Origin of the sequence: Sphaerisporangium sp. NPDC051011 (assembly GCF_040653595.1) — a bacterium.
Lineage (GTDB): Bacteria > Actinomycetota > Actinomycetes > Streptosporangiales > Streptosporangiaceae > Sphaerisporangium.
In genome coordinates this window covers 55,700-169,293 of record NZ_JBFAGG010000011.1, presented here as the reverse complement: position 1 = coordinate 169,293, position 113,594 = coordinate 55,700, and the positions used below count along the sequence as shown (strand labels likewise).

Annotated in this window: 98 protein-coding genes and 5 pseudogenes (2 of these 103 running past the window's edge); 40 read left to right on the top strand and 63 right to left on the bottom strand. The window is 69.2% G+C overall.

All coding sequences use genetic code 11. From position 1 onward, the window contains the following. Positions 1-2,470, bottom strand: partial view of a CoA transferase gene (locus tag AB0H21_RS25535; protein WP_358521006.1) — the 5' portion only. It extends 128 nt beyond the left edge of the window; 2,470 of the gene's 2,598 nt are visible here — the first part of the coding sequence; the start codon lies at positions 2,468-2,470; its stop codon lies beyond the left edge, outside the window. Between the two features lie 170 nt (positions 2,471-2,640). Between AB0H21_RS25535 and AB0H21_RS25530 the strand changes: the two genes are divergently transcribed. The 5 genes and pseudogenes from AB0H21_RS25530 to AB0H21_RS25510 all read left to right on the top strand — a co-directional run bounded on the left by AB0H21_RS25530 (position 2,641) and on the right by AB0H21_RS25510 (position 6,285). Further along, positions 2,641-3,351 (top strand): GntR family transcriptional regulator, encoded by a 711-nt coding sequence (locus AB0H21_RS25530; protein WP_358521004.1) that lies wholly within the window; start codon positions 2,641-2,643, stop codon positions 3,349-3,351. Then, a pseudogene (locus AB0H21_RS25525) lies at positions 3,348-3,494 on the top strand (zinc ribbon domain-containing protein); the annotation flags it as partial. The gene AB0H21_RS25530 and the pseudogene AB0H21_RS25525, both read left to right, overlap by 4 nt. Before the next feature lie 6 nt (positions 3,495-3,500). Continuing rightward, a complete protein-coding gene (locus AB0H21_RS25520; protein ID WP_358521360.1) occupies positions 3,501-3,758 on the top strand; it encodes an OB-fold domain-containing protein in 258 nt (85 codons plus the stop codon). Positions 3,759-3,827: 69 nt separating this feature from the next. Continuing rightward, positions 3,828-4,958, top strand: coding sequence for a thiolase family protein (locus AB0H21_RS25515; protein WP_358521002.1), 1,131 nt, complete (start codon positions 3,828-3,830; stop codon positions 4,956-4,958). A gap of 94 nt (positions 4,959-5,052) precedes the next feature. Further along, on the top strand, positions 5,053-6,285 hold the full coding sequence (locus tag AB0H21_RS25510; RefSeq protein WP_358521000.1) for an amidohydrolase family protein: 1,233 nt from the start codon (positions 5,053-5,055) through the stop codon (positions 6,283-6,285). Positions 6,286-6,387: 102 nt separating this feature from the next. Here AB0H21_RS25510 and AB0H21_RS25505 read toward each other — a convergent pair whose 3' ends face one another. Genes AB0H21_RS25505 through AB0H21_RS25495 form a run of 3 tightly spaced genes read right to left on the bottom strand, consistent with a single transcriptional unit; the run spans position 6,388 to position 11,437 of the window. Continuing rightward, positions 6,388-7,698 (bottom strand): aminotransferase class III-fold pyridoxal phosphate-dependent enzyme, encoded by a 1,311-nt coding sequence (locus tag AB0H21_RS25505; protein ID WP_358520998.1) that lies wholly within the window; start codon positions 7,696-7,698, stop codon positions 6,388-6,390. A 31-nt stretch (positions 7,699-7,729) separates the two neighbouring features. Beyond that, positions 7,730-9,763: a hydantoinase/oxoprolinase family protein gene (locus AB0H21_RS25500; protein ID WP_358520996.1), complete on the bottom strand. Its 2,034-nt coding sequence runs from the start codon at positions 9,761-9,763 to the stop codon at positions 7,730-7,732. Between the two features lie 3 nt (positions 9,764-9,766). After that, positions 9,767-11,437: a hydantoinase B/oxoprolinase family protein gene (locus AB0H21_RS25495; RefSeq protein ID WP_358520993.1), complete on the bottom strand. Its 1,671-nt coding sequence runs from the start codon at positions 11,435-11,437 to the stop codon at positions 9,767-9,769. Here AB0H21_RS25495 and AB0H21_RS25490 point away from each other — a divergent pair. Further along, entirely contained in the window at positions 11,406-12,392 is a 987-nt protein-coding gene (locus AB0H21_RS25490) for a 3-keto-5-aminohexanoate cleavage protein (RefSeq protein ID WP_358520991.1), read from the top strand. The genes AB0H21_RS25495 and AB0H21_RS25490 overlap by 32 nt on opposite strands. Positions 12,393-12,466: 74 nt before the next feature. Here the strand turns inward: AB0H21_RS25490 and AB0H21_RS25485 are convergent, their stop codons facing one another. Then, the gene (locus AB0H21_RS25485; protein ID WP_358520988.1) at positions 12,467-13,660 is read right to left on the bottom strand and encodes an LLM class flavin-dependent oxidoreductase; all 1,194 of its coding nucleotides are present in this window, start codon (positions 13,658-13,660) and stop codon (positions 12,467-12,469) included. 160 nt (positions 13,661-13,820) lie between these two features. Here AB0H21_RS25485 and AB0H21_RS25480 point away from each other — a divergent pair, with 160 nt between their 5' ends. The 3 genes from AB0H21_RS25480 to AB0H21_RS25470 are packed head-to-tail and all read left to right on the top strand — an operon-like array spanning position 13,821 to position 16,879. Next, entirely contained in the window at positions 13,821-14,735 is a 915-nt protein-coding gene (locus AB0H21_RS25480) for a TIGR03619 family F420-dependent LLM class oxidoreductase (protein WP_358520985.1), read from the top strand. Beyond that, positions 14,722-15,582: an SMP-30/gluconolactonase/LRE family protein gene (locus AB0H21_RS25475; RefSeq protein WP_358520983.1), complete on the top strand. Its 861-nt coding sequence runs from the start codon at positions 14,722-14,724 to the stop codon at positions 15,580-15,582. The genes AB0H21_RS25480 and AB0H21_RS25475 overlap by 14 nt, the downstream gene beginning before the upstream one ends. Before the next feature lie 7 nt (positions 15,583-15,589). After that, entirely contained in the window at positions 15,590-16,879 is a 1,290-nt protein-coding gene (locus AB0H21_RS25470) for an LLM class flavin-dependent oxidoreductase (protein WP_358520982.1), read from the top strand. Positions 16,880-16,934: 55 nt separating this feature from the next. Here AB0H21_RS25470 and AB0H21_RS25465 read toward each other — a convergent pair whose 3' ends face one another. From AB0H21_RS25465 to AB0H21_RS25440, 6 genes are all read right to left on the bottom strand, one after another. After that, the gene (locus AB0H21_RS25465) at positions 16,935-17,852 is read right to left on the bottom strand and encodes an SDR family oxidoreductase (protein ID WP_358520980.1); all 918 of its coding nucleotides are present in this window, start codon (positions 17,850-17,852) and stop codon (positions 16,935-16,937) included. Positions 17,853-17,877: 25 nt separating this feature from the next. Further along, entirely contained in the window at positions 17,878-19,140 is a 1,263-nt protein-coding gene (locus tag AB0H21_RS25460; RefSeq protein ID WP_358520977.1) for a hypothetical protein, read from the bottom strand. A gap of 89 nt (positions 19,141-19,229) precedes the next feature. Then, positions 19,230-20,081: an alpha/beta hydrolase gene (locus AB0H21_RS25455; protein ID WP_358521357.1), complete on the bottom strand. Its 852-nt coding sequence runs from the start codon at positions 20,079-20,081 to the stop codon at positions 19,230-19,232. A gap of 38 nt (positions 20,082-20,119) precedes the next feature. Beyond that, positions 20,120-20,719 (bottom strand): TetR/AcrR family transcriptional regulator, encoded by a 600-nt coding sequence (locus tag AB0H21_RS25450; RefSeq protein ID WP_358520975.1) that lies wholly within the window; start codon positions 20,717-20,719, stop codon positions 20,120-20,122. 103 nt (positions 20,720-20,822) lie between these two features. Continuing rightward, complete coding sequence (locus AB0H21_RS25445; RefSeq protein ID WP_358520972.1) at positions 20,823-22,229, bottom strand: aldehyde dehydrogenase family protein; 1,407 nt, start codon at positions 22,227-22,229, stop codon at positions 20,823-20,825. Between the two features lie 10 nt (positions 22,230-22,239). Beyond that, positions 22,240-24,003, bottom strand: a complete 1,764-nt coding sequence (locus AB0H21_RS25440) for an NAD(P)/FAD-dependent oxidoreductase (protein WP_358520970.1) — start codon at positions 24,001-24,003, stop codon at positions 22,240-22,242. A gap of 354 nt (positions 24,004-24,357) precedes the next feature. Between AB0H21_RS25440 and AB0H21_RS25435 the strand changes: the two genes are divergently transcribed. After that, entirely contained in the window at positions 24,358-25,122 is a 765-nt protein-coding gene (locus AB0H21_RS25435; protein WP_358520967.1) for a hypothetical protein, read from the top strand. A gap of 41 nt (positions 25,123-25,163) precedes the next feature. Next, entirely contained in the window at positions 25,164-25,784 is a 621-nt protein-coding gene (locus AB0H21_RS25430; protein WP_358520965.1) for a nitroreductase family protein, read from the top strand. Here the strand turns inward: AB0H21_RS25430 and AB0H21_RS25425 are convergent. Beyond that, positions 25,781-26,464: an IS5 family transposase gene (locus AB0H21_RS25425; protein ID WP_358520962.1), complete on the bottom strand. Its 684-nt coding sequence runs from the start codon at positions 26,462-26,464 to the stop codon at positions 25,781-25,783. The genes AB0H21_RS25430 and AB0H21_RS25425 overlap by 4 nt on opposite strands. Positions 26,465-26,669: 205 nt before the next feature. On the opposite strand from AB0H21_RS25425, the gene AB0H21_RS25420 reads away from it, so the two are divergent. Further along, positions 26,670-27,209 carry a flavin reductase family protein gene (locus AB0H21_RS25420; protein WP_358520959.1) on the top strand — a complete coding sequence of 180 codons (540 nt, stop codon included), beginning with the start codon at positions 26,670-26,672 and terminating at the stop codon, positions 27,207-27,209. Here the strand turns inward: AB0H21_RS25420 and AB0H21_RS25415 are convergent. After that, on the bottom strand, positions 27,176-27,322 hold the full coding sequence (locus tag AB0H21_RS25415; RefSeq protein ID WP_358521356.1) for a hypothetical protein: 147 nt from the start codon (positions 27,320-27,322) through the stop codon (positions 27,176-27,178). The two genes, AB0H21_RS25420 and AB0H21_RS25415, sit on opposite strands and share 34 nt — an antisense overlap. Before the next feature lie 136 nt (positions 27,323-27,458). On the opposite strand from AB0H21_RS25415, the gene AB0H21_RS25410 reads away from it, so the two are divergent. Continuing rightward, positions 27,459-28,940 carry an MFS transporter gene (locus tag AB0H21_RS25410; protein WP_358520956.1) on the top strand — a complete coding sequence of 494 codons (1,482 nt, stop codon included), beginning with the start codon at positions 27,459-27,461 and terminating at the stop codon, positions 28,938-28,940. Between the two features lie 294 nt (positions 28,941-29,234). Here the strand turns inward: AB0H21_RS25410 and AB0H21_RS25405 are convergent. Together AB0H21_RS25405 and AB0H21_RS25400 are read right to left on the bottom strand one after the other, a co-directional pair. After that, positions 29,235-29,843 (bottom strand): annotated as a pseudogene (locus AB0H21_RS25405) (patatin-like phospholipase family protein); the annotation flags it as partial. Positions 29,844-29,924: 81 nt separating this feature from the next. After that, positions 29,925-30,332 carry an SPW repeat protein gene (locus AB0H21_RS25400; RefSeq protein WP_358520954.1) on the bottom strand — a complete coding sequence of 136 codons (408 nt, stop codon included), beginning with the start codon at positions 30,330-30,332 and terminating at the stop codon, positions 29,925-29,927. Between the two features lie 172 nt (positions 30,333-30,504). Here AB0H21_RS25400 and AB0H21_RS25395 point away from each other — a divergent pair, with 172 nt between their 5' ends. Continuing rightward, positions 30,505-30,942: a MarR family transcriptional regulator gene (locus AB0H21_RS25395; RefSeq protein ID WP_358520952.1), complete on the top strand. Its 438-nt coding sequence runs from the start codon at positions 30,505-30,507 to the stop codon at positions 30,940-30,942. Between the two features lie 526 nt (positions 30,943-31,468). Beyond that, positions 31,469-31,750, top strand: a complete 282-nt coding sequence (locus AB0H21_RS25390) for a hypothetical protein (protein WP_358520950.1) — start codon at positions 31,469-31,471, stop codon at positions 31,748-31,750. Between the two features lie 235 nt (positions 31,751-31,985). Here the strand turns inward: AB0H21_RS25390 and AB0H21_RS25385 are convergent, their stop codons facing one another. The 6 genes from AB0H21_RS25385 to AB0H21_RS25360 all read right to left on the bottom strand — a co-directional run bounded on the left by AB0H21_RS25385 (position 31,986) and on the right by AB0H21_RS25360 (position 38,574). After that, positions 31,986-33,194 carry an MFS transporter gene (locus tag AB0H21_RS25385; RefSeq protein ID WP_358520947.1) on the bottom strand — a complete coding sequence of 403 codons (1,209 nt, stop codon included), beginning with the start codon at positions 33,192-33,194 and terminating at the stop codon, positions 31,986-31,988. Further along, positions 33,191-33,691, bottom strand: a complete 501-nt coding sequence (locus tag AB0H21_RS25380; protein WP_358520944.1) for a GNAT family N-acetyltransferase — start codon at positions 33,689-33,691, stop codon at positions 33,191-33,193. Before AB0H21_RS25380 ends, AB0H21_RS25385 begins: the two co-directional genes overlap by 4 nt. Further along, complete coding sequence (locus AB0H21_RS25375) at positions 33,688-34,887, bottom strand: type III PLP-dependent enzyme (protein ID WP_358520942.1); 1,200 nt, start codon at positions 34,885-34,887, stop codon at positions 33,688-33,690. Before AB0H21_RS25375 ends, AB0H21_RS25380 begins: the two co-directional genes overlap by 4 nt. 19 nt (positions 34,888-34,906) lie before the next feature. Next, positions 34,907-36,217, bottom strand: a complete 1,311-nt coding sequence (locus tag AB0H21_RS25370; RefSeq protein ID WP_358520940.1) for a DUF6271 family protein — start codon at positions 36,215-36,217, stop codon at positions 34,907-34,909. After that, positions 36,199-37,263 carry a phytanoyl-CoA dioxygenase family protein gene (locus AB0H21_RS25365; protein ID WP_358520937.1) on the bottom strand — a complete coding sequence of 355 codons (1,065 nt, stop codon included), beginning with the start codon at positions 37,261-37,263 and terminating at the stop codon, positions 36,199-36,201. The genes AB0H21_RS25370 and AB0H21_RS25365 overlap by 19 nt, the downstream gene beginning before the upstream one ends. A 132-nt stretch (positions 37,264-37,395) precedes the next feature. Next, entirely contained in the window at positions 37,396-38,574 is a 1,179-nt protein-coding gene (locus tag AB0H21_RS25360; protein ID WP_358520935.1) for an ROK family transcriptional regulator, read from the bottom strand. Between the two features lie 182 nt (positions 38,575-38,756). On the opposite strand from AB0H21_RS25360, the gene AB0H21_RS25355 reads away from it, so the two are divergent. Further along, complete coding sequence (locus AB0H21_RS25355) at positions 38,757-39,287, top strand: GNAT family N-acetyltransferase (RefSeq protein WP_358520933.1); 531 nt, start codon at positions 38,757-38,759, stop codon at positions 39,285-39,287. Between the two features lie 601 nt (positions 39,288-39,888). Here the strand turns inward: AB0H21_RS25355 and AB0H21_RS25350 are convergent. Both AB0H21_RS25350 and AB0H21_RS25345 read right to left on the bottom strand, forming a co-directional pair. After that, a complete protein-coding gene (locus AB0H21_RS25350; protein ID WP_358520930.1) occupies positions 39,889-41,118 on the bottom strand; it encodes a helix-turn-helix domain-containing protein in 1,230 nt (409 codons plus the stop codon). 505 nt (positions 41,119-41,623) lie between these two features. Continuing rightward, complete coding sequence (locus AB0H21_RS25345; RefSeq protein WP_358520927.1) at positions 41,624-42,388, bottom strand: hypothetical protein; 765 nt, start codon at positions 42,386-42,388, stop codon at positions 41,624-41,626. 501 nt (positions 42,389-42,889) lie between these two features. Here AB0H21_RS25345 and AB0H21_RS25340 point away from each other — a divergent pair. After that, positions 42,890-44,854, top strand: coding sequence for an AarF/UbiB family protein (locus AB0H21_RS25340; protein ID WP_358520924.1), 1,965 nt, complete (start codon positions 42,890-42,892; stop codon positions 44,852-44,854). A 123-nt stretch (positions 44,855-44,977) separates the two neighbouring features. On the opposite strand, the gene AB0H21_RS25335 is transcribed toward AB0H21_RS25340, so the two are convergent. Both AB0H21_RS25335 and AB0H21_RS25330 read right to left on the bottom strand, forming a co-directional pair. Next, positions 44,978-46,075 carry a winged helix DNA-binding domain-containing protein gene (locus tag AB0H21_RS25335; RefSeq protein ID WP_358520922.1) on the bottom strand — a complete coding sequence of 366 codons (1,098 nt, stop codon included), beginning with the start codon at positions 46,073-46,075 and terminating at the stop codon, positions 44,978-44,980. A 135-nt stretch (positions 46,076-46,210) separates the two neighbouring features. Then, positions 46,211-46,828 (bottom strand): DinB family protein, encoded by a 618-nt coding sequence (locus AB0H21_RS25330; RefSeq protein WP_358520921.1) that lies wholly within the window; start codon positions 46,826-46,828, stop codon positions 46,211-46,213. A 61-nt stretch (positions 46,829-46,889) separates the two neighbouring features. Here AB0H21_RS25330 and AB0H21_RS25325 point away from each other — a divergent pair. After that, positions 46,890-47,860: pseudogene (locus AB0H21_RS25325) on the top strand (WYL domain-containing protein); the annotation flags it as partial. A gap of 411 nt (positions 47,861-48,271) precedes the next feature. Here the strand turns inward: AB0H21_RS25325 and AB0H21_RS25320 are convergent. Both AB0H21_RS25320 and AB0H21_RS25315 read right to left on the bottom strand, forming a co-directional pair. After that, positions 48,272-49,399: a glycosyltransferase family 4 protein gene (locus AB0H21_RS25320; RefSeq protein ID WP_358520918.1), complete on the bottom strand. Its 1,128-nt coding sequence runs from the start codon at positions 49,397-49,399 to the stop codon at positions 48,272-48,274. Continuing rightward, positions 49,396-50,607, bottom strand: coding sequence for a glycosyltransferase (locus AB0H21_RS25315; RefSeq protein ID WP_358520916.1), 1,212 nt, complete (start codon positions 50,605-50,607; stop codon positions 49,396-49,398). Before AB0H21_RS25315 ends, AB0H21_RS25320 begins: the two co-directional genes overlap by 4 nt. 224 nt (positions 50,608-50,831) lie before the next feature. On the opposite strand from AB0H21_RS25315, the gene AB0H21_RS25310 reads away from it, so the two are divergent. Together AB0H21_RS25310 and AB0H21_RS25305 are read left to right on the top strand one after the other, a co-directional pair. Next, complete coding sequence (locus AB0H21_RS25310) at positions 50,832-54,419, top strand: hypothetical protein (protein ID WP_358520913.1); 3,588 nt, start codon at positions 50,832-50,834, stop codon at positions 54,417-54,419. Further along, entirely contained in the window at positions 54,419-54,997 is a 579-nt protein-coding gene (locus AB0H21_RS25305) for a LamG-like jellyroll fold domain-containing protein (protein ID WP_358520911.1), read from the top strand. Before AB0H21_RS25310 ends, AB0H21_RS25305 begins: the two co-directional genes overlap by 1 nt. Here the strand turns inward: AB0H21_RS25305 and AB0H21_RS25300 are convergent. Both AB0H21_RS25300 and AB0H21_RS25295 read right to left on the bottom strand, forming a co-directional pair. Then, the gene (locus tag AB0H21_RS25300; RefSeq protein WP_358520909.1) at positions 54,994-55,506 is read right to left on the bottom strand and encodes a hypothetical protein; all 513 of its coding nucleotides are present in this window, start codon (positions 55,504-55,506) and stop codon (positions 54,994-54,996) included. The two genes, AB0H21_RS25305 and AB0H21_RS25300, sit on opposite strands and share 4 nt — an antisense overlap. Before the next feature lie 190 nt (positions 55,507-55,696). Next, positions 55,697-55,906, bottom strand: a complete 210-nt coding sequence (locus AB0H21_RS25295) for a hypothetical protein (RefSeq protein ID WP_358520906.1) — start codon at positions 55,904-55,906, stop codon at positions 55,697-55,699. 139 nt (positions 55,907-56,045) lie between these two features. On the opposite strand from AB0H21_RS25295, the gene AB0H21_RS25290 reads away from it, so the two are divergent. After that, positions 56,046-56,252, top strand: a complete 207-nt coding sequence (locus AB0H21_RS25290) for a hypothetical protein (protein ID WP_358520904.1) — start codon at positions 56,046-56,048, stop codon at positions 56,250-56,252. 153 nt (positions 56,253-56,405) lie between these two features. Here AB0H21_RS25290 and AB0H21_RS25285 read toward each other — a convergent pair whose 3' ends face one another. Further along, a complete protein-coding gene (locus AB0H21_RS25285) occupies positions 56,406-56,888 on the bottom strand; it encodes a universal stress protein (RefSeq protein ID WP_358520901.1) in 483 nt (160 codons plus the stop codon). Between the two features lie 401 nt (positions 56,889-57,289). On the opposite strand from AB0H21_RS25285, the gene AB0H21_RS25280 reads away from it, so the two are divergent. Further along, complete coding sequence (locus AB0H21_RS25280) at positions 57,290-58,087, top strand: pentapeptide repeat-containing protein (RefSeq protein ID WP_358521353.1); 798 nt, start codon at positions 57,290-57,292, stop codon at positions 58,085-58,087. A gap of 114 nt (positions 58,088-58,201) precedes the next feature. Here AB0H21_RS25280 and AB0H21_RS25275 read toward each other — a convergent pair whose 3' ends face one another. The 10 genes from AB0H21_RS25275 to AB0H21_RS25230 form a co-directional block, all read right to left on the bottom strand. Next, positions 58,202-58,513 carry a hypothetical protein gene (locus AB0H21_RS25275; RefSeq protein ID WP_358520898.1) on the bottom strand — a complete coding sequence of 104 codons (312 nt, stop codon included), beginning with the start codon at positions 58,511-58,513 and terminating at the stop codon, positions 58,202-58,204. Between the two features lie 435 nt (positions 58,514-58,948). Further along, on the bottom strand, positions 58,949-59,392 hold the full coding sequence (locus AB0H21_RS25270; RefSeq protein WP_358520895.1) for a cupin domain-containing protein: 444 nt from the start codon (positions 59,390-59,392) through the stop codon (positions 58,949-58,951). 89 nt (positions 59,393-59,481) lie between these two features. Further along, a complete protein-coding gene (locus tag AB0H21_RS25265) occupies positions 59,482-60,630 on the bottom strand; it encodes an oxalate decarboxylase family bicupin (protein WP_358520893.1) in 1,149 nt (382 codons plus the stop codon). 94 nt (positions 60,631-60,724) lie between these two features. After that, a complete protein-coding gene (locus tag AB0H21_RS25260) occupies positions 60,725-62,014 on the bottom strand; it encodes an Nramp family divalent metal transporter (protein WP_358520890.1) in 1,290 nt (429 codons plus the stop codon). A 460-nt stretch (positions 62,015-62,474) separates the two neighbouring features. Next, positions 62,475-63,764, bottom strand: coding sequence for an MFS transporter (locus AB0H21_RS25255; protein ID WP_358520888.1), 1,290 nt, complete (start codon positions 63,762-63,764; stop codon positions 62,475-62,477). 196 nt (positions 63,765-63,960) lie between these two features. Beyond that, on the bottom strand, positions 63,961-64,830 hold the full coding sequence (locus AB0H21_RS25250) for an NAD-dependent protein deacetylase (RefSeq protein ID WP_358520885.1): 870 nt from the start codon (positions 64,828-64,830) through the stop codon (positions 63,961-63,963). Positions 64,831-64,970: 140 nt separating this feature from the next. Further along, a complete protein-coding gene (locus tag AB0H21_RS25245) occupies positions 64,971-66,182 on the bottom strand; it encodes an ROK family protein (RefSeq protein WP_358520883.1) in 1,212 nt (403 codons plus the stop codon). A gap of 226 nt (positions 66,183-66,408) precedes the next feature. Further along, positions 66,409-67,761, bottom strand: a complete 1,353-nt coding sequence (locus AB0H21_RS25240) for a ricin-type beta-trefoil lectin domain protein (RefSeq protein ID WP_358520881.1) — start codon at positions 67,759-67,761, stop codon at positions 66,409-66,411. Positions 67,762-67,785: 24 nt separating this feature from the next. Further along, complete coding sequence (locus AB0H21_RS25235) at positions 67,786-68,265, bottom strand: ricin-type beta-trefoil lectin domain protein (RefSeq protein ID WP_358520879.1); 480 nt, start codon at positions 68,263-68,265, stop codon at positions 67,786-67,788. A gap of 151 nt (positions 68,266-68,416) precedes the next feature. Next, the gene (locus tag AB0H21_RS25230) at positions 68,417-68,593 is read right to left on the bottom strand and encodes a hypothetical protein (protein WP_358520876.1); all 177 of its coding nucleotides are present in this window, start codon (positions 68,591-68,593) and stop codon (positions 68,417-68,419) included. Between the two features lie 160 nt (positions 68,594-68,753). Here AB0H21_RS25230 and AB0H21_RS25225 point away from each other — a divergent pair, with 160 nt between their 5' ends. Then, positions 68,754-69,230, top strand: coding sequence for a GntR family transcriptional regulator (locus AB0H21_RS25225; RefSeq protein WP_358520874.1), 477 nt, complete (start codon positions 68,754-68,756; stop codon positions 69,228-69,230). 463 nt (positions 69,231-69,693) lie between these two features. Here the strand turns inward: AB0H21_RS25225 and AB0H21_RS25220 are convergent, their stop codons facing one another. Continuing rightward, positions 69,694-70,230, bottom strand: coding sequence for an NUDIX hydrolase family protein (locus AB0H21_RS25220; protein WP_358520871.1), 537 nt, complete (start codon positions 70,228-70,230; stop codon positions 69,694-69,696). A gap of 66 nt (positions 70,231-70,296) precedes the next feature. Then, positions 70,297-71,424: a TetR/AcrR family transcriptional regulator gene (locus AB0H21_RS25215; protein WP_358520869.1), complete on the bottom strand. Its 1,128-nt coding sequence runs from the start codon at positions 71,422-71,424 to the stop codon at positions 70,297-70,299. Positions 71,425-71,563: 139 nt separating this feature from the next. On the opposite strand from AB0H21_RS25215, the gene clpX reads away from it, so the two are divergent. Beyond that, the gene (clpX, locus tag AB0H21_RS25210; protein ID WP_358521351.1) at positions 71,564-72,856 is read left to right on the top strand and encodes an ATP-dependent Clp protease ATP-binding subunit ClpX; all 1,293 of its coding nucleotides are present in this window, start codon (positions 71,564-71,566) and stop codon (positions 72,854-72,856) included. 776 nt (positions 72,857-73,632) lie between these two features. Further along, positions 73,633-76,080 carry a M14 family metallopeptidase gene (locus AB0H21_RS25205; RefSeq protein ID WP_358520867.1) on the top strand — a complete coding sequence of 816 codons (2,448 nt, stop codon included), beginning with the start codon at positions 73,633-73,635 and terminating at the stop codon, positions 76,078-76,080. A 180-nt stretch (positions 76,081-76,260) separates the two neighbouring features. On the opposite strand, the gene AB0H21_RS25200 is transcribed toward AB0H21_RS25205, so the two are convergent. After that, positions 76,261-76,875 (bottom strand): TetR/AcrR family transcriptional regulator, encoded by a 615-nt coding sequence (locus tag AB0H21_RS25200; protein WP_358520865.1) that lies wholly within the window; start codon positions 76,873-76,875, stop codon positions 76,261-76,263. Positions 76,876-77,420: 545 nt separating this feature from the next. Here AB0H21_RS25200 and AB0H21_RS25195 point away from each other — a divergent pair. Beyond that, positions 77,421-78,452 carry a hypothetical protein gene (locus tag AB0H21_RS25195; RefSeq protein WP_358520862.1) on the top strand — a complete coding sequence of 344 codons (1,032 nt, stop codon included), beginning with the start codon at positions 77,421-77,423 and terminating at the stop codon, positions 78,450-78,452. Between the two features lie 199 nt (positions 78,453-78,651). Here the strand turns inward: AB0H21_RS25195 and AB0H21_RS25190 are convergent, their stop codons facing one another. Next, a complete protein-coding gene (locus tag AB0H21_RS25190; RefSeq protein WP_358520860.1) occupies positions 78,652-79,902 on the bottom strand; it encodes an FAD-dependent monooxygenase in 1,251 nt (416 codons plus the stop codon). Positions 79,903-79,974: 72 nt separating this feature from the next. On the opposite strand from AB0H21_RS25190, the gene AB0H21_RS25185 reads away from it, so the two are divergent. Both AB0H21_RS25185 and AB0H21_RS25180 read left to right on the top strand, forming a co-directional pair. After that, the gene (locus AB0H21_RS25185) at positions 79,975-80,577 is read left to right on the top strand and encodes a TetR/AcrR family transcriptional regulator C-terminal domain-containing protein (RefSeq protein ID WP_358520857.1); all 603 of its coding nucleotides are present in this window, start codon (positions 79,975-79,977) and stop codon (positions 80,575-80,577) included. A gap of 138 nt (positions 80,578-80,715) precedes the next feature. Continuing rightward, positions 80,716-81,277: pseudogene (locus AB0H21_RS25180) on the top strand (recombinase family protein). A 25-nt stretch (positions 81,278-81,302) separates the two neighbouring features. Here the strand turns inward: AB0H21_RS25180 and AB0H21_RS25175 are convergent. Further along, on the bottom strand, positions 81,303-82,238 hold the full coding sequence (locus AB0H21_RS25175) for a tyrosine-type recombinase/integrase (RefSeq protein ID WP_358520854.1): 936 nt from the start codon (positions 82,236-82,238) through the stop codon (positions 81,303-81,305). Positions 82,239-82,831: 593 nt separating this feature from the next. Between AB0H21_RS25175 and AB0H21_RS25170 the strand changes: the two genes are divergently transcribed. Both AB0H21_RS25170 and AB0H21_RS25165 read left to right on the top strand, forming a co-directional pair. Further along, positions 82,832-83,110 (top strand): hypothetical protein, encoded by a 279-nt coding sequence (locus tag AB0H21_RS25170; protein WP_358520852.1) that lies wholly within the window; start codon positions 82,832-82,834, stop codon positions 83,108-83,110. Between the two features lie 51 nt (positions 83,111-83,161). Further along, positions 83,162-84,553 carry an MFS transporter gene (locus tag AB0H21_RS25165; RefSeq protein ID WP_358520850.1) on the top strand — a complete coding sequence of 464 codons (1,392 nt, stop codon included), beginning with the start codon at positions 83,162-83,164 and terminating at the stop codon, positions 84,551-84,553. A gap of 32 nt (positions 84,554-84,585) precedes the next feature. Here the strand turns inward: AB0H21_RS25165 and AB0H21_RS25160 are convergent, their stop codons facing one another. Together AB0H21_RS25160 and AB0H21_RS25155 are read right to left on the bottom strand one after the other, a co-directional pair. Further along, positions 84,586-85,005, bottom strand: a complete 420-nt coding sequence (locus tag AB0H21_RS25160; protein ID WP_358520847.1) for an SDR family NAD(P)-dependent oxidoreductase — start codon at positions 85,003-85,005, stop codon at positions 84,586-84,588. Positions 85,006-85,070: 65 nt separating this feature from the next. Beyond that, a pseudogene (locus AB0H21_RS25155) lies at positions 85,071-88,239 on the bottom strand (Tn3 family transposase). Positions 88,240-88,319: 80 nt separating this feature from the next. Between AB0H21_RS25155 and AB0H21_RS25150 the strand changes: the two are divergent. Beyond that, complete coding sequence (locus tag AB0H21_RS25150) at positions 88,320-89,051, top strand: hypothetical protein (RefSeq protein WP_358520844.1); 732 nt, start codon at positions 88,320-88,322, stop codon at positions 89,049-89,051. Between the two features lie 268 nt (positions 89,052-89,319). Here the strand turns inward: AB0H21_RS25150 and AB0H21_RS25145 are convergent, their stop codons facing one another. After that, on the bottom strand, positions 89,320-90,045 hold the full coding sequence (locus AB0H21_RS25145) for a hypothetical protein (protein WP_358520841.1): 726 nt from the start codon (positions 90,043-90,045) through the stop codon (positions 89,320-89,322). A gap of 439 nt (positions 90,046-90,484) precedes the next feature. Between AB0H21_RS25145 and AB0H21_RS25140 the strand changes: the two genes are divergently transcribed. Next, a complete protein-coding gene (locus AB0H21_RS25140; protein ID WP_358520839.1) occupies positions 90,485-91,015 on the top strand; it encodes a hypothetical protein in 531 nt (176 codons plus the stop codon). A 390-nt stretch (positions 91,016-91,405) separates the two neighbouring features. On the opposite strand, the gene AB0H21_RS25135 is transcribed toward AB0H21_RS25140, so the two are convergent. Genes AB0H21_RS25135 through AB0H21_RS25125 form a run of 3 tightly spaced genes read right to left on the bottom strand, consistent with a single transcriptional unit; the run spans position 91,406 to position 92,725 of the window. Then, complete coding sequence (locus AB0H21_RS25135) at positions 91,406-91,756, bottom strand: hypothetical protein (RefSeq protein ID WP_358520837.1); 351 nt, start codon at positions 91,754-91,756, stop codon at positions 91,406-91,408. A 22-nt stretch (positions 91,757-91,778) separates the two neighbouring features. Beyond that, positions 91,779-92,543 (bottom strand): tyrosine-type recombinase/integrase, encoded by a 765-nt coding sequence (locus AB0H21_RS25130; protein ID WP_358520834.1) that lies wholly within the window; start codon positions 92,541-92,543, stop codon positions 91,779-91,781. A 56-nt stretch (positions 92,544-92,599) separates the two neighbouring features. Then, positions 92,600-92,725: a hypothetical protein gene (locus tag AB0H21_RS25125; RefSeq protein WP_358520832.1), complete on the bottom strand. Its 126-nt coding sequence runs from the start codon at positions 92,723-92,725 to the stop codon at positions 92,600-92,602. A gap of 161 nt (positions 92,726-92,886) precedes the next feature. Here AB0H21_RS25125 and AB0H21_RS25120 point away from each other — a divergent pair, with 161 nt between their 5' ends. Both AB0H21_RS25120 and AB0H21_RS25115 read left to right on the top strand, forming a co-directional pair. Beyond that, positions 92,887-93,210, top strand: a complete 324-nt coding sequence (locus AB0H21_RS25120; RefSeq protein WP_358520829.1) for a hypothetical protein — start codon at positions 92,887-92,889, stop codon at positions 93,208-93,210. A 302-nt stretch (positions 93,211-93,512) separates the two neighbouring features. Further along, on the top strand, positions 93,513-93,758 hold the full coding sequence (locus AB0H21_RS25115; RefSeq protein WP_358520826.1) for a hypothetical protein: 246 nt from the start codon (positions 93,513-93,515) through the stop codon (positions 93,756-93,758). A gap of 311 nt (positions 93,759-94,069) precedes the next feature. Here AB0H21_RS25115 and AB0H21_RS25110 read toward each other — a convergent pair whose 3' ends face one another. Beyond that, complete coding sequence (locus AB0H21_RS25110; protein WP_358520824.1) at positions 94,070-94,240, bottom strand: hypothetical protein; 171 nt, start codon at positions 94,238-94,240, stop codon at positions 94,070-94,072. Further along, positions 94,206-94,910 (bottom strand): hypothetical protein, encoded by a 705-nt coding sequence (locus AB0H21_RS25105; RefSeq protein WP_358520821.1) that lies wholly within the window; start codon positions 94,908-94,910, stop codon positions 94,206-94,208. Before AB0H21_RS25105 ends, AB0H21_RS25110 begins: the two co-directional genes overlap by 35 nt. Before the next feature lie 168 nt (positions 94,911-95,078). Here AB0H21_RS25105 and AB0H21_RS25100 point away from each other — a divergent pair, with 168 nt between their 5' ends. Next, positions 95,079-95,678 (top strand): hypothetical protein, encoded by a 600-nt coding sequence (locus tag AB0H21_RS25100; RefSeq protein ID WP_358520819.1) that lies wholly within the window; start codon positions 95,079-95,081, stop codon positions 95,676-95,678. 61 nt (positions 95,679-95,739) lie between these two features. On the opposite strand, the gene AB0H21_RS25095 is transcribed toward AB0H21_RS25100, so the two are convergent. The 4 genes from AB0H21_RS25095 to AB0H21_RS25080 all read right to left on the bottom strand — a co-directional run bounded on the left by AB0H21_RS25095 (position 95,740) and on the right by AB0H21_RS25080 (position 98,873). Continuing rightward, positions 95,740-96,318 (bottom strand): endonuclease domain-containing protein, encoded by a 579-nt coding sequence (locus AB0H21_RS25095; protein WP_358520816.1) that lies wholly within the window; start codon positions 96,316-96,318, stop codon positions 95,740-95,742. A gap of 184 nt (positions 96,319-96,502) precedes the next feature. Next, positions 96,503-97,168 (bottom strand): recombinase family protein, encoded by a 666-nt coding sequence (locus tag AB0H21_RS25090; RefSeq protein WP_358521348.1) that lies wholly within the window; start codon positions 97,166-97,168, stop codon positions 96,503-96,505. 188 nt (positions 97,169-97,356) lie between these two features. Continuing rightward, positions 97,357-98,238 carry an alpha/beta fold hydrolase gene (locus AB0H21_RS25085; protein WP_358520815.1) on the bottom strand — a complete coding sequence of 294 codons (882 nt, stop codon included), beginning with the start codon at positions 98,236-98,238 and terminating at the stop codon, positions 97,357-97,359. Continuing rightward, positions 98,235-98,873 carry a helix-turn-helix domain-containing protein gene (locus tag AB0H21_RS25080; RefSeq protein ID WP_358520812.1) on the bottom strand — a complete coding sequence of 213 codons (639 nt, stop codon included), beginning with the start codon at positions 98,871-98,873 and terminating at the stop codon, positions 98,235-98,237. The genes AB0H21_RS25085 and AB0H21_RS25080 overlap by 4 nt, the downstream gene beginning before the upstream one ends. A gap of 417 nt (positions 98,874-99,290) precedes the next feature. On the opposite strand from AB0H21_RS25080, the gene AB0H21_RS25075 reads away from it, so the two are divergent. Both AB0H21_RS25075 and AB0H21_RS25070 read left to right on the top strand, forming a co-directional pair. Then, positions 99,291-99,737 carry an SgcJ/EcaC family oxidoreductase gene (locus tag AB0H21_RS25075; RefSeq protein WP_358520810.1) on the top strand — a complete coding sequence of 149 codons (447 nt, stop codon included), beginning with the start codon at positions 99,291-99,293 and terminating at the stop codon, positions 99,735-99,737. 61 nt (positions 99,738-99,798) lie between these two features. Continuing rightward, positions 99,799-99,975 (top strand): M55 family metallopeptidase, encoded by a 177-nt coding sequence (locus AB0H21_RS25070; protein ID WP_358520808.1) that lies wholly within the window; start codon positions 99,799-99,801, stop codon positions 99,973-99,975. Positions 99,976-100,027: 52 nt separating this feature from the next. On the opposite strand, the gene AB0H21_RS25065 is transcribed toward AB0H21_RS25070, so the two are convergent. Then, on the bottom strand, positions 100,028-103,084 hold the full coding sequence (locus AB0H21_RS25065) for a Tn3 family transposase (RefSeq protein ID WP_358520805.1): 3,057 nt from the start codon (positions 103,082-103,084) through the stop codon (positions 100,028-100,030). 369 nt (positions 103,085-103,453) lie between these two features. After that, a complete protein-coding gene (locus AB0H21_RS25060) occupies positions 103,454-104,071 on the bottom strand; it encodes an XRE family transcriptional regulator (RefSeq protein ID WP_358520802.1) in 618 nt (205 codons plus the stop codon). Between the two features lie 118 nt (positions 104,072-104,189). On the opposite strand from AB0H21_RS25060, the gene AB0H21_RS25055 reads away from it, so the two are divergent. Continuing rightward, entirely contained in the window at positions 104,190-104,825 is a 636-nt protein-coding gene (locus AB0H21_RS25055; protein ID WP_358520800.1) for a class I SAM-dependent methyltransferase, read from the top strand. A 114-nt stretch (positions 104,826-104,939) separates the two neighbouring features. After that, positions 104,940-108,152, top strand: coding sequence for a BTAD domain-containing putative transcriptional regulator (locus AB0H21_RS25050; protein ID WP_358520797.1), 3,213 nt, complete (start codon positions 104,940-104,942; stop codon positions 108,150-108,152). Here AB0H21_RS25050 and AB0H21_RS25045 read toward each other — a convergent pair. The 4 genes from AB0H21_RS25045 to AB0H21_RS25030 form a co-directional block, all read right to left on the bottom strand. Then, positions 108,140-109,393: a serine hydrolase domain-containing protein gene (locus AB0H21_RS25045; protein WP_358520794.1), complete on the bottom strand. Its 1,254-nt coding sequence runs from the start codon at positions 109,391-109,393 to the stop codon at positions 108,140-108,142. The genes AB0H21_RS25050 and AB0H21_RS25045 overlap by 13 nt on opposite strands. 140 nt (positions 109,394-109,533) lie before the next feature. Beyond that, positions 109,534-111,180: a multicopper oxidase family protein gene (locus tag AB0H21_RS25040; protein WP_358520792.1), complete on the bottom strand. Its 1,647-nt coding sequence runs from the start codon at positions 111,178-111,180 to the stop codon at positions 109,534-109,536. Next, on the bottom strand, positions 111,173-111,550 hold the full coding sequence (locus AB0H21_RS25035; protein ID WP_358520790.1) for a hypothetical protein: 378 nt from the start codon (positions 111,548-111,550) through the stop codon (positions 111,173-111,175). Before AB0H21_RS25035 ends, AB0H21_RS25040 begins: the two co-directional genes overlap by 8 nt. Positions 111,551-111,733: 183 nt before the next feature. Further along, positions 111,734-112,927, bottom strand: a complete 1,194-nt coding sequence (locus AB0H21_RS25030) for an FAD-dependent oxidoreductase (RefSeq protein ID WP_358520787.1) — start codon at positions 112,925-112,927, stop codon at positions 111,734-111,736. A 311-nt stretch (positions 112,928-113,238) separates the two neighbouring features. Here AB0H21_RS25030 and sigJ point away from each other — a divergent pair, with 311 nt between their 5' ends. Further along, positions 113,239-113,594 carry the beginning of an RNA polymerase sigma factor SigJ gene (sigJ, locus tag AB0H21_RS25025; RefSeq protein ID WP_358520784.1) on the top strand. It continues 589 nt past the right edge of the window, so 356 of the gene's 945 nt are visible here — the first part of the coding sequence; it begins with the start codon at positions 113,239-113,241; its stop codon lies off the right edge, out of view.

The window sequence follows — 113,594 nt, the reverse complement described above, 5'->3', positions numbered from 1 at the left end:
TCGGCGTCTCGGAGAACTGAGTCGGGTGCTCCTTCACCGGCCAGCGTCCGAGTTCGAGTTGGTCCAGTTCGGTCATCCAGCCGAGATGAGCCAGCTGTGGGTCATGCTCGACGCGGTCTTGCGCCGTCTGGCACACGCCGGCCGCAACCCCGGCCGCCTGCAGTTCCGCCATGAGCTCGAAAGGCTCGCGTCGGCGCGTCGCCTCTCGCACCGACGACTCGAGCTGGTCCTGGTTCTCGATCCTGGCCGCCAGTGTCGAGAACCGCGCGTCTGACGCCAGTGCCGGTACGCCGAGAACCGAAGCGGTCGCCCGCCACTGGTCGTCGGTGAAGCAGGCGATCGCGATCCAGCGGTCGTCGCCGGCCGTCGGGAACGCGCCGTGTGGGGCTGCGACGCGGTAGGGAGAGCGGTTGCCGTATCGCGACCAGTGGCGACCGTTGACGCTGTGGTCAAGGACGGCCGTACCGGTGAGGTACAGGCCGGTCTCGCCCTGGGAAGCATCGATGTGACACCCCAGGCCAGTGACATCGCGGCGGTGCAGCGCAGCCAATATCGCTGTCGCCATGTTGTAGGCGCCGAACCAGTCCAGGTACGAGTATCCGATTCCGGCGGGCGGGAACGGTTCCGGGAGCCCGGACATGTCGCTGATTCCCGAGATCGCTTGCGCGCTGGGCCCGAAGGTGCGCGCCCGGCCATAGGTCCCGAGCTCGCCGAGGCCGCTCTGCTGCACATAGATGATGTCATTCTTGAGCTCACGAAGACGGTCGTAGCCCAAGCCCATGCGCTTCATCGTGCCGGGCGAGAAACCCTCCACGACGATGTCGGCGTCCGCGATCATCTCCTCAAGGATGGCGCGGGACTTCGGGTTCTTGAGGTTCAGGGAGATCGCGCGCTTGCCGGCGTTGATCTCCATGAAAGATCCGCTCCGATTGGGATTTCCCGAGGTCCCGTTGCTCGCGGGCGTCGGGAGCGGTTCTCGCGCACGATCTCGCTCCTCGCGTCCGCCCGGAGGGCAGGCGCCGAGTGGGCTGAAACGCATGCGGTCGGGACGGCTGAGGTGCTCGACCTTGATCACGTCAGCGCCCATCGCGCTGAGAAAGCGACCCGCGCCGGCGCTGGCGAGCATCCAGCTCAGGTCGACGATGCGGACATCCGTGAGCGGGAACGGCTTGCCCCGTTTGCTCAGGCGCGGTCGCGGCGACACGCGCTCCGACACGGTGGCGGGTGGGCGATTCGGCGTGAGCCACTCTGAAGCCACCTCATCGCTGTGCTCGCCCACGAGGGGTGGCCGTGGACCGCGTGGCCACGACATGCCTTCGGTCACCCACTTGGCGCCGACGTAGGTGAAGGACCGGCCCAGCTCCGGGTGGTGGACGTCGAAGAAGGAACCACGAACCAGCCAGTGCGGGTCGGTGGCGTTCTCCTCCGGACGACGGATCGGCGTCCAGGGGAGGTCGAGCTTCTGAGCCTCCCTCCACAGATCGCGGTCGTAGAGGAGCCGCCCGACCAGCTGATCGACGAGTGCGGCCAGGTGGGCGCGCGCCTCGTCGGTATCGCGATGGTCCGTCGCGTACTTGGGGTCATCGAGGTCCCCGTGCATGCCGTGGTTCCGAAGGAGCTCGACCGTGCTGTCCCACTCGTCGTTCTGCGAGCGGACATAGGTTCGATACGGGAGCAGATATCTGCCGTCCTTGGTCAGGGACAGCGACGGGCTTCGACTGGTCGTGGTGGAGTGCCGGCAGGTGAGCCGATAGTGCGTCTGGCCGAGGAACACCCAGTCGGGCACGTCCGTCTCCGTGTTCTGGCTGACGGCCTGGTGGACGCTCGTCGAGAGCACCTGCCCGCGCCCGGTGTCGAGCCTGGAGATCAGCGCCGCGACCACGGACATCGCGGCCATCTCCCCGGCGATCTGGTACGACTGCCACATCTGCGGGGCGATCGGCGGGGTGTCGTACGTGCCGCTCGGGTCCGGGTCGTATCCGCAGTTCATCATCACGCCGCCCAGTGCCAGGTGCACGAGGTCGCTTCCGGCGTGGTCCGCCCATGGGCCCGTGTCGCCGAACGGACTGATGCGGCAGTAGATGAGACCCTCGTTGACGTCGGACATCCGATCGTGGTCGAAGCCGCGGTCGGCAAGGAAATTGCGCGGTCGAGAGTCGATGAGCACGTCTGCCGCCGCGACCAGCCGCGCGAACTCCGCACGACCGGCCGTCGAGTCCAGGTCGACGACGATCGAGCGCTTCCCGAAGTTGTAATGCCAGAAGTACAGGGATCTTTCCGGGTGCGGCTCGTCGTCGACGAACGGTCCGTACGTCCTGGTGACCTCGCCCCCGGGAGGTTCGACGCGGACGACGTCGGCGCCGAGCCCGGCCAACACCTTCCCGCAGTACTCGCCGAGTTCGTCGCCGATTTCCAGCACACGGACGCCATCCAGGAATCGAGAGTTCGTCTCGATCTTCTCGTCTCCCACACGGGCCTCCAAGCCATCCGTTGTATGAGATACGGTACCTGATATCTCAGATCTTTACACTCGCTCCTTCGTGTGGAACGCTAGGAACGGAGGACACGATCGACGAAGGCTCGGTGACATGCGGCATACGATGTTCCGTGCACCAGACCGTCGATCGGAGAGGACCAGCTATGTCGAACGCCACGAATTCCGGAGCGAGTGCACTGACGCCGCTCGAGACCAGGCCGGACAACCTCGCCACGATGGTCTATGTGCAGATCCGGGATCGGATCATCGACGCGACGCTGCCGCCGGGTAGCTCGGTGAGCGAAGCGACGCTCGCCGCCCAGCTCAACGTCTCGAAGACGCCCGTCCGGGAAGCGCTTCTCCGTCTGCGTCACATCGGCCTGGTCGAGCCGACGTCGCGCAGCCTCCGCGTAATCGAGCCTTCCGCGCGCATGATTCGAGATGCGTTCGAGCTACGTGCGGACCTGGAGGCCGCGGCCGGTCGTTATGCGGCCGAGCGCGGTGGTGATGCCGCCAGGGACGAGATCGCGGCGACCGCCGGTGACTCGCTGACCGCGGCGCGCGAAGACCGATCGGCGGATTTCCTGGCTCACGATCACCGGTTCCACATGGCCGTCACCGCTGCGGCCGGCAATGAAGTGCTCGCGCAGACAATGGAGAACGTCTTCGCGCTGACGCAGGCGCTACGGCAGCGGGACGTCGTGCTGGAGCGAGAGCTTGTGACCGACGCCGAGGAGCACGTCGCAATCGCCGAAGCCGTTCGAGCCGGTGATCGCGAACTCGCCGGGCACCGCTGTGCCGAGCACATCCGTCGGATCATGGGCCAGCTTCTGGAGGCGTACTCGGGCCCCGCTCGCGAGGACAACGCATCGTGAGCGCTGATCGTCCGACTCGCCCGCTTCCCAAGCCGACGGCGTTGTCCCGGCCGTTCTGGACCGGCTGCCGGGAGGGTCGTCTTCTGGTTCAGCGCTGCCGGGACTGCGCACGGCACGTCTTTCTTCCGCAGGAATTCTGTTCCGGATGCTTGGGCGTCGATCTCGAATGGGTTGAGAGCACCGGCCGCGGCTCCATCGTCACGTTCACGATCATCGGCCGCGCTCAGACCCCGGCGTTCATCGCTCCCTACGTCGTCGCCGTCGTACGTCTCGACGAGGGGTACGAGATGCTCACGAACATCGTCGACGCGACGCCCGACCGAGTTCAGTTCGGATCCCGCGTCGAGGTGGAGTTCGTGAGGGAGTCGGACGAGATCTCACTGCCCTGTTTCCGGCTCGCCGCCTGACGCTCACTCTCGGCCAGCCGCCGAACGCGCCCGCCGAGCCTCGCCGTTGTGTCGAGATGAGGATTCGCCATGCCCTTTTCCGGTCGGGAACCGGTCATCGTCGGTGCCTTCAATACTCCTCAGGCGCGTGTCCTGGAGGGGGAGACGTCCCACTCGGTCACGCTCGCGGCGATCAGGGGAGCCCTCGACCAAGCCGGCCTCGGCGTAGCCGACGTGGACGGTTTGAACATCCTGCCCGGTCTCGACTACCAGAACGGCACGCGGGTCTTCGGGTACGCCATGGGCATCCCGTACTTCTGGGTCGGCCGTCAGGCGCCCGGGCCCGCCTCGGTGCTTGAAGCCGCATCGGCGATCGAGTCAGGTGTGTGCGATGTGGTCGTTCTGGCCGCCGGCGAAGCAGGCATACACACGGACCGGTCCTCTGTCGCGCCCTGGACGCGACCCGCCAACGAGTTCATCGAATGCTGGGGCCTGATGACTCCCGCCGAGTTCGCCCTGTCGGCCAAGGAGTACATGCATCGGTTCGACGTCGACCCACTCAAGGTCGCGTACGTGGCGTCGGTGATCCGCAACAACGGCTCGCGTAACCCAGAGGCGATCTACCACGGGAGAGGTCCGTTCACCCCCGAGGACATCCTGGGCTCAAGGCTCATCGCCGACCCGTACCACCTGCTCGACTGTGCGACCACGGGCGAAGGTGGCTCGGCCTTGGTGCTCGCGACGGCGGAACGTGCCCGTGATCTACCTGTGCGGCCGGTGCGTGTGCTCGGTGGTGGCTCCGAGAGCTGGGGGCCGTCGTACACGCACCCCCCGACTTACGATCGCGTCGGAATGCTGGGACGCCAGGCAGCCGATCGTGCGTTCATGATGGCGGGGCTCGATCGCGAAGACGTTGACGTGTTCGAGCTCTACGACAACTTCTCCTGGGAGATCATCCGCTACTTCGAGGCCTTTCGATACTGCGAAGTCGGCGAAGGTCCGGACTTCATCGCCGACGGCGCGATCGAGGTGGGCGGACGGTACCCGATCGTCACCGACGGGGGAACGATGTCGCACTCCCACACCGGCGAATCGCAGCGGCACCAGCGAGTCGTCCAAGCCGTCCGGCAGCTCCGGGGAACCACCTCGGCCAATCAGGTGGCGAACGCCCGGACCGCGCTCGTGGCGGCGCTCGGGGACATCGTCTTGCTCGGCATCTGACCTATCGATATTCCATACACCGGTATATCGTATTGCATATCCGGTGTCCGATCAGCTCACCGGCGAGAGCATTCGCGACCGAAGAGGTTCCTTCATGAACGCCACCGAACTGCCTCAGATGATCAGCGTGGACGATCACATCATCGAGCCGCCCGACCTGTTCGAGCGCTGGCTGCCCCGCAAGTACCACGACCGCGCGCCGAGGGTCGAGCGTCGCTCGATCAGTCGTGCGTCGACTCTCTTCAACGGCCTCGTCGAAGACCCTGACGGAGACCCGGGCGACGTCTGGTTCTTCGGAACCTCCGCCTACGTGCTGCGTCGACCGATCCTGATTCTCGACGGCGTCGAGACGACCGCCGAGATGCGCGGAAACGAGCCCGCCACCTACGACGAGATGCACCCGGCCTGCTACAACCCCCAGGCTCGTTTGCAGGTCATGAGCAGCCAGCATGTGGAGGCGTCCCTTGCCTTCCCCACCTTCCCGCGATTCTGCGGCCAGGCCTTCAGCGAACAGACGGCCGACGACCGCGAGTTCGGCCTCGCGTGCGTCCAGGCGTACAACGACTTCATGGTCGAGGAGTGGGCCGGTGACTCGGGCGGTCGGCTGATTCCGCTCCCGGTCGTGCCGTTGTGGGACCCGGAGCTCGCCGCCGCCGAGATTCGTCGCAACGCGGCTCGGGGTGTCCGGGCCGTCGCGTTCAGCGAGATCGTCGGTCACCTTGGCTACGGCAGCATCCACGGTGGCACCTGGGACCCGTTCTTCGCGGCGTGCGAGGAGACCGGAACCGTCATCTGCATGCACATCGGTTCGTCGTCGAAGATGATGCCGATGCCGCCGGACGCTCCCGACGTCGTCACCACCACGCTCCAGTTCTCGAACTCCTACGCCTCCATCGCGGACTTCGTGTTCTCCGGCGTCCTCGTCCGCTATCCGAGGCTCAAGCTGGCGTACTCCGAGGGCCAGGCGGGTTGGCTGCCGTACGCCATGGAGCGGATGGATCACGCCTACCTTCACCACACCTGGGGCCACGGTGAGGAGCCGATGCCCGAACTGCCGTCCGCCTACATCCGCCGGAACGTCTTCGGCTGCATCTTCGCCGACCGGCACGCCATCGAGCAGGCCGAGAAGATCGGAGTCGACAACATCATGTTCGAGGTCGACTTCCCGCACGCCGACGGGCCGTACCCGCACACCCTCGAGCACATCTCCAAGCAGTTCGACGGGATCGACCCGGAGACGACCTACAAGATCCTCCGAGGCAACGCGATCCGCGTCTACGAGCTCGACCTCGACGCCGACCGCGCCACCGTTCCGCAGCCGGCGTGAGCGACGTCTCGCGTCCACGCGATCGCCCGCGGCACCGGTCAGTCGGTGCCGCGGGCGATCGCCTTGTCAAGGCAGGGAACTCATCGTGAAGTGCCTCGACCGTCAGGCGAGCACCTCACGGTGCACCGAGAGCACGTCCTCCAGCGCAGCCAGGAATCCGTCGTGGTCGGAGGGCTCGAGCGCCACGCTGAGCGCGAGATAGCCGCGCCGAGCGAAGTAGTATCCGCGCGCGATCATCTCGAGGTGGAGCAACGCCCGCTTCGCCACGGCCGGCTCGATGTCGGCCACCGTGGAGATCGGAGTGCGCTGGAAGTGGATGCCGATCAGTGAGCCGATCCCGGTGGCCTGCAGCGCAACGCCAGACTTCATGAACAGCGCGTTCAATCGGTCTCGGAGCCGATCACCATTGCGGTTGTGCTCGTAGGCGACCTCCGGTGTCCACACCTCCCGCAGGCCCGCAGCTCCCGCCGCCATGGTCAGCGTGTTGTTGTTGAAGGTGCCCGGGTGGCTGAGCCCTCCCGAACGTGACGGGTCGTACATCGCCATGAGGGAACGCGCACCGCCGAAAGCGCCGCAACCGAAGCCGGCGCCCAGGTACTTGCCGAAGGTCGTCAGATCCGGGGTCAGCCCATGAACCTCTTGCAAGCCACCGGGGGCCAGCCGTGAGGTCATCACCTCGTCGAGAATGAACACGGCGCCGGCGTCGGCGCTCCCCGACTGAAGGGCATGAAGGAACTCGGCCGTTCCGGGGATCGCTCCGGCGCCGCCGAGCATGGGTTCGACGATGACCGCCGCGAGGTCGTCGCGGTGGCGGTCGATGAGCTCGAGTGACCCTTCGACGTCGTTATAGGTTCCGATGACCACCGGGTACGGAACGTTGACCGGAGAGGCGCCGCGGTAGCTGAGAACGCCCCCGTGGTAGCCGCCGTCGAAGACCATGATGTGGCTGCGGCCGGTTCTGGCGCGGGCGGTGGCGATGGCCATGAGGTTCGCTTCTGTGCCTGAGTTGACGAACCGGACCAGGTCGACCGACGGGAAGCGGCCGCACAGAAGCTCGGCGAACTCGGCCTCGTGCCGATTCGGACCACCGTACGCGATACCCGCGTCCAGGGCGGCACGAGCCGCCGCCATGATGGCGGGATGTGAGTGTCCATACAGTCCCGCTGAGTACTCACCCAAGAAGTCGACGTACTCGTGGCCGTCGAGATCGACGAGGTGCTGCGCGTCACCGTGGCTGAACGTCAGCGGAAACGGGCTGTAGTGGAGCGCGGTCCGGGTGTTACCTCCGGGCATTGAGGCCGCGGCCCTGACATGGCGCTCCAGGCTCGTGGGATTCGCGTTCCGGTACTGGTCCTCAGCGGCGGAAAGCGCGGCCTGGACGCCCGTCGCGGGGTTGGTGACGGTGGGGTTCACTAGTCGTCCTTCCGACGGCGGCTGCCTGTCGTCAGCCGATCGCGATGTCGAGCCAGCCGTGTGGTGTCACGACGGCGGAGTCCGGCTCGCCGATCAGCACGGAGGTGGTGGGCGTCTCGAAGATCGCCGGACCATGGATGCGACGATCGTGAGGGAGCTCGTCGAGTGAGTAGACCGGGACCTCACGCCATCCGCCGAGATACAGGCGCCGGCCGCGGGTCGGCACGACGTCCTCGGCGGCCGACCGCAGCGGAGCCGCCCGGAGTTCGGGCAGCCGGCCGATCGCCGTCGTACGCGCATTGACGATCACGACGTCCTGGCCCGGGGCGTGGTAGGCGTACAGCTCGTCGTGACGCTTGTGGAAAGACGCGGCGGCCTGCTTGACCAGTTCGGATGATCCGATCGGGATGTCGTCGATCGGGACCGTGATCTCGTAGATCTGCTCGCCGTAACGCATGTCGAGAGCGCGTCGAATCTCGATCTCGCCGTCGAATCCGGCGAGTCGGCTGCGTCCCTCGGCCTCCATCCGGAGGAGGAGCTCACGAAGTTCGTCGGAACTCGTACTCGCCGCCTCGCTCACGTGCGATCGCACGAGCTCATGGCGCAGGTCGGTCGCGAGCATGCCCCACGCCGAGAGCACCGAAGCCACGTTGGGGACGACGACGCGCTCGATCTCGAGGATCCTGGCGACCTCGGCCACGTGCAGACCGGCGGCTCCGCCGAACGAGATCAGGCCGAAGCGGCGCGGATCGACGCCGCGGCGTACCGAAACCAGTCGGATGCCCTCGGCCATCGTCGTGTTGACGACCTTGAAGATACCTTCGGCGGCCTCGATGACGCTGGTGCCCAACTCCGCGGCCACGCCGGCGACGGCACCGTCGGCCGCCGCCAGGTCGAGCTCCATGCGCCCGCCAAGGAAGTTCTCGGGGTCCAGGTAGCCGAGCACGACGTTCGCGTCCGTGACGGTCGCGGTCGTACCCCCGCGTCCATAGCAGGCCGGCCCCGGCGCTGCGCCTGCGCTCTCGGGGCCGACGTGGAGAATGCGCCCAGACGTGCGGGCCATCGAACCGCCACCGGCCCCGAGCGTGTGGATATCGAGTGTCGGAAGGGAGACCTTTGCGATTCCGACCTGCTTCTCGGCGGTGAGCTGGGCCTCGCCGTTCTGGATCAGTGCGATGTCCGTGCTGGTCCCGCCCATGTCGAACGTGATCAGGTCCGGCATCCCCAACAGCTCGACGGCATGCGTGGCCGCGGCGATTCCGCCCGCCGGTCCGGACAGAACCGCTCCCGCCGCCAGCCGACTGGATTCGGCGATCGTCGCCAAGCCCCCGTGGGAGTGCATGATCATGACCTCCCCGGCGTAGCCCGCATCTGCCAGGCGGCTGCTGAGCTTGGAGAGGTACGACGCGAGCACAGGTCCGACGTACGCGTTCACGATCGTCGTCCAGACCCGCTCGTACTCCTTGATCTGCGGAAGGACTTCCGACGACAGCGACACGTACGTGTCAGGCAGAGCCTCGGCGAGCGCGGCGGCGGTGGCCTCTTCGTGCCCGGCGTTGCGGTAGGAGTGGAGGTAACAGACGGCGATCGCGTCCACCCCGAGCTCGCTCACGGCGCGGACGGCCTCGGCGAGTGACGTCTGTTCGAGGGCGGTCGCGATCGTGCCGTCGAACCGGATTCGCTCGCGGACTCCGATACGGCGATGTCGCGGCACCAGCGGCGCCGGCGGCGCCATCCTGACGTTGTAGCGGTCCTCCTTCAGCCCCTCGCGCATCTCGATCACGTCACGGTGACCTTCGGTGGTGAGCAGCCCGACCTTGGCTCCCTTGGACTCCAGAAGAGCGTTGGTGGCCACAGTCGTGCCGTGTACGATTCGTTCCGTCTGAGCGAGCATCTCGGCGCGATCGACGCCGAGTTCGGAGGCGAGGACCGCGAGCCCTTCGATCAGACCCTCGGACGGATCGTGCGGAGTCGATGACGTCTTCGCGATCACGATCCGGCCCGTCTCGTCGACGGCGGCGAGGTCGGTGAACGTCCCTCCGATGTCGATGCCGATGCGGTACATCGATCAGGCTCCTTCGAGTTCGGGGGCGGAGGGAACGGCCGTCACGAAGCCGTTGCGCATGTCTTCCTCTCGCGCTGCGGTGCTCCGCAGGTCCGGCGGACCGTAGCCGCCGCCGCCGGCCGACTCGACCAAGAAGACATCCCCGGGCTGGACAGGGATGTCGATCTCCTTGGTCTTGAGGACTCGCTCCGTCCCATCGGCCGAGATGAGCCGGTATCGGTGGGGCAGGCCGTCGCGCCCGCCGATGATCCCGTATGAGGGGTGGCGGACCCCGTCGCCCGCGGTGTTCGCGACGGCGGGCTCGGCCGTCTCCATGCGGAGCTTCAGGACGGTGCCCGCGCCGCCTCGGAACCGCCCGTCTCCGAAGGAGTCAGGACGGAACTCGTGATGCTCGAAGAACAGCGGAAACCGCGTTTCCGCCACCTCGATCGAGCCGAACTTCGAGCTGCCCATGGCCTGACCCTCGCCGGCGGTTTCCCAGCCGTCGCCCGCCGGGGAAGCGCCACCACCGGGTCGGGCATGGAACAGGTGCCAGATGAACTGCTTGTCGGTGCGCGGATTGACCCCCTTGATGGCGATGCGGAACCGTCGACCCCAACCGGCGATGACGCGCTCCGGACACGCCTGGGCCATCGCCTTGATCACCGACTCCGCGATCTCTTGCGCGCAGTGGTTGGTGGCGAGGGTGACCGGCGCAGGCTCGGCCGCCCACACGACTGTGCCTTCGCGCGCGATGACGTCGACCACGCGGAATGTTCCGGAGTTCTTCGGAGTGCGAGGCTCGATCAGGAACGACAGAGCCATGTAGACCGCGGACATCATGTTCGGGTAGGACGAGTTGATGAAACCGCTGACCTGCGGGTGCGAATCGCTCAGGTCGACGGTCAGACCGTCGCCCCTGACGGTCACGGTGGCCTTGACGTGGACGTCGGTCGCGCCCTGTCCGTCGTCGTCGAGGACCGCCTCCCCGTGGTAGGTGCCGTCTCGCCAGGAGCTGATGCATTCACGGGCTTCGCGCTCAGCGCTGTCGAGGATGTCCTCCACCGACTCCATCACGGTGTGGGCGCCGTACTCGTCGATGAGCTGAAGCAGCCGGCGCTCGCCGACCCGCGCCGAACCGATCATGGCTCGTAGGTCTCCGAGGAAGTCGTCCGTGTGCCGGACGTTCGTGACGATCATCTTCATGACGTCATCTCGGAGCTCGCCCGCGTCGTAGAGCTTCAGCGGCGTGATTCGGATCCCCTCTTGCCAGATCTCTGTCGCGGCCGGGTTGTAGGCGCCGTGGGTCGACCCTCCGATGTCGCTTTGGTGCGATCGGTTGATCGACCAGAACAGAAGCCGGCCGTCGTGGAACACCGGTACGAGGGCGGTGAGGTCGGGCAGGTGATTGCCGCCGTGGTAGGGGTCGTTGAGCAGGTAGACGTCACCGGGACGAACCCGTCCGTCGAAGAACCCGGTCACGGCCTTCACCGCCCACGGGATGGAGCCCACGTGAATGGGCACGTGCTCGGCCTGCGCGACCAGCCGGGCCTGGTCGTCGGTGATCGCGGTCGAGAAGTCGCGACTGGAGTTGAGGATCTGGGAATAGGCGGTCCGCAGCATCGCCTCGCCCATCTCTTGGACGGTGGCGGTGAAGCGATGCATGACCACGGAGACGGTGATCGGGTCGGTCACGGGCGCGGCTCCCATTCGACGACGATGGATAGGATCCGAGATTCAAGATATCGTACTCCATATATCAGTGGCAGGCGGTCGCTCGTTCGCGGATTCGGTGGCCGAAGGCCGCGGCGAGGGCGTCGAGTCGAGGAGGAACCGCAAAATGAGCGTCATCATCACGGTCGCGCCGACCGGACCCATCGCGTCGAAGAGTGACAACCCGTCGCTTCCGACGCAGCCGCTCGAAATCGCCGATCAGGTGGCCCAGGCGTACGAGGCGGGAGCGGCGGTCGCGCACCTGCACTTCCGGGATGAGCACGATCGCCCGACCGCGGACCTCGCCACCGCGCGGCGAACCGTCGAGGCCATCGCGGAGCGCTGTCCGATCCTCGTGCAGCTCTCGACGGGGGTCGGGCTCACCGTTCCCTTCGAGGAGCGGGAGGCACTGGTCGAACTGCGGCCGGCGATGGCGACCCTCAACCCCTGCACGATGAGCTTCGCCGACGGCGAGTTCCGAAACCCGCCGAAGGACGTGCGGCGACTCGCCGCCCGGATGCGCGAGCTCGATGTCAAGCCCGAGCTCGAGATCTACGACACCGGACACCTTGACGCCTGTCTGCGTCTCCTCGACGAGGGACTCCTTGAGCCGCCGCTCCAGTTCAGCATCGTGCTGGGCGTGCGCGGAGGTATGTCGGCGAGTGCCGAGAACCTCATGACGATGGTCAGGCGCCTTCCCGGCGACGCGATCTGGCAGGTCATCGCCGTCGGACGGGCCAACCTGGAGCTCACTGCCATCGGCCTCTCGCTCGGAGGCAACTGTCGTGCCGGCCTCGAAGACACCCTCTACCTGCGGAAGGGCAAGCTCGCAGACGGCAATCGCGTCCTGGTCGAGCGCGCCGCCCGTCTGGCGCGCGACCTTGACCGCCCGGTCGCGTCGGTCGACGAGGCACGCACGCTCCTCGGCCTCAGCTGACGGGCTCGGCCTCGCGGTACCGCAGTGGGCCCCCGGACATAAGGTCCGGGCGCCCACTCGTTCGCAGGTCGGGGTCAGAACCCCAGGCTCGTGGGGGCCTTCTCGGACTCGAAGTCCGCATGACCGTCGCCGGTGACCGCACCGCGCATCGTGACATCGAGCCCGGGCTCAAGGTCGTGAAGGCGCGGGAGCACCTCGGCGGCGAACAGCCGCATGGATCGCTCGGCCTTCTCGGCGTCCATGGTGCCGAACCGGAAGTTGAGCACGAACTCCTCCGCACTGGTGGAGGCCTGGATGTGCTTCAGCTTCTCGAAGACCTGGTCGGGCGTACCCCACGCCTGGGGGCGCGCGCCGCGCTCGAGGATGGTCTCGTCGCTCGCCTTGCCTGCACCGAGCTTGGCGTACTGCTCATAGCCCTTCGTGTTCTTGAACCGCTCGACATCGTCGAACTGGTAGTGCAGTCGGCTGCTCTCGCTCGACTCCAGGGAGTGCCGGGCCATGGTCTCCCAGGCCTCCTCCTCCGTGTCGAAGCACGTCGTCCGGACGACGACCGTGGGCTGCGTGGGCTTCCAGCCGCGCTCCGCACGGACACTGTTGAAGGCGGCCACATCCTTGCCGTACTCGTCCCAGCTCTTCTGGTTGGTCATCAGCATCCCGAGGCCGGCGTTGGCGGCGATCGGAAGGGTCTCGGGGCTGCTCCATGCGATCCGCATGCGGTCGAGGATCCGCTGCGGGTTGCGGTAGCCGGGCCGGATGCTCGTCTCGGGGATCTTGTAGTACTCGCCGTCGAACGAGAACCATTCCTGGGACAGTGCGAGCCGCAGGATCGCGAGAGACTCGTTGAATCGACCGCGAGCCTCGCCCATCGGGACGCGGAAGCCGTCGAACTCCCGCACGGCCGCTCCGCGACCGACACCGAGCGTGAGCTGCCGGCCCTGCAGGAGATTGTCGAGAACACTCACTTGATCGGCGATCACCATCGGGTCGTACCAGGGGAGCACCACGATCATGGTGCCGAAGTCGATCCGGCTGGTCTTGCCGGCGAAGTAGGTGAGGTGCTGCAGCGCGCCTCCGGTCATCACGTACGGCGTGAAGTGGTGGTCGATCGCCCAGTACGAGTCGAAACCGAGAGGCTCGACCAGGCTCGCCAGGTGGATCTCCTCGTCGTAGATCTCCTGGTCGCTGACTTGGGGGCGCTCGGGGCGCTTCTCGAGGAAGCGGCCCCAGTCGCGGTAGTTCTGCCAGTTGAAGTGGACGCCGATCTTCATGCGGACCCCAAATTCGAATAAGACTTGAATTTCTGAGACGAACGTAACACCAGCCGCGTGACCTGTCGAGCACTGACCGGCCGAACCTTGACCTGCGTACGCGGCAGCCCTAGATTGAAAGTCAAACGTTAGTTGAAAATGAGGGGACTGGGGGACCGCAGTGAAGATCGGGGTTCAGTTCGCCGTGACCGGCTACACCGTGGACGCCATGACGCTGGGTCGCGCGCTCGAGGACGCCGGCTTCGAGTCGTACTGGGCCCCGGAGCACGCCGTGCTTCCAGCGCAGCCGTCGGTGCGCTACCCCATGACCGGTGGTGACATCCCCGCGGTCTACGGCCAGATGGCAGACCCCTTCGTCCTCTTGAGCTTCATGGGCGCCGTCACCAGGGACCTCAAGCTCGGCACCGGAGTCTGCCTGGTGCCTGAACACCACCCCCTGATCCTCGCGAAGTCGGTGAGCACCCTCGACAACTTCTCCGGGGGACGCGTCCTGTTCGGCGTCGGCACGGGCTGGCTCCCCGAAGTCACCCGGCTCTTCATCGACTCCGCTGATACCCCCTGGAAGTACACGCTCGAGTCCCTGGAGGCGATGAAGCGCCTGTGGCGCGACGGGACCGCGTCCTACGACGGCGACCTCGTGAAGTTCCCGGAGTTGATCTGCGACCCGCGTCCATCCCAGCACCCCCACCCGCCTGTCATCATCGGGGCAAGCCCGACCCCGCTCGCCATCAGGCGAATCGCGAAACACGCCGACGGCTGGATCGCGATGGGCATCGGTCCGGATGGGATCGCCGAGGCCCGGGCGGCGCTGAACCGCGAGTGCGAGCGCATCGGACGCGACCCGCGCTCGGTAGAGATCTCAGTCGGCGTTCGAGACGCCACGCCCTCGATTCAGCGCATGTTCGAGGATGCCGGCGCCGACCGGCTGATCGTGCTCCTCTACAACCACCCAGGACATGAGGTTCCGATCGAGCGCTGGCCGGAGGTGGGTGTCGAAGGCTTGACCAGCCCGCCGCCGGCGGCGGCGGACACGCTGCGTGCGCTGGAGGAGATCCACCGCCGTGCCGGTCTCTGACATGCCCACGAGCCCGCTGCTGGAGGGTCTCCGCTTCGCGGAGGCGCCGAGGTGGCACCGCGACCGTCTGTGGTTCAGCGACATCTTCGCCCACCGAGTCATGAGCGTCGACATCAGTGGCCATGCCGAGGTCGTCGTCGACCTGGGCCGAGACCTTCCGTCGGGTCTCGGGTTCCTGCCTGACGAAACGATGCTGATCGTGTGTCTGAACCGGCCGGTGATCCTGGCGCTGTCGCCTCGCGGCGACCTGAGGGTCCATGCCGACCTGACCCGCCTGGCCGTTGGCGGGCTCAACGACATGGTCGTCGACTCGGAGGGCCGAGCCTACGTCGGCTCGATGGGAACCCACGATTCGATGCTTCCTCGCCCGCTGGACGGCGACGGGAATGTCATCCTCGTGGAGCCGGACGGATCGGCGAAGGTCGTCGCCGATCACCTGGATGCGCCCAATGGTCCGTGTATCACGCGCGACGGATCGACGTACGTGGTCGCCGAGTTTCCTGCCTCGCGCCTTGCCGGGTTCGACCGCCTTCCCGACGGGACCCTCACGCGACGCCGTGTCTGGGCGGATCTGAGGCCCGGCAGCGCCGACGGGATCACGGTCGACTCCATGGACGCCATCTGGGTGGCTTCACCGCGGCAGCACGAGTGCCGCCGAGTCCTGGAGGGCGGAATCGTCACCGACCGTGTTCAGGTCGGTGACCGGATGCCCCTTGCCTGCGCACTGGGAGGGCCGGACGGTCGTACGCTGTTCGTCCTCAGCGCCATCGGCGGCGAGGCCGCCATTCGTGATCGGACGTGCACGTCCGTCATCGAGACCGTGTCCGTCGACGTTCCGGCATGGTGAGGACCGAATGAGGCTCGGTCTCTACTTCCCATTCCAGCTACCGCGGCCGTGGGGCCCTGACTCAGAGGGGCGGCTGTTCGACGAGGCTCTCGATCAGGTCGCTCTGGCCGATCAGCTCGGCATCGACTACGCCTGGGTGCCAGAGCAGCATTTCACCGAGGAGTACTCCCACTCCTCGGCGCCCGAGATCTTCCTCGCCGCCGCGAGCCAACGGACCACGAGAATCCGGCTCGGCCACGGGATCGCGCTCCTTCCGCCGGCGTACAACGATCCGGTCCGCGTCGCCGAGCGAACCGCGGCTCTCGACCTTGTCTCCGGCGGACGAGTGGAGTTCGGAGTCGGAGACTCCAAGTCGCGGATCGAACTCGAAGGTTTCGGGATCGATCCCGACCAGCGACGCGAGATGACTCGGGAAGCGCTGGCGGAGATCGTCCGCATGTGGATCGAGACCCCTTACCGCGGGGCGGCCGGTGCTCACGTCTCCGTGCCGGCGAGGAACATCGTTCCCAAGCCTCGCCGGCGCCCGCACCCACCGCTATGGATGGCGTGCTCCGACGACGAGACCGTCGCGCGAGCGGCCCGGCTCGGCTTGGGGGCACTCACCCACTCCTTCTACAACACTGACGAGGCAGAGCGCGTCGCCGATCTCTACTTCGAGACATTCCGCCGCGAGTGCGTTCCGATCGGCGTATCCGTGAACCCTCAGATCGCGATGCTCAATCCGTTCTACTGTCACCAGGAAACCGCGGTGGCGCGACAACGAGGCCTCGACGCCGCAGGATTCATGGGCTTCGCTGTGCGGCACTACTACAGCTTCGGGCGCCACGAACCAGGGCACACCGACCTCTGGCGGCGCTATGAGCGCGTCCGCGAGGAATTCGGGGGAGTCGTACCGCTACGAGGTACGCACGCAGTGGGCTCGCCCGAGGAGATCCTTGAGCATCTGCGCGCCTTCGCGGCCGTCGGGATCGACCAGGCCATCCTCGCTCACCAAGGTGGCCGGCTTACGCACGAAGAGATCTGTGAGTCCCTTCGGCTGCTCGCACGTGAGGTCATGCCTTCGATGCGGTTCCTGCGCCAAGAACAGCGGAAGAGACGAGAAGCGTTGCAGCCGTTCATCGACGCGGCTCTGGCCAGGCGCGCAGCAGCCGATCGCGCTCCAGTCGAGGTGCCGTTCGTCGACGCCTACGGACGCACCCGCCCGGCGATCGATGCCGGCAAGCTCCCGCCGGCGGTTCGGGAGCAGGTCGAAGACCTACAGCGGATGGCGACCGTGGCTCGTTCGTTCGAGTCCTGACGCCGCCACCCGCCACGCAAGCGGTCCGGGTCGACCTTCACCCGACCGGCAAGGATCAGACCGACATCCCCCCGCCCATGTCCACCATGGTGCCGGTCATCGCGCTGGCCGCGTCCGATGCGAGGAACGCGACCATGTTGGCGACCTCCTCGGGAAGCTCGTACCGCTGGATCGCTGTACGCCCCCGCGGATACAGGGTCTCAGCCACGTCCGTCGGCACTGGGCGATTCGGTCCCCACATCGACCCGGCGTTGACTCCGAGAACATGCACACCGTGCTGGGCGACTTCCTTGCTGAGGAATCGAGTGAAGGTCGCGAGACCCGCCTTGAGGGACCCGTACAGCGTCAGCCACGGCATCGCCGTCTGGGCGGCCTCAGAGCCGATGTTGATGATGCGTCCCCCACCGCGGGGGATCATGTAGTCCAGTACCAGTCGGGAGCAGTACAACGGGCCGACCAGAGTGCCCCGAACCGACCGATCGATGTCGGCCTGGGTCATCGAAGCGAATGCTCCGGTCGCGGAATCAGCGGCGTTGTTGACCAGGATGTCGATGCCGCCGAGTACGTCGTTGCACTCCTTCAATACGGCGTCGGCGCCCTCCCAGGTCATCACGTCCCCATGGACCGCGACGACCCGGGTGCCCCACTTCGCGGACGCTTCACGAGCGACCGCCTCTGCGTCTGGCGGCGATGCCCACCGCTGCTTCCCCGACTGCTCGGCAACGTCTCTGGCGAGGTCGACGACCACCACATCGGCACCCATCCCGGCCAGGCGGTTGACGCAGGCCTGGCCCAAGTTCAGGCCTGCGCCGCCGGTCACGACCGCCTTCTTCCCGGTCAGGTCCATCAGCTGCGAGACCCGCTGGTCGATCGACGCGATCGGAATGCGGCTCTCATCCCACCAGTACGCCGAGTCCGCCTCCCCGGAGGCGACATGTCGGCTCAAGAGTTCGTGAAAGTAGTCCCGCTGCACTGGGATTCTCCTCGGGTCGTGCGAACTAACGAGTGGTGATGGTTCCACGTACAAGTGGGCGGAAGATCGAGTACGCGTCTGGATTGAGGTTGGAGCCCAGCTCGGGCCGACCCCGCCAATGGAACAGACATGGAAAGCGGGTGATCTCCGCGCTCACGACCGGAACGGCATCGACGAGGCCGTTCATCACGCTGCCGATCGCTTCGAAGAACTTACCGGAACGGCTCAGGTCTGGTCGGGCGAGCTCCATGGCCAGGAGTTCCGCGACCGTGGCGCCGACCTCGTCAGCCGCCAGCTGATCACGCGCGGCTGCGGGAGCGATCGGGCCAGGGAAACGCCGTCCCCAGTCGGTGCACCAGGCGACGTACGGTTGACGTTCGTTCGCGTGGCGGGACGGCAGTCGCACGACCTTGCTCGTGCGCATCCCGTTCGACAGCCTCACTCCTGCCAAGGCCGCCTGCCGGCGCCAGGGAATCCTCGTCTCGACCAGTACCGGAACGTCCATCCGGCCGATGTAGGCCTCTGGTTGCTGTGGGAACTTCGGCAGCGTGGCCAGGTACCGGTCGGCACTCAGGCCCAGTTCGTGATGGAACCCGTACGAGAGAAACGTGTTCGTCGTGTCGCGCCACGCTGCCTGAAACGCGTCGCGTGCCGAGGGGCCACTCGAACGAGGCTCGCCTCCGTCCAAGGTCCGTCCGGCATGCCGGACCACGGTCGCCGGCCCTCGTGCGGGTTCCCTTCCCAGCGTGCTCGTGCGGGCACCCAGCACTCTCGGCCTGTCGTCGGGCGCGAGGTCGTAGGCGACGAGCAGTGAGCCCTCGACGGGTTCCTCATCTCCGAGCCCGATGGCCATCTCTTTGCCGTCGAAGCGCGCTGCGACCATGCGGCCATCCAGACGTGAGCCGAGCCGCGCCCACGTCGCCCGCTCGTCGAGGTAGCGGCCGGTCGAGTCGTGGAGATCTTGACTCGCCACGGCGTACTCGTTGAGCGTGAGCAGGCGACGGCCATCCTCTCGGAGAGCGGTTACGAGTTCAAGCTCGCTGGTACCGAGGCGAGGAGCATCGATCGATGCCTCGTAGTCGAACCATCCCCAGTGATCGGCATCGTTCTCGAACGCGTTCCCGGGCAGGAACGCGTAGGAGCGCATCTGCGGGAACATCGTGGCGAGGGCCGGCCGGTCGGCGGCGCCGGCGAGCTCGGGCGGGAGGTAACCGACATACCGGTCCTGCCGGGCAAGCGACAGCAGCGCGGAGTCGGGGAGTGGGCAGTCAGGGATCTGGAACCGCATCCCCAGCAGTTGCCCGCGAGTCTGCCACCTGTGCCGGGCGAGCCGGGTCGCCTCGGCAGCCGTGATCGCCGGGGTTCCCTCAAATGGACTCATGGCACTCGAGTTCCGCGCGGGCTGAAGCCTGCGCGTCGTGCGTTGCGGACTGTCTCCTGGATGATTCGTCCTTCGATATCACGCGGAAGTTCGTGTCCCATGCCCGGGATGATCACAAGACGAGCACCGGGAATCGCCGCGGCGGTCGCGCGGCCACCGCTGACCGTCACCACCGGATCGGCGTCACCGTGAATCACCACTGTGGGAGCACCGACGCGCCGAAGCCGCGGGGTCCGATCCCGGGCATCGCGTGCGGCTCGTCGATGGCGTGCCTTGCCCTCAGGGTTGTTCGCACGATCGAACGCGGCCGCGGCTCGCCGCCGGTGCCGATCCTCATCGAACTCGAATCCGGTCCCCGCGAGGAAGCGTGCGCGCGCTACGGCTTCTTCGATGGTCGCTTCGCGCGGAAGGGTCGGTGTTCGGCCGATGATCTCGACTGCCATCGGCGTCGCCTGGTTGTCGTCGGGGTTGCCCGTGGTCGACATGATCGAGCAGAGGGACAGCACTCGGTCGGGATGTTCGACCGCCATGAGCTGCGCGATCATGCCGCCCATCGAGACGCCGAGGACGTGAGCCTGGGAGATGCCCAGGGCGGTGAGTAGTGCCATGCCGTCAGCGGCCATGTCGGAGAGCGAGTACTCGACGTCGGGCGTGGAGCTCGACAACCCCACGTCTCGGTTGTCATAGCGGATGACGAACAGGCCCTCGTCGGCGAAGGCTTGGCAGAACTCGGGCTCCCACGACGTCACTTGCACGCCCAACCCCATGACCAGCAGTAGCGCGGGGTCTTCGGGACGGCCGAAGGTCTCGTAACAAATGGTGATGCCGTTGGCGGTGGTGGTGGACATCGTCACTGCGGCAGTCTAGTTACAAACCAGTTCAGATTCTAGTCACCTTTGAAAATTTCCCGCGGCGCCATGCCTGTCCAGATGAGCTCGAGCTGGCTGTCAGCGATGGCCTCGTGGGTCATGGCGTGGGCTTCGTACCAGCGTGCCATGTAATTGCACATGCCGAGGATCGACAGGGAAGCGGCATCAGGATCGACCTCTGATCTGATCTCGCCTCGCTCGATGCCGTCCGCGAGGATGTCGTGCCACGCCTGTCGGAACCTCGCCACCATCTTCCGGTCGGTCTCGATGTCAGCCGCGGACTCCTTGGGGCCACCCGGGTTCTTGAACCACTGAGGCGAGTCGGGGAGGCGATCGTTGTGGTAGCTCAACTGAGCGATGACCGCTGACCGAAGCTTGTCGCGCACGGACGCCGAACTCGCGGCGATCTCCTCGATCTGCTCGGTCATGCTCGTGAACCGGTGCCGAAGGACAAGACGAAGCAGGCCCGCCTTGCTGCCGATGTGGTAGTACAGGCTTCCCTGAAGTACCCCGAGCTCTGCGCCGATGTCCTCGACCCGAGCCGCGTCGTACCCCTTTTCGAGGAACACCTTCTCTGCCGCCGCGATGAGCTGCTGCTTGCTGTGGATCTTTGTCATGACCACCATTCTCGGGCGCGGAATCGCGAAGGCCGCGACACTTTCAATGAAAGTTCAGTTTACCGGCGTCCGCGGCGGCAGACATGAAGTCCCGTCAACTGGATCAGCCCCGTGCCCGGTGAAGAACCTGGAGTTCCGTGAACTGGTCGAGACCCCACCGGCCGTTCTCGACGCCGATGCTGCTCCACTTGGCCCCGCCGAACGGCTGGTGGGGCGCGAGGGCGAGATGGGTGTTGATCCACGAAGTGCCGCACTCGATCTGAGTGGCCACCTCGGCTGCTGCGATGGGATCGGATCCCCACACCGATGCCGAGAGTCCGAATGGGGTGCCGTTGGCGCGCGCGATGGCGTCGTCGAGGTCGCGGTACGGGATCACGGGGAGTGCTGGGCCGAACTGCTCTTCGTCCACCAATCGCGTACCGTCTTCGATGCCTCGGATGATGGTCGGCTCGAAGAAGAAACCGGGACCGTCGATCGTGTTGCCGCCGGCGACGGCCTTGCCACCTCGAGCGATGGCGTCGCGGACCAGGTCCTGAACGCGCTGAAGCTGAGGCCGGTTGTTGACCGGTCCGAGTTCGGTGGCCTCATCGAGCCCGTTGCCCAGCCTCGCCGAGCGTGCTCGATCCGCGAGGGCGTCGACGACCTCGTCGTAGCGCCGCTCGGGAACGTACACGCGCTTGATCGCCGTGCACACCTGCCCGCTGTTTCGGAAGGCACCCCAGAACAGGCGGTCGGCGATGGCGTCGACGTCGACATCGTCCAGGAGGATCGCCGGGTCGTTGCCGCCGAGTTCCAGTGTTACGCGCTTCAGGTCCTGTGCGGCGGCTGCTGCCACGCGCTTGCCCGTGGCGACCGATCCGGTGAATGAGATCTTCCGGGGGACCGGGTGCTCGGTCATCCAGGGACCGAGTTCGTCCCCGCCGGAAACGACGTTCAGCACACCAGGCGGGAGAACGCGCGCCATCACCTGCCCCATGAGCAATGTCGACAGGGGAGTGAACGGCGAGGGCTTCAACACCATCGTGTTGCCCGACGCCAACGCCGGCGCGATCTTCCATGCGGCAAGGCTCAGGGGGAAGTTCCAGGGGGTGATCGCGGACACGACGCCGAGCGGTCGCCGGAACACCTCAACGAAGGCTCGGTCGTCGTCCTGGATCACCTCGCGAGGGACCTCGAGGTCGGCGTAGTACTCGCACCACCGGGCCGTGCTCGACACCTCGTGGCGCGCCTCACGAAGAGGTTTGCCCTGTTCCGCGGTGAGGACCGGCGCGATCTCCTCGATGGACTCACGCAGTTCGCGAGCCACGTCGCGCAGCGCCTTCCTTCGGAACTCGCCGTCTCGCGACCAGCCCACTTGGGCGGCCGCGGCCGACCGCATCGCGCGGTCGAGGTCGTCGCGGCCGCAGCGGGGTGCGGCGCCCACCGTGTCTCCGGTCGCCGGGTTGACGACGTCGAAGGTGTCGACCGCCCGGACCTGCTCGCCATCGATCGTCATCGTGTAGCTGGGCATGCGCAACTCCTTAGTTGAACTCGAGGCCGTCGTTGAGTCCCGACTCCCGCCACTCGGTGACGATGTCGTCGAAGGCGACGATGCCGGGTGAGTAGGCGCCGTTGCGCCGGAAGATCTCGATGATCGGGTTTCCCTCGTTGTTGTAGTACCCGGGGGTGCAGGACGCGAGGAACTCAAGGTCGGCGCGCGACGCGTCGATGACCGTCTGTACCCAGGCGTCTTCGGCCTGCTGCTCGACGTCGACCGTCGAGGCGTCGCGGGTCCGAGCCTCGTTGATGACGTAGGCGATGTGACGGCTCTGGACGTCCAGGACGTGCGCCTGATTGGAGCTGACGCCCACCTGGGCAGTGGCCACGACGAAGAAGTTGGGGAACCCTCTCGTCTGCATCCCGTAGAACGTCGAGATCCCGTTCTTCCACTTCTCGCTCAGAGCCACTCCGTCTCGCCCGGTGACGTCGTATCCCAGCTTCCGTGCCAGCGGACCACCGATCTGGAAGCCGCTGGCGAAGATGATGCAGTCGACCGGGTACTCCTTGCCTTCAACGACGATCCCGTTCCGGGTGACCTCCTCAAGGCCCTTCCCGTTGGTGTCGAGGAGGGTGACGTTCGGCCGGTTGAAGGCATCGAGGTACTCGTCGTGGAAGCAGGGGCGCTTGCACAGAGCGCGGTAGTACGGCTTGAGGTTCGCCGCGGTCGCCGGGTCCTTGACGACGGAGTCGACCCGAGCGCGGATCTCTTCCATCTTCAGGTAGTCCAGCCGCTCATCCAGCACGCCACCGTTGAGAGTGCGCAGCCGGTAGATGGCGGTCCAGCCGTCGTTGACGAGGTCGGTCTCCACCTCGCCACCCGCGACGAAGAGCGAGAAGTTCGTCATCCGCTCCCGCTGCCAGCCGGGCCTGAGAGTCTTCACCCACTCAGGATCAGTGGGCCGGTTCGCGCGAACGTTGATCGACGACGGCGTGCGTTGGACGACGTAGGTGTGGCCCGCGCTCGCGGCGACGTGCGGGATCGCCTGGATGCCCGTCGCTCCGGTGCCGACGATTGCCACCTTCTTGTCGGCAAGGCCGGTCAGGCCGCCGGCCGGGCTTCCGCCGGTGTACTCGTAGTCCCAACGCGTCGTGTGAAAGGCGTGACCCTTGAACGTCTCGATACCGGGAACGCCAGGCAGCTTCGGCTTCACCATCGCTCCCGTGGTCATGCAGACATACTTGGCGCGGAAGGCGTCGCCACGATCGGTTGTGATCGTCCAGAGCTCGTCGGTCTCGCTCCAGCGGACATCCGTGACCTTGGTCTGGAGCAGGGCGTTCTGGTAGAGGTCGAAGTGACGCGCGATCCGCCGGCAATGCTCGAAGATCTCGGGACCCTTGACGTACTTCTCGGTCGGTATATAGCCGACCTCTTCGAGCAGCGGTAGGTAGATGTACGACTCGGTGTCGCAGGCGGCCCCTGGGTACCGGTTCCAGTACCAGGTCCCGCCGAAGTCGCCGCCCTGCTCAACGATCCTGAGGTCGTCGACCCCGATCTGACGCATCCGCGCGCCGAGGAGCAGTCCGCCGAAGCCACCGCCGATCACGGCGACCTCGACCTGGTCGTGGACCGGTGCTCGCTCGATCCGCTCGGTGTACGGATCGTCAACGAAGTGAGCGAGCTCGTCCGACATCCGACGGTACTGGGCACTGCCCTCGGGATGGATGCGCTTCTCCCGTTCGCGGCGATAGAGCTCGCGAACGGCCTCCAGATCGACCTCTACTTCGCTGGCCGCCAGGTCAGTCACGCACGGGCTCCTCTCGATCGCGACTCACTCGCCGGGCATCCGAGCCGCACTTCGGCATCGATGACAGTGGCGGTGTCATCAGGCAATTTTCAAACAACGTTAGAAAAGTAACATTGTGCTGGTGTTGCGACAAGCGATGTCACAAAGCGCGGTGTGATGGTTCTCGGCGCGGGCGGGTTGAGCCCGCGACGAAGCAGGCGCCCGGCTGCGATGCCCAGTGCGCCGCGCCGATGCGCGAACGCGGCGGGGGGTCGGTGAAGCCCGATGGCATCGCCGATCGGCCAGGCGCCCGGGACCCGGGGGCGCCAAGGCTGCGCGTATGGTGTATGAGATATCGTGCAGCGAGGAGGAGCTTTGAAGAGTATTCGTCTCACGCTCAACGGCGCCGGGCAGTCGCAGATCTGTGCCCTGCCCCTCCCATCGCCCGTCTTCGGGCCTACGGCGACCGGTTCGGAGGACGTCGGGGTGCCTGTGGGCACATCCGCCCTCGCGGTCCGGGTGGCTCGGTTCGGCGAAGGTGCGGACGAGATGGGTCCGCGGTCCCGCTCGATGCGCTTCGTCCTCGCAGGCAAGGTCCGCGTGGCGGCATCGAACGGGGTCGCGTCCCTCGAGCCCGGCGACGTGGTCTTCGTCGATGATCTCGAGGCCGCCGGGCATCGCGTGTCGAGTGAAGACGGGGCGATCCTGCTCGAGGTCGATCTCGATGCTCAGTGGTCCCCGTCGGGCATGGTGCCGGCGCCCACAGACGGAGGGCGCGGGGCCTCTGCCGAGCCGACGTTTCGGCGGATGTACGTCGAAGACGAGCTGGCGCATTTCGCGAGCTTCGACGACCTTCTTGACTCGGGCTCCACGGCCCAGCCGGTGAGTGGCCTCACGTTCACGTGTCTCAGCCCCGATCTTGCCAGTGATTGGCACACCGAAGAGGGAATCAGTCTCGTCGTGGTGCTGTCCGGGGGGTTCGAACTCGAAGTGCCGGGTCGCGGTGGCGCTCAGATCTTCCGTGCCGGCGATGTCTGCCTGGTGGATGACAGAACGGGCAAGGGTCACATCACAAGGACCCACGGGGAAACCAGGTTCGCGGCGATCGCGCTTCCGGAGGGTCATCGCTGGAGCCGCTGAGCTGGTCACGCAGTCTCAACGTTGCCGAAGGGAACGCACCGATGAACCTGTTGGATGCAATGTCAACCTGTCGATCGATCCGTCGGTTGAGCCCTGAGCCGGTGCCCGACGACCTCCTGCGCGAACTGGTCCGATACGCGACCTACGCGCCGAGCCCGGGCAACTCTCAACTCTGGCGGTTCATCATCGTGACGGATCCGGAGGATCGGCGATGGTTCCGCGACATGCTCGTGGAGGCGGTCGGCGAGCGGGTGGCGTGGGTCCCGGAGGACGACGACACCTCCGTGCGGGCTCGCAACCAACGGATGTATCGAAGGTTCATCCTCGACTTCGACAAGATCCCAGCGTTCATCATCACGACCGTCGAGAACGCATTTCCGTCCGCCGAAGCGCCTGATCCCCAGTTCATGTGGTCCTCGGTCTTCGCGGCAACGCAGAACCTCCTTCTCGCGGCTCGAGCACTCGGGCTGGGAGCCGCCATGACGACCAACCATAAGGAGAACGAGCCCGCGGTACGTCAGCGCTTCGGCATCCCTGACAACGTGGGCATCGGCGCGACCGTCCCCATCGGCTATCCGGTCGGAAAGTACGGGCCGTTGCTCCGCCGCCCCGTTGGCGAGGTGATCAGCTGGAATCGCTGGGGCGCTGTCGAGTCGGTCTAGGGAGTGTCTGACATTTCGGTGTGCCGGAGCCAGAGCCTCAAAGAGGCGATGGTGACACCCGCCAGATAGCGACTGGCGAGCTTGTCGAAGCGGGTGGCGATGGCACGCCGCTGCTTGAGCTTGCCGATGCAGCGCTCGACCAGGTTGCGCTGCTTGTAGGTGAGAGCATCGAAGGCGGGAGGGCGGCCTCCACCGCTGCCCTTACGCCGGCGGCTGGCGATCTGGTCGCGGCGCTCGGGGATGACCGCCTTGATCCCACGCCGGCGCAGACGGATCTTCCTGGTGGAGTGACCCTTGTCCCCGAGCAGCCGGACCGGCCGGGTGCGCGGACGGCCTCCACTGGGACGACGCAGCCGGAACTCGGCCATCACCGCCTCAAACACCGTGCAGTCGACGACATTGCCGCCGGTCAGGTGCAACGTCATCGGCAACCCGCGGGACTCGACGATCAGGTGGAGCCTGGTGGCCGACCCGCCGCGGGACCGTCCCGGCGCCTGCCGGTTTTGCGATTGCCTCGTATCGATCGTCCCGCCGTCGTCCCCCCTTTTTCGGGCCCCGGCCGCGTGCTCATCGATCACCTGCCGATGCCCCCGCCATGGACGACCACGACCATCCGCCACCGGCAGCAACGGCTCGATCCGCGCCCACGCCCGGTCGGTCAACTCACCGCGTCTCACCACAGCCGACCATTCAAGCGCGACCAGTGATCATTTGTCAGACACTCCCTAGCGGGTGCGCGGACCGTCCAGGAACTTCTTGAATCGGCAGTGAAGGTGGCGTATCGTCGCGTCTATCAGTTTTCAAACGATGTTTGAAAACACTGGTGGGTGGGCTCGCGCTTCCGCTGTCGAGCCGGTCGTTCCGACTTCTGGAGGTCGTACCGCGGTGATCACTTCAGACCTTGGTGCCCAGTCGCTCCGCAAGGCCTTCTCGACGTTCCCGACCGGAGTTGTCGCAGTATGCGGGCTCGATCGAGACGGCAACCTCGCAGGCATGGCGGTCAGCACGTTCGTCCCGGTCTCAATCGACCCGCCGCTTGTCGGCATCTGCCTTCAGAAGTCATCGAGGACCTGGCCTGTGCTGCGGGAGATCCCCGTGCTGGGCATCAGTGTGATGAGCCACGGCCATCACGTGGTCGCCCGGCAGTTGGCTGCCAAGGAAGGCGATCGGTTCGCTGGGGTCTCGACGTCGGTGACGGATCGCGGCGCGGTTCTCCTGTCCGACGCCGCTGCCGCATTCGAATGCACGTACGTCGAGCAGGTCGATGCCGGAGACCACGTATTCGCACTCCTTCGGATCGAGTCCGCGGCATGGGATGGCGACGCCGCGCCGCTGCTGTTCCACATGAGCAAGTTCGTCGAGTTCGAACCGTCCCGGATTTCTTTGAGGACTCAGGGGTTGGTCCCAGCGGTGGACTGGTGTTGAGCGTGGTAGAGGGCTTCGTACTCATCCGGCGTAATGTCGCCGATGGAGGAGTGCAGACGGGTGGTGTCGAACCACTCGACCCACTCCAGGGTGGCGAGTTTCACCTCGGTCAGGCTGCGCCTGCTCGGTCATCCGCGTTCGGGCGTCCGTAAGCCACGGTCACGAACCGGGACATCGGTTGGTGCCGGTGTCGGGCCATGACGGCGGACGTGGATGACCCCGCCGGCCCGGCGTGGGTAGGGGAACGGTATGCGCGCGCAGTCTCGGGGGCGGCGGCGCGGCGGTGTCGTGCGCGCTGTGGCCGGGGTCGTCGTACGACGGCTGTCCAAAGCGGTGGGGGGTACCGCACGGTTGCGCGTCATCGCCTTGATCGGCTGCGTCCTGGCGCTCGACTCGGCCGACAAGGGGGCCGTCGGCGCGCTGGCGGTGGCGCTGAAGCGAAGCCTGGAGCTCACCAACACCGAACTCGGCGCCCTGACCGCGGTCTCCTCCGCGGCGGGCGCCCTGGCGGTGGTCCCCATCGGATTGCTGACCGATCGGGTGCGGCGCGTCAGGCTGCTGTACATCAGCATCGGGGTGTGGAGCCTGGCCATGGCGGTCGGCGCCCTGGCCGATTCCTTCCTCTGGCTCCTCCTGTCCCGGGTGGCGCTCGGGGCGGTGGCCGCGACGGCCGGGCCCACGGTCACCTCGCTGGTCGGCGACTTCTTCGCGCCCGGCGAGAGGGCCCGGATCTACGGCTTCATCCTCGCCGGGGAGATGCTCGGCACCGGCGTGGGGTTGCTCATCGGCGGCGACCTCGCGCAGTTCTTCTCCTGGCGGTTCGCGTTCTGGTTCCTCGCCCTGTTCGGGGGCGTCCTCATGTGCATGATCGCGCGCTTCCTGCCCGAACCGGCCCGCGGCGGGGAAGGCTGGCTGCTCGCTGCGGGCCCACGGCACGGGGACGGACGCTCCGGCGGCGACCGGCGCCGAAGCGACGCGGCGCACTCCTTCGTGCGGGAGCAGGGCGTCGAACCGTACGCGGACCGGGTGCTGCGGCGTGACCCGGCCCGGATGTCGCTGTGGGACGCGGCGCGCTATGTGCTGGGCATCCGCACGAACGTCATACTGATCGTCGCCTCCGCGGTCGGCTACTTCTTCTTCGCCGGCGTGCGCGGGTTCGGCGTCATCTTCGTCGACCGGCAGTACGGCCTCGGCCCGGCGGCGATCACCGGACTGGTCCCGCTCATCGGCGCCGGTGCTCTGGCCGGCGTTCTCACCGGCGGCCGCCTGGCCGACCACCTCATCCGCCGTGGACACCTCAGCGCGCGCATGATCGTGCCCGCCCTCGCCTACCTGGCCGCCGCGGCGTTCTTCGTCCCCGCCCTGCTCACCTCGTCGCTGACGACCGCGCTACCGGTTCTGCTGATCGCCGGCGCCGCGCTGGCGGCGGCCAACCCCCCGCTGGACGCCGCGCGCCTCGACGTCGTCCATTTCCGGCTCTGGGGACGCGCGGAGAGCATCCGCACACTTCTTCGGACGGGCGCGGAGGCCACCGCCCCGATCAGTTTCGGACTCCTGGCCGACGTTCTCGGCACCGGTGGGCCGAGGAGCGCACACGGCGTGCTGTACGCGTTCCTGATCATGCTGCTGCCGTTGGCGGCGAACGCCGTCCTCCTGCTGCGCGGGCGGCGCGCCTATCCCCGCGATGTCGCCACGGCGGTAGCGTCGGAGCGGTTGACGCGAGGCACGTGACCGGTGCCGCGGTCCCAGCCACTGCTCGGCGGCCTCTGTGGCGGAGGTGATCAGTTCGGCGGTCTGCCGGAAGTCGATCGGCAGCAGTTCCGCCGGGCACGGCGATGGCAGCAGGTGCACGGTGGTGCGGTGCCGGGCCCGGGCGATGGATGCCGCCATGCGCTGCTCGGCCAGCAGGTTGAACGCGTGCAGCAACATGCCGATCACGCTGGACGGTGGGCTGTGCAGCCGGCAGGAGAATCGCGGGCCCAGCACGTAGATCTCGTCGGCGCCGTGGGTGACCGCGACGTCGAGGGCCGTCTGCGTGGCGACGCCGCCGTCCATGAGCGTCCGGCCGCCGACCCGCACGGGCGGGTAGAGACCGGGGATCGCCGTGCTGGCCAGCAGGGCGGGCACCGCCGGTCCGGTGGACAGCGGCACCGGGTCGCCGTTGCGCGCATCGGCGGCCAGCACGGTCAGCGGGATCTTCGTGCTCTCCAGCCGGTCGATCGGCAGCGCGGCGTCCAGGAACCGCGCCAGGGCCCGGTTGTCGAACAGATGGTCGCGACGGCCGGTGACCACCGCCTCGATGGTGAGCGGATTGACGGGGAAGGCGTAGTTCAGCGCGCCCACGGCCCGCAACGCTCCGCGCAACGGGTGCAGGGGCAGACAATGGCCCCAGATCCGCGCCATGTCGGTCAGGTTGCGCGGGTAGACGTCGTGGCGGCCCAGCGACAACCAGAGTTCGGCCAGTTCCTCGACGCCCGTGGAGTCGGGACGGGTCGCGTAGTACGCCGAGTTGAGCGCCCCGACCGATGCTCCGACGACGAGGTCGGGCTGGATGTCGCGATCGTTCAGCGCGCGCAGCATGCCGACCTGTGCGGCGCCGAGGCTGCCCGCGCCCCACAAGACGAACGCTTTCATGGTCTCACCTGGCAATGGTCCGGAGCCTGTGGCGGAAGCCGGTCGGCGCGGCTTCCGCCGGTGAAGGGCATCGCAGTGCGGTCATCGGGGCCAGGCTCTGCTGCCCATGGCAGTGGCGCCGAGTCCGAGGAGCAGGGCGACCGCGCCGGTCACCACGTTGTTCCAGATCGTCGCCGTAGTGGCGACGTGGCCGCTGACCACCCAGACGGCGATGATCGTCCATACACCGATCACCGGGGCGACCCAGGCGATGCCGTGCGTGCGACCGTAGGCCGAGGCCAACCCGAGCGCGAGCAGCGCCAGGGCGATGCCGACGATCAGGTCGTTCACGGTCAGGGTCGTGAATCGGTCGAACCCGACGACCCACGGAGAGATTGCGAGGTAGAGCCCTGTCAGGAAGGTGAGACCGGTGACCGCTCTGGCGGCCGGTGACTCGGCGGCGAGCTCGTACTTCTCCCGCGACTCCGCGATGCCGGGGTGCGTTCTCATGGCTTGACCGGCCATGTCTTCCACCACCTTCTCAGTACGCGGTGTGCGTACGTGAGGTCGTGCGGCGAGGTGAGCGCGGCGGCCGGCCGCGGCGGGAAACCGCAGGGTTCCCTGCTCCACCCCGCCCATATATCATACTGTGATAATATCACGTCAGGAGGGAACAGTTCCAATGGAGTCACCGTTCACGGACCTCAGCGATCGCGAGTACGCGAAGTTGCTCGCGTTCCGAGCCGGGCTGCGCCGGTTCCTGCGCTGGAGCGAGGAGCGGGCGGCCGAGGTGGGGCTCACGGCCACCCAGCACCAGCTTCTGCTGGCCATCCGGGGTCATGCCGGCCTGCGGGGGCCGACCATCGGCGAGCTCGCCGGATACCTGTGCACCCGGCATCACAGCACCGTTCAGCTGATCGACCGGGTGGAGCAATTGGGCCTGGTCGTCCGCAACCGCGGCGAGGGCGAAGATCGCCGGGTCGTCCGCCTGGCGCTCACCGAGGCGGGTGAGAGGAAGCTCGCGCTGCTGAGCGCCACCCATCTGGAAGAGCTGCAGCGGCTGGCTCCCCTGGTCGCCGCGTTCGCGGGGTCCGTGGCCGCCGTGGCTCATGTGCCGTGAAGCGCGATCGTCTCCGACTCATGCGCCGCGAAGAGCGTTCCGCGCCGGCTTGGCCGGGGACGAGGACCGGCCGAGAATGACGATGCCGGTCACCATCGCGCGCCACTCCTCCGCTCACCGGAATCGCGCCCGGCCGCGGCGCGCGTCCCAGGGCATCGGCTTGACTCCGGGCCCCTTGTCCGCGATGGGGGGGCGGAACGCTCGCGTGGCGGGCCTCTCCGCGCGCCGTCCTGGACCGCCACGCGCGGCCAGGCACAGTGTCACTACCCATGGCGACAGGTGCTTACGCAGGGCAATGAAGGTCGCGATCTATCGCCCTGAGATCGGCGGACAAACCGGGAAATATCGGATCAAAACGTATAATGAGATGCTAAATAGCTACCAAGATGCCGTTATCTCCGTTTGTCGTGCCATATGGTCGGAGAAACCCCAGGTGGGCAAGCTCTGAACGAGTCGCCGGGTGCGCTTATCTCGAATCAGCGTGATGAGCGTCGTAATCGGCGACCCGACGCCAAGGGGGAATGCAATGCCCGGCATCAAGAAATGCGCCGTCACGCTCGCCGTCACGCTCGCGCTCACCGGCGGGCTCGCGGGTGCGAGCGCCGTAACGGCCACCAGCGCCACCGCGTCCACGGTCACCACCGGCGGTGATTGGGACGGCGGCCACGGTAAATGGGGCGGCTGGGACGGCGGCCACGGCGCGTCGGGTGACTGGGGCGGCGGCCACGGCAAGTGGAGCGGCGGGGGCGACGACTTCGACTTCGGCTTCGGCTTCCCCCTCTGGGAGTTGACCGGCTTCTGGTGGTGATCGCCCCTGCCGGGCTCGTTGTGAGCGGGCCGGAGCGCCGTCACGCGAAGCGGCCGGCGTCTCAGGGGCGGCCTCTCCCACGATGACCCGGCCGCCGGCGATGATCGACTAGGCCACGAGCGAGGTCCTGGAGTGAATCCACTCCAGGACCTCCGCCGTGCGCGGCCGCTGCCCTTTTCGCGGATGCCTTCGGCTCCTGCACGACCTTTTCAAGGCGATGCCTTGGTCGCGGTCCCTACGTGGGGAGCCGTTCGCCGGTCACGGCCGTCCAGTGGATTCGCGTGGCGCACAGGTGGACGAGGAGGGCCGAGACGGCGATCGCGGCCATGCCCCACACCAGGCCCGTGGCGCTCGCGATGAAGCCGATGATCGGCGGTCCCGCCAGCAGTCCCGTCGTCCCCATGGCGGCGACCAGGGCCAGGGCGTCCGAGCCCTGGCGCGCCGCCGCCACGTAGACGCACGGCGTCACGGACGCGATGCCGAGGCCGACACAGGCGAAGCCGATCAGAGTCGGCACCAGGCCGCCGGCCAGGAGGGCGAGCGCGAGCCCCGCGCCGGCCAGAAGACTGCCGGCCCGGACGACCCGGCCGTCCCCCCACCGGGCGCGCCAGCCGTCGGCGAACAGGCGCGCCAGCACCATCATCACCGAGACGACCGCGATCCCCAGGGGCGCCACCTGCGGCGAGGCGTCGAAGGTGTCCTTCATGTAGAGCGCGGACCAGTCGTTGACGGCGCCCTCGGTCACGGTGCCGAACACCATGGCGAGTCCCATCCATATCGTCACGCGCGTGGGCATGGGCACCCCGCGGCGGGTCCTCGCCTGAGGCTGCGCGTCCTGCCGCTCGCCGGGGCGTTCCTCGGTGAGCAACCTCGGCCACGCGTACGCGACCAACAGGACGATGAGGACGGCGGCCACGCCGAAGTGCGCCGTCACGCCCGGCGTCACCGCGGTGATCCCCGACGCGATGAGCGCGCCGCCCAGAGAGCCGGCGCTGAAGGTCGCGTGCAGTCTGGCCATCGCGGTCCGCTGGTGGCCGGCCTCGAGGGCGGCTCCCTGCGCGTTCATGGCGACGTTCAGGCATCCGACGCCCACGCCGTCGGCGAACATGATGATCAGGGCGATCGGATAGTCCGGCGCCGCGGCCAGGGCGGGCAGCAGGGCGCCCAGGAAGAGGGCCGACGACAGCGCCAGGCGGCGGGATCCGAGCCGCCTGGCCAGGGCGGCGACGAGGGGGAAGGAGACCGCGGCCCCGACGCCGCAGGCCATCAGCAGCAGGCCCACCTCGGCCTCGGTCAGGCCCAGCCGCGCCTTGATGACGGGAAGCCGCGCCGCCCAGGTGGCGTACTGGAAGCCGAGGACGCAGAACAGGGCCGCGATGCCCAGCAGGGTCCGGCGGAACCGGTCGCGAGCGGGCGCGGGCGCGATGTGAGGCGGGGTGTTCATGCCGCGACCTCCGCCGACATGTACACGGCGTGCGCGCCGTAGCCGCCCGGGAGCCCGACGTCTGGATGGGGGCGGTATCCGTGGGCCGACCAGAAGGGTTCACTGTCCGCGACCGCGACCAGGGAGATCCGCTCGTAGGTCTTCGCTCTCGCCGCCGCCTGAAGGTGGCGCAGGAGGCGTCGTGCCAGCCCTCTGCCGCGGAACGCTTCGGCGATCACGAGATCGTGCAGGTGCAGATTGCGAGAACGGAAGGCGCGCTCCTCCTCCCGGGCCAGGTCCGGGCACCGGAACATCGGATAGGGCAGCGCCAGCACGTACCCCGCCGGCCTTCGCCCGCACTCCAGCAGGAAGCAGGTGCCCGGTGAGGGGACGGCCCGGGACTCGAGCACGGCCCGGCCCTCCGACAGTCCCGCGCCGGTGTACACGTCGGCCTCCAACGCCGCGATGCCGTCCCAGTCGCCGTCGGAGATCTGCCGTACACGCACGTCATGGCTCATCTCGATCGCCCTCCAAGAACGTGTTGTGGCTCACGATGGATCCAGGTGCAGGGCAGCGGGCTGAAGCCGTTGAACCCCTGGGTCGTATAGCTGGCGGAATAGGCGCCGGAGGCGAGGATCCAGACGGGGTCGCCCGACGCGACGTCCCTGGGCACCTGGACCAGACCGCGGCCCCGGTTGAAGACGTCGTCGCTGTCGCACGTGGGGCCCGCGACGACGGCGTGGACGTACTCCCCGCCGAGATGCGAGGGAAAGACCAGCGGGTACTGCAGCGCGTCCGTCTCGTACAGGCCGTTGAACTTGCCGCAGCTGAGGTACAGCCAGTGCTGGCGTTCGCCGGAGGGCATACGACGTGTGGACAGCCGCGACACGTGGGCCCGCACGGCGCCGTGGTCGGCGACCAGGTGGCGGCCCGGCTCCATGAGGAAGTCCAGGCGGGCCCGCGAGATCGCGCCGAGCCGCCGCATGCCCTGGCGGATCACGGCGAACATCGTGGTCAGGGGAGGGGCCAGGGGTCTGCCGCACAGGTCGAGATAGCCGAGCGCGGGCAGCCCTCCGCCGAGGTTGACGTGGTCGATCCGGATCCCCCGGGCGTCGAGGGCCTTCATCACCCCGGCCATCCGGTCGAAGGCGCCGGCCCACGCTCGGGCCGTCATCTGCTGGGAGCCGACGTGAAGCGAGATGCCCGACGGTGTCAGGCCCGCCGCCCGCGCGGTCTCCAGGACGAGGGGGACCTCGGCGGGGGAGCAGCCGAACTTGCGGGTCAGGCCCCACAACGCGCCGTCGCCGTCGGTGGCCAGCCGGCAGAACACCCGGGCGCCGGGGGCCAGGGCCGCGATCGCCTTCACGTCCTCCACGCTGTCGGTCGCGAAGTCCCTGACGCCCAGGCGGTACGCCTCGGCGATGTTGCGGTCGGACTTGATGGTGTTGCCGTAGTGGATCCTGCCGGCCGGCGCGCCGGCCCTGAGGGCCTGCGCGACTTCGCCGGGGCTCGCCGCGTCGAAGCCGGCGCCCTTCCGCGCCAGGCAGGAGAGCACCTCGCCCACCGGGCAGGCCTTCATCGCGAACCGGATCGAGATGCCGGGGAACTCGCGAAGCAGGGACTCGTATCGGTCTTCGATCCCGCCGAGGTCGAAGACGAGCTGGTCTTCGGTGGCGGCCGTCAGGGCCGCGTGCAGGCGACTCGTGATGTACATGGTCGGCGTTCGTCTCCGGCTAGCCGCGTGCCTGGCGGACGCTCGTGGACCTGCTCGCCCGCACCAGGCCCTCCCAGGATTCGATCAGGAGGGCGAAGTCCTCCATGTCCTGGCGGGCCTCGTCCAGGAGCCGTCCGCGTCGTCGCGCCAGCGTGTCCGCGACCGCGGCGTACCTGCCTCCCAATCTCCGGTAGGAGCGGTCGAGGACGTCGAGCCGCTCCTCGTTCTCCGCGGTGCCGAGCGTGGTGCTCTCGCGCACGAGTTCGGCGACGCGGGACGCGCGGACGTCGTTCCGCTCGTCCAGCAGTGACGCCCCGGCCTCCGCCATCCTGCGGTAGACGAAGTTCAGGTAGGCCATCGAGAGGAGGAACTTCGCGAACCGGAGCTGGTACGCCATGAAGCCGGCGGCCGTCCTTCGCTCGCCCGTGTAGAAGTTCACGATGTTGCGGTTGTGCAGGACGCCCGGCAACCCCGCGTCGTGGACCAGGTGGATGAGGAAGTAGTCGCTGCCGATGGTGTCCGTGGCGGGGGGCAACGGGACGCGCTCGTGCACCCGGTGAAAGGCGATGTTGCACATGTCGACGCGCATCGGGTCGACCGGGCCCAGGATCGAATGGTCGCCGGTGAAGGGATCGTCGCCTGCCCCCTTGAACGATTCGCCGGCCAGGCGGCGCTTCTCGTCGTCCGGCCAGTCCATCGGGGCCCAGAGGCCGACGACGTCGTGGTAGACGCCGGGGTCGGCCCCGGCGATCTCGCCGATGTCCACGGACAGCTCGCCGACGAAGGAGCTCCCCGCCAGCACCACCGGCCGGTCCTCCTGGCCCGGGCCGAGCGCGGTCTCCGACACGCCGCCCGCCGCGTCGCTCGCGCGTTTCCCGAGCGACATGAGCTCGTGGTGGATGGGAAAGACGGGCCGGCCGTTCCAGTCCTGGTAGCGACTGTCGGAATCCCGGCGGTGGACCGATTCGCACGCGAGCGCGCTCGCGATCAGGAAGGCCCTGTTGGTGCAGGCGCCGTAGGAGACCCCGGAGGGAAGCATGAGGTCGAGAATCAGGTCGGGCTTCACGACGCCGGCCCGGTGGATCACTTCCCGTAAGAAGGCCCGTTGCCCGGCCTCGCCGAGGTGGTGGACGACCACGTTCGGCGTCTCGCGCGCGTCCCCGGCGGCACGGGCGTGCTCGCCGAACGCGTGGTGGCCGGAGGAGTCCAGGATCAGCAGGTGCACTTCGACGTCGAAGTGCCGGGCCGCGTGCGCGGCTTCCCGGCTCACGGCCGAGATCGTGGCGGCGCATTCCCTGTTGGTCGGCAGAGTCAGGCAGATCTTGCGCATTCCGGCTCTCCCGTCCAGCGTTCGGCGTCCTGGTTCCAGGACGTCAGCCCGAGCAGCCTCTCGCCGAGCCCGTTCAGCGGGGCGGTGGCGTACCTGAGGGACTCGTGCCTGGTCGCGTCGCCGAGAAGCGTCCCGTTCCAGCTCGGTGTGCTGAGGTGGCGCCAGGATTCGATCCGCGAATTCCTCAGCTCGTCGTGCGATTCCAGCGCGGGCATCATGCTGAGGTACTGGACCGCCCTGGCACCGCGCCGGGAACGGTTGGGCGCCACCCCGTGCGCCAGCATGCCGTTCCAGATCAGCAGGTCGCCCGCCCTGAGCTCGGGCCGGACGATGGGGAACTCGGCGGGGTCGGCGGCCGGCCTCAGCGGGTCCCGGTCGGCCGGTTGGCCGAGCTTCCACTCGTCGAACCGGCGGAAGAGCTCGGGCGCGCACTGGAAACCCCCCAGGTCGGGCCGGGTGTCGGTCAGGGCGATGAGGCCCTGCACCCGCTGGGGCGGCACGCTGAGCGTGGAGTCCACGTCCCAGTGGAGTTCGATGTCGAACCCCCTGTCCGTGGGGGTGATCAGCGCCCGGTCCCTGTTCCCGATGTTCGGCGGGTTGAGGTTGAGCCGGTCGAGGCTCACCCACAGCTCTTCGCAGTCCCACACGTCGACGAAGGCGTCGTAGACGCGCCGGGACTGGCGGCTCTCCCAGATGAGCGGGTGGTGATACGCCTCGACGAAACCGTAGATGTACAGCTCCTGGTCCAGGTCCGAGCGGAACTTCCGGTCCGCGTACCAGCTCTCCGGCCGGGACGGATCGAGCCCCTGGAACTCCCAGGCGAAGTCCAGCAGGCGCTTGGCCGCCTCGGCGGGGATGGCCTCCCTCACCGTGACGTAGCCGTACGTCTGCCAGAAGGCGAAGTCCTGTTCGGACAGCACGCGAAGGGGCCGGGATTTCCGGATGTCCTTCAGCGGTGTCCCCGCGAGGTACGTTTCACCGTCGGTGCTGAAGTACGGAACATCCGAGGCGGCTCGATACAGGTATCCCTGTGACGTACGCATCATGTGACTACTCCTGTGCCTCCATATGCGGACGCATCAAGATTGCCATTTGTGGAAACCGATTGGCAAGTGTTTCCAGAGTTACTGGCAAACTCGCTGGTGGAGTGGGTCACCGGAGCGCCGCCGGGCGGGCGGCTAGTCGGAGCCGCGGGAGAAGACGAGCTCGCGCGCCTGCCTCATCGCCATGTGGACGGCTCCCTGCAGCACGGGATCGCGGGGCACTTCGCTCGCCACCACGCAGGGCTCCGCCAGGTACATGGCGGAGACCGCCCGCTGGACGCGGCGGGCGAGGTCGCGACCTCCGGCCGTACCCGCGTCGCCGCCCAGGACGACGAGCTCGGGATCGAGCACGGCGCAGATCGAGGCCACGCCCAGGGCGATGCGGCCGGCGAGCTCGTCGAGGAACGCGCCGCCCTCCGCGATCCCGGCGGCGGCCGCGACGACGTCCCTGACGGACCCTTCCGCGATGCCGTGGGCCGCGGCCAGCGCCAGGACCGCATGCCGGCCGACGAGGCTCTGGAAGGCGGCGTTGACGCCGCAGCGGTCGTGGTCCAGGGCGCCGCCGGCCACGGGCGCGCCCGGGACGGGCATCCAGCCGATCTCCCCGGCGTTGCCCGCGGCGCCGCGCAGAAGCCGATCCCCGAGCATGATCGCCGAACCGGGCCCCCGTCCGATCCACACCAGGGCGAAGCTCCGCGTGTCCCTCGCGGCGCCACGCACGCGTTCGGCGACGGCCGCGAGGTTGACGTCGTTGTCGAGGGCCACGGGTATCCCCAGGTCGTGCCGGAGGGCTCCCGCCACGCCCGCGCGCCAGGCCGGCATGTCGTAGCAGAAGCGGACGTCGCCCGTCCGGGGGTCGACGACGGCCGATATGCCGATCACGCACGCGCTCACCCGCGACAGGCCGACCCTCGAGGCCCGCGTGAGGTCCTTCAGGACGCTTCGGATCGCCGCGACCGGTTCCACCTCGGCGTCGGTCGCGCGGGAGACCTTCGCCAGCCGGCGGCCGGTGACATCCGCGAGGACGGCGGTCGTCGTCCCCATGCCGACCTCGACGCCCACGACGTACGCGCTGGACGGGTTGAGCCCGTACACGACCGCGCTCGGGCCGCGCCCGCCGTCCTGTGTGCCGGTCTTGACGACGAGCCCGCGCTCTTCCAGCCGCGACAGGATCTGCCCCGTGGCGACCTTGGACAATCCGGTCGACTCGCTGATCCGCGCACGGGTCAGGGGCCCCTTGCTGCCCAGCAGTTCCAGTGCGGCGCGGTTGTTGAGTTCACGAAGGAGACGTGGCCGTCCGGGACTAGAAATCATGTCAACATCTTGCCTCGTGATGTGCCATCCGCGAAAGCGTGTTGCCAGTGGGCAGGGTCCCCTACCGGCAAAGGCGGGACGGGACGCGGCGTCGGCTCGGGACGGGCGACTGGCGTCAGGCCCGGGGTGGATTTTAGGGTTCGTCGGTACGGACGCAGACACCGACCCAGCGGAGTGAACACTTGTCGCCACGAGTCCGGCGGGCGGTTCCCCGCGACGCCGCCATCCTCGCCGCGGTCCAGAACGCCTCCTGGAAGGCGGCCTTCACCGGGCTCATGCCGGACGACCATCTGGCGGGCCTCGACGTCGCGGCGTTCCGCGCGACGTGGGAGGAGTGCCTGGCCGGGCCGGTGCGGCCCTCGTCGGGCATCCTCGTGGCGGAGGACGATGCCCAGGTCGTCGGCTACGCGCGCTACTACGCCACGGACGACGCGGACGACGATCCCGCGCGGGTCGGCATGCTGGGGTCCCTCTACACCCTGCCCGCGGTGTGGGGCACCGGGGTCGGCAAGGCCCTCATGACGGAGGTGCTCGGCGCTCTGGCCTCGGCCGGCTACGCCGAGTCCACCCTGTGGGTGCTGGAGGGCAACGACCGGGCGCGGAACTTCTACCGCCGCCACGGCTGGAGTGAGGACGGAGGCCGGGAGGAAAGCCGCGACGACGGCTTCCTCATCACCAAGCTCCGCTACCGCCTTTCCCTGTCCGGCGCCTGAGAGCCGCGCCCCGCGCCTGAGGCCATACGGCGACCGCGGCCGGTCCGCGGGGCGGGCCGGCTCCGCGGGCGAAGGCGGCTTGCTTCGCTCGTAAGCGACCTTGCCAAAATGTTTCCACGCGTGGCAAGATTGGTGCGTCTTGTCGCGAATCGACCGGATGGGAGCGACGCCGTCGAAACCCGGGCGTTCATGGCGTGCCGGCCTGGTGAACGCGAGGCCGCTCCTGGGCACGGTCGCGATCCTTCAAGGGGATGCACCCTGTGAACGCATGCGTCATGTTCACCGCGAGCCGTTGTGACCGGGCTCGCGACAGGATCCACCCGTGATCCGACTCGCCGGCGAGGCACGGCGGCGCTCCGCGCGCCGGCTGTCCGTCGCATGGCCCCTGCGCCATGTGCCCCCCGGCGTGCCGGCCGGGGCCCTGCTGCTCAATGTGCTGGTCGGCGTGCTGTCCATCGGTTTCGTCGTCGTCACCAGTGTGCTGCTGCAGCGGCTTCCTGCGGAGGCTGGTAAGAGCCCGGCCCCCCCGAGCGCCCCACGGCACCGGCACCGTGCCGTCACGGCGTCTTCGAATCGGCGGCGGCCCCCGATGACCGGCGCGTCAGTCGTGCTTGGTCTCGTGGAGACGTGTGAGCGCCTCGGAGGCCGTGCGCCAGATCTCGGCGGCGAGGTCGAGATTGAGCGCCTTGCGGGCGTTCAGCGCGAGCTCCTGAAGATTGCGCAGCCCCTCCTCGGTGTGGCCTTCCACGATGAGCAACTGGTTGCGCAGCATCTGCAGCCTGCTGCGGTCCCGGAACGACAACTGCTCGTCATGCCCATCCAGCCGGTCGCACAGTTCCCTGACCTCGGCCATCTGTCCTTCCTGGAACGCCAGATGGGCCTGGACGACCAGCAGTTCGAGACGGTGTAGCTCGATCCCGATGATGTCCACGGCGGCCTCGGCCTCCTTGAGCAGCTTGCGCGCGTGCGCCACCTCGGGCGGGGTCAGCTGCAGCGACAGCGACGCGGCGGCCAGCCGGAGGCGGAACCAGAGCACCACGTCCGTCCCGCTGTCCAGGGCGTTGATGGCCTGCTGGAGATAGTCGAGCGCCGCGGCGCCGTCCCCCTGGCGCACGCGGACCGTGGAGGCGGCCCACAAGGCCTCGACGGGCATCGTGCCGGGAAGGTCCGGCAACAGCCGGCAAACACGGTCGGCGTACTCTTGGGCCTCGGGCAGCCGGCCCGCCTCCGCCGACGCCGAGACCATGGCGAGCAGTGCCGCGCCGGTGTCGGCGGGGGAGAGGTGGCGCTCCTCGGCTATTTGGAGGGCCTCGGCGGCGTATCGCATGGACTCTTCGAGCCGCCCGAGGACGCGCAGGCAGCGGGCGAGCCGGGTCCGGGCGCGCAGTTCCAGCTCGGGCTGGTCCACCTGGCCGCTGAGCTGGACGAGATCCTTGAGAAGCCGCAGCTCCGCGTCGTGGTCGCTCCGGCGCCGTTCGAAATCGGCCAGCATCAGCAGGGCCTGCCAGCGGAGCGCGTGGTCTTCCTGCGGAGTCGCCTTCAGGGCGTCGGCCAGTTCGGCGATCGCCTCGTCGGCCGGGGCCGAGGCCGCGTTGGCGAGAGCCCGCGCGAGCGAGGTGGACCTGCCCTGTGACTCCTCGAAGTCGGCCGCGCTGACCCCCAGGCGCTCGGCCAGGTAGGCGATGACCTGGGGTGTCGGGGGGCGGGTGCCGGATTCCAGCCGGGACAGGTAGCCGGTCGACATGCCGGAACCGACGAGGGCGGCCTGGGAGAGTCCTCGCTCAAGGCGCATGGCCTTGAGGCGTCTCCCAAAGGAGGGCTGTTCAACCATGCGAGTGGCCTCGGAAGCGATCGAAGGGATGCACGAGCGGTCCCCAGCGGAGGGACCGGCTGGGAATATGGTACAGCCCGTGCCAAGGATTTGACAGCGTGGCAAATCTGGGGTGACGCGCACGGTGATCAGGGGTCTGCCCTCAGCGTGAGTGGCCCCGCCGGCCTCCCCGATCCGGCCGCGACCTCCGCATATGCCGTCCGGGCCGCCCCGCCGTCCGCATAGGCCCCCTAGCTTCCGCTTGGCTATTTTCTTGTTATTGCCTTATTTGAAATAATCCACTACCGTCATGATCGGCTCGGTAAACGTGGTGTAGTTGAAATGGGCCTCGACGTCTTGCCATGTTTGGGGCGCATGGAGAAACCGCGTTCACTGGCCGAGGGCAGACCCACCCTTATGGCGTTCCCCCATTGCCGGATGCCCAAGAGCGAGCCGCGAACTTGGGCGCTCCGTCTCCGTTCGGAGTGACAATGTTCCCACCTGGAGTAGCCATGCCCGTCCCTTGTCATCCGCGTCGTGCCGCCATACGCCCACCCTGCGGTGTCGACGTGCGTGCCGTCCGTTCCCGCCTGCCCGTTACCGCTCCCGGCGCCCTCGCGTCCGCGGCGATTCCCGGTGGGCCGGGGGACATCGACTGGCCCGGCCGGAATGGCGGCCAGGGGTCGCGGATAGTGACGCTCATGACGCTTGTGTGAATAGAGGCCGATCGGCCGGCCGCCGGGGACACCGGTATGGGGACATCGGGATGACCGGAATCGGCGTAGTCAAATAACCGATATATCGTGCGCGATTCCGAGGTGAACGACCGACTCGTCCGGCGCCGGTACTGGGCAGGACCGGCGAATCCCTTGTCCGATCCCCTACCTCCGGCGGCATCCGCCATCGAACGCCAGGTCAGGGCGTTTCCCCACGGTGTCGCCGCGGCACACCCGGCGTGGCCGCGGTCACGGACCATGACCGGGTGCCGCACACTCGCGGACGTCGTCAGCCGTTTTGCCGGTCGCGCCAGGCGATCCAGCGCCATCAGCCAGGTGAGCAGTGCCATGAGCGGCGGATGGCCGACCAGTTCGCCGTGGGCCCGCATTTCCAGCTCCATGACCGGCGGGCGTCCGTACTTCTCGGGCTCGACGGCGCAGGCGATCGGCCGGGCCCGCAACCCGTCGTCCACCCATCTGTCGGTCTCGGGCTTCAGCCGGTCGACGAGATCGCCGGGTAGGAATTCCGGGAGGACCAGAAAGCCGAGCCGTGCGAATTGATCGATCTGAGACATGTCCAGGACGGGCAGGTCCTCTATGGCGAGGGTGGTCGAAACGGTCGGGGATATCATGCTGCGGACTCCACCGTGAACTCGTAGCCGATTACGTCCTTTCGGACGCGGGCACGGCGCGCGTTTTCGCGCGCCGGTGATGACGAATTAATTGCGCCGGCAACGGACGGCCGTCACCGTAATCTCGGAATTTCCCCACTGTGACTGAGCCGCCCGGGCGAATGCGGCGGTGGAGTTCCATCAGAGTTTGGCAATAGATTGCCATGACATTGCCGAGTCGGTAAATATGGCTGGTCGAGCCGATCGCGCCCGGAGGGCGTGGGGCGCGTGAACATGGTGATCTCGGGCAGGTCCCCCCAGGTCACGCGATGGGGTACATGTCTTGCGGAAGCATTAAGCTGCCCGCATGCCACGAGACGACCGGCTTTCCGGCCTCACCCGCACCACGCGGGCGATCCCCGGTTCCCCGTCGCCGCGCGAGGACGAGGACGAGAACCCCTGACCATGGCCGTCGACCTCTTCACCCCGCTCACGCTGCTCCTGAACGCCTGCCTGGCCGCCGTCGTGGCCAGGCGCGTACTCGGCGTCCCCGTCGGCTGGCCGCGCACGATCCTGGTCGGCCTGTTCGTCACGTTCTCCATCGGCTCGGCCGTAACCTCCTTTGCCGAGATGGCCGGCATCGTCACCGGCGGCCGTTTCACCGTCTCGCTGTCGGCCGCCTTCATCCTGATGGGGCTGGTGACGGCCTGGGTGTTCGTCCTCGGCCTGGTCGTGCTGGTCGTCCTCGAGGTGCTCGCGCCCACCGGCACGCTCCCCTCGCCGCTCGACCTGCTGACCGGCTGGAAGGCGCGCCGCCGCCGCGCCAGGCGCTACGCGCAGATCATGAAGATCGCCGTACGGCACGGCCTGGGCGGGTACCTGCGCGGCCGCAGGCGCACCGACCCCTACCACGGCACGGCGAAGATCGCCCGTTCGCTCCGCGCCGCGCTCAACGAGGGCGGAGTGACGTTCGTCAAGCTCGGGCAGATGCTGTCCACCCGGCGCGACCTGATCCCCACCGAGTTCGCCGACCAGCTCGCCGCACTGCAGACCAGGGCCGAGCCCGAGCCGTGGCAGGACATCAAGGCCGCCGCGGAGAAGGCCGTGGGCAGGCCGCTGGACGAGGTGTTCGCCGAGGTCGACCCCGAGCCGCTGGCCGCCGCCTCGGTCGCCCAGGTGCACGCGGCCCGGCTGCTCGACGGCGCGGAGGTCGTGCTGAAGGTGCAGCGGCCCCAGGCGCGCACGCAGGTCACCGCGGACGTCGAGATCATCCTCAGGCTCGCGCGCCGTCTCGAGCGCGGCACGCCCTGGGGGCGCTCGCTGCGCGTGTTCGAGCTGGCCAAGGGTTTCGCCGCCGCGCTGGACGAGGAGCTCGACTACACCGTCGAGCAGGACAACCTGCGCAGCGTCGCGGCCACGATCGAGGGCATCGCCGTGCCCGAGATCCACGAGGAGCTGTCCAGCGGCACGCTGCTGGTCATGACCCGGCTGCCGGGCACCCCCGTCGGCGCCGCCGGGCCGCTACTGGCCGGTTTCACCGCCGAACGGCGCGAGCGGATCGCCCACCGGCTGCTCGGCGAGGTGCTACGGCAACTGGTGCGCACCGGGATCTTCCACGCCGACCTTCATCCCGGCAACGTGCTGGTGGGCGAGGACGGCGAGCTCGGCCTGCTCGACTTCGGCTCCGTGGGCCGCCTGGACACCCCCACCAGGTCCGCGCTCGGCATGCTGCTGCTGGCCATCGACGGGGACGACGCCATCGCCGCGACCGACGCGCTGATCGAGCTGCTCGACCGCCCGGAGGGGCTCGCCGAGCGGGAGCTGGAACGGCGGATCGGCCACCTCATGGCCCGCTACCGCACCGGGTTCGGGCGCGGCGGGCCGAGCGGGATGTTCGCCGAGCTGTTCAGGCTCGTGACCGCCTACGGCTTCGCGGTGCCGCCGCAGATCGCGGCCGCGTTCCGCGCGCTGGCCGGGCTCGACGGCACGCTCGCGCTGATCAGCCCGGACATCGACGTCGTGGCCGCGGCCAGAGAGCAGGGCAGGGCTCTGATGCGCGAGGCCGTCGAGCCGGGCGCGGTCCGGGCGCGGCTGGAGGAACGGCTCGCCGGATACCTGCCGATCATCCAGCGGCTGCCGCGACGGCTCAACCACATCGTCGAGGACCTGGAGCAGGGCAGGCTCTCGATCAACGTCCGGCCACTGGCACACGACGGAGACCGGCACTTCCTCAACGGGCTCGTGCAGCAGATCGTCATCGCGGTCCTGGCCGCGGCCGCCACGCTGGGCGCCATCATGCTGATCACGGCCGACGTCGGCCCCATGATCGCCCCGGACATCCGGCTCCTCGGCGTCGCCGGAGGCGCGCTGCTGCTGGTCGGCTTCGTCCTCGCGCTGCGCTCGCTGGCCCTGGTCTTCAAACCCCGCTGACCACGCGCCCGAGTCCGGCCCCCACTTACCCGGACGGCCGTGCTCGTCCTCGGTTACGCGGGACAGTCGGGTTTCACCCCCGGACCACGCGGACCTCGGCGCGGCGACTCGCGGGTATGCCGCTCAGGGAGACGCGGCGATCCGTACGCGGTGGCCGTCGTCGCCGGAGAGGAACGACGCCAGCGCCTGCCCCTGCTCGGCCACGGCGGCGCGGTCGGCACGCGAGAAGCGCCTCAGCGGGGTGACGACCACGGTGCCGGCCTCGACGGTCCAGGTCGCGGCGACCCGGCCGTCGACCAGGACGACGCGGGCGCCGGCGACCGACAGGCCGCGGTGGGCGTCGTCGACGATCCGGGCGCGGTCGTGGTAGCCGAGCAGCGCGTTGTCGAACGCCGGCAGGAACCGCACCGGGGCGGGCGTGCCGGGGTCGGGGCGCGGCGCGTCCGGGAGGTCCAGCAGTTCCCGGCCACGCTCGTCACGAAAGGTGACCAGCTCCCCGCGCATCGCGGACACCGCGGCCGGCAGTCCGGCGAGGCCGCACCAGGCGCGCAGGTCGGCCGAGGTCGCGGGGCCGAACGCGGCCAGATAACGCCGTACCAGCGCCTGGCCGACCGGATCGGAGCCCTCCGGGGCCGGCGGGTCGATGTCGCGGCCCAGCCACGAGGAGAGCAGCACGTTGCGCACTCCCGCCCTCGTGCGCCACAGCCCGCGCGGCGGCAGCTGCGCCATCGGGACGAGAGCGGCGACCAGCATCTCGCCCAGCGCCCGCGGTCCCGGCGCCGGCCAGCGCCCGGCGAGCGCCCGCGTGAGCTCGGCCATCGAGCGGGGCTCGCCGTCGGCCATCACCACCCGGCCCGCCGCCGCGAGCTTGTCGAGGTCCACCCCGTCGAGCTCGCGGCGGTAGGTCCCGAGCACCCGCCGGCGCAGCATGGTGTCGTGGCGGGCGCGCCAGGCCAGGACGTCGCCGGCGGTGAGGAGGTGGACGGTGCGGCGCATGAGGTGGGTCCGCACCACGCTCCGCCGGATCAGCAGGTCCGAGAGCACCGCCGGGTCGAACGCGCGCAGCCGCGACCAGAGCCCGACGAACGGTTCCTGCGGCTCCTGCGCTTGCAGGCCGCACAGGTGCGCGACGGCGTCGAGGACCGGCACGTCGGCGTGATCGAGCAGCAACTGCCGGGCGAGCGTCGCGCGGTTGAGCGCCCGGGTGCCGAGAACGGTCACCGGGTCTCGCCGCGTCGCGCCCGCCGGCCGATCGTCGTCGTAGTGCCGGGGTGGTCGCCGATCCGGTTCACGTCGCCCAGAACATCGAACACACTCGTCTCCTCGTTGCCGGCTGGTGGCGATCGATATCATCGGTCAGGTCGACCTCTGGCCGTCGAGCGTCTCGCGCAGAATGTCCGCGTGCCCGGCGTGCTGGGCGGTCTCGGCGATGACGTGCGTCAGCACCCGTCGCACGCTGCGCACCCCGCCGGGCTCGTTCCAGGGCGCCTCCGGCAGCGGGTGCGTCGCCGACAGGTCGGGGACGGCGGCGATGATCTGCTCGGTCCTGGCGGCGACCCGCTCGTAGCGCGCGATGATCCCGGCCAGCGTCTCGCCGGGCAGCATCCGGAAGTCGTTCTGGTGGTCGATCGCCCACTGCGGGAACTCGCGTGCGGTGCCGGCCGTGAGGTCGGCCCAGGTGACACCGTCGGGCAGGTCGTAGCGCATCGCCGACGGGCCCTCGGCCACGAAGCGCATCCACTCCTCCTCGGTGGACGCGACGTGCTTGATCAGCCCGCCCAGGCACAGCGCGCTGACCGTCGGGCACTCGCCGGCCTGCGCGTCGCTGAGCCCGCGCGTCGTGTCGGTCAGGGCGGATCGCGCGGTCGCGAGCTCGGCGAGCAGTTCGGCCCGCTCGGCGTCGGGAGCCGAGGGCGGCGTGATCGTGGCGGTCACGGTGGACGGGTCCTTCCGGTCGTTCTCGTCGTCTGGCACGAGACAACGATCGCAGGGGTAGCGGACAGGATGTGGCCGCTACTTGGGCGATATTGGAGTCATGCCGAAGACCTCAGCGCGACTGCTGTCGTTGCTCTCGCTGCTCCAGTCGCGCCGGGACTGGCCGGGGGCGCTGCTGGCCGAGCGGCTGGCCATCAGCCCACGCACCGTGCGCCGCGATGTCGACCGCCTGCGCGAGCTCGGCTATCCCATCGTGGCCACCAAGGGCCCCGACGGGGGGTACCGGCTCGACGCCGGCACGGAACTGCCCCCGTTGCTGTTCGATGACGAGCAGGCCGTCGCCCTCGCCGTGGCGCTTCAGATCGCCGCCACCAGCGGTGCGGGCATCGAGGAAGCCGCGGCGCGCGCTGAACACCGTCCGGCAGGTCATGCCCGCACGGCTGCGCCGCCGGATCGACACCCCTCCACGTCACCGCCGTCGAGCGGCCCGCGAACCGGCCGGACCCGCGGGTCGACGGCGGCGTCCTCATGGCGCTCGGCGCCGCCGTCCATGCCCGCGAAGTGCTGCGCTTCGACTACGCCCCCGCGTCCCCATCGGGAGCCGGCGAGGACGGCGCTCCGCCGCGCCGGGTGCAGCCCCACCACCTGGTCACCTGGGGCGGGCGCTGGTACCTCGTCGCCTGGGACCTCGACCGCGACGACTGGCGCACCTTCCGCGCCGACCGGATCACCCCGCGCACCCCCACGGGTCCGCGCTTCGCCCCGCGCGAGTTCCCCGGGGGAGACGTGGCCGCCTTCGTGGCCGGCAGGTTCCGGGGCTCCGACGGCCCCGGCGACTGGCCCTGCCGCGGCGAGGTGATCCTCGACCTCCCCGCCGTCGGCGTGTCCCGCTACACCCGCGACGGAGTCGTGGAGGAACTCGGCCCGGACCGCTGCCGGCTCTCCTTGGGCTCGTGGTCATGGCCGGGCCTGGCCGCCGCCATCGGCAGGTTCGACGCCGACATCGAGGTCGTCGGCCCGGCCGAGCTCAGGGACGCCTTCGCGCACCTGGCCCGCCGCTACGCCAACGCCGCGACCGGCACCCCCCCACGCCGCGATGACGTGAGGGAGGGCGGCGAGGACGCTTCCCGCGCCCGATCTCCGGCAGGCGCATCCGCGACGCCATGTCTCCGCTTGTGTGCGAGTGCCGGGGCCTATTTCCGAAACGTTTCGGGCTTTCATTGGTGTCTGTCGAGGTCGGATGTCGCTTAGGCGGTTCGGCTCCACCGGTGGACGCCATGTCCTGGGACGCATGGACCGCGAGCCTCTCCCTGACGCCGACCAATACGTGATCAGGAACAGGTATCACAAACCTGGCCAGGGTTACATGACCGACGCTCTAGACCATCTCGATCGCACCCGCCGCAAAGCATCTGACCCGAGGGATCCGTGACCGGGGGCGTCGATCACATCGCCAGGCGACCGGTCCGTGTCGCGGAAGCGTCAGCGGCGCCTGCCGTCGGCGGCGCGCTGGGCGTCCGTGTAGATGTCGTGCACCTTCGCGCCCATCATCTCCACCGTGTATAGCCGCCCGTACCGCTCGCGGGCCCGTTCGGCTAGGGCGCGGGCGTGGCCGCGGTCGTCGATGAGGGTGCGGACGGCACGGGTGAGAGCGTCAAGGTCGTCGCGGGGGACGAGGATGCCGGCGCGTCCGTCGTCGAGGAGGGCGCGGACGTCACCTACGTCGGTCGCGATGACCGGGACACCGCGCGCCATCGCTTCCAGGACGCTGCGCGGGCTGCCTTCGGTGTCCGACGGCTGGAGGAGAACGTCCAACGCGGCCAGGGCGGGGCCGACGTCCTTGAGGAGCCCGGTGAACGTGGCGCGACCGGCCAAGGCCAGGCGAGCGGCCATCTGCTCCAGTTCGGCACGTTGGGCGCCGCCGCCGACCACGAGGAGGTGAACGCCCGTGGGCAGCCGTGCTCCCGCCTGAAGCACTAGGTCGATGCGTTTCTCCGTGGAGAGCCTGCCGACGCTGCCGATTAGCACGTGGTTAGGGTCGATTCCGTGCCGCTGGCGGAAGGCCCGTCCGTCGGCCGCGGCTTGCTCAGCGGAGATCGACGGCGCGGGGACACCATTGTGCAGGATGACGGCGGGTTCGGCGATCGCGCGCAACCGATCGTGGTGAGCCTGCGCGCTGGCGATGCGCAGGTCGACGAAGCGCATGCTGAGCCGGTCCAGGGTGGACTTGACGCGGTCTGACGGAGTGTTCTCGATCCAGCCGTGCGCGGTGACGACGGCTGGCGGCCGCGCCCAGCCCCGCGAGAGCGTCCGCAGGCCGACGATCAAGTAGTTCGCCTCGTACCCGTGCCCGTGGATCATGCCGATGCCGCGCGCGGAGGGCAGCCGCCACAACCATCCGGGGCGCAGCGGCGGAAGGACGGTGAGGCCGGCGGCGGCCAGCCGTTCCCGATAGTCGAGAGTCGCCCGAGGGGCGAGGATGATCGGCCGCCAGTGTCCGTGCCGCTGCTGCACCACAGCGAGATCCAGGACGTGCAGATCCGATCCGCCGATCGCGCCTTCCCGCTGCGGGACGATGACGTGCAGGACGGTGCCTCCCGAATCGCTCATGATCCCACCCGGGCGGCGTGGCTGGCGGTGGCCGCTAGGGCGTCCCATGTGGCGGCCAGCAGATCGGCCGAGGCGCCCCAGGTCGGCAGGTACGTCGCGGCCTTGAGCGCCCGCGATTCCTGACGCTCCCGTTCGGCAGGATCGCGCAACAGCCGTACGCACGCGGCGATGAGCGCCGGAACGTCGGGGCATTCCACGGCGGCGCCGTCGGGGAGATGCCGCAGACCCTGCAGGCCCACCGGCGTGGTAACGAGCGCACGGCCCCGCGCGAGCGCCTCCACCACCTTGATCTTTATGCCACCGCCGATCCGCAGCGGGACCAGGACGACACAGGCCTCGTCCAGATGGCCGGTCACCTCGGTGACGAATCCGGTAACGGTGACGCGACGGTCCGCGGCGGCCGCGCGCAGCCAGTCCGGCGGCTGGGGACCCGTGAACGTCATGGTGGCCTCGGGACAGTAGTCCCAGACGCCGGGTAAGATCTCCTCCACGATCAGCCGGGCGGCGTCCAGGTTGGGCGGGTAGCCGAAGTTGGCGACGAACACGATCCGTCCTTCGACGGATTCTCGGCGAAGGGCACCCAGGATGTGGTCCGCGCCGCCGGGGATCACTGGCACCGTTATGCCGGGAAAGGTGCGGCGGATGTGCGCGGCGTCGTCCTCGGTGACCGCGCCGATGACGGCCGCGGCGCGCCAGCAGGCCTGTTCGGTGCGCCGAGTGAGGTCGGCATCGGCCAGCAGCGCCGCGGCGCGTCTGGGATCGTCCCCGGCGCGAGCCTCTTGGCTGAACAGCTCGGATTCGACATTGTGCTCGATGATCAACGTCCGATCGTGCGCATGTTCGGGCACCAGCGGGAACAGGTAGTGTCCCTCGACGTGCACGATCGGCGGTGGATGGCCGGCGAGTCGCTGAGCCAGGTGGTGGCGCGCCTCGGCCGACTGGTGACGTCGTATGTGTGGGCTGAGCGCGGGCGAGGCGTCCAAGGACGCGGAGAAGATTCGGGCCCGCACTCCGGCGAGTTCGGCTTCGCGTAGGTGCGCGCGGTCGAGGACGGGGTCCTTGGAGACGGCGATGACCTCGATGTCGAACCGGGGGGCCAGTCGGCGCAGGTGTTCGGCCTCGCGCAGTCGCCCGCCGCTGTACGTCGGCCAGGGCAGATGATGGGTGAGGTAAAGGATCCGTGGCCGTCCGGTATTGGTCGCCACCATCTGTTCCGTCCTCCGGCGGGTTTCCAACGGGTGGGGAGGACTTTCGACCGTGAACGCGTTCGTGCGCTACCGATGCTACCCCATGCGATACGTCGATCCCAGAGCCGCGCATTACTCGATGGTGCCATTGAAGGATTCGCGTTGACGCGCGCGCACCCGATGCAGGAAGGTGACAACGTGCGCTTGCGGAGAGGCCGTGACCGCGCCCTTCGGCTAGGGCGCCGATGACGGCGCACGCGGAGGGGACCGGCTCGATCGCCGTTGGCGGCGATGCGATCAACAGCATTTTCGTCACCGGAGGCGTCAACCAATTCTTCGTGGGCCAGTACGAACGACTCGCGGAGGCCTATCTCAGCCCGCGCGCGCTCTACCGGGAGTTGCGGCTTGACGAATTCACTGGTCGGGCCTGGTTGTTACAGGCGATCGACGATTTCCTGACATCGAACGACCGCGGCTATTTGCTCATCGAAGCAGAAGCGGGAATGGGCAAGACCGCGTTCATGGCCCTGGTCGCACGCGAGCGGAGATATGTTCACCATTTCGTCCGGCTGATGCCCGACGTGAATGATCTGGGTGTCGCGCTGCGCAATCTGTCGGCACAGCTGATCCGCGCGTGGGACCTGCAGTCCATGGCAGTCGGCGGCGTGCTGCCGGCCAACGCGTCCCGGCCGGACTTCTTCACCGAGGTCCTCTACGAGGCCGCCGACAAGCGGGACGTGACGCGTCCGGGCGAACCCATCGTCATCGTCGTCGACGGGTTGAACGAGACGGCCGCGCTGCCCTTCCAGAATCCGCTCGCCTTGCCGTCCGAACTGCCGTCCGGCGTCTACGTGCTGGCTACTCAGCGTACGACACACCTGCCGCTGATCGTGAGCACACCACGCCGGGTGCTGCGGATTCGCCCGGACGGTCCCGAGAACCTTGACGACGTGCGCGCTTACCTCGAAAGCATGGTCGCCGCGCCGGATCTCACCGCGCGCCTGGCCGCCGCCGGGGCCGTGCCCGCCGAGGTGGTGGACCGACTGGTGGCCTGGTGCGGCGGCGTATGGCTGGTCCTGCGCTACGTGCTCGCCGAACTGCGGACGGGCGCTCGCAGCCCGGGCGAGCTGTCGTCGCTGCCCGTCGGCCTGTGGCAGTACTACGCACGGTTCTGGGGCGACTGGAAGCGGGCGAACGAGGGCACCTGGCCGGCGATCGACCTGCCGCTGCTCGTCACACTCACCGCCGCGCAGGAGCCGCTCACGCTGGAGCTGCTCTGCGCGATGAGCCGCTGCCCGGACCCCGAGCGCGCCGCCGACCTCGTCGGTGACGCGTGGCGCCCCTTCCTGCATGTCACCGGCGAGCCGGCGCAGGAGCGCTACGCGGCCTTCCATGACAGCCTCGGCGAGTTCATGGCGGGCCAGGTGGACGTGACCCAGCTGACCAGCGCCGAGCGGTTCTTCGTCGAGCGCCTGACCACGGCCCAGCGCGGTGCCCACCTTCGCATCGTGGAGCGTTATCTCAGCGCCTGGGGCGACATCCCCCACGGGCTGCCCCATCTGCGCGGCGAAGCCGCCGCCCTGGACGACGGCTACGGGCTGCGGCACCTGGTACACCACCTCGTGTACGCCAGCCAGGACGCCGTACTGCACAGCCTTATGGCGCTAGAGTGGCCGCTTGAGGTCGCGGGGCCGGCCAGCTCGGCGTCCAACGCCTGGTACGAGGTGCACCGGACCCGCCGCGAGTTCGCCGGCTACGCCCTGGACGTTCAACGGGCCTGGGGGCGTGCCGAGCAAGTGGCGCACGTGCCAGTCACGCCCGGCGTGCCCCGGACCATGGCGCTCGAACTGCGCTACGCGCTCATCACGGCGTCCGTCGACAGCGTGGCTGGCAACGTGCCCAGCGCGCTGCTCGTCCAGCTCATCGAGCAGGAGCTGATCACCCCCGGTCAGGCGCTGGAGCTCACGCGGGCGATGTCGGACGCCCGCACCCGGGCTGAGTCGCTCAGCGCGCTGCTGCCGAAGCTGGAGGGCACCGCCCGTGCGGAGGCGATCCGCGAAGCGCTGGCCAGCGTCCAGCTTGTCCCGGACGGGTACTGGCGAGCGGGCGAACTGCTGCGCCTAGCGCCCGTCGTCGGACGCGAGCACGACGCCGACCTGCGCCGCATCGCGGCGAGCATGGGCCGCCAGTACGAACGCGATATCGCCGGGAGCGGGCTGGACGCCCTCGGAGGGCCAGGCTCTGCCCGCCCGGTCACGACGGCCGACCCGCACGAGGCGCGCGATCCGGAGGAGTTCGTCGAGCAGTACCGCCGCCGGACCCGCCGCGGCGTGACGACGCTGATGATGGGCCTGGACGCCGGACCTCATGCCGAGGGTCACATCGAGTCCAGCCGCTTCGTCCAGTCACCGCGCTGGCGTGCCGAACTGCTCACCGAGTCGGCGGGGGACATTCCCGTCCCGGCGCGCGAACCGGTCCTGCGTTCGGCGCTGGACATCTCCCTCCTGGTAGGCGACCGGGACATCCTGACCACCACCCTGAGCGCGATCGCCACGTACCTGGCCGCGATCGGCGCCCCCGACATAGCGCTGGCCTGCGCTGGCGAGATGCCAGACGACGAGAGTCTGGCGCGGGCGATGTTCGCCATCGCGGAGCACGGTGACGAGAGGGTCCGGACGAACGTCGCGCGCCGCGCGCTCGAGGTCGCCGCGGCCGTCGACGACGTGGTGACCCGTGCCGCGTTGCTTCGGGCTAACGCGGCACGGCTCGTCCCGATGGCCGAGGACGGCTCGCTCGCTCCGGTCCTGGCGGGGCTCCCGCCGGACTGGCGGGCTGCGGTGCTGGGCGTCGTGGCCGTCCACGCTGGGACGGAACACCGGGTTTGGCTGCACGGCGAGGCACTGGCGCTCGGCGTGACCGCCTTGGACGGCGGCAGCGCCAGGATCGTGGCGGACCTGGTCGCCGAAGTGCCCGCCGAACTCCTGCCCGCCGCCTTCGCCGCAGTGGCGGCCATCGGGGACGTGGAGCAGCACGACCGCGCCGCGGCGGCGCTGGCCGCCAGGCTCGGTCGGCTGGGACGGGCTCCCGAGGCGGACGAACTGGTGGCGACGATCCGGGACCCGTACTGGCGGATGAAGGCGAAGTTCGGCGCGGGGATCGGGCTCGCGGCGGCCGGGCACGGCGACTGGGCGACGGAGCTGGCCACCGGCCTCTCCTTGGTCCACTGGCGCGCCGAGCTGCTCGCGGCGGCCGGGCGTGTCGAGTCGGCCCACGCAGTGGCGGACGCGATCGCCGACCCTGGCGCGCGGGTCGCCGCTCTGCTGCGCATCGAGTCGGTGGCGCCTTCCACGGGAGGGCGGGACAGCCTGAACGAGGCGCGAACCGTGCTCGGGGACATCCTCGACGAGGTGGGGCTCGCGCAGGCGACCGTCGCCGTCAGCCTCGCCCTGGGGCGGCGCGGTCAGGCGGGCGACGCGCTCCACCTCATCCGGACGTTGCCGGACGCCGACCGAGAGACCGCCCTGATCAGGTTGGCACCGCTGCCGGGCGACACGGTGGCCGGCGCCGTGGCCCTGGCCCGGGAGTTGTCCCAGCCCGTCAGCCGGGGGCGGGTGCTGGCGAGCCTGACCGAGGCGGTGGTCGCCGATCAGGAAGGCACGCTGGACGTCCAGGACCACGTGCGTACGTCCCTGCGGCTGCTGGCCACCGGCACGCGGGCGCAACTACTGGAAGCGGCCCCCGGGCTGCTGCCGGGCCTGCTCGAACTGACCGGGCCGCAAGGACTCGTCGACATGGCGGCCGCCGTGACCGCTGCCTACCGGTGGTGGCCCTGATGAACGTGCTGATGAACGATGCCGAGCTCGTCGTCCACCACCGGTACACGTCCGGAAGCAGCGCCGACCTGTCCGGCCACGGAAACCACGGGCACACCACGACGACGGCTACCCCGGAGGGCATGCCCTTCGACGGATTCGGTACCCGCGTAGTCGTGTTCCCCTCGCCCAGCCTCACCGACCTCGGCGGGCTCCGCGCACGCGTCCGCCTTTACGCGGACGCCCTGGCGGAGCGGCGCACCATCGTGGAGGGCTACCTGGCCTTCTCCTTCTCCATCGAGCCGGACGGCGGGCTGCTCGGCGCAGTTTACGCGGGCCTGAAGTGGTACGTCCTGTCAACGCCGCCTGGCGTGGTGCCCCAGGGCCAGTGGGTGGACGTAGCCTTCGTCTACGACGGCAGAGACACGATGACGCTCTCGGTCGACGGTTCCCTCGTCGCGCTCCGGCAGGACAACCTTGGTCGCGTGGGTGCCGTGGAATGGCCGTACGGGCTGAACATCGGGGCCTGGCCGGACGACGACGCGCGGGTGTTCAGCGGGTGGATGGCGGAGATCTGGCTGTGGCGGTTGCGCGCCTAGTCGACGGGGCCCGTTCCGCCGGTGGTGATCGTGCTGCTCGTGGCGTCCCGCCCTATGGCCACCGACCCGGTTCCGCTGGCCGTCACATTCGTCACGGTCACTCCGGCCGCGGCCGGAGCCTGCCGCCACAGCCGCTCCACTTCGGCCGTCAACTCCGGGTCCTCGGCAAGCAGCCGTTTGAGCTGAATGCGCAGGATGGTACGCAGGTCCTCGTCGTCGGGATCCTCCGCCACGTCCGCGACTGCCTCTTGCGCGGCTGGCTTCTCGCCGACCTTGCCGCGCAGCGCGGACCAGATCCGCTGGGCGAATCCGAAGGTCTCCTGGCCGACCTGCTCGGCCGCCGCGTCGCCGAACTTTTCTCCCGCCTTCACGAGATAGGGTAGCAGCGGTGCCAGAAAGGTGGTTAGTGCGGCGATGTCCATTTCGACCTCGATCCGATTGCACCTGGACAGTCCCAAATCATAGGCGAAAAGGACGACGGATATAGGGCCTTCGCTGTCCAAGGTCATCGCTACGCTGTTCCTCAGCCTGAATCCACCGTGTCATTTTGTTTGAGATCTTGAGGGTTCAATTCCTGCGCGAGGGCTTGGGCCTGGTGAATGCGGGCATGGGTCTCTGGCCGTCCGGGTCTCGTCGGCTTGTCCACAGGCTCTCGGTTCGGGGCGTCGGTGCGCGGGTGCGCGGGTGACCGCATGGTCGTCAGGGGTGCGGTGACCTTGGATTCGGGCGGGTCAGGCCGTCGAACAGGTCGGCGAAGACCTGCTCGACGATGGCGTGACCGCGATGCTGCTGTGCGGCCTGGATCAGCTCGAAGGGGCTGTTGGTGAAGACAGCGTGGTAGCGCCAGGCGGTGAACAGCTCGTCCTGCCCGGCGGCCGCGTGGGGATTGAGGTCAGGGACGCGGCGCACGATCAGCCCGGGCGGTCATCGCCTTGCCCTTGTGCGAGGTGAACGCGGTGTAGGAGGTCTCGGCGATCTTTGACGGTCGCGCCACCCGAAGGCTCCCCTCTATGGAACAAGACCCATTGTCAGGGATGTCCTCACTACAGTGGGAACCTCACGGTTCAACCTGTCGGTCACGGTCTCGGGGACCAACTCCTGGATCGTCACGGTCACCGTGCGCAGCCCTCAGAAGATCATCGCCACCTGGAACATCACCGCGAGCTATCCCAGCGCCCAGGTGCTGACCGCCAAGCCCAACGGCAACGGCAACAACTGGGGCGTGACGATCCAGGCCAACGGCAACTGGAACTGACCGGCGGTCTCCTGCAGCCCGAGCTGACCTCGGGACACCCGGAACACCGCACCTGTGGCGGGGCGGCCCGCGACCGCCGCGCCACAGGTGGCTGCTCGCCGGACGACCGATCCGGGTTCCTCGCGTCGCCGCGTGTGCACGGGGGAGGGGACCTCAGCCGTGGGCGGCGGAAAGCGTGCGCCGGGGCGGGGCGGTCGTGCCGCCGTTCACCACGACGACCGGGCAGCGGGCGTGGCGCAGGCAGGCGAGCAGTAGCGGGCCGAGGTGCGCCTCGGCTCCACCGGGGGCCGACGACCCGAGGACGAGCAGGTCGGCGGCCTCGGTATGGCGCAGCAGGTCCTTGACCGGGCTTTCCAGGCTCGTGTACCGGCGGACGGAGAGGTCCGGGTACTCCTCCTCGACGACCGCGATCGCCCGGTCCAGCGCCGCGCGCTCGCTCAGGCGGCGACGCTCGGCCTCGGCCCGCCGGGAGACCGGCGCGTACGGCGCGGGGCTCAGCGTGTCCGAGGCGTGGACGACCACCAGATCCGCCCCACGCCGGTGCGCCTCCGCGGCGGCCCAGCCAAGGGCGACACGGGACTCCGACCGGTGGTCCATTCCGACGACGATCCGCTCTCTGCTCGTCTCCGCGCTCATGTTCGGGCTCATCTCCGCCTTCTCCGCTCGTCACGGCGCCGCGCGCCCCCGCCGGGCCACCGGCGGTGTCCCGATCTCGGCGTCCGGCCCCCTTGGGGGCCTACCCGAGCCGGCCGCATTCGTTCCTCGTCTACCTCATCCTGAATTGCGGACGGTCCGATCGTCGCCCGCCGGGGTTCCGGTCAGGAAGCCGGAGGGGAAAGCTCAGGTGTTCTTCGTCAGTCGTTCACCTGGACGCGGTCATGTCGCCGGTGGCCCGCGTGCGCCCTTACCCTTCGAAGTGCCGCGCCGTCGCGGGTGCCGCGTGAGAGGAGAACGAAGGGGTGTCGGAGAAGCCGTCCGGCGGGACGTCCCCGGGGACGCCGGTGAAAGAGGCGCAAGCGGTATCGGAGCGTCCCGATCTGCGTGCCGACTGCGGGAGCTGCTTCGCCCTGTGCTGCGTCGCGCTGCCCTTCTCCGCCTCGGCGGACTTCGCGATCGACAAGGAGGCCGGGCGGCCCTGCCCCAACCTGGCCGCCGGCTTCCGCTGCGGCATCCACGCGCGCCTGCGGCAGCGGGGCTTCACCGGCTGCACGGTGTACGACTGCTTCGGCGCGGGCCAGAAGGTCTCCCAGATCACCTTCGGCGGGCGGGACTGGCGGGGCGACCCGCGCGGCGCCAAGCGCATGTTCGAGGTCTTCCCGGTCATGCGGCAGCTTCACGAGCTGCTGTGGTACCTGAACGAGGCGCTGTCGCTGCCCCGGGCCCGTCCCCTTCACGACGAGATCCGCGCCACGCTGGCCGCGGTCGAGCGGCTCACCCTCGGCGACCCCGGCGCCCTCGTGCGGCTGGATGTGGGGGCGCGCCGGCGTGAGGCCGGTGATCTGCTGGCGCGGGCGAGCGAGCTGGTCCGCGCCGGAACCCCGAAGGCGGACCGCAGGGGAGCCGACCTCATCGGGGCCCGCCTGGCGAAGGCCGGCCTGCGCGGGGCGAGCCTGCGCGGGGCCTACCTGATCGGCGCCGACCTCAGGGGCGCGGACCTGCGGTCGGTGGACCTGCTCGGCGCCGACCTGCGCGGCGCGGACCTTCGGGGAGCCGACCTCACCGGGGCCTTCTTCCTCACCCAGGCCCAGCTCGACGCGGCGAAGGGCGACGCCGCCACCACGCTGCCGCCCCCCTTCACCCGCCCGGCGCACTGGCAGGCCGAGCCGGCCCGCTGACGGGCGATATTCGAGGCCGCGCCGCACGCCGTACGGCCGCGCCCGCCCTTTGACGAACGCGGCCGCAGCTTCTGGGGGCCGCCGGGGAGTGCCTGGAGCGAGGGGAACGCCGCGTCAGCGCGTCTCGACCCGGATGTCGACGATCGTGTGCGGGGGGATGCGGGTGAAGGAGGTCTCACCGGCGGGCACCCACGGGCCGTAGACCGGGATGTATCCGACCTCGGGCAGGAAGTGCCTCTCCAGCACCCAGATGCGGTGTTCGCCGGTGCCGCTGGAGCAGTAGCTGCTGGCCCAGCGCTCCGCGGTGTTGAGCTGGTAGCTGCAGCCGGTCGGCGCGGCGTAGGCGCCGGACGTGGTCGCGGTCACCAGTCCGGCGGTCGCCAGGACGGTGGCGCAGGCGGTGGCGGCCCATCTTCTCACGTTCATGCGTGACTCCCGGGGGGTGTCGGCGGTGTCGTGTGTGTCCTCCGCCGTGGAGCTCAGGGGCCGCGGCGGCGAGGTCTGCGCTGCAGACCAGCGCTTTTTCAGATAGGAAAGTTTCTTAAAAGAAAGATAATGCGGCCTCTGGGGGCCGTCAATATCCGGCCCGAGGGCCCGCGGTGTCCATTTCCGGACACCCTCGAAAGCCGGAATGGCCCGGTGTCTTAGATCCATCTATATCCCGAAATATCCGGCAAAAATTCGCATGGTTCCTCAAAACGGAAACCAGGGCACTCGCCCGACCGGCTCCAAAGGCGGCGCGTCGAGCCGCCGAACCGGCGGAGACTCTCGGCGCGCGCACGAATCCGCCGCGAGCCTGGCATGACGACACATGCTGGAGACATGTCCGCGCGGCCGTGCGTGGAGCCGCACGCGGGCCCGTCAGGTCCAGCGCAGCGCGTCGAGGTTGACGACGATCGCCTCCTGGGTGCTACGGGCGATCACCACCACCGCCTCGACCTCTGGGTCCGGGTTCTCCTCGCGGTGCGGGACGAAGGGCGGCACGAAGATGTAGTCCCCGGGTTTGGTGTCGACGCGCACCTCGCGCGGCTCGTCGCCCTCCACGTCGAGGAACACGAACGACGGGGTGCCGCTGACCACGTAGATCGCCGTCTCGGAGTCGCCGTGGTGGTGGTTGGCCGAGACTGTCGCGGGCGCGACGTGCGTCTGTCCCATCCACAGCCGGTGCGCGCCCACGCTCGCCCCGCTGATGGCCGCTCGCCGGCGCATGCCGCCGGTCTGCGCGGTCTCGGAGGTGAGGCCCGCGGGGGCGATGTGGTGGAGCCGCCGGTGGAACGGGTCGCCGGGAAGGTCGCTCGCCGTCATGTTTTCCAGCCTCGTCTCGGGGTGCGTTGATCGGACGGGGACCATCCTGGCGTATCGGCGGGCGCCGTCCACGAGGCGGCCGGGTGCCGTCAGCGGACGAGGCTGTGCTTGCTCTTGGGCAGCGCCTCGATCCACTCGCGGGGCATGTTGAGCGTGTCCGCGCTGACCTGCGGCGGGAGGTTGGCCATCCACTGCATCGCCGAGACGTCCTCGAAACGCGGGTCGCGGAACATCTCCAGGAACACCAAGGGCTCGTTGCCGAGGTTCTCGATGTAGTGGCCGTAGGCGAACGGCACGTATCCGACGTCGCCCGCGTGGAAGTCGAACGTGCGGGCCAGCCCGGAGCTCGCGAACACCCCCATGCGCCCGAAGCCGGAGATGTAGTACTGCCACTCGTCGTTGGTGGGATGCCAGTGCAGCTCCCGCAGGCCGCCGGGCTCCAGCTCCACCAGCGCGGCCGAGATCGTGGTGGACGCGGTGAAGTTCGTGGAGTCGGCGATGCGGACGGTGCCGCCGTCGAAGCGCAGGGGCTCCTGGGCCCGCATCCGGTGCTTGAACGTGCGCGGCACGTCGCCCGTGGGGCTGACGATCTGGTCGGACTCCAGCGGGGGAGGGACCCGGCCCGGGAAGATGTACTTCTCCTTCTCCGGCAGGTTCTCCAGCTGCTCGGGCCGCCAGCCGAAGTTCTTGGCGAGGACGCTTTTCGGCGTGTGCGCGAAGAAGTCGCTGAGCATGAAGGTCGAGTTCTCCGAGAAGTTGCCGTCGTCGAAGACCAGCAGGAACTCCACGCCCTCCTCCAGCGCCTGGATGTAGTGGGGGATCCCTTTGGGGAAGAACCAGAGGTCGCCCTGGCGCACGTCGTCCAGGAAGTTGCGTCCCTCCTGGTCGACCGCGCCGATGCGGCAGCTGCCCTCCAGGACGTAGGCCCACTCCGCCTCCTTGTGCCAGTGCAGCTCGCGGTAGGCGCCGGGGTTGAGGTGCATGTCCACCCCGGCCAGCGTGGTGGCGACCGGCAGCTCCCGGGCGGTCACCTCCCGCGTCCAGCCGCCCTCCTCGATACGGGTGTGCGCCATGGAGAAGGGGAATTTCATGTTGGGCACCGTGCCGTGGTCGGTCTCCGGCGGGGTGAGCAGGTCGGGATTCTGGAGGTCCAGCTCTATGTTTCTCGGCCCGGTGTCGACACCGCCCTTTCCGTCGCGCTGCGGGTGGGGAATCGCCTGGTATGCCGAACGGTCCATGGGCATTTTCCTTTCTGATGTGTACGACGGGTCTGATGCTCACGGCGGGCCGGTGCGAACTCCACCGCGTTCGGGAATCGATTCAGAGCAGCATTCAAAGCAGCACGGTGAACGGCAGGGCGCAGCCGAGGAGGGCGACGACGGCTCCGGCGGCGCCCGCGACGCGGGTGGTGATCGGGGCGTTGACGAGCGGCCCCATCACCGACCGGTCGCGGCAGAACAGCACCAGCAGGAACAGCGCGACCGGCACCCCCAGCGAGATGATCACCTGGCTGACGATGAGCAGGCCGGTCAGTGAGACGCCGAGCAGCAGGGCGGCCACGGCCGGGATCATCGTGACGAGCCGCCGCAGGTGGACCGGCACCCGCCTGCCGAGGAACCCGTGCATGACCACGTCTCCAGCGAGCGTGCCGACCCCGGCGGAGGACACCCCCGAGGAGAGCAGGGCGACGGCGAACGCCAGGGCGGTCCCGCCGCCGATCCGGCTCGCCAGTTCCGCGTGCGCCTCCAGCAGGTCGCCGGCCCAGGCGCCGCCCGTCGCCGAGCCGAGGCCCGCCCCTAGCGCGACCATGGAGATGTTGACGACGGTGGCGATCCCGAGCGCGAGCGCGCAGTCCAGGCGCAGCGCCCGGCGGATGAGCGCGGGCTGCCGCCAGGCGATGTCGGCCGAGGTGCCGTGCCCGGGGGCCAGCGCCGAGTGCAGGTAGACCGCGTGGGGCATGACCGTGGCGCCGACGATGCCCATGGCCAGGACCAGCGTGGACTGCCCGTGCAGCGCGGGGACGAGCCCCGCCGCCAGCCCGGACGCCGACTGGTGCCCGGTCACCAGGATGTCGTACCCGACGCCGGCGCCCACGAGCAGCAGCGCGGCGGCGCTCATGAGCTCGAACGGGCGCGTGCGGCCCCGCCGCCGCAGTTCGAGCAGCAGCAGGGACACCAGCGCGGTCAGCACGGCGGACAGGGCGATGGGCACGCCGAACAGCAGGCGCATCCCGATCGCCGCGCCGACGAACTCCGCCAGGTCGGTGGCGAGTACCACCACCTCGGCCTGGAGCCACAGCAACCGGCCGCCCCAGCGCGGGAACCGCTCGCGGCACAGCCGGGGCAGGCTCTTGCCGGTGGCCATGCCGAGCTTGGCGGCCTGGAACTGGACGAGCATCGCCACGAGGCTGGCCGCCACCACCACCCACACGAGCAGGTACCCGGAGGTCGCTCCCGCGGTGAGGTTGGTGGCGACGTTCCCGGGGTCGACGTAGGCGATCGCGGCCACGAACGCCGGTCCGATGATCTGGCCGGCGCGTGAGCCGCCGGCTGCCGGGCGCGCGGCGTGCGTCTTCCACCCCGCCGCACGGCGCGGATCTGTCGTTCTGCTGGGGACGGTCACAATTTGCCTCAAATCACGTTACATGCGCGGCTCATGAATTACGCGACGCATGTCGACGATGTCAACGCGTACGAGGAATACCCGCCTACGACGTGCGCGATACGCGGGCGATTCCTCGATAAGGCAAATGAAGGACGCTGACCGGGAAAAGGACCGAATCCACGCATCCGTACGCGGAGTTACACCCTCAAATTCCCGCCGATACGGAATTAGCCAGACGATTCCACATTCACATGACTATTACCGACGTCGCGGGCGGCTCCGCGGTCACCCTGGTGAGCGCGGAGCCGCCCGCCATCGGTTCGTCACGTGGCCTTGCCGGAGCGCGCGTGACGCCAGGACGGGGTGATGGTGCAGGTCGCGCCCGCCCAGTCGAGGTACGCGTTGTACAGCGTGTCAGCCCCTGGACTCCACCGTGGGGCCCGAGCCGGCTACTTCAGCGGCATGGCGGCGCCGACGATCAGGCGGGCTCGCCCTCCAGGAGCTCCGGCCGCGCCCGGCGGATCGGCGTCAGCGTGGCCGACAGGGCGATCAGCGTGCAGGCGAGACCGGCGAGCAGGAAGACGGGCTCGACGCCGTAGCGGGAGGCCGCGGCGGTCAGGACGGCGGCGCCCACGGGGCCGAGCGTGTTGTGGATCGTCCAGAACGCGGAGGTGACGCGGCCGAGCAGGTGCCCCGGCGTGACCTCCTGGCGCAGCGACATCGAGCTGATCCCGGCCACGCCCGTGCACAGGAGGCACGCCGTGGCCAGCACGCCGACGGCCAGGACGCCCGGGGACGCCCCGAGCAGCGCGATGGTCACGCCGCACAGCGCCCAGGCGCCGATCCAGCAGGCCCCGAAGCCCAGCCTTTCGCGCAGGGGGGCGACGGCGGTGGCCGCGAGCAGCGAACCCGCGGTGGCGGCGGCGAGGACGTACCCGACGGTGCTGTCGGGCCTGCCGAGGTCGTGCTTGAGGTAGTAGATGATCAGGTCGGTCAGGCCGAACGTGATGAAGATGATCAGGGTCAGCAGGATCGTCAGCCGCCGCAGCACCGGGTGACGCCAGAGGAACCCCGCCCCGGCCATGAAGTCCCTGGTCACGGCGCGGCGCCGGGACGCCGGAGGCTCGGCGGCGGGCGCGGGCGCGGCGGGGCGCGGGCGGACCAGCAGGAGGCCGGCCGCCGAGAGGGCGAAGCTCGCCGCGTCGATCGCGATGGCCGCGGCCGGCCCGGTCCAGCCCGAGACGACACCCGCCAGCGTCGGGCCCGCGACGCCCGCCACCGAGTACGCCGCGTACAGATGGCCGTTGGCCCGGGTGATCTGGGCGGCCGGAACCAGGGCGGGCACGATGGTCACGTACGTGACCTGGAACTGCATCGCGAAGGCGCTCGCCAGAGGGACGACGGCGTACAGCAGCCACACCTGCGGCGACACCAGCCACACCACGGGGATCAGCCCGTACAGGACGCACCGCGCCACATCGCAGGCGATCAGCAGCGCCTTGCGGTTCACCCGGTCGGCCAGGTACCCGGCGAACAGCCCGGTGACGATCGAGGCGACGCCCACCAGGCCCGTGACGACCCCCATCTGGACGACCGACCCGGTCGCCCGCAGCACGAGCAGCGGGATCGCCACGTAGGAGAACGAATCACCGAGCGCGGACAACGTCTGGACCGCGAGGAACCGGCGGAAGTTCCGGTTCCGCCACAGGGACGGCGCGGATCCGGCCGGATCCGCGGGCTCACGGGGCCCGGCCTCCCCGTCTCCCATCGGGCACCTCTCGCGGTTCGGTTCCGCTTCGCGGCGAACCGGATCAGTGGAACAAGATCCTCAGGTACGTGTCAAGTGCGCGTCACACGACGGGCGCCGGTCCTCACAGGGACGAGGCAGGAAGCCGGGACGGATCCGCGGCGGATACGGGGGACCGGGCGGGGCGGACCCGGGGATCCCGGCCGGGCCCGGCAGGTTACGCGGAGGGCGCGGACACCGGAAGGGGAGAGCGGGCGGCCCGCGCGTCGATGAGGCGCACGGTCTCGGGCAGCACCTCGCCCAGCCGGGCGTCCACGGTCAGCGTCGCGTAGTCGTCCCCGCGGGTCGGGCCCTGGTTGACGATCGCCACCGGGATGCCCAGCTTCGCGGCCCGCAGGACGAACCGGCGGCCCGACATCACCGTCAGCGACGACCCGAGCACCAGCAGGACGCGCGCCTTCTCGACCATGGCGTAGCACGCGCCCACCCGGTCCGGCGGGACGGTCTCGCCGAAGAAGACGACGTCGGGCTTCAGGACGCCGTCGTCGCAGGCGCGGCAGCCGACCGTGCTGAACCTTCCGGCCTCCTCGTCGGACAGGTCGACGTCGCCGTCGGGGTTCACCGTGTTCGCCTGGGCGGCGAACAGGGGATTGGCCCGGCCCAGGCGGTGGTGCATCTCCTCGCGGGAGCTGAGGTCGCCGCAGCCCAGGCAGACCACCTGGTCCAGGCTGCCGTGCAGCTCGACCACCCCGCGCGCGCCGCCGGCCTGGTGCAGGCCGTCGACGTTCTGGGTGATGATGCCGCTGACGAGGCCCCGCTCCTGGAGGCCGGCGACCGCGCGGTGCCCGGCGTTCGGCGCGGCCCGGGCGATCGTCCGCCAGCCGACGTGGCTGCGCGCCCAGTAGCGCCGCCGCGCCGCGGCGTCCCCGGTGAAGGTCTGGTAGGTCATGGGGGTGTGCCGGACCAACGCCCCGATCGGCCCCCGGTAGTCGGGGATGCCCGACTCCGTGGACAGGCCCGCCCCGCTCAGCACGACAACGCCGCCCGCGGCCAGCATGTCCGCCAGCGCGCTCGTCCCATCGATCACCCCTCCATGCTGCCCCACGGCGCCCGGTGCCCGGGCGGGGGGTCGGACTTCAGTTCGCGCCCGCACCTCAGCGAGGCGCGTGCCGGGCTGTCAACCGATGTTTCCGGGCCCCGCCCCTTGGATGCGGTCTTGGGGGCCGCTCACCCGGACAGGCGGGTCACGTTCGCCGGGGAGCCGTCGGTCGCCTGGGGGATCGCGCCGAGCAGGAACTCGTCCACCACCAGGGTCGCGGCGCCGAGGGCGACCGCGTCCGCGCCCAGCCTGCCGGGCACGATGGAGACGGTCTGGTACGGCTGGCTGAGCGAGTTCTCGGCGACCGCCGCCTTGATCCGCACCAGCTCGTGCCGGGCGAGCAGCAGCCCGGCCCAGCCGCCGATGACGATGCGCTCGGGATTGAACAGGTTGATCAGGTTCGCCAGGCCCGCGCCCAGGTAGTCGATGGTCTCCCGGACGACGGGCGCGCCCGACCGCACCAGGTCGCCGAGCGCCGCCTGCTCGCTCTCGATCTCGGCGGACATCCCGGCACGTTCCAGAATGCCCTGAGCTCCGATGTAGGCCTCGAGGCAGCCGCGCGCGCCGCAGCGGCACGCCCGCCCGCCCACCGCGATCTTGGTGTGGCCCCACTCGCCGGCGCTGCTGTTGGCCCCCCGGTAGGTCAGCCCGCCGGTGATGATGCCGGCCCCCACGCCCGAGCCGATCAGCAGGACGATCGCGTGCCGGAACCCCCGGCCGGAGCCGAACCACAGCTCGGCCTGGCCCATGGTCTTGGCGCCGTTGTCGATGTACAGCGGCAGCGAGGTGCCGGCGCGGACCTTCGCGCCGAGCGGCACCCCGTCCCAGCCGAAGGTCTGGGCGTGGACGAGCGTGTCCGGGCCGCTCTCGACGATGCCGGGGACGGCGATGCCCACGCCGAGGACGTGCTCGGGCGAGGCCTGCGCGGAGGCGAGCACGGCGTCGATGCCGGCCAGGATGTGGCGGGCGACCACGTCCACGTCGTGCTGGGCCGATCGCAGGGTGAACCCGGCCTTGGCGTGCATGTTCATGTCCAGGTCGAACAACTCGACGTGCACGTGGGTCTCGCCGACGTCCACGCCGATCGCGTACCCGAACTCGCGGTTGACGCGCAGCAGGGTGCGGGGACGGCCGCCGTCGGAGTCCACCATGCCGGCCTCGACGATGATGTTCTCCGCGAGCAGGTCGCCGGTCACGTTGCTGACGGAGGCGGCGCTCAGGCCGGTGAGGCGGCTGAGCTCATGGCGGCTGGCCGGGCCCGCGAAGTACAGATTGCGCAGCAGCACCGCCCGGTTTCCGCGCCGGAGGTCGCGCACCGTCCGGCGCTCGGGGCTGGACATGCTTCCTCGCGTTCCTTTCCGGGGCCGTGGGCCGCGGCCGGATCACGCGCGCCGGCCACGTCACCGGGATGTGGTGGCGTGGCCGGCGTGGTGATGACACTCTGACCAAGTCTGACGAAAAGGGTAGGCCTTCCGTCTGGACGGGGTCGGCCGTAGGCGACGAAGTGCGCCGACCTTCGGCGGGGCGGGGGAGGGGACGGACGATGCCCGCCCCCTCCCTGGGCGGTCAGAAGCCGGCGGTGATGCGGGTGAACTCCCACTCGCCGGACGGGACGCCGGCGCCGCCGGCGCGGTCGCGGTTGACCGACCAGTAGGCGAACCGGGTCAGGCCCTTGGACCTGGCCCAGTCACGGATCTGCGTCCAGGTCCCCGGGGAGGTGACCTCGGACTGGTCGGACAGCCCGTTCATGCCCGAGATGCCCATGTGCGCGTAGGCCTGGGCGTCGCTCCAGCCCCACGCGTTCTTCAGCGCGTTCTTCAGCCCCTCGGAGGCGCTGACGGTGTCGTTGTACATGTTGCCGCCACCGAAGTCGAACGGCATGATCGTGTAGTTGTCGATCGGCACGTTCAGCGCCCGCGACTGGTTGATCAGCCGCGTGCCGTGGTAGTTCGGCCCGGAGACCAGCGTGCCGAAGGTCACCACGACCTTCACGCCCGGGTTGTTCTGCTTGACGATCTTCAGCGCGTTCAGGATACGGTCCTGAACGGTGTAGTTCTCGAACTCGTCGGTGTTCTCGATGTCGAAGTCCACCACCGCCGGCCCGACGGCGTTGATGACCGACTGGACCGCGTTGGCGTAGGCCTCCGGGGAGGAGCAGTTCGGGCCGAGCTTGTTACCGCTCCACCCACCGAACGACACCTGCACGCTGCCGCCCTTGGACTTGATGGTGTTGATCGCCTGCTGATCGGCACCACCCGTCAGCCCGCGCTGACCGTCCCACGCGGCGTTGCAGCCCCCGCTGGACAGGATGAACGCCATCGTGAACGACCTGATCCCCGTCGCGTCCATCACCGTGCCCGGGTTGGGCGGGTTACCCCAGCCCATGTACAGGTACGGCGCACCGGCCATCTTGCCGGGGGTCGTGCCGCCGCCGCTGGGCAGCGTCCAGTTCTGGGCGGCGGTGCCGTTGCAGTCATAGAGCTGGAGGGGGGTGCGGTCGGCGGAGTTGCCGTTGGTGGCGTCCAGGCACTTGCCGAGGGCGCGCAGGGAGCCGTTGGCGCCGGTGGTCCAGGCCTGGGCGACGGTGCCGTTGCAGTCATAGATCTGCACCTTGGTGCCGTTGGCGCTGTTGGCGTTGTCGACGTCCAGGCACTTGCCGAGGGCACGGACCGTGCCGTCGGAGCCGGTGGTCCACTGCTGGGCGCCGGTGCCGTTGCAGGTGTAGAGCTGGACCTGCGTGCGGTTGGCGCTGTTGGCGTTGTCGACGTCGACGCACTTGCCGCCGATGCCGGTGATCTGGCCGGTGGCGGCGTAGGCGGGGGTGACAAGGCCGAGACCGGCCACGATCAGGGTCAGGGACGCCAGGAGGGCGCCTGTCAGCAGCCTGGCTCGGCTACGTGCGGGGTTTAGGCGTTTCATGGGGGGTGTTCGCCATCCTTCTATTTAGTGCAGCGTCCAGCGCTGGGCGGCGGTGCCGTTGCAGTCCCAGATCTGGAGGGGAGCGGCGGAGTTGCTGCCGGTGGCGTCCAGGCACTTGCCGAGGGCGCGTAGGGAGCCGTCGGAGCCGGTGGTCCACCGCTGGGCGGCGGTGCCGTTGCAGTCCCAGATCTGCACCTTGGTGCCGTTGGCGCTGTTGGCGTTGCTGACGTCCAGGCACTTGCCGAGGGCGCGGATCGTGCCGTCGGAGCCGGTGGTCCAGGCCTGGGCGGCGGTGCCGTTGCAGTCCCAGATCTGCACCTTGGTGCCGTTGGCGGTGTTGGCGGCGGCGACGTCGACGCACTTGCCCGCGATACCGGTGATCTGGCCGGTGGCGGCGTAGGCGGGGGTGACGAGGCCGAGACCGGCCACGATCAGGGGCAGGGGCGCCAGGAGGGCGCCTGTGAGCAGCCTGGCTCGGCTACGTGCGGGGTTTAGGCGTTTCATGGGGGGTGTTCGCCATCCTTCTATCTAGAACTTAAATTAAGCAGTGTAAAAAGCCCAGGCCTCCCTTCGGTGGGGCCCCCTGTCGGATCGAGCGGGCGGGCTCAACTGACAAGAAGGTTTCTTATTAGTTCTTGCTGGGATTTAAGCTCCCTTAGTGCCTGCGGTCAAGAGACCATCGCTGGTTGTCGCCCGCGAAGCAGTCCCAGATCTGCACCTGCACGGTGGCGGTCGGTGTCCCGCGGCGGATCCTCGCCCATCGCTCGACCAGGTGATCGGCGACGGGACGCTCGTGCCCTACGGGGCCGGGGAGCTCGGTGAGTTCCTTCATGTGGGCGAACATCGGTGACCTCTCAGGGCTCAGAGGTGGTCCGGGTCGATCCCCAACTTCGACATGCGCGACTCGACGACGTTGACGGCGATGGGGTGGTAGCGGTGCCGGTTGGCCACGTAGCAGGAGACGGCGCGCTCGCGCGCGCAGCACGGGATCGGTGGTCGACTCGGTCGTTGAGCGGATGGAGCGGATCATCATCGAGCGGCGACTGCCGGCAGGCTACCGTTTCGGCACGAAACAGGAACTGTGCGAGCAGTTCGGGATCGCCCCTGCGACGCTCGGAGAGGCCTTGCGTGTCCTGAGGGGGCGAGGCGTCATCGAGGCACGGCCAGGACCGGGCGGCGGTCTGTTCGTCACCGAGCGCTCTCCCCGGCTACGACTAGCCCACAGCGTGATGCGACTACGAGAGCACGGAGCCACGGTCAACGAGGTGGTCGCCGTACTTGACGCACTGGATGAGGCCGTGATCAGTGACGCCGCCGTGCACCGAACCGATGAGGACCTGAAGGACCTCGATGACTTGATGGAGCAAGTCGCTGCCGTCTGGCACGACCCGGTCGACGGTCTGCACGCCAACTGGAAACCGCAGCGCCGCATTGCTGAGACAATGCGGTACTGCGCGCCTTCTACCTGAACCTTGTCGACTACATCGAGAGTGAACTGACGGGCGGCCACCGCTCAAAAGCCTTCTCGGATGTGCCGGGTCTCACCCCCGACTCGGCGGATCGCCTGGACATGCACCGCGCCATCGTCGAGGCGATCCGCTCCAGCGACCAAGAGCAGGTGCGATCGGGGCTACGTCACCACACGCTTGGCCGCTGGCGTCGACCCTGACGGACGGTCAAGGAAGCGTCTCTGATTGGCTTAGCGATCCTGTGCGTTACACAGAATCAAGGCACAACGAGCTGCCCGGTATTCACCAATCGTCTTCGTGCCCTGGTGCCGGCAACCGGAGCCGCCGACCCGTCGAGCACGCCCCTCCGGACGCCGACCGGTCAGGCGTGCACAGCCTGACCGGGGAGGGTGCCCGACATCGCCTGGGCGCCGGGCGTGTCGGTAACAATATGCCACGACATAACTACGATTCGCTAATCGAATCAGGAAAGCCTGCCCACGTGGGCGAGCGCCTGCTTGAGCAGCAGGCCCTGCCCGCCGGTCATCTCCCCCTGCACCTGCGGGGAGGCGGCCTCCTCCGGGGTGAACCAGATGAGGTCAAGCGCGTCCTGCCGGGGACGGCAGTCGCCCGCCACGGGCACGATGTAGGCCAGGCTGACGGCATGCTGGCGCGGGTCGTGGTACGGCGTGACGCCCGGGGTCGGGAAGTACTCGGCGATGGTGAACGGCTGCGGGGAGGCCGGCACGTGGGGCAGCGCCACGGGCCCGAGGTCCTTCTCCAGGTGACGCACGAGCGCGTCGCGCACCCGCTCGTACAGAAGGACGCGGCCGGAGACCAGGGCGCGGCTGATGGTGCCGTCCGAGCCAATGCGCAGCAGCAGGCCGATGCGGGTCACCACGCCGGTCTCGTCCACCCGGACGGGCACGGCGTCGACGTAGAGGATCGGCATCCGGCCCCGTACCGTCTCGAGCTCCTCGGGAGCGAGCCAGCCCGGTGCGGTTTCGGTGGTTTCGGTCACGCACCGATCGTACTTCGCCCGGGCAGGCCCTGAGGTCGCACCGGGCAGGCTATGAGGACGCGGGTGCTAGTTCTGGCGCCGCGCCCGGGGCCGGCCGGGCGGCGCGGGGGCGACGGCGGCCGACGCGGCCGCGTGGCACGCGCCCCGGCCGTCGGCGCGGGCGGCGATCCGGCCGGCCGCGACGCGGACGGCCGTCTCGGTGGCGTCTCCGGCCGAGGGCACGCCCGCCGCCGCGGCGACGGCGCCGGACTCGTCCAGTACCACCCGCAGGCGCGGCCACGCCGCGGGCGGGAAGGACTCGCGCAGGCAGCCGCACAGGTCTGTCACGACCAGCCGCGCCAGCGGCGCCAGCTCGCCCGGGTCGCCGGTGACCATGACGGCGGTGATCTCGGCGCCCGGCGGCGCGGCGCGCACGGCCTCCTCGACGGCCTCCAGCCGGTGCAGCCCGAGGATCGCCACCACGCCGTCGCCCCCGAGCCGCGCGGGCTCGCCGCGCACCATGTCGATCGGCCCGGCGGTGCCCGGCGAGGGGGGATTCCACGGCTCGTCGGCGGGCCGCGCCGGGGGGACGGGCGGCGTGATGGGCCACCCGCCGCCGAGCTCCGCGCCCACGAGCCGCTCGCAGACGCTGACGACGTCGAACGGCTCGATGAAGCCGGGCGCGGCCGTGGCCATCTGGGTGGCGCCGTGCAGGGTCGTGAGCGCGGCCTCGGCGACGCGAACCTGGCGAACCGGCGGCGAGCCCGGCGGGGCCAGCCGTTCGAGCGCGAGCCCGAGCAGGATCGCGTCGAGCTTCATGAGCTGCGCGAACGGGCGGCGAGTGCGCTCGTCGGCGAGGATCTCGGGCATCAGGTCCGTGGCGAGGCGGGCCGCGCCGGGCCCGTCGTCGGTGGCGAGGGGGAGCCGGCCGACCCAGGCGCGGGCGAACGCGCCGAGCGCCGTACGGGCGTCACGGGCGGCCTCGGGACCCAGGGCACGCGGCTCGCGCACGGCCAGCTCGGCGAGGACGGCGAAGTACAGCGCCCGTTTGCCGGGAAAGTTGGAGTACACGGCGCCGCGCGTGAGACCGGCGCGCTCGGCGATGCCGTCGATCTTGGCCTCGCGGAAGCCCAGCTCGGTGAACTCCTCCCTGGCCGCGGACAGCACCCTGGCGCGGTTGCGCTCCTGCGACTCCGCCCTGGTCAGCCTGGCCATCGGTCGTCCCCCCTTTACACGTCCCGCGTTTGCCGTCCGGCGCGATCCAAGATACCGTGACCATCCGAATGTTGAGACCATATGATCACACCATGTGAGCTCAGAGGAGTCCGGCCCGCTTCCCGAGGAGGTTTTCCGAGTGGCACGCATCGGCGGCGACGGCGACCTGCTGTGCTCGTTCTGCGGCAAGAGCCGCGGGCGGGTCCGCAGGCTGATCGCGGGCCCGGCGGGCGTCTTCATCTGCGACGAGTGCGTCGAGGTCTGCGCCGAGCTGATCGAGGACGAGCTCGGCGAAACCGCCGAGGGCGCGCCGGAGGCGCCGAAGCCGCGGGAGATCGACGCGTTCCTGGGGCGGTACGTCATCGGCCAGGAAACGGCGCGCATGTCCTTGTCGGTGGCGGTCTACAACCACTACAAACGCGTTCGCCCGGCGCCCGGCCGCGCCCGGCGCACCTCCGGTGACGACGAGGGCGTCGAACTGGGCAAGTCCAACATCCTGATGATCGGCCCGACCGGCTCCGGCAAGACCCACCTCGCGCGCACCCTCGCCCGCATGCTGGACGTCCCCTTCGCGATCGCCGACGCCACCGCGCTCACCGAGGCCGGGTACGTCGGTGAGGACGTCGAGAACATCCTGCTCAGGCTGATCGAGGCCGCCGGTCACGACATCAGGAGGGCCGAGACCGGCATCCTCTACATCGACGAGATCGACAAGATCGCCCGTAAGGGCGAGAACCCGTCCATCACGCGGGACGTGTCCGGCGAGGGCGTCCAGCAGGCACTCCTGAAGATCATCGAGGGCGCCACGGTCAGCGTGCCGCCACAGGGCGGCCGCAAGCACCCGCATCAGGAGTTCATCCAGATCGACACCAGCCAGGTGCTCTTCATCGCCGGCGGGGCGTTCGAGGGCCTGGAGACGATCATCGAGCGGCGGGCGGGGCGCACCCGCGCCGGGTTCGGCGCCGAAATCCGCCCCGGGCCCGCGAGGGGCGAGCAGCACGTCTTCGCCCAGGTCACGCCGCAGGACCTGCTGGAGTTCGGCCTGATCCCAGAGCTTGTGGGGCGGCTGCCGGTGCTGGCGGCGCTCCGGCCGCCGGACCACGCGGCGCTGACGCGCATCCTCACCGAACCGCATGACGCGCTCATCAAGCAGTACCAGAAGCTGTTCGCCCTCGACGGCGTCGAGCTGGAGTTCACCGAGGACGCCCTGGCCGCGATCGCCGACCAGGCTTTGCTGCGCCGCACCGGCGCCCGGGCGGCCCGCGCGATCCTCGAAGAGGTACTGCTCAACGTCATGTACGAGGTGCCGAGCCGGGAGGACGTCGCCCGTGTCGTGATCACCCGCGACACCGTCCTGCACAACGTCAACCCGGTCCTCATCCCCCGCGACCGGCCGGGCCGCGACCACGAGCGCCACGAGAAGACGGCCTGACGGGGCACGGTCGGCCGGCTCCGGGCGGGGGAGGGGCGACCCTCGTTGGGAGGGGCCGTGACGGAACATGATCAGGGCGGCAGGTGTGGCGGCCGGTGGAATGTCCCGGTCTGATGGCCGGGGAAGTCGGCGGGAAAGAGAAATCGGCGCCGCGCATTCGACGAGATCGTGTGCGCAGACGGGTGGTCGCCTCGTGCGCGAGGCGACGGTTCGGGCCGCGTGCGCGGCGAATGGTTACGCGCGACGAGGTGAATTCCGAGGTGCGCGCCGGGGCGAATTCGGCGCGTGAGCGGCGGCGAATTCGGGGCGCATGTGGTGGCGAATTCGCCTGGCCCGCAGAGCAGGGGCGATGGCGCCGCGAACGTACGGCGGTCGCGCGATGGTCATGCGGATGACGCGAATCATGGTGGTCCGTGTGGCGGCTGTACGGGTCGCCCGATGGTCGTCCGGCGGCTGCGTGCGACCGGGTCCGGGTCCGTCCTCTGACTTCACGCCCCCGCCCTGCCTGTCGGCGCGGGCCTCTTCCGTGTGACAACGCGTCTCCGTCCGGCCACGTCGATCCCGGACCATGCCCCGCCGTGCGAGGGGCGGCGACTCGCCTCTATCAGAAGCCGTCGAATAAGTACATAAATTTCGTATAAAGATTGACTGGTGGCGTATGTGAGTATTTGAAACCTTGACGAAGATCCTCCCTTTGGCAACAATTCTTGCCGATTGCGTACTTTCTGCCGGGATGACCCCCTACCCCGGTGTGGTGCGCCTACTGGAGGAATCTCATGAGGACTTCTCTCAAACGAAGGAGGGCCGGCCTCATCGTCGTGGCCCTCTCCCTCCCCGTGGCCTTCTCCCTGACCTCACTTCCGGTTCTCGCCCAGCCGTCCCCTCCCGCCAGTGAGGTCGTGCCGGACCGGCAGCCGAGCACCGAGCAGAACGGCGTCGCGCTGCTGCGCGTCGTCGTCCCGGACCAGGACGCCCTCGACCGGCTGAACTCCATGGGCCTCGACCTCGCGGAGTACAAGAAGCCCGTCGCCGACGGCATCGAGGTGCACGCCGTCCTGAGCCCGCAGGAGGCCCAGGACCTGCGCGAGAAGGGCATCGACGTGCGCGGCGCCATCTCCGACCAGAGCGACGCGGCCGCCAACATGGCCGAGCGGCGCTCGGCGATCGCGGAGTCGAAGGCGGCGCAGGCGGAGGTCGACAAGCTGACCGTCCTGCGCGCCGAGTGGTTCACCAGCCTCGACGACCAGCGCTTCCTGTCCGTCGAGGTGAAGTCGAGCGCCACCGACGCCGAGACCGTCCTCACCGCCACCTGGGACAGCGGCAAGGGCACGCCCCCGGACTCCGGCGGCACCGCCGCGATGTCGCGCTTCACCGACGCCGGCCAGTACATGTACCACCGGTTCAACACGCCGCTGAACATCGCCCAGACCCCCACCAAGGTCACGATCACCAGCAACCGCGGCGGCACGGTCACCGTCCCGGTGTCCACGTGGCTGGGCGCGCCCCGCAAGGCGCCGGGCAAGCACTACATCGCCGACTTCGTGGACCACTACATGGACCCCACCGAGGTCACGTACCGGATGACGATGCTGGCCCGGGAGTTCCCGAAGCTCTCCCAGATCATCGACCTGCCGTACAAGACGAACGGCTACCGTCGCCAGGCGCAGGCGCAGTTCGGCACCGTCGCCGCGAGCACGTTCTACGTCAGCTCGAAGGTCTACGGCCACGAGGGCGGCAACGACATCAGCGTCGCCCTGGTGAAGCCGGCGACGCCGAACGCCGCGCTCGGCGTCGCGGTGACCGGCAAGGACGTCGTGGTCAATCTGGCCACGGACGCCTCCGCCGCCGTGAGCAGCACCGCCCGTCAGGTCGCCGACGCGCTCAACGCCGACGCCGCCTCCTCCGCGCTGCTGACCGCCGCGACCTACCGGGGCAACGCGGGAGCCGGCCTGGTCGCCGCCGCGCCCGCCACGCGGCTCACCGACAACCTCAAGGCCCCGCAGTCGATCGCCCGCGCCTCCTTCCAGATGAAGGCGCTGCGCATCGGCAAGAAGCGCGACGGCTCCAAGACCGGCGTCTTCCTGTACTGCCAGGAGCACGCCCGCGAGTGGGTCACCCCGATCACCTGCGCCGAGACCGCCGAGCGACTCCTGCGCAACTACGCCAGGGACAACGCCACCAGGAAGCTGGTCGACAACCTGGACATCTTCATCCTGCCGGTGGTCAACCCCGACGGCGCGCACTACAGCATGTACGACTACAACTTCCAGCGCCGCAACATGACCGACCACTGCGGCCCGGAGCGCTCGGACCCGGCGGCCCGCAACGGCTGGGGCGTGGACATCAACCGCAACTTCTCGGTCGGCTCGTACTTTGACGGGTACAGCGGCGCCTCCGCGAGCTGCTCCAGCGACACCTACGCCGGTCCGGCCGAGCTGTCGGAGCCCGAGTCCCGCAACGAGGTGTGGCTCACCCACCAGTACCCGAACATCAAGTTCGCGATGAACACCCACTCCTACGGCGGCTACTTCATGTGGCCCCCCGGCGCGTACAAGGCCGCGGGCCGCGAGCTGCTGCCGCGGGTCGACTTCGGCACCGAGGAGTACTTCTGGCAGGCCTCCAGCCACATCCTGTCCGCGGTGCAGTCCTGGCGCGGCACGGCGATCTGGCCCGGCCGCACCGGCCCGGTGCCGGACGTGCTGTACTCGGCGGCGGGCAACAGCGCCGACGAGCACTGGTTCAACCGCAACATCATCGGCTGGGACTTCGAGGTCGGCGCGGACGTCTACAACGCGACGACCAAGCAATTCGAGCCGGTCGGCTTCCAGCCGCCGTTCGCCGAGGGCCACGAGGAGGCGATGGAATTCTCGTCCGGGCAGATCGCCATCCTGGAGGTCGCCCGCGCCTTCGCCGACGATGACGACCGTCCCAAGTCGGACCTGAAGGTGACCGGCCGGGCGCCCGGCTCCACCACGTTCACCTTCACGATCGACGAGCCCGCCAACGTGTACTACACGCTGGACGGCAGCCGGCCGACGCTGAGCTCTCCCAAGCTCACCGCCGCGGCGATGCGCGAGGGGGCCCAGCAGCTCACCGTCGACAAGACGACCGAGGTCCGCTGGTTCGCCGTGGACATCGCCGGCAACGTCGAGCGCGGCTACCGGCCGGACGGCCACGCCGACAACTACCGCAAGGAGAGGGTGGAGGTCCGCAGGACCCGCTGACCCTCCGCCTGGCACGCGAGGCGGCCGCCGGGCACCCGACCGCCGGCCGCCTTTCGCGTTCTTCCAGCACACCCGCTGAACGAATCTACAATGTAAAGGCGTCCGGCTTGGACAGCGCAGACCACTCGGATCCGGGACGGCGTGGTGGGTCGCCCGCGCCGAGCGGCAGGTGGATCGCGTTCAGGGCAGGGGAGTGAGCGCGTCCTCCAACGCCGCCCGCGCGCCGCGCAGGGCGAGACGGAGCTGGTCCGGTGTACGGCGGATTTGGGCCAGCAGGAGGCCGCCCTGGATTGCGGCCATGGTGAGGTCGGCCAGCTCCGTCACGTCCGCGTCCGGACGCAGCTCGCCCGACTCCTGCATCCGGCGCAGGCCCGCGATGAGGGGGGCCTCCCAGCGCGCGAAGGCGTCCACGAACGCTTGTCGGGTGAGTTCGTCCCGGCCGCTGAGCTGGCTGGCCAACGAACCGATCGCGCAGCCGCCCACCGCGTCCTGCCGTGTCCCGTTGGCCACGATCGCGTCGAACCAGCGGTCGATGCCGGCCAGTGAGTCGACCTCCAGGAGCAGCGGTTCCTGGGCGGCCAACACCGTGTCCACGGTGGAATGAACCACGGAGCGGATGAGATCGTCCCGGTCGTCGAAGTAGTGGTAGAGCTGGCTGCGGCCGACCCCCGCGGCGCGTTCGACATCGTCCAGCGTCACCGCCGCGACACCGCGCTGCTGGATGAGGTCTGCTGCCGAATCGAGGATGCGCTCTCGGGTCGCGCGACCCCGCGCGGTGGTCGGTTTGTGTCCCATGGAGCCTCCTCCGCGTTTTGTATCTCACAGTACAGAGTCTTTGTACTTGCTGATACAGTCTGGCACAGACCTTCTGTACTGAGCGATACAGTCCGCGGCGGCGAGGTGGAAGGAGAACCGTGTCCGCCTTTCCACCCGTCCAGCTCTCCGTGCTGGACACCACGATCATCGGCCGCACCCCTGAGTCGGCGTTCGCCGAACCGGCTCGTTCCCCCAGCCGCACCCCTACGAGCAGGTGTATGTGTCCAGCGAGTCCTTCCAGTTCGCCACCCGGACGGCGGGCGCCGGCAACGTGCCGCCCGGCACACCGGTGTACTCACCCGCGCCGGGCAGCGCCGCGGTCTCGCAGCTGGAGCTGCTGGCCCGTGCTCGGCCAGGAACGTTTCACCCCGTCCGGGACCGACCCGCGCAGCGAAGCGCCGCACGGACCGACACCTCCCGGGCTGGCCCGGCGCCATCGGCACGCGCTCGACGGCTCCCGCGGGCCGCCGGGCGCCCCGTCCTGCCCGGGACCCTCTCCACCCCGAACGACCGAAAGGAAGACAATGTCCCCCTACCGAACCACCGGGCTGCGGCGGCGCGCCGCCGCGCTCGGCCTCGCCGCCCTGCTCGCCCCGGTCGCCGCGGCCCCGGCGGCCCTCGCGACCCCGGCCCCGACCGCGGTCCTGGCCACCACCCCGACGCATCCCGACCACGCTGCCGGCACCCGCCTAGGCGACGTGCGCGTCCTCGCCCACTTCGACCGGGCCGCGGGCCAGGTCGCCGAGAGCATCGCCCTGGAGCCTGGCGGCGGCGTGGTCATCGGTATGATCCCCGCCCGCCAGGTGGTGCGGGTCGCACAGGACGGGGCCGTCCAGGTACTCGCCACCATGCCGCTACCTCCGGGCGGCGGCGGCACCACCCCGGTCATCGGGACCCCCGTGGTCACCGGGGTTGCCCGGTCGGACAGCGGCGCCGTGTACTTCCTTTACTCCTCCGGGAAGGGCGGGCTGACCGGGATCTGGCAGCTCCGTCGCTCCGGTGAGCCCCGGCTCGTCGTGCCGCTGCCTGCCGACACCTTCCCGAATGGACTGGTCATCGACGGCAAGCGGGACCGCTTCCTGGTCACCGACTCCACCGGCGGGCGCATCTGGCAGGCCCCGCTGCGCGGCGGCGAGGCCTCCGTGTGGTCGGCGGACCCGGCCCTGGCACCCCGTGGCTTCTTCGGCGCCAACGGCATGAAGATCCACGACGGCGCCGTGTGGGCGAGCAACTCCGACCACGGCACCATCGTCCGCATCCCGGTGACCAAGGACGGCGGCTCCGGCCGCGCCGAGGTCCGGTCCACGAGGCTGGAGGGCATCGACGACTTCGACTTCACCGGTCGGGGCACCGAGATCCTCGCCGCGATCAACCAGGCCAGCAAGCTCGTGCGGATAGGCGCGGACGGTGCCCAAGAGACCCTGCTGGACGCTGAGGACGGCATGCAGGGGACCACGGCCGTCGCCGTTCGAGGAAATCGGGTTTATGTGACCAACGGCGCCAACCTGGCCGGGAACGACCCGACCCTGATGCTCGCGGAGCTGCAGCGGCGCTGACGCGTCCCCGCGGGATGGGCCACCCCGAGCGGTGGTCCATTCCGCGGCGCCGCAAGTGGACCACCGGCGCGGACCACATCGCCGTCAGGTTGATTTGAGATGATCACGGTGTGGCGCGGGGGGATCTGACGGACAGGAAGTGGTCTCGACCGGAGCCGTTGCTGCTGGCAGGTCATCAGCCCCCGATGTCCGGCCGCTTTCAGACGGCGCTGATCGGAGCCGGGTTCTCGGGGAGCTGCCAGCTGCCGCCGCGATCCTCCTTCGAAAAGCGCGCGGCGAGATCGGGAATGTGCAGGAAGCAGGCCAGCGCGGTGGCGGCCTGGAAGGCGTCGATCGCACGCTGGGTCCTCGGCATGCCCAGGCGCAGGAGGCGCGGATTCACTTCGCCCTGGATCTCGTCGACGAAGGGCCGCAGCACGGTGTCGTAGTTCGCCAGTGCGGTCGGCAGGTCGTCCGGGTGCCGGTTGATCTCGCCTGCCAGGACATGGGCGCCGACCAGGCCGCCGGAGATTCCCATGCCGCTGTAAGGGGAGGCACAGTGGGCGGCGTCGCCGGCCAGGACCACGCGGCCCTTGGACCAGGTGTCGGTGCGAACCTGGGCGATCTCCTGGGAGTAGAAGAAAGGGCTCGTCTGCATGCCGTCGATGAAACGCTCTGTCTGCCAGCCCGCGTCGCGGAACCTGCTCGCCCAGAACTTCTGCTGGCGCTCGACGGATTCCCGGTGGATCGCCGAGGCCTCTTCGGACTCCTCCCGCATCACGAAGTACACCTGGGTCTCGGTCGGGTTGTGGCTGCGGCGCATGATCTGACGGCCACCCGGGACCATGTAGGTGTCCCGGATGTTGCTGTCGGACGCGATGCGCGGGATGAACCAGTAGGCCATGTGGATGCCGACCCGCCAGTACGGGTCGCAGCCCGTAGGGAGGATCGCCTGCCGAATGCGCGATCCCTGCCCGTCCGCGCCGACCAGGAGGTCGAACTCGCCGGAGGACCCGTCGGAGAAGTGCGCGATGACCTTCTGTTCGTCCTGGTCGAAGCCGTCCGCGCTCACGCCGAAGACGTACTCGGTGTCGTCCTTCGACGCGTCGTGCAGGATGCGTACCAGGTCACCGCGCATGATCTCGTACTCGGAGGTGAGGGTCTGCCGGCCACGGCCGGAGGTGTTGGCCATGATCGTCGCCTTGGTCCTGCCGCGCGCGTCGACGAAGGCGACACCCGCCTCGTCCACCAGCTTGCCGCGGACGGCGTCAAGAAGCCCCATCCGCTCGACGGCCTCGATGCCCTGCCCCCGGAGGTCGACCTGCGCCCCGGTGGCCCGCAGCGCCGGAAAGCGTTCGACGACGGTCACCCTGTGGCCGCCCCGCGTGAGCCAGAAAGCCAGCGCCTGGCCTGCTATCCCGCCGCCGGCGACAAGGACCCGCAGGGGGTGCGCTCCCGATCCGTTTGCCATGCCCATCACCCCAAAAATCTATCAGTGAATGATTCCTCTCCAGGGTCATCTATCAGTGATAGATTTGTCAACGTGACCAAGGTGAACCGTGAGATCGTCGTCTCCGAAGCGCTCGACCTGCTCGACGAGGTCGGGTTGGACATGGTCAGTACGCGGCGGCTGGCGAAGCGGCTGGGCGTCGAACAGCCCTCGCTCTACTGGTACTTCCGCACTAAGAAGGACCTCCTCGCCGCCATGGCGGAGGCGGCAATGGCACCGCATGCGGCCGCCCCGCTGCCGGTGCCCGACGACGACTGGCACGACTGGTTCCTGGACAACACGCGAAGCTTCCGGCGCACCCTGCTGATGCGCCGGGACGGCGCACGCCTCCACGCGGGTAGCACCCCTGCCAACGACCTCGACCGGATCCGCCGCAAGATGGACTTCCTGGTCACCTCCGGAGTGCCTGAGCGGGACGCGCAGATGGCGATGCTGGCCGCCGGCCGTTTCGCGGTCGGCAGTGTCCTGGAGGAACAGGCGGACGCCGGCTCCGGCGACGGCGCGGATCCACCGGCGGACATGCCTGTGATCGACTACGATTCGGCATTCGAGGCCGGCCTGACCCTCATCTTGGACGGCCTGGTGCACCGCACCGCAATGCGGAACCCGCCTCCCTGTCGGCAAACGAGCGTTTGACGACAGGCGCCAGGCGCATCCAATGAACCCGGACATTCCAGGACGCGAGGACGGCGCCGATCCAATCAGATCCGATGGCGATTGATGACAGGGTTTGACGACAGATAGGGTCCATTCCTCCGCACTGAAGGGGCCTCGGTGGCGAACCTGGTCTACAGGCGGGTGTCGACCGACCAGCAGTCGACCGCCCGGCAGAACCTCGTCCTGGACGAAGCCGGGATCGAGGACCCCGTCGTCTTCGAGGAGGATCCGGGTACCTCCAGCCGCCTCCACCCTCTCCAGCGCCCGAAGTTCGGCGAGCTACTGACGTACGCGCGGCCGGGGTGACACCGTGCACATCTCCGAGATGTTCCGCCTCGTGCGCGGCACGCAGCACATCCTCGACGTGCTCGACGTCCTGCACCAGGGACGCCTCGCCCTGCGCATCCACGACGGCGCGTTCTCCGCCATGGACCTCACCGCCCGCCACCCGAGAACTGGCGAGCTGCTGTCCACGGTGAAATTCATGGTGCAGAGCCTCGCCGCTGCCGGCGAACTCCAGCGTGATCTCCAGCGCGAACTGACCTACGACGGGCTACGGGCCGCCGGGGCCAAGGGCAGCAAGGGGCCGCCGCCCCGCCATCCCCGCCGGGAAGACCGGGGTCGAGGAACCGGCGGACAGCCGTTGGCGCTGAGAAGGATCTTGATTGCAGTTAGCTGAGGCTGCTCCTGGTTGCGAAGCCTCCTTAGCTCGTTGCCCGATCCCGGCGTCGGCGTGCGGCGCGGATCTCGGCGTCGGCGATCTTGTCGTCAAGCGACGCGTACAGCTGGGTGGTTTCGGTGGAGGCGTGGCCGAGACGGCGGCGGACGGCCTCGATGGAGACGCCGACGTTGATGAGTTCGGTGGCGTGGGCGTGGCGCAGCTGGTGGATGTCGATCTCGACGCCAGCCTGCGCGCAGTAGCCCTGCCAGCGGTGGTGGGCGGCGTCGTAGGACAGGGGTCCGCCGCGGCCGTTGATGGAGGCGCGGAACAGCGGCCCGGCAGTGTAGCCGGCGCGGGCCAGGTAGAGCTTGAGCAGGGTGACGTAGCCACGGTCGTCCAGCAGGACGGTGCGTACGCTGCCGCCCTTGCCGTGGATGCGGACGTGTTCGTCGTCCAGGCGCAGGTCGAGGTCCTCCACGTACAGGCCGCAGACTTCGGAGGCGCGGGCGCCGCACACGTAGGCCGTCTCGAACAGCACCCGATCCCGCAGCTGGCCCAGCGGCAGGTCCTTGCGCGGCCGCCGTGAGCAGATCACCGCCAGCACCTTGGCGACGTCGGCGGCCGCGGCCGGGCGCGGCAGGCTCTTGGGCACCTTGACGGTGTCGATCCGGTCCATCGGGTTGGCCTGCAGGAGGTCGTGCCGGACGGCCCACTTGGCGAAGGAAGCGACGGCGGCGCGTTTGCGTTTGCGGCTGGCGGGCGCCAGGTCGGCGAGCTCGGCCAGGAACGCGCGAACCGGCGCGGCGGACAGGGCGCCGATGTCCTCGCAGTGGTGGGCGGCGAAGGCGATCAGGTCGCCGCGGTAGGCGCGCCGGGTGCGGGCGGAGGAGCCGGCGTTGGCCAGGTCGGTGAGGAAGTCGTCGAGGTGGCGGGCAAGCGGGTGTGTGTGGCCGAGCTGCTCGACGATGACGGGATCCACCGTGCCGACCTCCACCCTCCGCCGAGTTGCCAGATAACCGGGAAACGAAGCCTCCGCGCCGGACAGCAGCCGCCCAGCTCGCGCTACGTCGGTGACCGCTATCTTGCCAGATAACAAGTGTTATCTAAGAACAGGTCCTGGCCGCAGTACCGTGCAGAGGATCCACCCGCATCGGATCGCCGGATGGCGGCAACTTCGTCAGCTTCGGCTCGCTACCGCCACTGGTCGTTCGCTTGCTGCTCAAGCCCCGAGGGGGCCGACAGCGGCAGCGCGGCCGCCCCGGTGCTGGTCCCGGATGCTGGTGTGCTCCTTCCGTCGTATGCCAACGACTGTTGACCTAGCCGCGCTCGATGTCAACACCTGTTGGCCTACACCCGTTGACATGGGGAGATTTCAAGAGATTTATTCCGCTACTGGACAAATCCCGCTCGCTATGGCCATGCACCGATGAGCATGGAGACATCTATCTCATTGTGCGGAGCGACATTTTATGGCCTCCCCATCATTAACCCCACTGACCTGGGATGCGACATCTCGGAAGCAGTTTTTTCGGCTTTTCGAGCGCCTGTGACAGGCCGTTAGGGTGCACATTCATGGAATCGACTTTTCGATCGGCCGAAGAACTCGCGGCCGCCATGCGTGCCGGTGAAGTGATCTCGGCGGAACTGACCGACGAGGCGATCGCCCGCATCGAGCGGGACGACAAGGTGATCAACGCGATCTGTGTGCGGGTGTCCGTTGCGGGCGATCACTTCCAGCGGCCCGTAGCTGCCAGGGGTGCAGGTCGGTGCGCCAGAACCGCTGGTCGCCCAGGTCGGCGAAGCGGGCGCGAACCAGTGGCCGAGCATGGAGAAGATCCCGCACACCATTGACCGCGTTCAAAAGCGTGAGACCAGTAATTAACTGCTTTAGGAGGGATTTGCGTGAAAGCGTTGCTCACCCTGACCTGCGCAGGTCAGTTCATGGTGCTGCTCGACAACACGATTGTCGGCGCCGCCCTGCCCGACATGCAGCAGCGGCTCCACACCGGGCTGACTGGCCTGCAGTGGATCGTCGACGCCTACGTGCTGCTGGTGGCCATGCTGCTGCTGTCGGGTGGCGTCTTCGCCGACAGGTTCGGCCGCAGGCGGGTGTTCCTGGCCGGGGTGGTGGTGTTCACGGCCGCGTCGGTGGTGTGTTCGCTCGCGCCCTCGATCGGCTGGCTGATCGCCGGGCGGGTGCTGCAGGGCGTTGGGGCCGCGGCGCTGAGCCCCGCCTCGCTGGCGCTGCTCGCCGCCGCGTATCCCGCCCCGAGGGAGCGTGTCAGAGCGATCGGGTTGTGGGCCGGGTTCAGCGGCATCGGCCTGGCCGCCGCACCGCTGGCGGGCGGGGTCCTGGTGGAGTCCTTCGGCTGGCCCGCCATCTTCCTGGTCAACGTGCCCATCGGAGCGGTCCTGCTGCTGGCCGGGCTGCGCGTGCTGGGAGAGTCCCGCAACCCGAGCGCGCCGCCGATCGACGTCCCCGGCACGGTCCTGTCCGTCGCGGGTGTGGGTGCTGTGACCTACGGCCTGATCGAGGGCGGCTCCCGGGGCTGGACCTCGCCGGTGATCCTGGGCAGCTTCGCCGCCGGGCTGGTGCTCCTGGCCGCGTTCGTCGTGGTCGAGGGTCGTGTGTCGACGCCGATGCCGCCACTGTGGCTGTTCCGTCAGCGGCTGTTCACGGTGTCCAACACGGCGATGGTCGTGGTCGGGTTCGCGCTGATGGGGTCGTCGTTCTTTTTCTCCCAGTTCTTCGTCTACGTCCAGGGTACTTCGGTCCTGATCGCCGGGCTGCGGACCCTGCCCGTCTCGCTGGCCATGGTGATCGTCAGCCCGTACGCGGGCCGGTTCGCGGCCAGGTACGGCTTCCGCGTCGTCGTCAGCATCGGCCTGGCACTGGCCGGGCTGGGGCTGCTGGCGCTGGGCTTCGTCCACGCCGACACCGGCTACGGGAACGTGTGGTGGCGGCTGGCGGTCGTCGGCATCGGGTTCGCTCTTCACCATGTCGCCGCTGGCCGAAGCCGCCATCCAGGCGGTCAGCCCGCAGGAGGGCGGCCTCGCCTCGGGCGTCAGCAGCACCACCCGGCAGATCGGCGCGGTGCTCGGCGTGGCGGTGCTCGGGGCGATCGTCCACACGCGGGAGTCCGGCGGCGCCTCCTTCGAATCCGGCCTCAACAGCGCCTTCCTCGCGGCGGGTACGGTGACGCTGGCCTGCGCCGTATGCACCGGCCTGTGGCTGACCGCGGCCCGTACGCCGAGGGGCGTCCGGGCCGAACAGTCAGGAGGCCAAGCAGTTAGTGAGCCGTCGCTGGCAACTCCTCCCAGTCGGCTCACGTCTTGAGCCGCTCGGCGTAGGCCTGCTGGGTCATCCGCAGCCCTTCGGTGCCGAAGAACACCCGCAGCGGCGGGTCGTCGGAGTCTGCCACCTCGAGCAGCGCCCCGGCCCGCCGCGGCCGGGTCCCCGACGTCGAGCCCCTGCGCGAACTTCGCGAACTCTCGCGCACCCCATCATAGAGCGGGTCGGCCGCGGAGTTGACAGCCCCGGCGGCGCCGTCGGTGATGTAGAAGCTGGGCTCGACCACCGTCACCTTGATGCCGAAGCGGGCGACCTCCAGCGTGAGGGAGTCGCTCAGGCCCTCCAGCGCGAACTTCGAGGCGTGACACCCGCCGCCAAGCGGCAAAGCGGCCTGACCGCCGGTGGAGGAGATCTGGATGATGTGCCCGCTGCCCTGCTCAGCTGTAGCAAGCAAGGAGATCATTGACCGCCGACGTCACCTGGCCACTTCACGTCACCGGGATGCGAACGGTCCGCGCTTCAGACGCCGTCCTCGTCCACGACAGTGGCACTGGCGGTGTTGGCCTGGGGCAACGTCGCCATGCCGAGCGGCCTCAGGCCCTTGTCCGGGGCCGAGGAGGCGATCGCGTAGCGGCCCAGGCAGTTGACGTGGGCGTGGCCCAACGGGGGACAGCCGCGCCACGTCCTCGTCCTTGACCGGCACACCCTGAGCGCGTAACTGGTCCACGATCGCCGACAGATACCGTGAGTTCCACAAAACGACGGCATTGACGACAAGTCCCAGAGCTGCGAGTTGATCCTCCTGGCCTTCCCGATATGCCTGCCGAATCCGGCCGGAGTTGCCGTGGCAGATCTTGCGGGCCAGGCGGTGCCGGGACTCCTGGACCGACAGTTGCTTGCCCAGGCTGCGGCGGTAGCTGGAATCCATCGGGTCCAGCATGCTGAGCAGGTGCATCGTCTTGTCGATGCGGCCGTACTCGGCGAAGGCCTGCCCCAGCGGGGTCGGAGAACCCTGGCGGGCGAACATGCGCAGCAGGTCGTAGGCGCGCACCTGGTTGGTCACCAGCGATCCGGCGACGCGGAGCATGTCCGGCCACTGAGTGATCACCTTCTTGGGGTTCAGCTTGTTCCGGGCGATCGCCTCCAGCACCCCGTAGTCGCCGGTGCTGCCGTCGGGCGGTTCGGCCCGCCAGAACCGCTGGTCGCCCAGGTCGGCGAAGCGGGGCGCGAACCGGTAGCCGAGCATGGAGAAGATCCCGAACACCATGTCGCTGTCGCTGGCCTGGTCAGTCGTGACCACCTCGGGTTTCGGCCCGGCGTCCAGGTTGATCAGGCAGTCCAGGATGTACAGGGAATCGCGGGGCGTCCCCGGCACGACCAATTGCCCGATCCCCGCAACTTGATCATTTACTGCATTGAGCCAGGTCAGACCCCTTTTGTAACCGTAGTACTTAGGTGAGGGCCCGGCGTTGATCGTCTTGACCGGGACGACGAACCGCAGTCCGTCCACCGACGCCAGCAAGCCGCCGCCCCACGCCGCGACGATCGGGACCTTGCCCTGGTGCTCGATCAGGATCGCGTTGGCCGCGGCGTGCGTCTCGGCGCGCACGTAGTTCTGGTCCACGTGCGAGAGTCGGCCACGGGTCAGCGCCTCATCCCCGGCCTTGATCACCGGCGTTAGCCCGACGTTGCAGGCCTCGCTGATCAGCAGCGCCACCAGCGATCTCGGCAGGTCGTTCATGCGGGTGGAGATGTCGGCCAGGTGCACGTAGGCGTCTAGGAAACCTGTCCAGGCATGCACCTCCAGCAGTAGCTCGGGCAGGTCGATGCGGGGCAGCATGGCCTGGCAGGCGGCCCGTAGCCATACCAACGACTCGCTCTCGCCGAGCGCGCCGAGTTTCTCCACCGACAGCCGGGCCCGCCCGCCGCTGGCCGGGGTCACCACCGAGACCAGCGCGTCCTCGCCCGCTTCCTCCAGCCGGGCAGCCATCTGCTTCCAGGCCGCATCCAGGGCCATGACCTTGCCGTTCAGATGCTCCGCGACCGGGTCGGTGAGCGACAGGGAGGCCAGCACGTCCTCGGCGATCGCCTCCCACCGCGCCCCGGCCAGCAGATGCGCGCGCGGGTCGGCCCAGCGCAGCGACGGCGAGGCGAACACATCCCTGATCGTCAGGGCCCGCATCAGGTGCTCCAGCACGCACACGACGTACGCGTCACGATCCACCGCCCCTTGCGGCAGCTCCGGGTTGGCATACACCGCCCGCTTCCACGACGCGGTCACCAGCGCGGCGTCGATCTCCTTGGGCAGCAGCGGCTTCTTGCTGACCTGCCGCCGCGACAACTCCGGCAACCGGCGCACCGCGGCCAGCACACGCCGACCGCCCGGTGCCGCCGCCAGCGCCTTGGACTCGCCCAGCAGCCGCAGGAACGGGCGCACGGTGTGGTACTTCTCCACCAGCGCGGCGCGCATCGCTGCCTCGGCCGCGCCGTCCTCCTCGGGGACCAGTTCCTCCACCACGCCCAGCGCCGCACGGACCTGCTCCTTGCTGGCGCCGGCGATCTCGGCAACTGCGGTCCACATCGCTGCCACATCGAGGTCGGCGCCCTCCTGGTCGATCAGGTCGAGCTGGTCGACCAGCACGCGCCCGGCCTTGGCCACCAGCTTGGAGGCCCGCTCCAGCCGGGGCAGCATCCGCAGGCGTTCGTCGGCGGACTTGCGGCGGGCCGGGCTGATCAACCGGGTGGCCATCAGCAGTGCGAACAGGTCGAGGGCGTCGTCGATCGCCTCGGCCGCCAGGCTCCGGGTGACCGCCAGCAGCGTCGCCGTGCGGCGCGGCTCGACCAGCCGGTCCAGGGCTGGCGCCTTGCTGCCCGCCCCGTACTTGGCCAGGGTCTTCATCCGCCGCACCGGCACCTTCGACACCGCAACCCGGCCCAGCCCGAAGGCGGCCAGGTTGTCCACCCGCTGCAGCGCCCGCACCATCTCCGTCCCTGACGTGCGCTTGGGTGCCTGCCGTAGCTTCTCCAACTCCGAGATGCGCGACCCCTCCGGCACCACCAGCAGGTCCGACAGCGCGGCCGGCAGGTTCGGATCGGCACGGCGCACCTGTTTGGCCACCACGGTGTACATGCGGACGTCGGCCCGTTCCCGCACGCTGCCCACCAGGCGTTCCAGCACGGTCACCCCGGGCAGCAGCACCCGATGCCGCCGCAGCCACGCCACCGACTGCTCGAACAGCGCCACCGGCCCCTCGGCGTGTGTCCAGGCCCGGCCGTGCAGGAAGGTCCGGAACTGGCGCGTCAGCTGCCGCTCGTTCCAGCTGTTGGTGTCATCGAAGGTGTGGTAACCGTAGGCGTCCCGGATCATCCAGGCGTGCTCGTACGTCGTCTTGGGCCGCTCGGCGTACTTCTTGACCTGCGACGCGTCACCGATCCCCAGCTGCTCGGCCAGGTAGTCCACCACCGGCCAGGGCACCGCCAGCGGATCCTCCAAGAACAACCCCTTGTACCGAACGGTCCCGATCTGGACGGCAACGCCTAGCCGGTGAGAATCGGCCATTGACTGCGCGATCACATTCCGGTCGAAGCTGTCGAGGAAGAAGAACTTCTCCATGTCTGACAGCGATGGCACCTCGATGAACGAGACGTAGGCGGCCCTCTGCTCGGCAGACAGAAATTCCGCAGGCATAGCCCGCACGGTAGGGCCATATCGGTCGCGATCAACTCATAGTGATTGACGCGTTACAAGTGAGGATCTTTCATCCGTAAGTGCGTCTTGATCCTTCTCAGCGCCAACGGCTGTCCGCCGGTTCCTCGACCCCGCACAAGCTCGGTGACGGGGTGCTCTACCTGCGGGCCGCACCGTTCGACCCCGACGATGACGAGTACGAGGTGGACGATCCGCCTGAGCATCTGCTCAAGCGCAAAGGGCAGATCGGGCAGGTCAGTGTCGCGTTCGCGAGGACCGGCATCGTGCACGTTTGGGCGCACCGCGCCGACTGGTACGCCGAGTGGCAGCAGCTCGCCGAAGACGAGGACTCCGACGACGACTTCGACCTGGACGAAGACGGCCGGCGGCTCAGTGACGAGGAGCGGGAGCGGCTCACCACCGAACTCGTCGAGACGCTGCTGGCCAACCCGGAATTCCGGGCCGCCAGGGCGGGAGTTCGGCAACGGACCGGCAGCTTGGCGATCCCGCCGGACACCCCGCAGGGAGTCGAATGGCAGGCGCTCCGCATCGCCTGCGACCGGGCCGAGGAACTGGCCGGCGCGGCGTATGCCCGGATCACCGATGACCGGCTCGACGAGCTGGCCGCCGAACTGCTGGCCACCCCCGAGTATCAGCGGGCTAGTGCGCCAGCCACCCGCAGGCAGCTCGCCGAGCGGTTCCTGGTCTCTCACGCGGACGGATTCAGCGGACCGGCACCCATACGCGATGAGCTGTACGCGCGGGCACAGAATCTCGCCAAGGCCGGTAAGAAGCCGACAGGGCTGTTCTGACGCCAGCCGCAGAGGTGCCGCCACCCCATGCGACCGGTGAGGCCCCCGCCTGGCGGGTCGCGCGCGCACGCGCGTAGGGGCGTCGTGAAAGTCGGAAAACTCCCTACGCGGCTAAGCGCGCGGGCGGGCGGGCCGGGTCTTCACCGAGGCGAGGCGGCTGACCTCAGCGACAACTGGCCCCCACGTGCGAACGGGCGGCGTGCACCCGAGCACCGCTGCCGGGGGAGTCCCGGCGGCGGGTGGTGCTCCCGCGCGGCTGGGGATGAGGTCATCCCCAGAGCTTGGGGGCGAGTCGGCGGACCGCGTCGTACCCGGCCTGTCGGCGGTCGGGGGTGATCCTGGGGGGATCACCCTCCCGGCGGACGAACGGGTACCGGTCCCAGTAGGCGAGGACCTGTTCCCGCTCGTCGGCCGTGAGCGGGGCGCCGGTGCCGTTCAGGCCGGTGGGTGGCTGCCGGACGGCGTCCAGGGTCGGGTATTGCTCCGCCAGGATGGCCATCGCGCCGTAGGGCATGCTCAGCAGCTCGCCGCACAGCGGGCAGCCCGGTGTGCGGCACCACGTCTCCACGTATCCGGTGTGGCTGCACCGCCCGTCCCGGCCGCTGCACGTGTGTTCGTGGTGGCAGTGCGGGCCGAGCTGCGCCAGGGTCAGCTCGGTGGTGCGGGGTCGGCCGGGCCGCGGGGCGGGGATGGCGTCGGGCCACCTGGTACGGGCGGACTGGCGGGTGATGCCCACCGCGGCGCCCAGGTCGGCGTAGGTGATGACGCCCGTGGCCCCGGCGCGGTTCGCCGCCGCGTAAATGGCGTCTTCCACCTCGTCCCGGATGTGGGTCAGTGCGACCAGCACGGCCAAGCGCCGGTCGGCCTGCTGGCGGGCGGTGGCGTCGGCACCGGTGGCCGGCGGCCCATGCCGGTCCGCCAGTCGCCGGGCAAGGACGAGCACCGCTTCGTACAGCTGGTCGGCGTCCTCTTCGGAGAGGTCCCATTGGCTCATAACGATAAGAGTACATGTCATTTAGGAAAACGACAGGAATTCCTGTCGTTTGCCCGGATCTCGCGGGCTCACCGTGAGATCCGGGCCGCGACAGCTCAACCAGACGCCCGCGCGCGTAGAGGCGTCCCGAAAGTCCCGAAAACCTCGCAGGCGGGGGGGCGCCGCCGTGAGCGTGAAGGCGAGGTTCCCGGGTGTCCAGATGGAAAGCTTCCTGACTCCTGTGGTCACATTGTTGCGTATATAACGTGACAAAGACCCATGCGACACTTCGGCGTGTAGTGATTCGTGCGCGAAAAGGGCTTCGCGCACGCCAGACGCCTGCCGGAAGTGTGACGGCACTCCATTTCAATCGCGTACGCGTTTCGGTTGGCGCCGGCACACGGAATAACGGCCGGGTCGATATCGGCCATCGCTGTGAACGCCGACAAAGGAGATCATCATGCGCGTGATCCAACGGGTTCGACGTGTCGCAGCCGTCGCGCTGGCCGCCCTGGTGGCGGTCGTCGCGCTGCCTGCGGGCCCGGCCAGGGCGTGGACCTGGCAGTACCGCGTCGTGGTCTTCCAAAGCAGCCTCTACTGCATCAAGGCCGACGCGGGCATCGACCACTGGCAGCCCGGCGTGTTCTCAGGGAACCTGGCGTACGTCAATACCTACGTGTTCATGGGGGACTGCGTCACCGTGCGGGTCCTGGAAGCCCGGGTCTCGCTGCAGGTGCAGAAATTCGACGAAGCCACCGGGAAATGGAGGACCTGCAAGAGCAGCGACTATGTCTACGGCATGACCGGCAGCGACGTCTGGGGCCCCTACGGGCCCGGCACGGCCGTGAACTACGGCGGGTCGGCGTGCGGTCCCGGCGCCGGCTGGTACAGGACGAAAGCGCGCGCGGAGATCCGGAACCCGTTCGTGATCGGCAACCCCGACGTGTGGATGGGAGGCGCCGCCTATTCGGGCGAGGAGTGGGTGCCGTGACCCGTGTGCCGGGCCCTCGCCCGCCTAGGTCTGCACCTGGGAAGACGACGGCGTGTCCCCAGGGTCCGACGCTCGGGCGGCGCGAGGCTGCCACTGCGGACACCGTACGCCGCGGCGCCGACAGTTTCCGGCCGAACGCCCGTGGACTGCGCAGGCGCCTCGCGCGCCCGCGCGTAGGGCCGTCCCGAAAGTCCCGTAATTCCGTCTACGCGCACGCGCGCGAGTGCCTCACGAAACTCACAAAACCCTGACCTCGAGGTCGGCGATACGCCGGTTTCGCCAGGAGACCTCTCGCGCACGCGCGCGTAGGTGTGTCGGAAAACCCCCGCCCACCTGGCCACCTAGGTAGGTAGGTAGTTGCCTATGCATCGACCTAGGCGGCCGCGTAGGTCACCAGGCGGGGAGCTGCTCGGCCCGCGGGGCCGGGGCGGGGGCGTCGAACAGGTCCAGCTGTCCGGGGCCGAGGTCGTCCCGCTGCTGGAGCTTCAGGCAGCGGCGGCAGGTGACCTCGCCGTGGTCGGGGTGGGCGGCGCCGGGGTCCCAGCCGCTGACGCCGACCATGCACGCCGGGCCGGGCATCAGGTGCCCGCCCAGCCACCGGGTCATGGCGACCTGGTGCACGATGCCCGATGAGCGCACCCGCAGGTGCGCCCCGCCGGCGTAGGAGGCGCGGGCGGTGGCGGCGATGTCGGCCAGGGCCTGATACATGCCGCTCACCGGCTCGAGCGGGCTGCTGGTCATCTGCCTCTTCTTCCCGTGGCGTCTACAGGCCGACGACGGGATTGTCGGTCCACCGGTCGCCCTCTTCCAGGTATCCCAGCAGGGCGGCCGAGCCGTCCGCCCATCCGCCATGGCGGCCGATGCGTTCCAGGGTCTTGCCGTCGCGGCGGGCGGCGGTGGCGAACCCGCGGCGCAGGCTGTGGCCGGTCCAGCGGCCTTCCAGCCCGGCGGTGGTGGCGATGCGGGTGATGACGTCGGCGATGGCGTCGGTGGTCATCCGGCCGTCCGGGTCGCCGATGGGGCGGCCGTGCCGGGTGAGCGGCGCGGCGATGCGGCCATGCCGGGTGATGCGCACCAGCAGCGGCCCGGCGGTGCGCCCGGCCTCTGCCATGGCGGTCAGCAGGTCGCGTACGGCGCGCACCGGGCAGGTGGCGGGGACGCGGCCGTAGGGGACGGCGACCTCGGTGAACTTCTTGATCTTTGGGCGGTAGACGGTGACGAGCAGCCCGTCGGGTGTCTCGGCGACGTCGGCGACGTCGAGCGCGACCAGTTCGCCGATGCGGGTCGCGCAGGCGTAGCCGAGCAGCATCGCGGCCGCGTCGCGCTTGCCGGCCAGGGTGGCGCGGTCGAGCACGGTGAGCATGGCGCGCAGGGTGTCGGGGACGGCCGGGTCGGCCTTGCGGGGCTTGGCGGCGGGGTCCTTGGCCAGGGCCAGGCGCTGGCGGTAGCCGTCCAGCACCTTGCGCGCGGCCTTGGTCTCGGGCAGCGGCACGTTGGCGTACCGGTGCATGGTGCGGATCGCGGCCATGGTCCGCTCGATGCTGGAGGGCGACAGCGGGCGGCCCGTGGCCGAGGGGGCGAGCGTCAGTGGGTGACGTGCGAGGCGACGGTCTCAGGCGTCGCCGGGAGGCTCACGCGGCCCTGCTGCCGGCACCAGTCGGTGAAGCGTCCCCAGTCGCGGGCGTAGGCACGGCGGGTCGAATCCGGCACCGCGTCGGCGAGCGCCGCGGCGGGAGCAGAACGAACGCAACCGGCAGGCCAAACTCGCCGCCCAGGCCGAGCGGGAACGCCGCGCGGCGCTGCCGATCCACGAGCGGCTGGCCGAGGCCGCCGCGAAGGTCGACGCCAAGTGGGTCGCGCCCGAGGCCGCGGTGCCGGCTGAAGAGGTGCGCGCCGCCCAACGGGCCGCGATCACGCGGGTGGAGGTCGTGGAGGTGATCCGGGAGATCACCGTGGAGGTGCCCGCCCCGCCGCTCCCGGCCGGCAGCTACACCGAGTGCGAGGTGTGCGTGGGCCGCGGCATGCGCGACCGCTACGGCCAGGTCCCCGCGGCCACCGAGCAGCTACGCCTCATCGACGGCGCCGGGCAGCAGGTCACCGTGATCGACACCTGCCCCACCCACGTGCCCTACGTGCAGGCCACCGCCCGCCGGCGCGGGTTTCGCGCGCTACCGGCCGACGAGGCGTCTTCATGATCGGATGAGAATTTTCTCCACGTCTTCAAGGGCGCCCGTGCCGGGCGCCGGCGGATCGTCTCAACATCTCACCGGCTCGCGCGCCTGCACGCGTAGAGCCGTACACGGGGTGCCAGTAAGAAACGTGTCATGAGCCCGGCGTGCATGTGCACACTGCGCAAGTCCCCCCGTTGGCGGGCCGACCTGCCATGATCGGAACAGGAGTAGTAAAGCGGGATCTTGGGAAAGTTTTTCCAGGTCCGGTGGAACCAACCGCACAACCATGACCATGGCGAAAGCGTGGCAGGCGAGGGGAGAAGACTTTGAGCGGTCCAACGTACAAGTTCCTGCTGGAGGGCTGGGAGAAGCGCAGCGTGTGGGGCTTCGATGAGGACACCGACACTTATTGGGCGGACCTGTGGCTCAACGAGGACTCGGACTCCGACACGCCAACCTCGAGAATCCGCGATGTCCCCACGCCCATGACCGAGCTGTACTCGATGCTCCTCAATCTCACCAACGCTGATCCGGAGCACCTCGACCAACTGATGGAAGAAAGCATGCGCTGACCCGTCCCCGGGCCCCCGCCGCCCGTTGGCGTAGTCGGCGGGGGTCGGCGGGTCAGCGGCTCAACCTGGGCCCGCGGTCCACGCCGCAGCCTGGGGGCCGGTAGGCCAGGCGGCGCCCGGGCTCGCTCCGCAGGCCAGGCATCGGGCGGTTGCCGAATTGTTCTTATGGGTTATCAAGGGCGGCGGCCGCGGCCGCGTGGCCGGGCCGCGCGCCCTTGCGGCCAGCCGGTCCGGGCTGCGGCCCTTCGGCCGGTCCCGGCCGGCGCCGCCGGGCCCGCTCCCGCCGACCGGATCGGACCGCCGCCCTGGCGCTAGTCGAAGACCTCGCTGACCCGGACTTTGACCCGGTGGCCGTTGCTGTCGACGACGACGGGGCTGACGTTGTAGAAGCCGCCGTCATGTAAGCCCCATCCCGTGCTCGCCCGGCAGTACCAGTGGCTGGCTCTCTCATCGTCGTCGAGGTCGCGGCGGCGGCCAGTCACCGCGAGCTGGGTCGTTGGCGGCGGCCTCAAGCTGTTCCAGGCGCCGAGTGGCTTCGGCGAGGTTCTCGCGTAGGTCGTCGGTGGGCTGGGGAGCGACCGGAGGCGGCTGCACGGAGATCACGGTGCGGGGGTGCCGCCTGAGCCCGGACAGGGCGAATGAGGAGAGCACGGCCCAGTACATGACGGTGACGCCGGCGGCCAGCCACTGGCTGCCGGGAGGGCTGGCCGTGTAGACCATCGCGGTGGTGGCGACGCCGAACAGGGTCCATCCGCCCCGGGCCGCCCATGAGCGGAACAGGCTGCACACCCACAACACCGCCCCGCAGATGGCCCAGGTCAGCCAGATGGCTCCGACGTCGGCGCCCAGGCCCGCGGCGTGCGTGGCGATGTACCTGCGGACCGGCTCGGTGACCACGGCGGTCACCTCCCAATCGGTCACACCGCCGACCAGTGCTGCGCCGCCCCGGGCGAAAGCGCCGAGTACGGCCAGGACTGCCGAGATGGTGAACGCCAGCACGCCGAGGACCGCTCCGACCACGGCCAGGACGCCCAGCGCGATCACGATGCCGATCACGATCCACGCGCGGTGCGCTGAGGGCCCGTATCGTTCGTCGGTCCACTGCTGAAGCTGTTGGTAGCGGGTCTCGAACCAGTCGGCCGCCTGGGTCATGCGCTCCACTGTGCCGCCCTCCTGAAATGACGGGTCAGGAGTGTCAACATGACACGGTTACATCGATCCCGGCGAGAAGTCCTGCGAATCGGTCATCGACCTGCACGGCGTGCGAGGCCGGTGAGGGCCGGGCGAGGGCCTGGAGCGGCCGAGGGGTACATGTACCGCATGGGCCGCATCCAGTGGCCGGACATCGTGGAGCAGGCTCGCCGGATCGTTGAGGAGTACGGCGGCGGGGTCACGCTGCGCCAGGTCCATTACCGCCTGGTCGCCGCCGGGCTGATCCCGAACACGCCGCCGACGTACCGCCGCCTGTCCTCCCGCCTGGCCCAGGCGCGGCGCGAGGGCCGCTTCCCGGAGCTGATCGACACGCTGCGCGAGGTGCATGTGCCGCCGGCGTGGCCGGACGCGGCGGCGTTCCTGCGGGAGGCTCCGGAGTGGTTCGGCCTGGACCGCACACGCGGCCAGGCGCACGCGCTGTATGTCGCGGCGGAGAAGGACACCCTGCGGTCGATGTTCACCTCGTGGCTGGCCGACCTTGGGGTCCCGGTGCTGGTGGTGCGGGGGTTCGGCAGCCAGTCCTACGTGGACGTCGTCCGGCGCCGCACCCAGGCCGACCCGCGAAAGCCGGTGTTGCTGTACGTGGGGGACTTCGACTGCTCGGGTGAGGACGTCGAACGCGACTGGGTCGCTCGGACGGGCTGCTGGGATCACGTCGAGGCCCACCGCTCGGGTCCGCGTCACCAGCCGCAAAGTAGCGCTGAGTAGCCGTCGTCGCTTTTCGTGGTCGCGAGATTGGTCACCTCAGGGCGAGGCTGAACACGCCGGATCACCGGGGCTTGCGGCTGATCGCGGCTCGCGGGTAGGTCAGGCCGAGGTACGCGGCCGGCGGGTTGTCCAGGTAGTCGCCCCAGGCGCAGCCTGAGGAGTGGGGGCAGGTCTCCAGCCAGGTGTTGCAGTGCCGACACAGCAGCCCGCGGACCTGAAGGCCGGCGGGGTTGTGGTCGACGAACACGCCGAGGGTGCTGCGGCACGCGTGGCAGCCAGGGCCCAGGGCCGCGATCAGCGCCCTGATGATCGAGCCCAGAACCGGCCCCTGGACGGGGGGCCACCGCGCACTGTCTTGTCCGACCGGGCATCGCAGGCGTCGCCTGATGAGAGCGGGGTCGGCCTCGGAGCCAAGGGCAAGGACCGCCCAGCGCACGGTCCTGTTGCCGGGGTGGCCCTCCTCCGGTCGGGTGCCGGGGGGCGGGTTGACCCGGTAGTGCTGCCCGTCTGCGCTCCACCACTTACACCATTGCTCGTGCGGCAGCGCCGGGGGCGGCGGCTTCTTCAGCCCTCGCCACGTCTGGGCGCAGAGGTAACGCGTGCCCAGACGCAGGTGGTAGCGGCCATCGTCGCCGAGCACCGCGACCGGAGAGGTGACCGCAACGGGTCCGGCGAGGACTCGGCAGGGCTGAGCAGCTCGCGCGGCGACCAACGCCGCCAGGGCCGCAGGGCCGCAGGGTCGTCGGTGTCGGCCTCCCAGGCCAGCCGTCGCAGCAGCGTGTCACGACGGTGTTCGGGGAAGTCGGCGGGCCCCAGCCAGGCGATCACGGCGCTGTCTGCGGGGCGGTGGGTTCGAGAGCGCTCGTGGTCCTGCCGGTGCGGAGCTGCTGCAGGTCGGGGATGTGGTTGTACAGCGTGCCCGGGCTGACACCGAGCAGCTTGGCGATCGAGGTGATCGAGTTCTCCGGGTTGGGCAGCATGTCGCGGGCGGCCCGCAGGAGTTCCGGGGTGATGACGGTGGGGCGTCCGCCGGTACGGCCGCGCGCCCTGGCGGCGGCCAGGCCGTCGAGGGTGCCGGCGACGATGAGTTCGCGGATGAACTCGGCCAGGGCGGCGAAGACGTGGAAGATGAGCCGGCCGCCGGGGGTGGTGGTGTCGAGGTTCTCGTGCAGGGAGGTGAAGCCGATCTCGCGCTTGCGCAGCTCGCCGACCATGGTGATGAGGTCGGCCAGCGAGCGGCCGTAGCGGTCCAGGCTCGGGACGACGAGGGTGTCGCCTTCGGCCAGGAAGGCGTGGCAGGCCGCCAGCTCGGGCCGATCGGCGGTCTTGCCGGACTTCTTGTCGGCGAACACGCGCCGACACCCCGCCGCCTTGAGCGCGTCCAACTGGCGCTCGAGGTTCTGGCCGGCGGTAGAGACGCGGGCGTAGCCGATGCGGATCTCACTGCGGTGGGTGGGGAAGGCGGCCAGCGGGTCGGCGGGGAGCTGCAGGGCGTCGGTCACGCCGGTCATTCTCTCAACAAACGGTGTTCGGAGGTTGTTGAACCACCAGGGTTGTTGAAGGAGTTTTTGAAGGTTTTCAGAGGCTCGGCGCGGCTGTTTTCAAGATCTTCAATAAACGAAGGTTATCTGAAGCTGCAGGAGGTCGGTCTTCGCTCGCGAGCTGCGCGCGGCCTGGCTCAGGCGAGCCGGTCGAGGAATGCCCGCGTCTCTGCCAGGAAGCGGTCGTGTGCTTCCAGTTGTGCCCAGTGCCCACAGTCGGGGACGGTGACGAGCCAGGCATGGGGCATGCGGTCGGCGGCACGCCGCGAGCCGGCCGGGTCGACGATCGGGTCGTCCTGGCCGTGGAAGATCAACGTGGGTGCGTTGATGTCGTGTACCCGGTTGGTGAGGTCGTTGCGCATGCCGCGCCGTCCGAGGGTGGCCTGGTTGTAGCGGGTGTAGCCGAGGCCGGCCTGCGGTTTGCGGGCTTCTCGGATGAACTCGTCGATGACCTCGGCCGGGAGCGTGGCCAGGTCCTTGACGATGGCCCGGATGGCGGCACCCGAGAAGCGGTTGGCGAAGCGGGAGGCCGGTCGCAGCAGCCAGTCGGGGGCCTGCGCCGCCGCCCACGCCCCGAGGTGCGCGGTGCGGTTGCGGAAGATCGGCACGAGACCGCCCGGGGCGATGAGGATGAGGCCCGCGACGAGAGGAGGATGCTCCAGAGCCAGGTTGAGGGCGATGTCGCCGCCCATGGAGACGCCGGCCACCACGGCCTGCTTGATCTCGAGCGCGGTCATGGCCTCGGCGACGACCTGGGCGAGCTCGCGCGGGCCGCCGGCGGGCGCGGCGTCGATGCTGCCGCCGAATCCGGGCAGGTCCGGCGCCCACACCTGGCGGTCGGCCGACAGCGGCTCGATGAGCCGGTACCAGGAGATCGCGGCGTTGTCCGTCCCGCCCCCGTGAATGAGCACGAGTGGGACGGAGTCCAGCCGGGCCGGATCGGCGTGGAGCACGCGAAGTCGTCCGGCGCCGGTGAAGATGTGGTGTTCCCGTGCGCCCGGGGGGATCAGGTGGGTCATGGTCGCTCCCGTTCGGAGATCAGCGCCTCGGCGAAGGCGACGAAGGCGCGTTTGCCCGCACTCGTGTCGGCCACGCCGGTGTCGACGGCGCGTGCCATCAGGTCGCCCATGCCGAGGACGAGGGCGTCGATGTCGACGTGGGGAGCCTGCGCGGCGAGCGCCTGGTTCCACAGGGTGAGGTTCGCGGCGAGGACGTCGGCATCCAGGTCCGCGGCCACGATCCCCTCCCTCTGGAGAGCGCGGATGAACTCGCTCCCGAGGAGCTCGCGCGCCTGGACGCGCTCCCCGTCCGGTGCCAGGCCCCGCAACGGCGAGGAGGGCTCCTGGTACAGGCGCAGCAGCGCCGGGCGCGAGTGCAGCGCGGTCACCGCGTGGCCGTACAGGCGGGAGAACGAGCCGCCGCGGGGGTCGGCCTCCACCAGCTCGATCGAGCGGCGGCTCGCCAAGACGAGCTCCCGGTCGACGACCGCGCGCAGCAACTCCTCCTTTGTGGCGAAGCGCAGGTAGAGCACGCCTTTCGCGACCCCGGCGCGTGCGGCGATCGCGTCCATCCGTACCCCGCCGAAGCCCAGTTCGGCGATGAGCTGGGCGGCGGCGTCGAGGATGACGCTCGTGTCGACGCTGGGGCGGACCACGAGCGACCTCCTATATGACCAGAATTGCAAATATAGTCATTTAGGGTAGCAGTACAGGATCCGCGCCTCGTTCACGCTGGGGCTCGCTGGACGGTGAGCTGTGATCGACCTGTTCGTACGACTCCGCCGGTTTCGTGGCCGAGCACGGTGGGCGTGGGGAAGGGAAGCGGTCATCGGCGAGCAGCCGGGATGATGTCCCGGCTATCCGTCGAGTCTGTGCGGGTGGAGAGCGCGGATCGGCTGCTGATTTCACGCACGGCGCGGCCGCATACCAGCGGACGCGCCGCGACGACCCGCTCTTCAGGCCCCCGTGATCCGGGTGCCGACCGGGAACATCACCTCTGCGCTGCACCCAAAGGGATTTGCCAGCCAGAGCCTCTTGACCTCAAGCAGAGTTGAGGATCCAGAGTGATGTCTATGAATACAGACATTGATGCATCGACCCGCGCGGCTGAGATCGAGGCGATCAAGCAGGTGATCGCCACGGTGGAACACGCCCAGAACAACGAACTTCCCGACGAGTTCCTCAGCCTGTTCCGGGCCGACGCGATCTGGACGACGGGTGGCGGCAAACGCCTCTTCGGTCGCGATGCGATCTCAGCATTCACCCATCAGGTGCTTCCTGGCGGGATGCAGGGCCTCACCCTCACATTCGAATTGGAACATGTGCTGTTCATCCGCCCCGACGTCGTCGCCGTCAAGCTGCGCCAGGTGTACCACACACCCGATGGAGCAGACGTGGGCTCTCCGCTGTGGATTACGGCCAAGGAGGACGGACGGTGGCTTCTGACTGCCTCCCAGAACATCGGCGTGCCGGACGACGAGGAGGTGTCGCCGGATCCCATCTTCGGGACCAGCAAATGAAGCCATAACCGAGAACCCCCGCTAACGCCGGATTCCGTTCCAAATCTCTCAGCTGACCCCCGTGCCGCAGCCGCTCCGCATCAAGGTCGACCTGCATCAGCCGCGCGCGGCGGATCTGGCCGCTCTCATACCCGGCGTCACTCGGCGCGGGCGCACCGTCGCCTTCGACGCCGAGACCATGACGGCCGCCTACGGCATGTTCCACGTCATCGTCGCGCTCGCCCAGACCGGGCCGTAAGCACAAGGGGTGGCCTGCGCCCGGCGCGGGCCACCCCGAGATCGTTCGTCGCTCAGAGCGGACCGGCTGACGGTTGACCCTCAGCGCCCGGCCCCGGCCCGAGGTCGAGCTGTTTGCTCATGTCGAGCTCGAACTTGCCGTACAGGTTCAGATGGGACCAGAAGAGAGCCGACAGGGCGCGCCGGTCGGCGTCGGTGAGCTTCTTTCGCCACTTCGGCTCGGCGAGGACGATCTGTACCATCCTGGTGTTCAGGTAGACGATCGCTGCCTGTACCAGGTGAAGGGCCAGCGCGGAGACCTCCACGTGTTCGCGGTCGTCGCCGGTCAGATCACCGGCCTTGCCGTAGAAGATGTCCTTGTTGGCCGAGTTCCAGTTCTCCACCACGTTCAGGCCTTCGTGGATTTCGCGGCGCAGTTCCTCTTCGGCCAGGTAGTCGCAGATGAAGATGGTGCGGATCACCCGGCCGAGTTCTTCGATGGCCCGGTAGGTGGGGTGCTTGGGGCCGCCGCGGGTGAAGCGGCGCAGCATCTGGTGAGCCTCGGCGGTGCCGAGCCGTAGCGCTGTCGCGTATTTGATCATCTGGTCGTACTGGTTGTCGATCAATTCCCAGTCGATGGTCTTGCCCGACAGGATGCCCTCCATCTGCGGCCAGGCCTCGCCTTCGGTCAGGCCTGGCCGGTACAGGCGGGCCGAGCCGATGTTCTTCAGCCGGGGCAGCAGCTTGAAGTCCAGCAAGTGTGAGAACGCAAAGCCCACGATCGAAGCTCCGTGGGTATCGGTGTACTGGCGATCGATCTCCGCGCTGGTCAGGTGACGGAGCAGGCCCTCGATCATCGACGCGACCTCGGAGTCCGTGGTGGACCGTACTTGGCTGTAGATGCACACGTTCTTGCGTTCTACGTGCCAATACACCATGATCCCGGCACCGCCGTAGCGCTGGTGCCACTCGGTCATGAAGTTCGCCGACCAGGAACCGAACTTGCGCGAGTCCGACGCGCACGCCGTGCCCGGCCCCCACAGCGAGAGGTCGCGCACCTCCAGCGTCTTGTTGACCACCGTGCGGATCGCGGCACGTAGGTTGTCGCGGTTGACGAACAGCCGGCGGGTCCGGCGCAGCGCGGCCTCGGTGTCGGCCTCCATCCCTTCGATTGCCGCGGTGCCGTCGGCGACCCGTTTGATCCCCATGTTCGTGCCGAGCCCGAAGGTGCACAGCAGCAGTCGGCGGCGCAGCACCTTCGCATCGGTCACTGTGCGCGAGGCCACCGAGGTGAACTCGCTGGTGAACTTCGTGGCGTGGTCGACGTTCTTGATCAGGTCCAGCAGGTCGATCACGCCCCAGCGGCGGGTGATCTCCTGCTTCAGCGCCTCCAGGTTCTCCGGCTCGATCTGCTTGCCCAGGGGCGGCACGCTGATCCACGGCTCGCCCTTCCTCCTGGTGATGCTCACCCCGCCCGTCGTGGCCTTCTTCAGCCCTTTGTTCAGCCGGTCCAGCGCCGCCACGTGCCGCTTTTGCAGGTCGGCGATGAAGTCGGCCGGGTCGCGGGGCTTGGCCAGCGCCTCGTAATGTACGTCCCGGTTGTCCTCGAAGTCGGCGGGCAGATCCTCATCGGGATTGCGCCAGGTGTTGGCGCCCTCCACCCAGATCTCGCGGCGCCGGATGGCCTTGCGCAGCGCGACCAGCACGCACAGCTCGTACGGGATCCGCTCCACCAGGCCGCTGTCGGGATCGAGGACCGCGTCGCGCCAGTCCTCGGGCACCACATGCTCCAAAGGCACCGCCTCGGCGGCGGCGTAGAAGTCGGCGTCGGAGCCGTCGTAGCGCTTCAGCAGGTCCAGGGCGTCCATCACCGGTTTGAAGGTGTCGTTGCTGGAGCGGAACCGCACCGCTTTGAGCAGCTTGGGCAGGCCGCGCCGGTAGTGGTGGGAGTAGGAGCCGCGCAGCTTGGTCCGCACCCGGGTACGGAGTTCCTTCTCGTTCGCCTTGGCCTCGGCGATGATGTCTTCCAGCGTCCGCTCGCCAACCACCGGATACAGGGCTTTGCGGACGATCTCCTCCGGCAGCTCCAGCGCCGCTGTGGCGAGCTTCACCAAGATCCCGTTCTTGCCCTGCACTCGCCGGAACTCGGCGTTGAGCTCTCCCTCGACCTTCTTCTCCGCCCGCACGCTGATCTTGTGCACGAGCTGGATCAGCAGCTCTACCAGCCCGTCGATCAGCTCCGCCTGCCGCACCTGGCACAACGCGGCCAGCAGGGTGAGGCGCACCGGCGGCGCCGCCGCCTCGAAATCGGACGGGTACATCTTCATCGCCCGGGCCCGCCAGCCCGCCACGACCTTCTCCGAGACCCCCTCGAACAACGCGGCAGGCAGACCGATCGCCTTGACCCGCTCCAGCTTCACGATCTCGGCCAGCAGAGTCTCCAACTGCAGTGGCCCCGGGTCCTCCTTCAGCTCCTGCAAGAACGCGCGCCGGCCGCCGCCGGCGCCACTGGCGACCTGAGATTGCCCGTCCCCTTCCGGAGCGTCCTGTCCGGCGACCGGGGCACCGGCCGGGGGAGCTTCGGCGACGATCAGCTCTTCCAGTTTGCCGACCGACTCGAACGTCAAGCGCTGCACGGTCGTGGCGGTGAAGTTCCGCTCGAACATCGCCTCGGCCGCGCCCAGCACGCGTTCGATCCGGGTCGTCTTCGGCGGCTCGATTCGGTCTTCGCGGCAGCGCGCCAGCAGCGCGCCGCGCAGCCGGTCCCGCGACATCTCCACCGGACAGATCTTGGTGGCCAGCCAGTCGGCGAGCTTGTCCTCATCGCCGACCGTCGGCTCGCGGAAGTCGTGGAACTTCCTGATCTGCGCCCGGTGGTACTCGATCGTGCGCCCGGACCAGTCGTAGGCGGCGAACAACGCCGCGTCCACCTTGACCTGGCCCGCCATGAACTCCACCGCTGGGCGAGGCAGGTCCTCCCTGCGAGGGAACCTGGCTTCCAGCTCGAAGAACTTCAGCATCAGACCGAAGCCGAGCCGAGTCGCCCCGGATTTGTTCGCCAGCAGCGCGAACTCCTCCTCATCCAGCGTCCAGCACTCGATCAGGTCCTCTAACTCCCATTCGCGTCGCATGCACGCACCTTTCTCCCGGGACCTCCAACAAGGGTCAGGAGAAACATGTTTTGTAACCGCTCGGCTACCGACTGGTATGCCGTACCTGTGATGGCGACGCAACGTGCCAGAGGCATAACATTCTGCTACTTTGCGGCCCGGCTCGCGAAGGAGTCCGTGACCAAACCGCGCAGCGACAGTCACACAGCGTTACTTTGCGGCTGGTGACGCGGACCCGAGCGGTGGGCCGAGGAGGCCGCGGAAGGGTCGCGACCGGCACGGCGGTCTCGCTTGGCTGCGAGCCCAGTTAGAAATCTACAATGTAAAGGCCCTCGATGTAGAGAACGAACCTACATAACCATCCCTAAAACCCATCAACAGGACCGAGGTTCAGGGTTCGGCGGGGGCCTCGGGCGGTCGCCGGGGTGTGGGGCGGGCGCGGACGTGGATGCGTTCGCCTTGGGGGCCGAAGATGATGAGGAGTTCGGCGGGGTGGGGGCCCGCGTTGGTGAACGCATGGGGGATGTGGGTGTCGAATTCGGCGGCTTCGCCGGTGGTGAGGACGAGGTCGTGTTCGCCGAGGACGAGGCGCAGGCGGCCGGAGAGGACGTAGAGCCATTCGTGTCCCTCGTGGACCTGGGGGTCGAGGGGGGCGTCGGGGTCTTTGGGGGACGGGATGATCACTTTGTAGGCGTGCAGGCCGCCGAGGTGGCGCGCGAGGGGGATGAAGGTCCTGCCGTTCCGGGTGACCGGGCGCATGTGGACGCGGGGGTCGCCGGTGGCGGGTGCGCCGACGAGCTCGTCCAGGCGTACGCCGTGGGCTTTGGCGAGGGGGAGCAGGAGTTCGAGGGTGGGTTTGCGTTGCCCGGATTCCAGGCGTGACAGGGTGCTGAGGGAGATGTCGGTGGCCTGGCTGAGCTGGGCGAGGGTGATGTCGCGTTCGTGGCGGAGGGCCCGCAGGCGCGGGCCGACGGCGTCGAGGACGCCGGTGAGGTCTTCGTCGGCCATGGTTCCATTTGCCGGTCTGGCAAGTTCCTTTGTCAAACGGGAGGGGGTGAGCGGACCATCGGGGTGAACGCGGGGAGCGCGGTGTGTGCTCGCCGGTTTCCGACGAGAGGGGTGTCCGATGGGTGAGGATCTGGCCGATGCGGCGCGGCATTGGGACGCGCGGTACGCGGAGCGGGATCGGGTCTGGAGCGGGGATCCGAATGTGATGTTGGTGCGTGAGATGGCGGGGTTGCCGGCGGGGAGGGCTTTGGATCTGGGGTGTGGTGAGGGTGCGGACGCGGTGTGGCTGGCCGGGCGGGGGTGGCGGGTGACGGCGGTGGACGTGTCGGAGGTGGCCTTGGAGCGGGCGGCGGCGCGGGCCGTGGAGGCGGGGGTCGGGGGTCTGGTGGAGTGGCAGCGGCGTGATCTGGGGGTGTCGTTTCCGCCGGGGGTGTTCGATCTGGTGTCGGCGCATTTCCTGCATTCGTATGCGGAGTTACCGCGGGAGCGGATTTTGCGGTGGGGTGCGGCGGCGGTGGCGCCGGGTGGGGTGTTGCTGGTGGTGGGGCATGCCGGGCCTCCGCCGTGGGAGGCGGAGGCGCGTCCGGGGGTGAGTTTGCCGACGCCGGGTGAGGTGCTGGCGGGTTTGGATCTGTCTCCGGGTGGGTGGGAGGTGGAGGTGTGCGAGGAGTATGAGCGTGTCCAGCTCGGGCCGGACGGTCGTCCGGGGACGCGTGTGGACAATGTGCTGCGGGTGCGCCGCCTGCCGGGGTGAGGGTCACCTGTGCTGGCCGGTTGCGGTGGTGCCCTCGGTTTGCAGGGCGCTGAGCTGCCGGTGCTCGGACGTTGATCGTCAGGTGATGCGTTGTTGTCTGACAGACTCCTGGCCATGGCGAATGCGGCCGAGTCGCGGGGCGCTGGTGGACGGGTGCGTGTCGGCGTGCTCGGTTCTCTGGTGCTGGACACCGCTGCGGGGCCGACGTGGGTCGGGGGTGCGCGGCTGCGGGTGTTGCTGGCTCGGCTGGCGTTGGACGCCGGGCGTGCCGTCCGGCCGGCGTCCTTGGTGGAGGCGCTGTGGGGTGAGGCGGTACCGGACGCTCCTTTGCATGCGTTGCAATCGTTGGTGTCCCGGTTGCGGCGCGTGCTGGGGCACCCTGGGCTGCTCACCTTGGGACCGGCGGGGTATCGGCTGGTGGTCGAGCCGGACGCGGTCGATGCCGTCCGGTTCGAGCGGTTGGCCCGTGCGGGTCGGCGTTTGTACGCGCGGTCGCGGCCTGCCGAGGCTGCCGCCATGTTGCGCGAGGCCTTGAGCCTGTGGCGCGGTCCTGCCTTGGCGGATGTGCGTGAGGCGCCGTTCGCCGCGGCCGAGGCCGAACGGTTGGAGCGGGCCCGGTTGGCCGTCTTGGAGGATCGGTTCGAGGCCGAGCTGGCGCTGGGTGCGGACCTGGGGCTGGTCGGCGAGCTCGAGTCGCTGGCGGCGGCACATCCGCTGCGCGAGCGGCTGCATGCCCAGTTGATCCGGGCTTTGGCGGTGAACGGCCGGGGCGCCGAGGCGCTGGCCGCGTTTCAGCGGATCCGTGGGCTGCTGGCGGATGGTTTCGGTAGTGATCCCGGGCCGCATCTTCAGGAGGCTCACCTGGCGGTGTTGCGCGGTGAGCTTCCGCGGTCCCGCCGGTCGCGTGGCAATCTGGACGTCCCGCTCACGAGTTTCGTGGGCCGTGATGACGATGTCCGCCGTGTGGTCGACCTGCTCGGTCGTGCTCGTCTGGTGACCTTGGTCGGTCCGGGAGGGGCGGGCAAGACCCGGCTGGCCAGTACCGTCGGCCGGGAGCTCGCGCCGTCCGGTGGGGTGTGGTTCGTCCCGCTGGCTCCGATCGGTGCGGAGGATGTGCCTCGTGTGGTGTTCGACCTGTTGCGGGTGCGCGAAGAGGGTGTGGCGCCGCGGCCTGTCACCCCGGAGGCGGTGCTGGATCACTTGGTCGAGACGCTCGCGGACGACGATCTGGTGCTGGTGTTGGACAACTGTGAGCATGTGATCGAGGCCGCCGCGGTGCTTTCCGGGGCTCTTCTCGGCCGGTGTCCGAGGCTGCGGGTGCTGGCCACCAGTCGCGAACCGCTGCGGATCGATGGGGAGATCTTGCATCCGGTGCTTCCGCTGGAGCTGCCGGAACCGGGTTCGACGGCGGAGCGGGCTCGTGCCTGTTCGGCGGTCCGGTTGTTCCACGATCGGGCCGTCGCGGTGCGGCCGGGTTTCGCTCTGGAAGGCAGCGCGTTGGCGGCGGTGGTCGAGATCTGTCGTCGTCTGGACGGTCTGCCGTTGGCGATCGAGTTGGCGGCGGCGCGGTTGCGCGCCCTGCCGGTCGAGGCGGTCGCGGCGCGGCTGGACGATCGGTTCCGGTTGCTCACCGGGGGCAGCCGTATCGCGTTGCCGCGGCATCGGACCTTGAGTGCGGCGGTGGCGTGGAGCTGGGATCTGCTCGACTCCGACGAGCGTGTGCTGCTGGAACGGTTGTCGGTCGTGCGCGGTACCTTCACTGAGGAGGCGGCGGAGGCGATCGGCCGGTTGGGTGATGTCCGGGGGCTGCTGGCGGCGTTGGTCGACAAGTCCCTGCTGCACCTGGTGGAGCCTGCCGACCCGGTCGAGCCGCGGTACGGCGTGTTGGAGACCATCCGGGAGTACGGCCTGGAGCAGTTGGCTCGGCGTGGTGAGGTCGCCGAGGTGCGCGGGCGGCATGCCGGGTTCTTCCTGAGGCTGGCCGAGACCGCGGACCCGTATCTGCGTACGTCCGACCAGTTGCGCTGGCTGGTGCGCCTGTCCGCGGAACGGGACAATGTGTCGGCGGCGATCCGCTGGGCGGTCGAGTGCGGCGACGCGGATCTGGCGGTTCGGTTCGGTGTGGCGCTGTGCTGGTTCTGGTTTCTGCGGGACTTCCCGCCGGAGTCGCTTGACCTGCTCGGCCGGGTGCTCCAGGTGCGTGGGCCGGCCGAGCCGCGGGCGCGCGGGCTGGTGGTGGCCGCGCATGCGCTCGCCGCCACTGAGGCCGTCGGGCCGGACGAGGTGGGAGCGGTCTTCGATCGGATCCGGACGGCGTTGGCGCGCGTCGTCCCCGGTAGCCATCCCATTGTGGAGATGGCCCGTTTGGCGCTCGCCATTGGCGCGGGAGGCGATCGAGAGGTGTTCGCTTTCGCGGACGGGCGGACGGATCCGTGGTGCCGGTCGCTGGGTCTGATGGTTCGGGGTGTGCTGGCCATGAACACCGGGCATGTCGCCGAGGCGACGGACTTGCTGTCGCGTGCGCTGACCGGCTTTGAGGAGCTCGGTGAGCGGTGGGGTCTGGCGATCACGTTGAGCGCTTTGAATTCGGCGTTGATGCGGTCTGGTGAGCCGGCCGGTGCGCCCGCGCTGTCCGAGCGGGCCACTCGGTATTTCCGTGAACTGGGTATGCCTGAGCACACCATGGAGAACGAGGTGGCGTCCGCGTTGTATCGGGTTCAGGCCGGTGACGTGGACGGCGGGCGGCGGCGACTGGCGGAGTTGCTCGATCAGGTGGAGCGGGGCGGTTCGGCGGAGTCGCGGACTCAGGTGCGCCTGGGCTTGGCGCGGTTGGAGTGGAGGGCCGGGTGGCCGGGGCCTGCTCGCGAACACGCGCTGGCCGGCTTGGCCGTGGCGCCACCTGGCCGGTCGACCACGCCGCATTTGACCGCGTTGCTGCTGGGCGTGCTCGCCCTGGTGGACGTCGCGGAGGGATTTCCGGACGAGGCGGCGCGCCGGCTCGACCACCCGGCGGTGCGCTTGACGCTGACCTGGCATACGCCGGTCGCGGCGTCGATCGCGGTCGTGGTCGCCGCGATCGAGCTGTGCCGCGATCGGCCGGAGCGGGCGGGACGGCTGCTGGGGGTGGCCACCGTGCTGCGGGGCTGGGCCGATCTCGGCGACGTCGATGTGCGGGTGATCACGGAGCGGGTCACGGCTGCTCTGGGGGGCGCCGGGTTCGCGGCCGCGTACGCCGCGGGTGCGGCGATGTCGCGGGCCGAGGCCGAGGGCCTGGTGTCCGCGATCATCACCGCGCTCGGGGCCGGCCGTGCCGGTCAGCCGGCGTGAGCTGCGGTCGGCGTGGGCTTGCCGAACATGGTGCAGGTCACGGCGGTCTGGAGTGCGTGGGCGGCCTTGGCGATCTTCGGGTCGGCTTCGAACTCGGCCCAGGACTCCGTCGCGATGAGGACGGTCGCCGTGCGGTTGCCGGTGCGGTCGGTGAGGTTGGTGGTGAGGTAGCCGGGCATGCCGCCGTCGTGGCCCCAGAACGTGCCGCAGGGGGTGGTACCGGTCTGGATGCCCAGCCCGTAGCCGGGCCCGTCCGGTTGCCGTGGGTCGATCGGCACTGTGGTGCGTAGCTGTGCGAGCTGGGCGGCGGGTAGCAGTTCGCCGGACATCAGTGCGGTGTGGAACCGGGACCAGTCCTGGGTGGTGGACACCACCGCCCCGGCCGGCCCGCCCCATCCGGGGTCGTTTGCGGAGACGTTCACGTGGCCGTGGTGGCGTGGCCCGGCGAAGTGCCTGTACGCGGCCGGCACGCCCGGTGGCATGTGGGTGGCGTCCGGTTCGTAGCCGTGGGCGTGGGGGGCGCGCCAGGTGGAGTCCGTGGCGTAGTAGGTGTGCTCGAGGTGGAGCGGTCGGGCGATCCTGTCCTGGACGAGGTCGGTCAGGTTCGCTCCGGTGACCCGTTCCAGGACGGCGCCGATGGCGGCGTAGCCGGTGTTGCTGTACGACCATTTCGTGCCCGGTGGGAACAGTGGATCGTGTTTCGCCCCGATGGCGAGCAGCTTCGCCGGGGTCCACCGCCGCCGATCTTTGCCGAGTATCGAGGGCCGGATCGCGGCGTCGTTGGTGTAGTCGAACAGGCCGCTGGTGTGGTTCAGCAGCATGCGCAGCGTGATCGCTTTGCCGTTGGGTACCTTGCCTGGCAGCCATTTCGCCACCGGGTCGGTCAGGGCGAGCTTGCCCTCGGCGACCAGTTGGAGTACGAGTGCGGCCATCATGGTCTTGGTGTTGGATCCCATCCGGAATTCGTCCCGCGCTTTGAGCAGGTGGTCGGGTCTGGTCCAGGTGGCCTGCTCGGCGATCTCGATCGGCCGGCCGTGGCCGTCGTCGACCCGTACGATCACGCCGGGCGCTCCGGCTTCCACCAGTTTGCGCGCCAATTGCTGTAGTTGGGCGCGCTGTGCCTTGGTGGCGTTCCAGGTCGCGGACGGGGTGGCCGCGGCGGTGGCTGGGAGCGCGGTGGCCACGGTGAGACTTACGGCCAGCGCCGAAGCGGTGAGCGTGCGCGGCCGGCGTGGCCGCACCGCGGGATCAGATGACAGATCATGGTGGGACATGAGGTTCCTCCGGATAGGTGACGCGGACGACCTCACCTTCCAGCTCGCCGCTCACAAACCGCACACATGACGCTGTCAGCCACCCGATCGGTATCGCCACCGCTGCGTCAGATGATTTCGAGGTTGGCCATCATTCCCATGTCTTCGTGTTCGGCGTTGTGGCAGTGGAAGAGATAGCGGCCGCGGTATCCGTCGAAGCGGGTGATGATCTCTGCCGATTCGCCCGGCCGTAATGAGACGGTGTCCTTGAGGCCCGCGTCGTGGGGCAGTGGCGGCCGGCCGCCGCGCGTGAGCACCTGGAAGCCGACCAGATGCAGGTGGATGGGATGGTGGACGTCGGCGACCAGCCGCCACACTTCGACATCGCCGAGATCGACGGTGACATCGGAGCGGGCGGGGTCGAAGGGCAGCCCGCCGATCAGCCATCCGTGGTCGCCGCGCATGCGTCCGGCGCGGAAGGAGAAGTCGCGCACCCGGACGGCGTCCGACCGGTGCCAGGCCGGCAGGTCGTTCGAGAGGACGCGTGGGATGTGGCTGTCGTCGGTGGCGTTGCGTGCGATGCGGAAGGCCATCACGTCGCGGGTACGGCCGGAGCCCAGGCGGTTGACGACTCTGACGAGGCCGCCGACGGGGACGCCCGAGAAGTCGACGATCACGTCGTAGCGTTCGGCCGGTGCGATCGGCAGGAGCCGGTGGGTGACCGGCGCCGCGAGCAGCCCCTGGTCGGCGCCGATCTGGACGAGATCGAGCCGGTGTCCGTCGTCGCCGATCGCTTCGAGTTCGTAGTGCCGGGCGTTCGAGGCGTTCAGGATGCGCAGCCGGTACCGTGCCGCGTCGACCTCGTGTACGGGCCACGGGGCGCCGTTGACCAAGATCACGTCGCCGAGGACTCCGGCGAGATAGGCCTCGCGAACGCCTGGTCGCTCTCGCAGGGTGGGGTCGAGGGCGGGGTAGTCGAGGCTGCCGTCGGCGGCGAACGCACGGTCGGTGATCATGAGGGGTAGTTCGCGCCGCCCCGCGGGCAGGCCGAGCGAGTCCTCGGCGTCGTCGCGCACGATCTGCAGCCCGGCCAGGCCGCGCCAGATCGCGGGGGCGGTGAAGTCCATCCGGTGGTCGTGGTACCACAGCAGCGCCGGCCGCTGGTCCAGGGGGAAGGTGTAGTCCCGCGTCAGCTTGGTCGGCGCCGCCCGCGGGTCGCGCATGCCGTGCCCAGCGTGGTGCCCTGTGCCGTGCCCGCCCTGGCCGGGGTGCATCATGTGGGCGGCGTCCGGCCAGATCTCGGGCAGGACGAGGTCGGTCGGGTATCCGTCGGAATCCGCCGGGGTCCGTCCGCCGTGCAGGTGTACGACGGTCGGCACGGGCAGGTCGTTGCGATGGGTCACGGTGATCGGCCGGCCGCGGCGCGACTCGATCGTCGGCCCGGGGAAGGTCCCGTCGTACGTCCACAGCGGCGTCCTGACACCGGGCAGGATCTCCGCGGTCGTCTCGCGCTGGGTGATCTCGTAGTGGTCGGCGCCGCCCGAGGTGCTGACCGGCGCCAGCACGGAGGGAAGGGGCAACGGCACCTGGAACGCGGGTGGCAGCGGCACGGCGCTGCGCAGTTCGGCGCCGGTGACCGGCGGGCGGCGGGCCAGCGCGGCCGAGGTCGACAGCCCGGTGGCCGCCATCAGGCCGAGCGTCCCGCCGATGCCCAGCGCCTGGCGCCTGGTCATGTCGCGGGCGTGGCCGGATCGCCGGTCATGGTGTTCACGCATCGCGGGCCTCCTGCCGCCTCGGCTGGGCCGGCGCGGGTGGGGGTTGCGTGCGCCGCAGGAGGGGCCTGCGCCATACGGCGATGAACAGCACTGCGAGCGCGGCGACGGTCGTCACTCCCAGCGGGATGTGCAGCCACAGCGCGCCGTCCATCCCGGCGAAGTACTGCACGGTCTCGGCCGCGACCAGGGCCAGCGTGGCGAGGAACGGCCAGAGCCGACGCAGCCGGACCCAGAGCATGATCGCTGCGATCACCTGCAGGTAGCCGATGGAGGTGACGATGTCGGCGCCGGCCGCGTGCCAGCGCAGGCCGTCGTAGTCACCGCTCAGATACACGCCGGCGAACACCGGCTGACCGGCGATCGCGACCATGTGCGCGCTGACGATGGCCCGTAAAACCCACCCACTGAGCCTCGTCCGGTGCGCGGCATCGGATCGGGCCGGCATGGCCGGGCGGAACCTGTTGGCTGTGGGCTCCATGAGGCGTCCTCCTCCCTTTGTTCTCGGTTCGTGATCACCCATGACGCCGGCGACGGGGACCCGCGCGATGGTGATTTACTGCGGCTTACCGGCCCGTGTGGCGGTGGCCGGCTGCTGAGGACGTGGACCGCCCTTGAACCAGAGCAGGGAACCCGGCTTGCGGGCCTCGCGGCGGATCTTCGACACGCCGAGCTTGCAGGTCGTCTCCTTGATCGCCGCGCCTATGCGGCCGCCGACGTAGACGTTCACCGCGGTATCGTCCTTGCGGGCGAGCTGTCGTATGCCGGCACTCCGGCCGAGGCTGGCGCACGCCCCGGAGAAGGCCAGGCTGATCACCGCGGGTTCGGTTCCGGCGATGCGGCTCAGCACGGTGTCGGCGGCCTGCGCCCCGAGCGGCCCGGCGGCGTAGCAGCTCATCCGCAGCGGCCGGCCCGATGGTGCGGCGGCGTCCCCGGCCGCGATGACGCGGTCGTCGTCGACGCTGGTCAGCGTCTCGTCGGTGAGCAGTCGGCCGAGCTCGTCGGTGCGCAGCCCACTCGCGGCCGCCAGCTTCGGCACGCCGAAACCTGCCGCCCAGATGGTCAGTGCGCTCGCGCGTACCGCGCCGTCGGCAAGGACGACCGCGTCCGGCCGGACCTCGGTCACCATATTGGCCTCGAGCACGGCGGCACCGTGCCGGGACAGCCACTTGGCGATGTATCGGCGGCCCGGCGCGCTCACTGTGGGCGCCAGGATCGCGCCGCACACCAGCGTGACCCTGCGTCCTTGTTCGGCCAGTTCGGCGGCCGTCTCGATGCCGGTCAACCCGGCGCCGACCACGGTGACCGGAGCATCGGCAGGCAACTCGTCCAGCCTGGCGCGCAGCCGCTGCGCGGACTCGAATTCGGCGATGGAGACGGCGAATTCGGCCGCGCCAGGCACCGATGACGGTATCGGGCCAGTGCTGCCGACCGCGTAGATGACATGGTCGTAGTCCAGCGCGCGGCCCGACGCCAGCCGCACCGTGCGGGCGGCGGTGTCGATGCGCGTGGCGCTGTCGACGACCAACTGGATGCCTTCGCCCAGCAGCGTGCCGTAGTCCACCGTGGCCACGCCGGTGCCGGCCACGAACTGGTGCAGCCGGATTCGGTCGACGAACTCCGGGCGGGGATTGACCAAGGTGATGTCGACGTCGTCGCGCATCCGCAGATGGTTGGCCGCGAGCGTGCCGGCGTAACCGCCGCCGATGACGACGACCTTGTGGGGTGTGTGGTGTCCGGGCGTGGGCATGGCGAGGTTTCCCTTCTCGATCTCAGCATTCGAGGCTTGCGACCCGATGGGGTCGGCCCTTCATGGGTTGGTCCTTCATCACGAAGTGGCCGGCGCGGGGACGATCACGCGTTTCGACTCGGGTCTCGACGGGCGATCCGCGTACCCGCCGGGGGGCGGCCACTGCGTGCTGGATGGTGTCTCACTAGTCCGACAACACGACACCTCGGAATGTGAGGTGAATTGTGAGGCGACGCGCCGGCCTCACAGTTCACGGCGCTGTCTTGTCGAAACTGGTAAGAGAAGACGCGACCAAGGGAGCCGGCGACACCATGACCATCCAGTCCGGGCCAGGAGGCGGCCCGCTCGATCCGAGCCTGACCGTGATCATGAGTGAGCGGCGTCAGCTGATCAATCTGGCGTACCGGCTCCTCGGCTCCCTGGCCGACGCCGAAGATGTCGTCCAGGAGACCTACGCCCGCTGGTACGCCATGTCCCGGGAGCAGCAGGACGCCATCGCATCCCCTGGCGCCTGGTTGTCCAAGGTCGCCAGCCGCGTCTGTCTCAACCTGCTCTCCTCGGCGAGAGCCCGCCGCGAGAGCTACGTGGGCGAATGGGTTCCCGAGCCGCTACCCGAACCTAGGGAGTGGATCACCGGGCGGCCGGACGGCATCACCGTCGACCCGGC

What these genes read in the sequence shown, in the direction of transcription:
- AB0H21_RS25530 (WP_358521004.1), top strand. Translation starts at nt 2,641, where the DNA reads ATGTCGAACGCCACGAATTCCGGAGCGAGTGCACTGACGCCGCTCGAG.
- AB0H21_RS25515 (WP_358521002.1), top strand. Translation starts at nt 3,828, where the DNA reads ATGCCCTTTTCCGGTCGGGAACCGGTCATCGTCGGTGCCTTCAATACT.
- AB0H21_RS25510 (WP_358521000.1), top strand. Translation starts at nt 5,053, where the DNA reads ATGAACGCCACCGAACTGCCTCAGATGATCAGCGTGGACGATCACATC.
- AB0H21_RS25500 (WP_358520996.1), bottom strand. Translation starts at nt 9,763, where the DNA reads ATGTACCGCATCGGCATCGACATCGGAGGGACGTTCACCGACCTCGCC.
- AB0H21_RS25490 (WP_358520991.1), top strand. Translation starts at nt 11,406, where the DNA reads ATGACCACGGAGACGGTGATCGGGTCGGTCACGGGCGCGGCTCCCATT.
- AB0H21_RS25485 (WP_358520988.1), bottom strand. Translation starts at nt 13,660, where the DNA reads ATGAAGATCGGCGTCCACTTCAACTGGCAGAACTACCGCGACTGGGGC.
- AB0H21_RS25470 (WP_358520982.1), top strand. Translation starts at nt 15,590, where the DNA reads ATGAGGCTCGGTCTCTACTTCCCATTCCAGCTACCGCGGCCGTGGGGC.
- AB0H21_RS25460 (WP_358520977.1), bottom strand. Translation starts at nt 19,140, where the DNA reads ATGCGGTTCCAGATCCCTGACTGCCCACTCCCCGACTCCGCGCTGCTG.
- AB0H21_RS25455 (WP_358521357.1), bottom strand. Translation starts at nt 20,081, where the DNA reads ATGTCCACCACCACCGCCAACGGCATCACCATTTGTTACGAGACCTTC.
- AB0H21_RS25450 (WP_358520975.1), bottom strand. Translation starts at nt 20,719, where the DNA reads ATGACAAAGATCCACAGCAAGCAGCAGCTCATCGCGGCGGCAGAGAAG.
- AB0H21_RS25445 (WP_358520972.1), bottom strand. Translation starts at nt 22,229, where the DNA reads ATGCCCAGCTACACGATGACGATCGATGGCGAGCAGGTCCGGGCGGTC.
- AB0H21_RS25430 (WP_358520965.1), top strand. Translation starts at nt 25,164, where the DNA reads ATGAACCTGTTGGATGCAATGTCAACCTGTCGATCGATCCGTCGGTTG.
- AB0H21_RS25410 (WP_358520956.1), top strand. Translation starts at nt 27,459, where the DNA reads ATGCGCGCGCAGTCTCGGGGGCGGCGGCGCGGCGGTGTCGTGCGCGCT.
- AB0H21_RS25400 (WP_358520954.1), bottom strand. Translation starts at nt 30,332, where the DNA reads ATGAGAACGCACCCCGGCATCGCGGAGTCGCGGGAGAAGTACGAGCTC.
- AB0H21_RS25395 (WP_358520952.1), top strand. Translation starts at nt 30,505, where the DNA reads ATGGAGTCACCGTTCACGGACCTCAGCGATCGCGAGTACGCGAAGTTG.
- AB0H21_RS25390 (WP_358520950.1), top strand. Translation starts at nt 31,469, where the DNA reads ATGCCCGGCATCAAGAAATGCGCCGTCACGCTCGCCGTCACGCTCGCG.
- AB0H21_RS25385 (WP_358520947.1), bottom strand. Translation starts at nt 33,194, where the DNA reads ATGAACACCCCGCCTCACATCGCGCCCGCGCCCGCTCGCGACCGGTTC.
- AB0H21_RS25380 (WP_358520944.1), bottom strand. Translation starts at nt 33,691, where the DNA reads ATGAGCCATGACGTGCGTGTACGGCAGATCTCCGACGGCGACTGGGAC.
- AB0H21_RS25375 (WP_358520942.1), bottom strand. Translation starts at nt 34,887, where the DNA reads ATGTACATCACGAGTCGCCTGCACGCGGCCCTGACGGCCGCCACCGAA.
- AB0H21_RS25370 (WP_358520940.1), bottom strand. Translation starts at nt 36,217, where the DNA reads ATGCGCAAGATCTGCCTGACTCTGCCGACCAACAGGGAATGCGCCGCC.
- AB0H21_RS25365 (WP_358520937.1), bottom strand. Translation starts at nt 37,263, where the DNA reads ATGATGCGTACGTCACAGGGATACCTGTATCGAGCCGCCTCGGATGTT.
- AB0H21_RS25360 (WP_358520935.1), bottom strand. Translation starts at nt 38,574, where the DNA reads ATGATTTCTAGTCCCGGACGGCCACGTCTCCTTCGTGAACTCAACAAC.
- AB0H21_RS25350 (WP_358520930.1), bottom strand. Translation starts at nt 41,118, where the DNA reads ATGGTTGAACAGCCCTCCTTTGGGAGACGCCTCAAGGCCATGCGCCTT.
- AB0H21_RS25345 (WP_358520927.1), bottom strand. Translation starts at nt 42,388, where the DNA reads ATGTCTCAGATCGATCAATTCGCACGGCTCGGCTTTCTGGTCCTCCCG.
- AB0H21_RS25340 (WP_358520924.1), top strand. Translation starts at nt 42,890, where the DNA reads ATGGCCGTCGACCTCTTCACCCCGCTCACGCTGCTCCTGAACGCCTGC.
- AB0H21_RS25320 (WP_358520918.1), bottom strand. Translation starts at nt 49,399, where the DNA reads ATGAGCGATTCGGGAGGCACCGTCCTGCACGTCATCGTCCCGCAGCGG.
- AB0H21_RS25315 (WP_358520916.1), bottom strand. Translation starts at nt 50,607, where the DNA reads ATGGTGGCGACCAATACCGGACGGCCACGGATCCTTTACCTCACCCAT.
- AB0H21_RS25310 (WP_358520913.1), top strand. Translation starts at nt 50,832, where the DNA reads ATGACGGCGCACGCGGAGGGGACCGGCTCGATCGCCGTTGGCGGCGAT.
- AB0H21_RS25305 (WP_358520911.1), top strand. Translation starts at nt 54,419, where the DNA reads ATGAACGTGCTGATGAACGATGCCGAGCTCGTCGTCCACCACCGGTAC.
- AB0H21_RS25300 (WP_358520909.1), bottom strand. Translation starts at nt 55,506, where the DNA reads ATGACCTTGGACAGCGAAGGCCCTATATCCGTCGTCCTTTTCGCCTAT.
- AB0H21_RS25285 (WP_358520901.1), bottom strand. Translation starts at nt 56,888, where the DNA reads ATGAGCGCGGAGACGAGCAGAGAGCGGATCGTCGTCGGAATGGACCAC.
- AB0H21_RS25275 (WP_358520898.1), bottom strand. Translation starts at nt 58,513, where the DNA reads ATGAACGTGAGAAGATGGGCCGCCACCGCCTGCGCCACCGTCCTGGCG.
- AB0H21_RS25270 (WP_358520895.1), bottom strand. Translation starts at nt 59,392, where the DNA reads ATGACGGCGAGCGACCTTCCCGGCGACCCGTTCCACCGGCGGCTCCAC.
- AB0H21_RS25265 (WP_358520893.1), bottom strand. Translation starts at nt 60,630, where the DNA reads ATGGACCGTTCGGCATACCAGGCGATTCCCCACCCGCAGCGCGACGGA.
- AB0H21_RS25255 (WP_358520888.1), bottom strand. Translation starts at nt 63,764, where the DNA reads ATGGGAGACGGGGAGGCCGGGCCCCGTGAGCCCGCGGATCCGGCCGGA.
- AB0H21_RS25245 (WP_358520883.1), bottom strand. Translation starts at nt 66,182, where the DNA reads ATGTCCAGCCCCGAGCGCCGGACGGTGCGCGACCTCCGGCGCGGAAAC.
- AB0H21_RS25240 (WP_358520881.1), bottom strand. Translation starts at nt 67,761, where the DNA reads ATGAAACGCCTAAACCCCGCACGTAGCCGAGCCAGGCTGCTGACAGGC.
- AB0H21_RS25235 (WP_358520879.1), bottom strand. Translation starts at nt 68,265, where the DNA reads ATGAAACGCCTAAACCCCGCACGTAGCCGAGCCAGGCTGCTCACAGGC.
- AB0H21_RS25230 (WP_358520876.1), bottom strand. Translation starts at nt 68,593, where the DNA reads ATGAAGGAACTCACCGAGCTCCCCGGCCCCGTAGGGCACGAGCGTCCC.
- AB0H21_RS25215 (WP_358520869.1), bottom strand. Translation starts at nt 71,424, where the DNA reads ATGGCCAGGCTGACCAGGGCGGAGTCGCAGGAGCGCAACCGCGCCAGG.
- AB0H21_RS25205 (WP_358520867.1), top strand. Translation starts at nt 73,633, where the DNA reads ATGAGGACTTCTCTCAAACGAAGGAGGGCCGGCCTCATCGTCGTGGCC.
- AB0H21_RS25200 (WP_358520865.1), bottom strand. Translation starts at nt 76,875, where the DNA reads ATGGGACACAAACCGACCACCGCGCGGGGTCGCGCGACCCGAGAGCGC.
- AB0H21_RS25195 (WP_358520862.1), top strand. Translation starts at nt 77,421, where the DNA reads ATGTCCCCCTACCGAACCACCGGGCTGCGGCGGCGCGCCGCCGCGCTC.
- AB0H21_RS25190 (WP_358520860.1), bottom strand. Translation starts at nt 79,902, where the DNA reads ATGGCAAACGGATCGGGAGCGCACCCCCTGCGGGTCCTTGTCGCCGGC.
- AB0H21_RS25170 (WP_358520852.1), top strand. Translation starts at nt 82,832, where the DNA reads ATGGAATCGACTTTTCGATCGGCCGAAGAACTCGCGGCCGCCATGCGT.
- AB0H21_RS25145 (WP_358520841.1), bottom strand. Translation starts at nt 90,045, where the DNA reads ATGAGCCAATGGGACCTCTCCGAAGAGGACGCCGACCAGCTGTACGAA.
- AB0H21_RS25140 (WP_358520839.1), top strand. Translation starts at nt 90,485, where the DNA reads ATGCGCGTGATCCAACGGGTTCGACGTGTCGCAGCCGTCGCGCTGGCC.
- AB0H21_RS25135 (WP_358520837.1), bottom strand. Translation starts at nt 91,756, where the DNA reads ATGACCAGCAGCCCGCTCGAGCCGGTGAGCGGCATGTATCAGGCCCTG.
- AB0H21_RS25130 (WP_358520834.1), bottom strand. Translation starts at nt 92,543, where the DNA reads ATGGCCGCGATCCGCACCATGCACCGGTACGCCAACGTGCCGCTGCCC.
- AB0H21_RS25105 (WP_358520821.1), bottom strand. Translation starts at nt 94,910, where the DNA reads ATGACCCAGGCGGCCGACTGGTTCGAGACCCGCTACCAACAGCTTCAG.
- AB0H21_RS25100 (WP_358520819.1), top strand. Translation starts at nt 95,079, where the DNA reads ATGGGCCGCATCCAGTGGCCGGACATCGTGGAGCAGGCTCGCCGGATC.
- AB0H21_RS25085 (WP_358520815.1), bottom strand. Translation starts at nt 98,238, where the DNA reads ATGACCCACCTGATCCCCCCGGGCGCACGGGAACACCACATCTTCACC.
- AB0H21_RS25075 (WP_358520810.1), top strand. Translation starts at nt 99,291, where the DNA reads ATGAATACAGACATTGATGCATCGACCCGCGCGGCTGAGATCGAGGCG.
- AB0H21_RS25065 (WP_358520805.1), bottom strand. Translation starts at nt 103,084, where the DNA reads ATGCGACGCGAATGGGAGTTAGAGGACCTGATCGAGTGCTGGACGCTG.
- AB0H21_RS25060 (WP_358520802.1), bottom strand. Translation starts at nt 104,071, where the DNA reads ATGGCCGACGAAGACCTCACCGGCGTCCTCGACGCCGTCGGCCCGCGC.
- AB0H21_RS25055 (WP_358520800.1), top strand. Translation starts at nt 104,190, where the DNA reads ATGGGTGAGGATCTGGCCGATGCGGCGCGGCATTGGGACGCGCGGTAC.
- AB0H21_RS25050 (WP_358520797.1), top strand. Translation starts at nt 104,940, where the DNA reads ATGGCGAATGCGGCCGAGTCGCGGGGCGCTGGTGGACGGGTGCGTGTC.
- AB0H21_RS25040 (WP_358520792.1), bottom strand. Translation starts at nt 111,180, where the DNA reads ATGCGTGAACACCATGACCGGCGATCCGGCCACGCCCGCGACATGACC.
- AB0H21_RS25035 (WP_358520790.1), bottom strand. Translation starts at nt 111,550, where the DNA reads ATGGTCGCGATCGCCGGTCAGCCGGTGTTCGCCGGCGTGTATCTGAGC.
- AB0H21_RS25030 (WP_358520787.1), bottom strand. Translation starts at nt 112,927, where the DNA reads ATGCCCACGCCCGGACACCACACACCCCACAAGGTCGTCGTCATCGGC.